The organism is Marixanthomonas ophiurae (assembly GCF_003413745.1).
GTDB lineage: Bacteria > Bacteroidota > Bacteroidia > Flavobacteriales > Flavobacteriaceae > Marixanthomonas > Marixanthomonas ophiurae.
Map to the genome: position 1 here is coordinate 403,701 of NZ_QVID01000002.1, position 115,343 is coordinate 519,043.

110 protein-coding genes, 1 other RNA gene and 1 pseudogene (2 of these 112 cut by a window edge) are annotated in these 115,343 nt (G+C 35.1%); 68 read left to right on the top strand and 44 right to left on the bottom strand.

Annotation, left to right across the window (positions count from 1 at the left end):
- Both DZ858_RS12005 and DZ858_RS12010 read left to right on the top strand, forming a co-directional pair.
- Positions 1-3,025, top strand: the 3' portion of a protein-coding gene (locus DZ858_RS12005) for a metallophosphoesterase (protein WP_117159909.1). The gene continues 692 nt to the left of window position 1, outside the view; the window shows 3,025 of its 3,717 coding nt (coding positions 693-3,717); its start codon lies beyond the left edge, outside the window; it ends in the stop codon at positions 3,023-3,025.
- 22 nt (positions 3,026-3,047) lie between these two features.
- Complete coding sequence (locus DZ858_RS12010; protein WP_117159910.1) at positions 3,048-6,722, top strand: phosphoesterase; 3,675 nt, start codon at positions 3,048-3,050, stop codon at positions 6,720-6,722.
- Between the two features lie 59 nt (positions 6,723-6,781).
- On the opposite strand, the gene DZ858_RS12015 is transcribed toward DZ858_RS12010, so the two are convergent.
- Positions 6,782-7,273: a Dps family protein gene (locus DZ858_RS12015; RefSeq protein WP_117159911.1), complete on the bottom strand. Its 492-nt coding sequence runs from the start codon at positions 7,271-7,273 to the stop codon at positions 6,782-6,784.
- A 226-nt stretch (positions 7,274-7,499) separates the two neighbouring features.
- On the opposite strand from DZ858_RS12015, the gene DZ858_RS12020 reads away from it, so the two are divergent.
- The 25 genes from DZ858_RS12020 to DZ858_RS12140 all read left to right on the top strand — a co-directional run bounded on the left by DZ858_RS12020 (position 7,500) and on the right by DZ858_RS12140 (position 35,115).
- Entirely contained in the window at positions 7,500-9,959 is a 2,460-nt protein-coding gene (locus DZ858_RS12020; protein ID WP_147309597.1) for an SLBB domain-containing protein, read from the top strand.
- Position 9,960: 1 nt separating this feature from the next.
- The gene (locus tag DZ858_RS12025; protein WP_117159913.1) at positions 9,961-11,067 is read left to right on the top strand and encodes a GNVR domain-containing protein; all 1,107 of its coding nucleotides are present in this window, start codon (positions 9,961-9,963) and stop codon (positions 11,065-11,067) included.
- A gap of 31 nt (positions 11,068-11,098) precedes the next feature.
- Positions 11,099-11,890: a 3'(2'),5'-bisphosphate nucleotidase CysQ gene (cysQ, locus tag DZ858_RS12030; RefSeq protein WP_317124721.1), complete on the top strand. Its 792-nt coding sequence runs from the start codon at positions 11,099-11,101 to the stop codon at positions 11,888-11,890.
- 5 nt (positions 11,891-11,895) lie between these two features.
- The gene (locus DZ858_RS12035) at positions 11,896-12,354 is read left to right on the top strand and encodes a DUF2061 domain-containing protein (protein ID WP_117159914.1); all 459 of its coding nucleotides are present in this window, start codon (positions 11,896-11,898) and stop codon (positions 12,352-12,354) included.
- Between the two features lie 3 nt (positions 12,355-12,357).
- Positions 12,358-12,951 (top strand): adenylyl-sulfate kinase, encoded by a 594-nt coding sequence (gene cysC, locus DZ858_RS12040; protein WP_117159915.1) that lies wholly within the window; start codon positions 12,358-12,360, stop codon positions 12,949-12,951.
- A gap of 6 nt (positions 12,952-12,957) precedes the next feature.
- Complete coding sequence (gene cysD, locus DZ858_RS12045; protein ID WP_117159916.1) at positions 12,958-13,863, top strand: sulfate adenylyltransferase subunit CysD; 906 nt, start codon at positions 12,958-12,960, stop codon at positions 13,861-13,863.
- A gap of 76 nt (positions 13,864-13,939) precedes the next feature.
- Positions 13,940-15,196: a sulfate adenylyltransferase subunit 1 gene (locus tag DZ858_RS12050; protein WP_117159917.1), complete on the top strand. Its 1,257-nt coding sequence runs from the start codon at positions 13,940-13,942 to the stop codon at positions 15,194-15,196.
- A 30-nt stretch (positions 15,197-15,226) separates the two neighbouring features.
- Positions 15,227-15,982, top strand: a complete 756-nt coding sequence (locus tag DZ858_RS12055) for a hypothetical protein (protein ID WP_117159918.1) — start codon at positions 15,227-15,229, stop codon at positions 15,980-15,982.
- Positions 15,972-16,616, top strand: a complete 645-nt coding sequence (locus tag DZ858_RS12060; protein ID WP_117159919.1) for a sulfotransferase family protein — start codon at positions 15,972-15,974, stop codon at positions 16,614-16,616. The genes DZ858_RS12055 and DZ858_RS12060 overlap by 11 nt, the downstream gene beginning before the upstream one ends.
- Complete coding sequence (locus DZ858_RS12065) at positions 16,616-17,320, top strand: sulfotransferase family 2 domain-containing protein (protein ID WP_117159920.1); 705 nt, start codon at positions 16,616-16,618, stop codon at positions 17,318-17,320. Before DZ858_RS12060 ends, DZ858_RS12065 begins: the two co-directional genes overlap by 1 nt.
- A 121-nt stretch (positions 17,321-17,441) precedes the next feature.
- The gene (locus DZ858_RS12070) at positions 17,442-19,121 is read left to right on the top strand and encodes a glycosyl hydrolase family 28-related protein (protein ID WP_158548371.1); all 1,680 of its coding nucleotides are present in this window, start codon (positions 17,442-17,444) and stop codon (positions 19,119-19,121) included.
- Between the two features lie 35 nt (positions 19,122-19,156).
- On the top strand, positions 19,157-20,653 hold the full coding sequence (locus tag DZ858_RS12075; RefSeq protein WP_117159922.1) for an MATE family efflux transporter: 1,497 nt from the start codon (positions 19,157-19,159) through the stop codon (positions 20,651-20,653).
- A 138-nt stretch (positions 20,654-20,791) separates the two neighbouring features.
- Entirely contained in the window at positions 20,792-21,673 is an 882-nt protein-coding gene (locus DZ858_RS12080) for a glycosyltransferase (RefSeq protein ID WP_147309598.1), read from the top strand.
- Between the two features lie 89 nt (positions 21,674-21,762).
- Positions 21,763-23,142: a hypothetical protein gene (locus DZ858_RS12085; RefSeq protein ID WP_147309599.1), complete on the top strand. Its 1,380-nt coding sequence runs from the start codon at positions 21,763-21,765 to the stop codon at positions 23,140-23,142.
- Positions 23,143-23,168: 26 nt separating this feature from the next.
- Positions 23,169-24,275: a glycosyltransferase gene (locus tag DZ858_RS12090; RefSeq protein ID WP_117159925.1), complete on the top strand. Its 1,107-nt coding sequence runs from the start codon at positions 23,169-23,171 to the stop codon at positions 24,273-24,275.
- On the top strand, positions 24,259-25,272 hold the full coding sequence (locus DZ858_RS12095) for a polysaccharide biosynthesis protein (protein WP_117159926.1): 1,014 nt from the start codon (positions 24,259-24,261) through the stop codon (positions 25,270-25,272). The genes DZ858_RS12090 and DZ858_RS12095 overlap by 17 nt, the downstream gene beginning before the upstream one ends.
- Positions 25,272-25,700: a WxcM-like domain-containing protein gene (locus tag DZ858_RS12100; protein ID WP_158548372.1), complete on the top strand. Its 429-nt coding sequence runs from the start codon at positions 25,272-25,274 to the stop codon at positions 25,698-25,700. The genes DZ858_RS12095 and DZ858_RS12100 overlap by 1 nt, the downstream gene beginning before the upstream one ends.
- Positions 25,697-26,818: a polysaccharide biosynthesis C-terminal domain-containing protein gene (locus tag DZ858_RS12105; protein WP_117159928.1), complete on the top strand. Its 1,122-nt coding sequence runs from the start codon at positions 25,697-25,699 to the stop codon at positions 26,816-26,818. The genes DZ858_RS12100 and DZ858_RS12105 overlap by 4 nt, the downstream gene beginning before the upstream one ends.
- Positions 26,819-26,875: 57 nt before the next feature.
- Complete coding sequence (wecB, locus tag DZ858_RS12110) at positions 26,876-28,012, top strand: non-hydrolyzing UDP-N-acetylglucosamine 2-epimerase (protein ID WP_117159929.1); 1,137 nt, start codon at positions 26,876-26,878, stop codon at positions 28,010-28,012.
- Positions 28,013-28,051: 39 nt separating this feature from the next.
- The gene (locus DZ858_RS12115) at positions 28,052-29,248 is read left to right on the top strand and encodes a glycosyltransferase family 4 protein (RefSeq protein WP_239990780.1); all 1,197 of its coding nucleotides are present in this window, start codon (positions 28,052-28,054) and stop codon (positions 29,246-29,248) included.
- Between the two features lie 101 nt (positions 29,249-29,349).
- Positions 29,350-29,961 (top strand): sugar transferase, encoded by a 612-nt coding sequence (locus DZ858_RS12120; protein WP_117159931.1) that lies wholly within the window; start codon positions 29,350-29,352, stop codon positions 29,959-29,961.
- Entirely contained in the window at positions 29,958-30,575 is a 618-nt protein-coding gene (locus DZ858_RS12125; protein WP_117159932.1) for an acetyltransferase, read from the top strand. The genes DZ858_RS12120 and DZ858_RS12125 overlap by 4 nt, the downstream gene beginning before the upstream one ends.
- Entirely contained in the window at positions 30,568-31,704 is a 1,137-nt protein-coding gene (locus DZ858_RS12130) for a DegT/DnrJ/EryC1/StrS family aminotransferase (protein WP_117159933.1), read from the top strand. Before DZ858_RS12125 ends, DZ858_RS12130 begins: the two co-directional genes overlap by 8 nt.
- 32 nt (positions 31,705-31,736) lie before the next feature.
- Entirely contained in the window at positions 31,737-33,743 is a 2,007-nt protein-coding gene (locus DZ858_RS12135; protein ID WP_117159934.1) for a polysaccharide biosynthesis protein, read from the top strand.
- A 31-nt stretch (positions 33,744-33,774) separates the two neighbouring features.
- Positions 33,775-35,115 carry a capsule assembly Wzi family protein gene (locus DZ858_RS12140; protein WP_147309600.1) on the top strand — a complete coding sequence of 447 codons (1,341 nt, stop codon included), beginning with the start codon at positions 33,775-33,777 and terminating at the stop codon, positions 35,113-35,115.
- Positions 35,116-35,302: 187 nt separating this feature from the next.
- On the opposite strand, the gene lysA is transcribed toward DZ858_RS12140, so the two are convergent.
- Positions 35,303-36,508, bottom strand: a complete 1,206-nt coding sequence (gene lysA, locus DZ858_RS12145; RefSeq protein ID WP_117159936.1) for a diaminopimelate decarboxylase — start codon at positions 36,506-36,508, stop codon at positions 35,303-35,305.
- Between the two features lie 191 nt (positions 36,509-36,699).
- Here lysA and DZ858_RS12150 point away from each other — a divergent pair, with 191 nt between their 5' ends.
- Complete coding sequence (locus tag DZ858_RS12150) at positions 36,700-37,893, top strand: DegT/DnrJ/EryC1/StrS family aminotransferase (protein ID WP_117159937.1); 1,194 nt, start codon at positions 36,700-36,702, stop codon at positions 37,891-37,893.
- On the opposite strand, the gene ribB is transcribed toward DZ858_RS12150, so the two are convergent.
- The 12 genes from ribB to DZ858_RS12210 all read right to left on the bottom strand — a co-directional run bounded on the left by ribB (position 37,890) and on the right by DZ858_RS12210 (position 50,134).
- Positions 37,890-39,038, bottom strand: coding sequence for a 3,4-dihydroxy-2-butanone-4-phosphate synthase (ribB, locus tag DZ858_RS12155; RefSeq protein WP_117159938.1), 1,149 nt, complete (start codon positions 39,036-39,038; stop codon positions 37,890-37,892). The two genes, DZ858_RS12150 and ribB, sit on opposite strands and share 4 nt — an antisense overlap.
- An 88-nt stretch (positions 39,039-39,126) precedes the next feature.
- The gene (locus tag DZ858_RS12160; protein WP_117159939.1) at positions 39,127-40,575 is read right to left on the bottom strand and encodes an LptF/LptG family permease; all 1,449 of its coding nucleotides are present in this window, start codon (positions 40,573-40,575) and stop codon (positions 39,127-39,129) included.
- 62 nt (positions 40,576-40,637) lie between these two features.
- A complete protein-coding gene (locus DZ858_RS12165; protein ID WP_239990781.1) occupies positions 40,638-41,300 on the bottom strand; it encodes a LolA family protein in 663 nt (220 codons plus the stop codon).
- Positions 41,281-43,674: an FtsK/SpoIIIE family DNA translocase gene (locus tag DZ858_RS12170; protein ID WP_117159940.1), complete on the bottom strand. Its 2,394-nt coding sequence runs from the start codon at positions 43,672-43,674 to the stop codon at positions 41,281-41,283. Before DZ858_RS12170 ends, DZ858_RS12165 begins: the two co-directional genes overlap by 20 nt.
- A gap of 106 nt (positions 43,675-43,780) precedes the next feature.
- Positions 43,781-44,755 carry a hypothetical protein gene (locus DZ858_RS12175; protein ID WP_117159941.1) on the bottom strand — a complete coding sequence of 325 codons (975 nt, stop codon included), beginning with the start codon at positions 44,753-44,755 and terminating at the stop codon, positions 43,781-43,783.
- A gap of 206 nt (positions 44,756-44,961) precedes the next feature.
- A complete protein-coding gene (locus DZ858_RS12180; RefSeq protein ID WP_117159942.1) occupies positions 44,962-45,321 on the bottom strand; it encodes a diacylglycerol kinase family protein in 360 nt (119 codons plus the stop codon).
- A 4-nt stretch (positions 45,322-45,325) separates the two neighbouring features.
- Positions 45,326-45,826 (bottom strand): thiol peroxidase, encoded by a 501-nt coding sequence (tpx, locus tag DZ858_RS12185; RefSeq protein WP_117159943.1) that lies wholly within the window; start codon positions 45,824-45,826, stop codon positions 45,326-45,328.
- Between the two features lie 149 nt (positions 45,827-45,975).
- Complete coding sequence (locus DZ858_RS12190; RefSeq protein ID WP_117159944.1) at positions 45,976-46,224, bottom strand: DUF6952 family protein; 249 nt, start codon at positions 46,222-46,224, stop codon at positions 45,976-45,978.
- Positions 46,205-46,519: a thioredoxin family protein gene (locus DZ858_RS12195; RefSeq protein WP_117159945.1), complete on the bottom strand. Its 315-nt coding sequence runs from the start codon at positions 46,517-46,519 to the stop codon at positions 46,205-46,207. The genes DZ858_RS12190 and DZ858_RS12195 overlap by 20 nt, the downstream gene beginning before the upstream one ends.
- Before the next feature lie 5 nt (positions 46,520-46,524).
- Entirely contained in the window at positions 46,525-47,160 is a 636-nt protein-coding gene (locus DZ858_RS12200; protein ID WP_117159946.1) for a peroxiredoxin, read from the bottom strand.
- A 167-nt stretch (positions 47,161-47,327) separates the two neighbouring features.
- Positions 47,328-48,809, bottom strand: coding sequence for a Na+/H+ antiporter NhaC (gene nhaC / locus DZ858_RS12205; RefSeq protein ID WP_117159947.1), 1,482 nt, complete (start codon positions 48,807-48,809; stop codon positions 47,328-47,330).
- Positions 48,810-48,922: 113 nt separating this feature from the next.
- A complete protein-coding gene (locus DZ858_RS12210) occupies positions 48,923-50,134 on the bottom strand; it encodes an aminotransferase class I/II-fold pyridoxal phosphate-dependent enzyme (RefSeq protein ID WP_117159948.1) in 1,212 nt (403 codons plus the stop codon).
- 176 nt (positions 50,135-50,310) lie between these two features.
- Here DZ858_RS12210 and DZ858_RS12215 point away from each other — a divergent pair, with 176 nt between their 5' ends.
- Positions 50,311-50,772, top strand: coding sequence for an Lrp/AsnC family transcriptional regulator (locus tag DZ858_RS12215; protein WP_117159949.1), 462 nt, complete (start codon positions 50,311-50,313; stop codon positions 50,770-50,772).
- Between the two features lie 84 nt (positions 50,773-50,856).
- On the top strand, positions 50,857-52,260 hold the full coding sequence (gene lpdA, locus DZ858_RS12220) for a dihydrolipoyl dehydrogenase (RefSeq protein WP_117159950.1): 1,404 nt from the start codon (positions 50,857-50,859) through the stop codon (positions 52,258-52,260).
- Between the two features lie 71 nt (positions 52,261-52,331).
- Here lpdA (DZ858_RS12220) and DZ858_RS12225 read toward each other — a convergent pair whose 3' ends face one another.
- Complete coding sequence (locus DZ858_RS12225) at positions 52,332-53,519, bottom strand: hypothetical protein (RefSeq protein WP_147309601.1); 1,188 nt, start codon at positions 53,517-53,519, stop codon at positions 52,332-52,334.
- A 246-nt stretch (positions 53,520-53,765) separates the two neighbouring features.
- Between DZ858_RS12225 and DZ858_RS12230 the strand changes: the two genes are divergently transcribed.
- From DZ858_RS12230 to pgi, 9 genes are all read left to right on the top strand, one after another.
- Positions 53,766-55,058 carry an anthranilate synthase component I family protein gene (locus DZ858_RS12230; RefSeq protein ID WP_117159952.1) on the top strand — a complete coding sequence of 431 codons (1,293 nt, stop codon included), beginning with the start codon at positions 53,766-53,768 and terminating at the stop codon, positions 55,056-55,058.
- Positions 55,059-55,193: 135 nt separating this feature from the next.
- Complete coding sequence (locus tag DZ858_RS12235) at positions 55,194-55,880, top strand: helix-turn-helix transcriptional regulator (protein WP_117159953.1); 687 nt, start codon at positions 55,194-55,196, stop codon at positions 55,878-55,880.
- Between the two features lie 5 nt (positions 55,881-55,885).
- Positions 55,886-56,590 carry a DUF3307 domain-containing protein gene (locus DZ858_RS12240; RefSeq protein WP_117159954.1) on the top strand — a complete coding sequence of 235 codons (705 nt, stop codon included), beginning with the start codon at positions 55,886-55,888 and terminating at the stop codon, positions 56,588-56,590.
- 1 nt (position 56,591) lies between these two features.
- Complete coding sequence (tilS, locus tag DZ858_RS12245; protein WP_117160433.1) at positions 56,592-57,902, top strand: tRNA lysidine(34) synthetase TilS; 1,311 nt, start codon at positions 56,592-56,594, stop codon at positions 57,900-57,902.
- Between the two features lie 7 nt (positions 57,903-57,909).
- On the top strand, positions 57,910-59,910 hold the full coding sequence (locus DZ858_RS12250; RefSeq protein WP_117159955.1) for a protein-disulfide reductase DsbD family protein: 2,001 nt from the start codon (positions 57,910-57,912) through the stop codon (positions 59,908-59,910).
- Between the two features lie 262 nt (positions 59,911-60,172).
- Positions 60,173-61,159, top strand: a complete 987-nt coding sequence (pfkA, locus tag DZ858_RS12255; protein ID WP_117159956.1) for a 6-phosphofructokinase — start codon at positions 60,173-60,175, stop codon at positions 61,157-61,159.
- Between the two features lie 49 nt (positions 61,160-61,208).
- Positions 61,209-62,204, top strand: a complete 996-nt coding sequence (gene gap / locus DZ858_RS12260) for a type I glyceraldehyde-3-phosphate dehydrogenase (RefSeq protein ID WP_117159957.1) — start codon at positions 61,209-61,211, stop codon at positions 62,202-62,204.
- A gap of 2 nt (positions 62,205-62,206) precedes the next feature.
- A complete protein-coding gene (locus tag DZ858_RS12265; RefSeq protein ID WP_117159958.1) occupies positions 62,207-63,058 on the top strand; it encodes an N-acetylglucosamine kinase in 852 nt (283 codons plus the stop codon).
- A gap of 2 nt (positions 63,059-63,060) precedes the next feature.
- Positions 63,061-64,626 carry a glucose-6-phosphate isomerase gene (pgi, locus tag DZ858_RS12270; protein ID WP_117159959.1) on the top strand — a complete coding sequence of 522 codons (1,566 nt, stop codon included), beginning with the start codon at positions 63,061-63,063 and terminating at the stop codon, positions 64,624-64,626.
- Positions 64,627-64,628: 2 nt separating this feature from the next.
- Here pgi and rlmH read toward each other — a convergent pair whose 3' ends face one another.
- Genes rlmH through DZ858_RS12285 form a run of 3 tightly spaced genes read right to left on the bottom strand, consistent with a single transcriptional unit; the run spans position 64,629 to position 66,814 of the window.
- Positions 64,629-65,102 carry a 23S rRNA (pseudouridine(1915)-N(3))-methyltransferase RlmH gene (gene rlmH / locus DZ858_RS12275; protein WP_117159960.1) on the bottom strand — a complete coding sequence of 158 codons (474 nt, stop codon included), beginning with the start codon at positions 65,100-65,102 and terminating at the stop codon, positions 64,629-64,631.
- 6 nt (positions 65,103-65,108) lie between these two features.
- Positions 65,109-66,218 carry an adenylate/guanylate cyclase domain-containing protein gene (locus DZ858_RS12280; RefSeq protein ID WP_117159961.1) on the bottom strand — a complete coding sequence of 370 codons (1,110 nt, stop codon included), beginning with the start codon at positions 66,216-66,218 and terminating at the stop codon, positions 65,109-65,111.
- Entirely contained in the window at positions 66,218-66,814 is a 597-nt protein-coding gene (locus tag DZ858_RS12285; RefSeq protein WP_117159962.1) for a YdeI/OmpD-associated family protein, read from the bottom strand. Before DZ858_RS12285 ends, DZ858_RS12280 begins: the two co-directional genes overlap by 1 nt.
- 180 nt (positions 66,815-66,994) lie before the next feature.
- On the opposite strand from DZ858_RS12285, the gene DZ858_RS12290 reads away from it, so the two are divergent.
- The 10 genes from DZ858_RS12290 to DZ858_RS12335 all read left to right on the top strand — a co-directional run bounded on the left by DZ858_RS12290 (position 66,995) and on the right by DZ858_RS12335 (position 74,913).
- Complete coding sequence (locus DZ858_RS12290) at positions 66,995-69,163, top strand: TonB-dependent receptor (RefSeq protein WP_117159963.1); 2,169 nt, start codon at positions 66,995-66,997, stop codon at positions 69,161-69,163.
- Positions 69,164-69,393: 230 nt separating this feature from the next.
- The gene (locus DZ858_RS12295; RefSeq protein ID WP_117159964.1) at positions 69,394-69,807 is read left to right on the top strand and encodes a DUF2141 domain-containing protein; all 414 of its coding nucleotides are present in this window, start codon (positions 69,394-69,396) and stop codon (positions 69,805-69,807) included.
- 136 nt (positions 69,808-69,943) lie between these two features.
- A complete protein-coding gene (locus DZ858_RS12300; RefSeq protein ID WP_117159965.1) occupies positions 69,944-70,573 on the top strand; it encodes a hypothetical protein in 630 nt (209 codons plus the stop codon).
- A complete protein-coding gene (locus tag DZ858_RS12305; RefSeq protein ID WP_117159966.1) occupies positions 70,573-71,904 on the top strand; it encodes a 2TM domain-containing protein in 1,332 nt (443 codons plus the stop codon). The genes DZ858_RS12300 and DZ858_RS12305 overlap by 1 nt, the downstream gene beginning before the upstream one ends.
- 100 nt (positions 71,905-72,004) lie before the next feature.
- A complete protein-coding gene (locus tag DZ858_RS12310) occupies positions 72,005-72,322 on the top strand; it encodes a 2TM domain-containing protein (RefSeq protein WP_117159967.1) in 318 nt (105 codons plus the stop codon).
- 8 nt (positions 72,323-72,330) lie between these two features.
- A complete protein-coding gene (locus DZ858_RS12315; RefSeq protein ID WP_117159968.1) occupies positions 72,331-72,684 on the top strand; it encodes a 2TM domain-containing protein in 354 nt (117 codons plus the stop codon).
- 2 nt (positions 72,685-72,686) lie between these two features.
- Positions 72,687-72,947, top strand: coding sequence for a 2TM domain-containing protein (locus DZ858_RS12320; protein ID WP_117159969.1), 261 nt, complete (start codon positions 72,687-72,689; stop codon positions 72,945-72,947).
- Between the two features lie 123 nt (positions 72,948-73,070).
- Positions 73,071-73,610 (top strand): DUF7010 family protein, encoded by a 540-nt coding sequence (locus tag DZ858_RS12325; protein ID WP_117159970.1) that lies wholly within the window; start codon positions 73,071-73,073, stop codon positions 73,608-73,610.
- A 179-nt stretch (positions 73,611-73,789) separates the two neighbouring features.
- On the top strand, positions 73,790-74,590 hold the full coding sequence (locus DZ858_RS12330; RefSeq protein WP_117159971.1) for a TIGR00266 family protein: 801 nt from the start codon (positions 73,790-73,792) through the stop codon (positions 74,588-74,590).
- Between the two features lie 125 nt (positions 74,591-74,715).
- Positions 74,716-74,913: a hypothetical protein gene (locus DZ858_RS12335; RefSeq protein ID WP_117159972.1), complete on the top strand. Its 198-nt coding sequence runs from the start codon at positions 74,716-74,718 to the stop codon at positions 74,911-74,913.
- Between the two features lie 40 nt (positions 74,914-74,953).
- On the opposite strand, the gene DZ858_RS12340 is transcribed toward DZ858_RS12335, so the two are convergent.
- The 8 genes from DZ858_RS12340 to DZ858_RS12375 all read right to left on the bottom strand — a co-directional run bounded on the left by DZ858_RS12340 (position 74,954) and on the right by DZ858_RS12375 (position 82,675).
- A complete protein-coding gene (locus DZ858_RS12340; RefSeq protein ID WP_117159973.1) occupies positions 74,954-75,892 on the bottom strand; it encodes a LysR family transcriptional regulator in 939 nt (312 codons plus the stop codon).
- 139 nt (positions 75,893-76,031) lie between these two features.
- Positions 76,032-76,460, bottom strand: coding sequence for a DUF2141 domain-containing protein (locus DZ858_RS12345; RefSeq protein ID WP_117159974.1), 429 nt, complete (start codon positions 76,458-76,460; stop codon positions 76,032-76,034).
- Positions 76,461-76,565: 105 nt separating this feature from the next.
- Entirely contained in the window at positions 76,566-77,894 is a 1,329-nt protein-coding gene (locus DZ858_RS12350) for a DUF58 domain-containing protein (protein WP_168926327.1), read from the bottom strand.
- Between the two features lie 4 nt (positions 77,895-77,898).
- Positions 77,899-78,897, bottom strand: coding sequence for an AAA family ATPase (locus DZ858_RS12355; RefSeq protein ID WP_117159976.1), 999 nt, complete (start codon positions 78,895-78,897; stop codon positions 77,899-77,901).
- Positions 78,884-80,101: a DUF4350 domain-containing protein gene (locus DZ858_RS12360; protein WP_117159977.1), complete on the bottom strand. Its 1,218-nt coding sequence runs from the start codon at positions 80,099-80,101 to the stop codon at positions 78,884-78,886. The genes DZ858_RS12355 and DZ858_RS12360 overlap by 14 nt, the downstream gene beginning before the upstream one ends.
- The gene (locus DZ858_RS12365) at positions 80,094-80,852 is read right to left on the bottom strand and encodes a DUF4129 domain-containing protein (protein WP_158548373.1); all 759 of its coding nucleotides are present in this window, start codon (positions 80,850-80,852) and stop codon (positions 80,094-80,096) included. The genes DZ858_RS12360 and DZ858_RS12365 overlap by 8 nt, the downstream gene beginning before the upstream one ends.
- Complete coding sequence (locus DZ858_RS12370; RefSeq protein WP_117159979.1) at positions 80,845-81,726, bottom strand: hypothetical protein; 882 nt, start codon at positions 81,724-81,726, stop codon at positions 80,845-80,847. The genes DZ858_RS12365 and DZ858_RS12370 overlap by 8 nt, the downstream gene beginning before the upstream one ends.
- Complete coding sequence (locus DZ858_RS12375) at positions 81,701-82,675, bottom strand: stage II sporulation protein M (RefSeq protein WP_117159980.1); 975 nt, start codon at positions 82,673-82,675, stop codon at positions 81,701-81,703. The genes DZ858_RS12370 and DZ858_RS12375 overlap by 26 nt, the downstream gene beginning before the upstream one ends.
- Before the next feature lie 35 nt (positions 82,676-82,710).
- On the opposite strand from DZ858_RS12375, the gene DZ858_RS12380 reads away from it, so the two are divergent.
- The gene (locus DZ858_RS12380; RefSeq protein ID WP_117159981.1) at positions 82,711-83,424 is read left to right on the top strand and encodes an RDD family protein; all 714 of its coding nucleotides are present in this window, start codon (positions 82,711-82,713) and stop codon (positions 83,422-83,424) included.
- On the top strand, positions 83,421-84,044 hold the full coding sequence (locus DZ858_RS12385) for a trimeric intracellular cation channel family protein (protein ID WP_117159982.1): 624 nt from the start codon (positions 83,421-83,423) through the stop codon (positions 84,042-84,044). The genes DZ858_RS12380 and DZ858_RS12385 overlap by 4 nt, the downstream gene beginning before the upstream one ends.
- On the opposite strand, the gene DZ858_RS12390 is transcribed toward DZ858_RS12385, so the two are convergent.
- Complete coding sequence (locus DZ858_RS12390) at positions 84,039-84,785, bottom strand: peptidylprolyl isomerase (protein ID WP_117159983.1); 747 nt, start codon at positions 84,783-84,785, stop codon at positions 84,039-84,041. The genes DZ858_RS12385 and DZ858_RS12390 overlap by 6 nt on opposite strands.
- 1 nt (position 84,786) lies before the next feature.
- On the opposite strand from DZ858_RS12390, the gene DZ858_RS12395 reads away from it, so the two are divergent.
- On the top strand, positions 84,787-85,428 hold the full coding sequence (locus DZ858_RS12395) for an NUDIX hydrolase (RefSeq protein ID WP_117159984.1): 642 nt from the start codon (positions 84,787-84,789) through the stop codon (positions 85,426-85,428).
- Between the two features lie 67 nt (positions 85,429-85,495).
- Entirely contained in the window at positions 85,496-86,299 is an 804-nt protein-coding gene (locus tag DZ858_RS12400; protein WP_117159985.1) for a lysophospholipid acyltransferase family protein, read from the top strand.
- Positions 86,300-86,380: 81 nt separating this feature from the next.
- Here DZ858_RS12400 and DZ858_RS12405 read toward each other — a convergent pair whose 3' ends face one another.
- Genes DZ858_RS12405 through rlmD form a run of 3 tightly spaced genes read right to left on the bottom strand, consistent with a single transcriptional unit; the run spans position 86,381 to position 89,000 of the window.
- Entirely contained in the window at positions 86,381-87,034 is a 654-nt protein-coding gene (locus tag DZ858_RS12405; RefSeq protein ID WP_239990782.1) for a DUF6048 family protein, read from the bottom strand.
- 25 nt (positions 87,035-87,059) lie between these two features.
- Positions 87,060-87,560, bottom strand: coding sequence for a DUF6452 family protein (locus DZ858_RS12410; protein WP_117159987.1), 501 nt, complete (start codon positions 87,558-87,560; stop codon positions 87,060-87,062).
- A gap of 30 nt (positions 87,561-87,590) precedes the next feature.
- A complete protein-coding gene (gene rlmD / locus DZ858_RS12415; protein WP_117159988.1) occupies positions 87,591-89,000 on the bottom strand; it encodes a 23S rRNA (uracil(1939)-C(5))-methyltransferase RlmD in 1,410 nt (469 codons plus the stop codon).
- A gap of 145 nt (positions 89,001-89,145) precedes the next feature.
- On the opposite strand from rlmD, the gene rocD reads away from it, so the two are divergent.
- Positions 89,146-90,390: an ornithine--oxo-acid transaminase gene (gene rocD, locus DZ858_RS12420; RefSeq protein WP_117159989.1), complete on the top strand. Its 1,245-nt coding sequence runs from the start codon at positions 89,146-89,148 to the stop codon at positions 90,388-90,390.
- Positions 90,391-90,566: 176 nt separating this feature from the next.
- Positions 90,567-91,622, top strand: a complete 1,056-nt coding sequence (locus DZ858_RS12425; protein WP_117159990.1) for a hypothetical protein — start codon at positions 90,567-90,569, stop codon at positions 91,620-91,622.
- 68 nt (positions 91,623-91,690) lie between these two features.
- Here DZ858_RS12425 and DZ858_RS12430 read toward each other — a convergent pair whose 3' ends face one another.
- The 3 genes from DZ858_RS12430 to DZ858_RS12440 form a co-directional block, all read right to left on the bottom strand.
- A complete protein-coding gene (locus tag DZ858_RS12430) occupies positions 91,691-92,014 on the bottom strand; it encodes a CCC motif membrane protein (protein ID WP_117159991.1) in 324 nt (107 codons plus the stop codon).
- A 76-nt stretch (positions 92,015-92,090) separates the two neighbouring features.
- Entirely contained in the window at positions 92,091-92,387 is a 297-nt protein-coding gene (locus DZ858_RS12435) for a DUF2752 domain-containing protein (protein ID WP_239990783.1), read from the bottom strand.
- A gap of 5 nt (positions 92,388-92,392) precedes the next feature.
- Positions 92,393-94,324 carry a T9SS type A sorting domain-containing protein gene (locus tag DZ858_RS12440; RefSeq protein ID WP_117159992.1) on the bottom strand — a complete coding sequence of 644 codons (1,932 nt, stop codon included), beginning with the start codon at positions 94,322-94,324 and terminating at the stop codon, positions 92,393-92,395.
- A 170-nt stretch (positions 94,325-94,494) separates the two neighbouring features.
- Between DZ858_RS12440 and DZ858_RS12445 the strand changes: the two genes are divergently transcribed.
- On the top strand, positions 94,495-95,043 hold the full coding sequence (locus DZ858_RS12445; protein WP_117159993.1) for a Smr/MutS family protein: 549 nt from the start codon (positions 94,495-94,497) through the stop codon (positions 95,041-95,043).
- A 52-nt stretch (positions 95,044-95,095) separates the two neighbouring features.
- Here DZ858_RS12445 and DZ858_RS12450 read toward each other — a convergent pair whose 3' ends face one another.
- Positions 95,096-95,968: a hypothetical protein gene (locus tag DZ858_RS12450; RefSeq protein ID WP_117159994.1), complete on the bottom strand. Its 873-nt coding sequence runs from the start codon at positions 95,966-95,968 to the stop codon at positions 95,096-95,098.
- Between the two features lie 182 nt (positions 95,969-96,150).
- Here DZ858_RS12450 and DZ858_RS12460 point away from each other — a divergent pair, with 182 nt between their 5' ends.
- Positions 96,151-97,299 (top strand): cysteine desulfurase family protein, encoded by a 1,149-nt coding sequence (locus DZ858_RS12460; RefSeq protein ID WP_117159996.1) that lies wholly within the window; start codon positions 96,151-96,153, stop codon positions 97,297-97,299.
- A gap of 12 nt (positions 97,300-97,311) precedes the next feature.
- Here DZ858_RS12460 and DZ858_RS12465 read toward each other — a convergent pair whose 3' ends face one another.
- Genes DZ858_RS12465 through DZ858_RS12475 form a run of 3 tightly spaced genes read right to left on the bottom strand, consistent with a single transcriptional unit; the run spans position 97,312 to position 101,674 of the window.
- The gene (locus DZ858_RS12465; RefSeq protein WP_117159997.1) at positions 97,312-97,497 is read right to left on the bottom strand and encodes a hypothetical protein; all 186 of its coding nucleotides are present in this window, start codon (positions 97,495-97,497) and stop codon (positions 97,312-97,314) included.
- Between the two features lie 13 nt (positions 97,498-97,510).
- Positions 97,511-99,973 carry a TonB-dependent receptor plug domain-containing protein gene (locus tag DZ858_RS12470; RefSeq protein ID WP_117159998.1) on the bottom strand — a complete coding sequence of 821 codons (2,463 nt, stop codon included), beginning with the start codon at positions 99,971-99,973 and terminating at the stop codon, positions 97,511-97,513.
- Between the two features lie 12 nt (positions 99,974-99,985).
- A complete protein-coding gene (locus DZ858_RS12475; protein WP_117159999.1) occupies positions 99,986-101,674 on the bottom strand; it encodes a M23 family metallopeptidase in 1,689 nt (562 codons plus the stop codon).
- Positions 101,675-101,823: 149 nt separating this feature from the next.
- On the opposite strand from DZ858_RS12475, the gene DZ858_RS12480 reads away from it, so the two are divergent.
- The 4 genes from DZ858_RS12480 to rny all read left to right on the top strand — a co-directional run bounded on the left by DZ858_RS12480 (position 101,824) and on the right by rny (position 104,193).
- Positions 101,824-102,114 (top strand): hypothetical protein, encoded by a 291-nt coding sequence (locus tag DZ858_RS12480; protein ID WP_117160000.1) that lies wholly within the window; start codon positions 101,824-101,826, stop codon positions 102,112-102,114.
- Positions 102,115-102,129: 15 nt separating this feature from the next.
- On the top strand, positions 102,130-102,420 hold the full coding sequence (locus tag DZ858_RS12485) for a cell division protein ZapA (protein WP_117160001.1): 291 nt from the start codon (positions 102,130-102,132) through the stop codon (positions 102,418-102,420).
- A gap of 51 nt (positions 102,421-102,471) precedes the next feature.
- Positions 102,472-102,579, top strand: a non-coding RNA gene (gene ssrS, locus DZ858_RS12490) — 6S RNA.
- A 48-nt stretch (positions 102,580-102,627) separates the two neighbouring features.
- Complete coding sequence (rny, locus tag DZ858_RS12495; protein WP_117160002.1) at positions 102,628-104,193, top strand: ribonuclease Y; 1,566 nt, start codon at positions 102,628-102,630, stop codon at positions 104,191-104,193.
- A 75-nt stretch (positions 104,194-104,268) separates the two neighbouring features.
- Here the strand turns inward: rny and DZ858_RS12500 are convergent, their stop codons facing one another.
- Positions 104,269-105,216 carry an aldo/keto reductase gene (locus DZ858_RS12500; RefSeq protein ID WP_117160003.1) on the bottom strand — a complete coding sequence of 316 codons (948 nt, stop codon included), beginning with the start codon at positions 105,214-105,216 and terminating at the stop codon, positions 104,269-104,271.
- 109 nt (positions 105,217-105,325) lie between these two features.
- Entirely contained in the window at positions 105,326-106,222 is an 897-nt protein-coding gene (gene xerD / locus DZ858_RS12505; protein WP_117160004.1) for a site-specific tyrosine recombinase XerD, read from the bottom strand.
- 99 nt (positions 106,223-106,321) lie between these two features.
- Here xerD and DZ858_RS12510 point away from each other — a divergent pair, with 99 nt between their 5' ends.
- From DZ858_RS12510 to DZ858_RS12530, 5 genes are all read left to right on the top strand, one after another.
- Positions 106,322-106,882 (top strand): porin family protein, encoded by a 561-nt coding sequence (locus DZ858_RS12510; protein ID WP_117160005.1) that lies wholly within the window; start codon positions 106,322-106,324, stop codon positions 106,880-106,882.
- 86 nt (positions 106,883-106,968) lie between these two features.
- On the top strand, positions 106,969-107,583 hold the full coding sequence (locus DZ858_RS12515) for a porin family protein (RefSeq protein ID WP_117160006.1): 615 nt from the start codon (positions 106,969-106,971) through the stop codon (positions 107,581-107,583).
- 158 nt (positions 107,584-107,741) lie between these two features.
- A complete protein-coding gene (locus tag DZ858_RS12520; protein WP_117160007.1) occupies positions 107,742-108,362 on the top strand; it encodes a porin family protein in 621 nt (206 codons plus the stop codon).
- A 72-nt stretch (positions 108,363-108,434) separates the two neighbouring features.
- Complete coding sequence (gene aroQ / locus DZ858_RS12525; RefSeq protein ID WP_117160008.1) at positions 108,435-108,857, top strand: type II 3-dehydroquinate dehydratase; 423 nt, start codon at positions 108,435-108,437, stop codon at positions 108,855-108,857.
- A complete protein-coding gene (locus DZ858_RS12530) occupies positions 108,857-109,582 on the top strand; it encodes a Dph6-related ATP pyrophosphatase (protein ID WP_117160009.1) in 726 nt (241 codons plus the stop codon). The genes aroQ and DZ858_RS12530 overlap by 1 nt, the downstream gene beginning before the upstream one ends.
- Before the next feature lie 56 nt (positions 109,583-109,638).
- On the opposite strand, the gene lpdA (DZ858_RS12535) is transcribed toward DZ858_RS12530, so the two are convergent.
- The 4 genes from lpdA (DZ858_RS12535) to DZ858_RS12550 form a co-directional block, all read right to left on the bottom strand.
- Positions 109,639-111,015, bottom strand: a complete 1,377-nt coding sequence (gene lpdA, locus DZ858_RS12535; RefSeq protein WP_117160010.1) for a dihydrolipoyl dehydrogenase — start codon at positions 111,013-111,015, stop codon at positions 109,639-109,641.
- Between the two features lie 133 nt (positions 111,016-111,148).
- On the bottom strand, positions 111,149-111,550 hold the full coding sequence (gene msrB, locus DZ858_RS12540) for a peptide-methionine (R)-S-oxide reductase MsrB (protein WP_117160011.1): 402 nt from the start codon (positions 111,548-111,550) through the stop codon (positions 111,149-111,151).
- Positions 111,540-112,025: a peptide-methionine (R)-S-oxide reductase MsrB gene (gene msrB, locus DZ858_RS12545; RefSeq protein ID WP_117160012.1), complete on the bottom strand. Its 486-nt coding sequence runs from the start codon at positions 112,023-112,025 to the stop codon at positions 111,540-111,542. Before msrB (DZ858_RS12545) ends, msrB (DZ858_RS12540) begins: the two co-directional genes overlap by 11 nt.
- Before the next feature lie 145 nt (positions 112,026-112,170).
- A complete protein-coding gene (locus tag DZ858_RS12550) occupies positions 112,171-112,659 on the bottom strand; it encodes a collagen-like protein (protein WP_117160013.1) in 489 nt (162 codons plus the stop codon).
- Between the two features lie 115 nt (positions 112,660-112,774).
- Between DZ858_RS12550 and DZ858_RS12555 the strand changes: the two genes are divergently transcribed.
- Together DZ858_RS12555 and DZ858_RS12560 are read left to right on the top strand one after the other, a co-directional pair.
- Positions 112,775-113,593, top strand: coding sequence for a M48 family metallopeptidase (locus tag DZ858_RS12555; protein ID WP_117160014.1), 819 nt, complete (start codon positions 112,775-112,777; stop codon positions 113,591-113,593).
- A gap of 84 nt (positions 113,594-113,677) precedes the next feature.
- Positions 113,678-115,006 (top strand): annotated as a pseudogene (locus DZ858_RS12560) (MFS transporter).
- A gap of 118 nt (positions 115,007-115,124) precedes the next feature.
- Here DZ858_RS12560 and DZ858_RS12565 read toward each other — a convergent pair.
- Positions 115,125-115,343, bottom strand: the final stretch of a protein-coding gene (locus tag DZ858_RS12565) for a head GIN domain-containing protein (RefSeq protein ID WP_117160015.1). Its footprint extends 516 nt past the window's final position; the window shows 219 of its 735 coding nt (coding positions 517-735); the start codon falls outside the window, past its right edge — the gene reads right to left on this strand; the stop codon is at positions 115,125-115,127.

The following is a 115,343-nucleotide window of genomic DNA, read 5'->3' on the forward strand; positions in this document are numbered from 1 at the left end:
TGGTACACATGGGGGTTATTTTGCTTTAGAAAAACATTTGTATCCTACACAAAGTAAGTTTCCCCTACCTATATTATCATCTTTAGTGGTGCAAATACGTTCCCAGGGTGGAGTTTCGGTTCAAGATAGGTATAATGAGCTTTATAATAAGCTAATGAATCGGTTGGCCTCTTTGGCTAAAAAGCATGGTCGAGTGGTTTTTACCTCAGGGCATGAACATACACTTCAACACGTAGAAAAAGAAGGATTGGTACAAATACTTTCAGGTTCTGGAGGTAAATCTTCATACGCAGCTTTAGGGCAGAATGGTGTTTTTAGTTATGGAGGCCAAGGTTTTGCCGTTTTTGATGTCTTTGAAGATGGCTCTTCCTTTGTAAAATATTATGGTGGAACGAAAGACAATCAACCAAAACTTTTATTTCAAAAAGAAATATTTCCTTCAAATAAAACATACCCGGTCTCTGTACTGCCTAATAATTATGAACCTACCAAAGAAGTTGCTATATATGAGCAAGATAGTGTTAGTGAGGCATTGTTTTTTAAAACCATTTGGGGAGGTAAATACAAAGATGCTTATACTAATAAAGTAACTGCAAAAATCACATCATTAGACACGCTTTATGGTGGGCTAGAAGTAATACGAGAAACAGAGAATGAAGAGTATAATGCTTTAATTTTAGAAGATACCAAAGGGAATAGGTATCGCATGCGGGCTATGAAAAAGAACGCTTTAGAATTTTCCCAAAAAGTAGTTTTTGAAGAAGATACAGAGACGCAAGAAATAGATAAAGAAGATTCAAAAGTTACACCTAAAAATACATTGGGAGTAGATTTTTATACAGCAACGCATCCATATGCACCACTTACTCTTCCTACTTTGGCAAAGGCTGCAAGGATTTTCCATAATCAAACAGAACTCTTTTATATACCCAAGCAAGAACAATTGGGCGTTTACAATGAAAATTTTGGGGATGCCCTTTATTTACTTACAACAGAACCTGCAGAAAGTGGTAAAGGTGAGCCTCTTTTTGAGTATCCGGACGATATCGAAACAGCAGATGATATCCTTATAAAACTTCGAAGAGGTCGTGAAGTATCAATAGATGAAGAAAACTTTATTCGTTCTCGACTATTTGATATGCTAGTGGGAGATTGGGATAGAGAACCCGGGCACTGGCGATGGGCAGAATATTTACGTCAAGATAGTGTAAATGTTTTTGTCCCCATTCCCAGAAATAGGGATGATGCTTTTTCTAGTTTTGAAGGGAACGTGCTTGATATTGCAAGATCTATTTTTGGTAGAACTTATGAAAAACAGGTGTACAGTGAAAACCTGCGAGACATACGATGGTTTAATAAAGAAGGGATTATTTTAGATCGTGCTCTTCTAAAAAAATCTGGACGGGAAGATTGGATTAATGCGGCAAAAAACTTACAAAACTCAATTTCTGACTCTATTATTGACATGGCTTTTTCAACTATCCCTGAAAGTGTTAACGATAAATCATTACAAGATATAATAACTGTTTTAAAAGGCCGAAGAGATAATCTTGAAAGCATTGCTGATAGATATTATTCATATTTAGCAAAGCTTCAAACCATTGAAGGTACCAATAAAAAAGATTTCTTTCAGGTTACGAGGTTAGCCGATGGCAAAACAAATGTAAGAACCTATAATTTTCCATCAGATGATAGGGGAATGTTAGTGGCGGATCGTACTTTTTTAGCTTCAGAAACAAATCAGATTTGGATTTACGGTTTGGATGAAGAAGATATTTTTGAAGTGACCGGAACGGGCGATAACCCAATATTTGTACGGTTAATTGGTGGTCACGGCAATGATGTCTATAGGTTAGTTGAAGGAAAAAGAGTAAAAGTGTATGATCACGAAAGTAAAGAAAACACCGTTGAGGTTAAAAATGGAGGTAATTTACGACTTACCGATGTATATACTTTAAATACGTACGATTATCGGAAAAATATTCAAAACACACATGCGTATGCCGCTGCATTTGGTTATAACCCAGACGATGGTTATAGAGCTGGATTACAGTATGTTTACCAAGTAAATGGCTTTCAGGAAAACCCTTTTTCACGTCGGCACAGTTTAAATATTGGTTATTATTTTGACAGCGATAGTTTTGATATAAGTTACGAAGGAGAAATAGCCAATATTAGAAATACATTAAATTTAAGTTTTGGTGGTCGTTTTACAAGTCCTACTTATGTGGTAAATTATTTTGGTTACGGAAATGAGACCATTAACCCAGAAGACGATTTAGGCTATAATTATAACAGAGTACAAGTACAAACGCTTATGGCAAAAGCAGGTTTGCTACGTAACTCAAACTTTGGTAGCTTTTTTAAAGTTCAAGGTAAGTTTGAAGCTATTCGTGTAAATAACGATATACCAGGTTTAGCCAATATTAGCAGAATAGATAAAACTGAAAACTTCGATCCATATGGTACTCTTGAAGGTATCTATAACTACCGAAGTTTTGATAATCCTAGAAACCCAACTATTGGGATGATGTTTGACCTTAATACAGGGGTAACAGGTAATTTTGATAACTTAAAAAGGGTATTCGGGTATTTAAAAACCCGACTCGGTTTCTACAATAGCTTAACTACCAATAAAAAATGGGTGTTAAAAACCAATGTCCGTGCAAAGTTTAACTTCGGAAGTCAGTTCGAGTTTTTCCAAGGTATTAATTTAGGTGCAAATAGTGGTCTTCGTGGATTTAGGGAAGAACGTTTTACAGGAAAATCTTCGTTAGTAGGAAGTGCCGATGTTCGATATAGCTTCAATGAATTCAAAATAGGTTTAATACCTCTGCAAATAGGTCTTTACGGCGGGGCCGACTTAGGTCGTGTATGGACACCTGAATTTGATTCAGAAAAATGGCATAACTCATATGGTGGCGGTTTATGGATAAACGGTAGCGGTGGTTTAACTGGTTCAGCTAGCCTATTTCACTCTGTAGAAGGATCTCGCTTAGTTTTCGGGCTTGGATTTGACTTTTAAGAAACACTCCTAAATTTATTACATGAAATTAAAGCTCCTCTACTTATCAATACTATTTTTTTTGATTTTAGCCTCCTGTGCTACATCAAAACTACAAACAACATTAGATAGAACAATTGACGCTACTTTTAATAAAGAAGAAGTTGTAAACACCATCTATATAACAGGAAATGCCGCTGAAAAAAGTGAAACAACTTTATCTGTTTTAACTGAAATAATTGCGAATAGTTCTTCTAAAGAAAAAAGTCTTCTTTTTATGGGGGACAACATAGATGTTGAAGAAGGTGAGGAAGAAAAACTTAAAAAGCAGCTCGATTCTCAAATTCGTGTAGCAAAAACTACAGGCACCATCCCTTATTTTTTACCAGGAAATTACGAATGGGATTTTAATAAAACAAAAGGACTTGAAACCATTGAAGATTATTTAAAAGAAAATTTTGAAGATGGCGATATACTAACCCCTAATAACGGTTGTCCTTTAGAGAGCATCGAGCTTTCAGAAAACATTCAATTAATAGCTGTGGATAGCCAATGGTATATTGAAGATTGGGACAAGAATCCCAGAATGAACGATAAATGCCAAATTAAAACACGTGAAAAACTCTTTCTTGAAATTGCAGGCGAAATAAAGAAAAGTGCTAATAAAATAATCATTTTTGCTATGCACCACCCTATGTTCACAAATGGTTTTCATGGAGGGCGGTTTTCGTTTCGGGACCATATTTTTCCATTGCAAGGTAACATTCCGTTGCCGGGTGTAGGAACCCTCATTACTGAAATTCGTTCTCAAGGAGGTGTATCAAAGCAAAACCGCTTTAATTATCGGTATAAACAATTAATGAACGAGCTTGAAATAGTATTGAATAAGCCCGACCACCGTATTCTAATGGTTTCTGGACACGAGGAAAACCTTCAATATATTGAGCAAGGAAATTTCAAACAATTAGTCAGTGGTGCCGCATCTAGTACTAAGCCAGTGTCATTAAGTGATAATGGTATTTTTTCATACGGAAAGCAAGGCTTCGCTTCAGTTGAAATAACAAATAAAGGGAGTGTTTGGGTTTCTTTTTATGCTTCGGAAGAAAAAAAAGATTCATCAAATCTATTATTCAGAAGAAAAATATTTCAAGCTGTTGAAGAACCAGAAACCGAACCGTTTCCGAAAGAATATCCACAAACCTACACCGCTTCAGTTTATGATATTGAAAAAGTAGAAAAATCTGATTACTTCAAGTCCTTTTGGGGAAAGCATTATCGTGAGGTGTATGGAACAAAAGTTACAGCTCCAACTGCTTTACTAGACACCTTGTATGGAGGATTGGAAGTGGTAAGGCCGGGAGGCGGACATCAAACACGCTCATTGCGGATAGTAACAAAAGATGGCAAAGAATATAATATGCGCGCCCTTAAAAAAAGTGCCGTTCAGCTGTTGGAAACAACAACCTTTAACGGAATTGATGCTGAGAAATACTTCAGCAATACTGTACCTGAAGACTTAATCCTAGATTTTTATACAGCGGCGCATCCATACGGCGCTTTTGCAATTCCGAAATTAGCCAAAGCGGCAGGTGTATATTACACCACGCCAGAACTCTATTATGTGCCCAAACAGCAGCGTTTAGGAAAATATAATAAAGACTATGGTGATCAGCTATATATGATCGTAGAACGCCCTGCAAAAGAATATGAAAACCGTAAAAGTTTTGGGTATCCCGATAATGTGGAAAGTACAGACGATTTATTGGAAAAACTTAGGGAAGACGAGGATCATACGTTAGACGAAGCAACTTATATTCGAGCACGTATTTTTGATATGTTGATAGGCGATTGGGACAGACATAGCGATCAATGGCGTTGGGCAGAGTTTGAAGATGAGGATGGGAAGTTACAGTTTATACCCATTCCACGAGATCGAGATCAGGTTTTTGCCAATTTTGACGGTAGCTTTTTAAACTTACTTAGAAAATTATCTGGTTCGGTTAATCAGTTTGGTATTTATGACGAAGATATAAAGGATGTTAGTTGGTTTAATGCAGCAGGCTCAAAGTTAGACCGTGCCCTTATTAAACGAAGTGATAAGTCAACTTGGATTGAAGAAGCTAAAAAAATGCAGCAAGCAATTGACGAAGAAATCTTAGATAAAGCTTTTAAAGATCTTCCAGTCGAAGTACAAGACACTACCAGTAATGAGATAAAAACATCATTTCTAAAAAGGAAAGAAAACCTTGTAAATATTGTAGAACGCTATTACAATGAGTTTATAAAGTTTCAAATGCTAACAGGGACCGATAAAGACGACCATTTTGTTATAAACCGTGAGCCCAATGGAAAAACACGAATAACCGCCTACAGAATTAAAGATGGAGAAAAAGGCGATGTATTATTTGATAAAGTTTTTAGCTCAGAAGAAACAGAAGAGGTTTGGTTATATGGATTAGATGACGACGATATTTTTGAAGTGAACGGAACTGCAGATGATGCTATTTTAATACGATTAGTAGGAGGACAAGAGGATGATGTTTATAACATTTCCGAAGGAAAAAAAATTGTAGTGTATGATAATAAGGATGATAAAGTTGAAATAAAAAACAAAGGTGGAGCCAGGTTTAAAATCACTAATATTTATGAAGCGAATAGCTATGATTATAAAAAGAAAAAGTCTTCGGCCAGTACCGTTAGTCTAGAAACGCTATACAATAACGATACGGGGGTTTCTTTAAAAGCTTCTTATACCAGTGATAAGCTCAATTTTATAAAAAACCCGTACAGTAAGAGAACGAATGTTTCCCTTGATTATAATTTTCAAACGACAGGGTTTGATGTTGACTTTTTAAAAGGGTTTGCAGCGGTACTTAATGATTTTAATTTTGTAATAGATGGTAGGTATACCTCTTTAGATTATACTGAAAACTTTTTTGGTTTCGGAAATGAAACGATTAACCCTGAAGATGAGTTGGGGTTAAGCTATAACCGTATCCAAATGGAACGAATTCACGGCGGATTAGCCCTTGAAAAAGAAACAGATTACGGAAGCTTTTTTCAATTAAAACTGAATGTGAATACATTGAAATTAATCGAAAACGAAAGTAACTTTTTGTTTGACGAAACACCGGAAGAATATACCTTACGGTCATATTTTGCTATACCAGAACTCACTTATACGTATAAAAATTATGATGCAAATTATTTCCCTACCAAGGGAATGTTTTTCTCAACCACAGTAGGAGGTATTGATAATTTGAAATCGAATAATATTACTGGCTTTTTAAAGTCTTCCGTTTTGTTTTATAATTCACTATTAAGTAATAACAGGCTTGTTTTGGAAACTGGTGCTTCTACACATTTGCAAGTGGGAGACAGGCCTGAATTTTATCAAACGGCTACTTTAGGTGCCCAAACAGGATTGAGGGGATACCGAGAAGGTAGATTTAAAGGCTTTAATAGCTTTTTAGGAAAAGGAGACTTGTTATATACATTTCAACCAATAAAAACAACTTTATTCCCTTTAACCGTTAGAATACGTGGCGGGTATAATATAGGTCGTGTTTGGATAAAAAGAGACACTTCAGAAAAATGGTACGATGCCTACGGAGGTGGGTTTGATGTTCTGTGGACGAATGCCATAGTAGGTAGTTTTACGGCATTTAAAGGAGAAGAAGGTACTCGCTTATCTTTTGGCTTAAAAATTAGCTATTAAACTTTAAAAAATAAAAAGCCCGCATTAGCGGGCTTAACAAAAATTGTTAATACAATTTATTATGCTTCAGGATGTGTATCACTAGATTTCATAGACCAAGCGTCTAACATCCAACTAATTTTTTCAATATCGGCAATATAACCACCAATTAAATCAATAGTTCCTTCGTCACCTGCTTTATCAGCTTTGTCAATCACATTACGCATTTGATTTAATATTTTACCGTGATCATCTAAAAGAATTTTCACCATTTTAGCATCTTCAGTACGAGAAGGCGATTCTTTAAGGTTTGACATTTCGAGGTAATCGGTATAATTGCTTATTGGCTGAAACCGAAGGGTAAGGATACGTTCAGCAATTTCATCTACTTTTAGCTTAGCATCATCGTACATTTCTTCAAACTTTTCATGAAGATCAAAAAAGTTTTTACCTACTATATTCCAGTGAAAATTGCGAAGTTTTTGATAATACAAATGATAATCTGCCAACAGTACGTTTAACTCTTTTGCAGTCGTGGTTGTTTTTTCTTTATCTAAGTTTAAGTAGCTCATGGTGTTTTCTTTTTTTTGTTTTATACAAATTTAAACAGTAAGGCCTTTGTGACCAATATTTACAATGGGTTTAGTTTTTTTTTAACGTTGATATTTATGGTATTAAGTAATCAACTTAGCAACTTTCAATTAAAATTATAAATGCAATAATCTCTTTAAAGAATTGTTATATTTGCGCGTTCATAAAACAAGGATTATATTGGATTATAAATATTTAGCGATAAAAATGAATTTTAGCATAAAAGGAATTATACTATTTTTCCTATTTACACTGTGTTTAACAACAGTTGATGTGGTTGCACAAAACACGCCATCTCCTTCTTCTTTACTATCCACAGATGTAGAGAATCTTAGCGATGAGCAAATACAATCGTATTGGGAGCAGGCAAAAGCACAGGGTTATACCATGGAGCAGATAAAGGCTATTGCTACTGCCAAAGGGGTTTCGCCTACCAAAATTGCCCAATTAGAACGACGGTTAAATGAAATGGGGTCATCCAGCAACGCATTAGAAGGAGAACAGATTGATACCTCCTTAGAATTAGAAAAAAGCCAAGAAAAGGTAGGTTTTTCAGGTAATGAAGTTAAAGAAGGCGTAACCAAAGATCCACTTTTTGGATACGATTTTTTCAACAACCAAAACATATCTTTTACACCTAATATGAATTTGGCAACCCCAGCGAATTATGAATTAGGACCGGGCGATGAGATTTCAATAAATTTATGGGGCGCAGCCGAAAATACTTACAATGTTGAGGTTGATAGAGAGGGTGCCGTGCGTATTTCAAACATTGGTCCTATCTATGTAAGTGGTCTCACTATGGAAGAGGCTTCTGGTAAAATTAAAGGAAAACTAAAACGAATCTACTCTGGTATCAATGCTTCAGATAACAGCTCATACAAAGTTTTTCTTAGTGTTTCGCTAATTAATGTAAGAACTGTTCAAGTAAATATTATAGGAGAAGTAAAAGTGCCAGGCACCTATTCATTAAGTGCTCTGTCAACAGTTTTAAATGCATTGTACGCTTCTGGAGGCCCAACTAAGCAAGGTACTTTTAGAGAAATTAAATTGGTTCGAAACGGGGATGAAATAATCTATTTTGATATTTATGATTATTTAATAAATGGATCGCAAGTTGGCAATAAAACATTGCAAGACCAAGATGTAATAATTATATCCCCATATATTTCAAGAGTAAAAATAAATGGTAGCGTTAAACGAACGGGAACATACGAATTAAAGCCAGGAGAAACATTAACTGATCTTTTAAAATTTACAGGAGGTTTTACTTCTAATGCCTATAAAGAACGAGTTGTTTTAGAGCGAATTGAAGGTGATCGAAGGGTTGTAAAAGAAATATTGGTTGATAAAGAAAGCGAAACACCTCTACAAGACGGGGATGTGCTTACTGTAAATGAAATTATAGATAAATTTGAAAACAGAATCACCATTCAAGGGGCTGTGTACCGTCCCGGAAGTTATGAGTTTACCGAAAACACGACTGTTAAAGATTTAATTAAGAAAGCAGCAGGTGTAAATGAAAAAGCTTTTATGGAGCGAGGATTACTTTTTAGAACAGAGGATGGCGTCAGGGAATCGGTAACTCCTTTTTCTGTTTCTGAAGTACTTTCAGGTTCAAAAAATATACAACTACAACCTGATGACAGGATACAAATTTTTAATAAATACGATCTTGCCGAAAGCTATAAATTAACTATTGATGGAGCTGTAAATGCACCAGTAAGTATTCCTTATGTGGATAACATGACTGTAGAGGACCTAGTTTTATTGGGCGGTGGTTTTACAGACGGAGCCAACGAAAATAAAATTGATATTTACAGACGTATAGATGATGATTCGTATGAAACCTTAAGTGAAAATTTTAAAGTTTCAGCAAATGGAAACCTAACACTAGAAGATGGGTCAAATTTTATTTTGCAACCTAATGATCGAGTTTCTGTTAGGTATTTAAGAGGCTTTTCTGAACAAATAAAAGTATCTGTTTCCGGAGAGGCTAATTACCCTGGAAGTTATACCATTGAAAATAAAGAAGAAAAAATATCAGACCTATTGCAACGCGCTGGAGGTGTAACACAATATGCATTTGTGGATGGAGCTACTTTGATTCGGTTAAACCCTTTTTTCAAAGAAGAAACTCAAAAAGAAACTTTTGAGGGATTAATAGAAAAAGAGGAAGTGACCGGGAAAGAAGATACTACTGGCACTGAAGATGAAACTCTTAAAAACCGAAAAGAATTCAGGGTAGGGATTGATCTTCAAAAAATAATAAATGATACCGATTCTAAACAAAATTTAGTACTTAAAAGTGGCGACAGGCTAATTATTCCCTCAACTAAACAAACTGTTAAAGTGGAGGGTGAAATATTGGTGCCTTCTTTGGTTCGTTTTGAGAAGGGCATGACCTTAAAAGATTATATAAGTAAATCTGGCGGGTTTTCATCAGACGCCAAAAAGGGTAAAACTTATGTGGTATATGCTAATGGTGATATAGCTTCAACAAAGCACTTTTTGTTTTTTAGAAGTTTTCCAAAATTAGAACCTGGAGCAGCAATTTTAGTGCCTGCTAAGTCAGAGACCAGAAATAAATTATCTGCCCAAGAAGTAATAGGTATTAGTACTGGTCTTACAACTTTTGGACTTTTAATAGATAGATTGTTACAATAAGATGGATAAGGAAAAAGCTGTTAAAGAAGATTACATAAGCCTTTTAGCTGTTATAAAAAAGCTTTGGAAACGCCGTAGGTTATTGATAAAGATAGTAATTATATTTTTTGTCATAGGTGTTTTTGTGGCTATGTTCTCTCCAAAGGAATATAACTCTGGAGTAAAGTTTTTGTCTCAAACATCTAACTCCACGGGTGCCGGAAGCAGGTTGAGTGGTATAGCTGCACTTGTAGGTATTAATATTAACTCAGGTCTTGAAAATGGTGAGATACCTACCAATATTTACCCTAAGATAGTGAACAGCTTACCTTTTCAAAGAAAATTAATGAATACAGAACTTTCATTTAAAGGGATTGACACCACTGTAACCTTTACAGAATATTATACAAAAATAGCTAAACCTGATGCAGTTTCTTTAGTGAAAAAATATACCATAGGTCTTCCTGGGACGATACTAAAAGGTATAAGTGGAAAAGAAGAAAATGACAAAGTCATTAACAACCGCCTTAATGACTCTTTGATTTTCATAAGTAAAAGTGAAGAAAATCTTCAAAAAAAACTTAAAGAAAAAGTATTGTTTTCTTTAGATGAAACAGATGGAGTTATATCCATTTCTGTAAGTATGCCAGAGCCTATACCTGCGGCGCAAATGGCAAAGAGTGCTCAAGAGTTATTGCAAAAAGCGATTATCACATATCGAAATAGTAAAGCGAAAGACCAATTGGGTTTTATAGAAGGACAGTACGAAGTCCAAAAAGAAAATTATCAAAAAGCACAAACTAGACTTGCAAATTATAAAGATCGGAATCTTTTCAATACAACCGAAACATCTCGTATTGAATTAAGTAGGTTGCAATCTGATTATGACCTTGCCTATTCTGTTTATTCAGAACTGGAACGACAACAAGTAGCACAAAACATACAAGTAAAGAAGGATACCCCGATTTTCACCATTTTAAATCCAGCAACGGTGCCTACAGACCCCATTGCACCTAATAGAATAAAGATTGTCTTGATAGCCTTGTTTTTAGGTGTCTTTTTGGCTATTGTAGTTGGTCTAGTAATAGACTTTGTAAGTGGTTTTAAAACCAAATGGAGTACAATCTAAAACAATAACAACCTATTTAAACCCAATTATCTTGAAACTTATCGACCTAGCCATTCAAGCTTCAATAGAAGCCGGTAAAAAAATTATGGATATTTATGCTTCAGATTTTGAAGTAGAAACCAAAGCGGATGAATCACCTCTTACTATTGCAGATAAACGTGCAAATGATGTGATTATTTCTTACTTAAAGCAAACTAATATTCCCATTATTAGTGAAGAAAATAAACAGACAGATTTTTCTGAGCGTAAACAATGGGATCAATGTTGGATTGTAGATCCGCTAGACGGCACTAAAGAGTTTGTAAAACGAAACGGGGAGTTTACAGTAAATATAGCCTTGGTTAAAAATGGAACACCTATTCTGGGAGTTATTTATGTGCCCGATTTTAAAACACTTTATTTTTCTGAAGTAGAAACCAAAAAAGCTTTTAAAGCAAAGCTGAAAAGCCACACTGTAACTTTAGATAAAATTTATGATACCGTTTCTGAAATTAAACCAGTTAAAGGTCAAGACAAAGCTCGTATTGTAGGAAGCAGGTCCCATTTGAACGAAGAAACACAAAAATTCATTGATACTATTTCAGAAAATGAAGAAGTAGAAATTGTTTCGAAAGGAAGTTCTCTTAAATTTTGTTTGGTTGCAGAAGGAAAAGCCGATTTATACCCTCGTTATGCTCCAACTATGGAGTGGGATACAGCTGCTGGACATGCTATTTGCCTAGCCGTAGGTGTAACAGTAACAGCCTTACCTGCCAATACACCATTGCAGTACAACAAGGATAACCTGTTAAATCCATGGTTTTTGGTGTCTAACCGAGACTAGACCTTATGGCAACCTATAAACAAGAGTCACATTACAGGAGTATTTTAAAAGGTATTTCTTGGCGCTGCATCGCAACAGCCGATACTATTTTAGTCGTATTGTTAATTACTTGCCTCAATGGTAATTGTAGTATAGACAGTGCTATAAAAATTGGTTTTTTCGAGTTCTTTATAAAATTGGCTGTTTATTACGTTCATGAAAGAATTTGGCAAAAAGTATTACTTGGGAAAGAAGTACACCCACGGCAAACGCTGTATAAAACCATTTCTTGGCGTATTATAGCAACGACGGGAACATTTATAATTTCAGGTATTGTTTTGGATGCTTTTGATGAAATAGCATTATATGTAGCGCTAACTGAACTAGTTTCTAAATTTATATTGTATTACATACATGAACGTATATGGTTACGGTTGCCATTAGGAAAGATTAGAAATTTCTTTTTAGGAAAAAAACAGAAATAAACTATGCAAGAAAATATTATTCCACACGATTTTAAAATAACCAAAGAGAAAAGATCTGAATTAAAAAAGCACAATTCATTCCTGCTTTGGTTTACAGGGTTGTCAGGTTCTGGTAAATCCACCATCGCTAATGCTGTAGAACAAGAGTTATATAGCAAAAATATACATACGTATACCTTAGATGGTGATAATGTAAGAAAAGGGCTTAACAAAGACTTAACTTTCACTCCAGCAGACCGTACCGAAAATATTCGTAGAATTGCCGAAACAGCAAATTTATTTGTCGATGCAGGAGTAGTTGTATTGGCAGCATTTGTTTCTCCTTACAAAAAGGATCGCGAATTGATTAAAAAAACAGTCAAAGATGTTAACTTTGTCGAGATTTTCATCGATACACCGATTGAGGAATGTGAGAAAAGAGACGTTAAAGGGTTATATGCAAAAGCAAGAAAAGGATTAATCAAAGATTTTACAGGGGTAAACGCTCCTTATGAGGCTCCAGACAATGCAGCTATTACAATCGATACAACGAAGGTTTCAGTTTCGGAATCTGTGGAGCTAATTATGAAAACAATAAAACCCAAATTAGAATTATAAAAAACTATGAGCAAGTATTATTTAAATTACCTAGACGAATTAGAGTCTGAAGCAATTTACATCCTACGTGAAGTATGGGCGCAATTTGAAAACCCGGTTATTCTTTTCTCGGGGGGTAAAGATTCTATTTTGGTAACCCATTTAGCTAAAAAAGCATTTTATCCTTCAAAAATACCCTTTCCATTAATGCACGTGGATACGGGGCATAACTTTCCTGAAACCATTCAGTTTAGAGATGATCTAATAGAAAAGTTTGATGCCCAGTTAATTGTCGGTTCTGTACAAGAATCAATCGATAAAGGTCGAGTTGCTGAAGAAAAAGGGAAGAATGCCACTCGAAATTCACTCCAAATTACAACGCTTTTAGATGCTATAGAAAGTAATAAAGTGGATTGTGCTATTGGTGGTGGTCGCCGGGACGAAGAAAAGGCTCGTGCTAAAGAGCGCTTCTTTTCACATAGAGATGATTTTGGACAATGGGACCCTAAAAACCAACGCCCAGAACTATGGAACATCCTTAATGGAAAGCACTTTGAAGGCGAACATTTTAGAGCATTCCCAATAAGTAATTGGACCGAAATGGACGTCTGGAACTATATTAAACGGGAAAGTATACAAATACCTTCGCTATATTTTGCACATGATAGGAAAGTTGTGTGGCGTAACGACTCCTGGATTCCGGTTTCCGAATACTTAAAACTAGAAGAAGGCGAAGAGATTGTTACCAAGAAAATTCGTTTTAGAACATTAGGAGATATAACCATTACAGGAGGTATGGAATCTGACGCCGATACGTTAGAAAAAATCGCTTTAGAAGTTTCTGCTATGAAAAAAACCGAACGCGGAAACCGTACCGATGATAAACGGAGCGAAACTTCCATGGAAGACAGAAAACGACAAGGATATTTCTAGAATATTTGAGTTAGGAAACAAGAAATAGGAGATAAGACTGAAATAGCATTGTATTAAAAAAAGAATAGTATTTAGAATGGAAATAAGCGAAAATCAATTATTACGATTTACAACGGCCGGAAGTGTAGATGACGGTAAAAGTACCTTGATAGGAAGATTACTTTTTGACAGTAAAGCCATTTTTGAAGATCAACTGGAAGCTGTAGAAACAACCAGTAAACGGAAAGGTCATGAAGGAGTGGATCTTGCATTATTTACCGATGGTCTAAAAGACGAAAGAGAACAAGGAATCACCATAGATGTTGCATACCGTTATTTTACCACCCCAAAACGAAAGTTTATTATAGCTGATACCCCGGGACATATTCAATACACTCGTAATATGGTTACAGGAGCTTCGACAGCTAATGCAGCATTAATATTAATTGATGCTCGTCATGGAGTAATTGAGCAAACCAAAAGACACGCTTTTATAGCTTCTTTACTTCAAATACCGCATATTGTAGTCTGTATCAACAAAATGGACTTGGTAGATTTTTCAGAAGAAATTTATAACGATATTATTTCTCAATTTGAAGAATTTTCTTCTAAGTTATATGTAAAGGATATTCGCTTTTTGCCTATTAGTGCTTTGTTGGGTGATAACGTGGTAAATCGTTCAGAAAACATGGATTGGTATCAAGGCGCGCCGTTATTGCATACTCTTGAGAATATTCATATAAGTAGCGATATCAATAAAATTGATGCGCGCTTTCCTGTACAAACTGTATTAAGGCCTCAAAGTGATGGTTTTATAGACTATCGTGGGTATGCTGGAAGAGTAGCAAGTGGTATTTTTAGACCAAATGACGAAGTAGCTGTTATGCCATCCGGATTTACATCAAAAATTAAATCTATTGACACGTTTGACGGAGAAATAGATGAAGCTTTTGCACCAATGTCCGTATCAATCACACTAGAAGATGATATTGATGTAAGTCGTGGCGATATGATTGTAAAAGTAAATAACAAGCCGGAAGCTGAACAGGAATTTAGTGCTATGATTTGTTGGCTAAATAACGAAGCATCAAAACCAAGGGCAAAATACACGATCATGCATACCTCTAATGAGCAAACCGCTATGATTAAGGATGTGTTATATAAGATAGATATAAACACCTATAACAGAAATGAAGAGGATAAAGGCTTAAACATGAATGATATTGCTCGTGTAACTATAAGAACTACACGTAGGTTAATGATCGATGAGTACCGTGATAACAGAAATACAGGTAGCTTTGTTTTGGTAGATGATGTTACTAATGAAACGGTTGCGGCCGGAATGATTCTGTAAGAGTTGAAGCCATAAATAGCTTATATCTTTATGAAAAAAGTATTAATTACCTCAATAGGAAGAACAGGTACAGTAAGTCTTACTCAGTTTTTAAATACTATTGATCAAGTTTCTTGTTTTCATGAAAAAGAACGGCAAGATGTACCTTTTCTTTTTTTATCGCAGCTTAATCAATTTTCAAATATTACAGAAAATTATTTTAAACAACGTGACATTGAGGCTTCAAAGATGGATTGTGATTTTTATATTGAAGTAAATCCATACTTTAGATTTGCAGACAAGAAAATACTAGATTCTTTAGGATGGGAAAAAGTCTTTATAGTTAGAAATCCTAGAACATATCTTGAGAGTGTTTATACTCGTAACCTGTATACAAAAAGTGATACTACTTGTGGACAATTTCCTGATAATAGTGATCCAATTTCAAAAGAATGGGAAACATTAACTCGATTTCAAAAGCTATGTTGGTACTACGGTAAAGTTCATGAATATATTGCACAATCTGAGAATTCTAATTATCAATTTGAAAAATTAACATCATCACCTGAAGCGTTAAAAAAACTAATTTTTGATATAGGGATTGACCAAACAAGAATAGAAAATTATCATTTACCAAAGCGAAACACTTCTTTTAAAAATAAAATAAAAAGAAAAATTTCTTCAACTTTAAAAAATGAATCTACAGTAATTAAGCCTCTAGACTGGACAAAGTTGAGTGAAGATGAAATGAAATTTTATAATTTGTATTGTAAGAAACCAGCAAAATCTTTAGGTTATGTTTTATGATGAATGGTGGATATATCAAAAGGTTTACTTAAAGCACGTACGAAAAAAACAAGTTAAAAAATATCTTGAACAAGTACGTAATAAAGAAAAACCTTTGTTTATTCATATAAATAAAACAGCGGGGTCTTCAATAGCAAAAAGTATGGGTATTACTGAGATACATTATACTCTTGCTGAATACGAACAGTTGTATTTTAATCAATTTAATGAGACTTTACCAAAAGATATAGCTGTATGGACGTCAATTAGAAACCCTTTTGATAAAGTAGCATCCGAGTATTTTTATAGAGTAAAACATAACCAGAATAAAATGGATACTAACCCTATTTCGTTTGAGCAATGGGTAATCAAAGCTTATGAGCAAAGAGACCCGTTTTACCGCGATCGCGAAATTATGTTTAATACACAGTGTAGTTGGATAGAAAGTGAAATAAATTATAATATTAGTTTTATACGGTTTGAAAATCTTCAGGAAGATTACAATAAATTAGCTTTAAAATACAATGGAGTACCCTTAGTCTGGAAAAAGAAATCAAAAAATAAAAATTATAAAGATTACTTTTCTGAACGTACGAAAAAAATCATTAGTAATGAATTCAAAGAAGATTTAAAACACTTTAATTATACTTATTAATGATTCTACCCGAACATAAAGCCTTATTTGTACACGTCCCAAAAGCTGCCGGCCAAAGCGTTGAAAATTTTTTATTACAAAGTTTAAATAAAGACCGAAAGGCAGATGGCCCGGATTACTTATTGAGACCAAATAATAATCCTGCAAAAGGTCCTAAACGACTTGCGCACCTCACGGCTTTAGACTATGTTAAGTATGAGTATCTTTCCCCAAAAGAATTTGATGATTATTTTAAATTTTCAATAGTTAGAAATCCTTGGTCCCGGATGGTATCTTTTTACAAGTTTCGTGGGTTTAGTAATCTAACTTCTTTCAATACTTTTGTAAGTAAGTATCTTCCTAAGTATTTTGAAGATGAACACTGGTTTTTTAGGCCACAAACCGATTTTATTTTTAATGAAGAGGATAAATTGGTTGTTGATTTTATGGGAAGATTGGAGCAGTTGGATACTGATTTTTCAAAAATAGCTCAACAATTATCTGTTCCTTTTACCAAACTTCCTAAAAGTAACCATTCGATTGAAAAAGGATTGATTTCTCGAAAAAGCTATAATCTAATAAGAAAGCATCCCGGAATTATTAAATATATATCATCTTCTCCCAAAAATAATAAGAAGTATAAAGAGATGTATAATGACACATCTCGGAAAATTGTTGAAAATTTGTATCAAAAAGATATTGAACTTTTAGGATACACTTTTTAATTTCTTATTATTTTAAATCTATAGCTATATGAAGTTTTCATTTAATTACTTATGTACACTTGTTTTTGCAATAGTATCGTTAACTGGGTGTGCACAAACCAAAAGCAGCAATGATAGTTCATTGAAAGATTTAGATGGTACTATTATTAATAGTAAACAGATTATTAAAGGAACAACTAAATTAGATGATACAGACGGCACCATTTTATCTGGCAACGGAAGTTTTAACTTACAAAAAAATGCCAAGCTTACAATAGACTCTAAACTGACTATATTACACAACAAGCAATTGTTTTTTGGTGAAGGTGAAGTTGATTTTTTAACAGGATCCGTAGAACAATTAAATGTAGTTTGGTTTGGGGCAACCCCTAATGATGCTTCTTCAGATGCTTCTGCTATACAAAGGACTATAGATGCTGCAATCCATAGTAAAGGAGTTTCGGTAGTTTATTTTCCTCCTGGAGAATATATTATTGACAAACCCTTATTAGCACTTCGTGACAAAAACAAAAACGGGGTGTATGACTTTCTAAATCTAACCCTAAAAGGTCATCAGCTTGCTTATAACAATCCGGGTGACGGAAAAAGTGGAGTTTCGGTTTTAAAAGCTAACAAGGAAATACCATTTATTTTTGGAGTTCAGGCAGCAAGAGGACTTCATATAAAGAATATGGTTTTTGACGGTTTTATAACAAAAAAGTTTTCTCCTGAAGATTTAATTTATAAATCTTCAAACCAATTATATAAACAAAATCGCTATGCTCCCTTAAGTGCAATAGTAATAGACCCATTTTCAAGTAAAAAACCTAAAAATGGTGGCTACGAGGGTTTTGATGGATATTACACCGAAATTCGTGCAAGCACACATATATTGATTGAAGGCTCAGCCATTGAAAATTTTCCTACTGGCATATCAATTACCCCGAATGGGGAAACTCAACAAGGAGATTCAGTAATTATAAATTTCACAAGATTTACAAATCTTGTAAACGGCATCGTAATATGTCAAACACAATCTCGGAATATTGTAGTAGACAAATGCTCTTTTGGCAGAATGAAGTACTGTTTTAATTCAGAAGATTTTGGGGAGCAGAATGGAATTTTGCCAGAAGTTAACAATATAAAGGTGGCCGACGGTGTAGCTTGGCTATATAAGGCTAATGGAAATGTAGCTTATGGCCACTTTCGTAATGTATATACAGAAGAACTTTATGGTATAGGGTATTCTGTTCTTAATAAGCAACCTCTTAATTTTGAAGGCTGTGTATTTAAGCTTCGACCAATGAAAGATAATACTAAGCAAAGTTTAAACCCGTGTATACTTAGGGCAGACAATGCTTCATTTATTGGTTGCACCTTTTTAGTTGGAGGAGGTAAATCAAATAACGAACCAATTGTAATGGACGTTAAAAAAGCAACTTTCATTAACTCTTATCTTGATACTTATCCTATAAATATAGGTAAATCTATAGTTAACACTAATATTACAGATTATTATAATTCCTCACTCCGAAAAATTAAATTGAATAAAGCGCCATGGAACGATAGAAAGTATGAGAAAATAAAAACCTTAAAAGTTTTATATGATAAAAAATTGAATGAGTACAGATTTAAAAATGAAAGTTCATATAAGAAAGGGGATTTTATCTTTGGTCAAATTGCTTTAAACCTAGAGCCATTTAGAAATGAAAAAATTGTAACTATAATTGGTCAAGTTAACAAGGTCAAAAATAAAACTATATTCTTTGAAAGTAATCTTTTAGAAAAACAAGACAAATTGGTAAAAATAATTGAGAAGTAACTATAACTTACTTTTAATGAGTATATAATTTAAAGATGTCAAAAAAACTTTTTAAATCTTTTGGGTATAAAGCTATACATATTATAGCACTTGTTTTAAACTCAATTCTATTAATTCCAATCTTATTAAAGTATTGGGATTTAAAATTATACGGAGCGTGGATTGCTTTATATTCTTTTTTTAATTTAATTCAGGTATTAGGGCTTGGTCATAGTGTTTTTGTAGGAAACGAATTTAACCGTTTAGTTCATAAAAATAAAGAAAAAGCAAAAATAGCATTAGGCTCAGCATTTAGAGTAAACTTTTTAGTAAGTTTTTTAGAATTAGCAATAGTTGCTTTTATTTACTTTACTGGGATTTTAAGTTTTTTTTTAGATGAAGAAATAGATTCCTCTATTGTTGCTACAGTGCTATCGATGTTTTTTATATATAGAATGATAATAGGTTCTTATCGAGGTCTTGCAGTTAAAATATTAAATCCTTTTGGTTATATATATAAGGCTTTTCAATTTGCTTTATATGAAAGTATTATAGAGTTTTTAGTGTTAGTTATTGCAGCTATAGTAGGCTTAGACTTAATTGGCTTAGCAATATTATGGGTGATTTTAAAATCATTATTATCACTTTTCGTACTGCTTCAAGTACGAAAAATATTACCAGAATATTTTCCCTGGTGGAAGTATGGCTCTCTCAAAAATGGAATAAAAAACTTTCGCATTTCCAGTTCTTTTGCAACAAGTAATTTTTTGGATCGCTTGAGTAATGATGGACTTGTTCTTATAGTATCAGCATTTGCAGGCACTACAATTTTACCCCTTTTCGCGGCAACTAAAACAATAGTTAATTTTGGACTAAAGCTTTCTGAACTATATTTATCTCCATTAGCTCCTGAAATGATAATATTCTATGCTCGTGACCAAAAGACCAAGATTTTAGATGTTTTTAAATCTTTTTGGTTTGTAACTGGAGTACTATTAATAGGAGGTTATACAATATCATTGTTTTTTATTGAAGACCTTTTTACGCTATGGACACATGGTAAACTAGAATTTAATTTAGTATTATACAGTGCATTGATAATTATACTTTTAATTCAAAATTATGGTAAAATAATTACAACATTTTTTACTGGTATTAATAAAACAAATATCGTTCTTTTAACGTCTATAATCCGAATTTTCTTACTCTTTACAGTGGCTTTTCTCTTTAAAGAATTAGGGTTATATGCAATTTTATTAGGACTTTTTATTTCTGAAGTATGTATTAGCTTATTTTGGTTACCTTATAATGCGTTTACTGTTTTTGAATACTCAACAGCAGGTAAGGCCAAGTTCCTTATTAATTTTTTCACAGTATTACTATTAGGCGTATTATACTATTTTAATTATATGGGAATAGGTGTTTTTCCACTTATTGTTTTTTTCTTACCAATAGTAGCAATGCTGTTCTATCAATACACCCTTATATCAAAAAATACTAGGGGTATGGTTACAAGAAGTTTTAAGAAGTTGATTACATTTGCCGCCAAATAACAACCTGTGGAAACCCAAAAACTGCTATTTGTGTTCCGAAAGCCCAATAAGGGTAATTTTAGTATAGAAAAAGTATATGACGTTATTTTTGACCAGCTTAAAAATGAAATAAAAAACAACTTTTCTATTTCAAAAACTGTGTTAAAGTATAATTATGATATAAAGACTTTTCTATTTTACTTCTTTACTTCTTTTTTTTCGAAAAAACATATCGTACATATTACTGGAGGCTGCAACTATATGGTGCTGGCTTTTCCTTTTAAAACTAAAGTTCTAACTATACACGATTTATATCATTTTAAAAGTTATAAAGGTTTAAAAGGAATAATGTACGATTTTTTTTATTACAATCTTCCCTTACGCTTTAGTGATGAGATAATAGTGGTTTCAGATAATACAAGGGATGAAATTTTAAAAAATTTTAAAATTAAAAAAGATAAGGTTAAAGTTTTGCACAATCCAATTGTAATACCCTTCAAAAAGATACAAAAAAGAGAGCGTAATATAAGTAAAGAGACACCTTTAAAAATTTTGCAAATAGGAAGCAAATCTTTAAAAAATTATGAAAGATTAATTTTTGCTACCAAAGACATGCAAGTTGAATACAATTTTATTCACGCAGATAAAAAGCAAATTGAAAGTTTAATAGAAAGAGAAAATATTGAAAATAAAAGTAATGTATTATCTAGTATAAGTGATAATGAACTTTACAAACAATATTTTGAAAACGATATTCTTTTTTTTGCTTCGGAAGCAGAAGGGTTTGGTTTACCTATTATTGAGGCACAGGTTTTTGATATGCCGGTAATTACATCAAATATTCCACCTATGAATACAATAGGTAAAGGGGCAATATTGGTAGATCCATTTGATGTGGATTCGATAAAAAAAGGGTTTTTGAAACTATATAACCCATCTATCGTATCAGAACTTAGTAAAATAGCAAATAAAAATGTGGTACAGTATCATCCAGAACAAGTTAGTTTGGAGTACTTAGATTTTTATAAAAGCATCTCATGAAAAACTTCATTCTTTTTACTGTTTTCTATGCTTGCGGGGTTTTTCTCTTAAACCTACTGTATGTTGATTTTTATGGAAATTTTTTCTTTTTGTTTTTAAACTTTTTAGGTCTACTGTATAATATTTTAATTTTCTTTAAAACAGACACCTTATCTAATGAATATAAGTTTTTAAGTGCGGGATTTATAGGGGTTCTTACTGCCTTTGTTGTATTTAATGGGGGGCTTATGGTTTTGTTGTATGTTAAAAACTTCAATTTTATTGAGGCAAACAACTTAAAAAGGTTTCTTGATAATATTATGCTAATGAAGTTCTCAACGGTAGCAGCTGTAGGGAATATCTCTCTATGGTTAGGGTATAAGGCTAAACTAGGTGATTACCTCTTTTCTATATATTATTTAAAATTAGGTTATAAGCGATTATTGAACCTAGATATAAGACCTTTCTTTCCAAAAGCTTTAATTATATTTGGCTTATCGATAAACTTGATTCTTTTCATTAATGGAGCTTATGGTAGAGGGTTAGCTGAAGCAGAAGATTTTTCAGGAGTTTTTCGCTATTTAGTTGAGTTTTCTAGCTATTTTGAAAAAATAGCTTTAATAGGTTATTTTATACTTGCACTTTTACATTTTAAAACAGGAGAACACAAGACGTGGTTTAGAGTTTCATTATTTTTACAAGTTCTCTTTGCTTTGGTTTCAGGAGCCAGAGGACCGATAATTTTTCTCTTTATTTTAACAATACTTCCTTATTATTACGTACATAAAAAAATAACTTTAAAAATCATTTTTGGGGGGTTAGTTGTTATATTGGTTGCTTTTACAGTTGCATCAGAAATAAAAAGATTTACCCAAAACTTTAATAAGACAGATATATCGCTAACTGAATATGTTGATGCTTATTTTGAATATAGGGAAAAAAGCAACGCAGAACTTGATAAAAAAATATATGAGTCTTTATACTACAACATCGTTTTGAGACTCAGTATGGTTACTGCTGGTAGTATAGCGATAGAGTATGAAGATCAGCAGGGGCTAGATGAATTTGATCCAGATTTTCATCATGAACTTCAAATGATCCCAGTTTCAGTGATAGTTCCCCGTTCTAAAGTTTTTGGGACCTCTTTTCCCAGTTGGGGAAATTGGTTTAGGCTTAAAGTTTTAGGGTTTAGTGATACATATTTTAGTAACACTTCCTTTGGTTCAGTCGCCTTTTTTTACTTTGCAGGTAGGTGGGTTTTTGTTGTAGTAGGCTTCTTCTTGTATGGGGTAAGTTTACGGTTTAGCAATAATATTTTAGAACTGGGAACTGGAGTTTCCTTTTTAATATATTTAGCAATATTATCTGCTATTGGTTTTATCACGGCATCAATTCCTAGTGCTTTTGTTTCATTTTTTCGATTTGTATTTTTCTTACCATTAATTTTTTATTTCATTGTTTATTTTTTCAATAAGTTGAGAATATATTAATAACCTAAGTTAAGTAATCTAATTTTATGATTGTTATCCTTGCCACACAATTTACTCCAGCAGTTAAAGCAGGAGGTCCAATTAAATCACTTAGTGGTATTTGCAATATATTGAGCAAGGACGGTTATAACTATAAAGTTGTAACACATAATACCGATATTGATGGTAGTTTGTTACCTCCGTCTGGCTATGTAAAAGGAGTAGATTACTTACCTGCAATAACTATCAAGGGATTAATACCTTATTTAAAACAGGCAAACTTAATATGGATTAACACCTTGTATAGCCCAACATTTTCAATATTCCCTTTAATTGGACTATTTTTTATAAAGAATACCACAGTTTTGGTTAGTCCTAGAGGTCAATTGTTAAAAGGAGCTCTTTCATTTAAAAAGCGTGTTTATTTAGTTTTATTTAAATTCTTTTTGAATATATCAAAACATAAAATTGTAATTCACTTTACAAATCAGCAGGAACTAGATAAGTCGATTACTACATTTAAAAACTTTAAAACTGTTATTTTCAACAATCCTATTTCTGGAAAAGTTGAAAAAGAAATACAAATAAATAAAACTCCTAGTAATTTTGTTTTAGGTTTCTTTGGAAGGGTTTCGCCAATAAAAAACATTGAGTTTATCTTAAAACTACTCCCCACGCTGGGGGCTTCTTTTTCATGTAAGATATATGGTTCAATAGAAGATAAACCATATAAAGACCGTTTGGATAAATTAATTGAAACCCTTGATATTTCAGAACAGGTATCTTTTTGTGGTAATTATGATAGTACTACCTTTGCAGCAAAAGTTCAAGAAGTTGACCTTGTGGTAATACCATCTTTTTCCGAAAATTTTTGTCATGTATTTTTTGAAGCCATAGAACAAAGAAAAATTGTAATAGCCAGTGATGGCTTGCCGTGGATAGAAGTAAACTCACGTGTTAAAAACACTATTTTGGCTCTAAATGAAAAGAAATGGGTTGATAGAATTATTGAAATAAAAAAAATGAAAACGGATCAATATATTGAAGAACAAAAGGAGTTAGTATCTTATTATTATTCAATTTATGAGTCTGTTCAGAATGATACGCTAAAAATTTTTAAGAATATACTTGAAGACAATGAAAATAAAAGATAAAATATTGCTCATTACGGGCGGGACCGGTTCATTTGGTAGTGCGGTTTTAGAAAGGTTTTTACATACAGACCATTTCAAGGAAATACGTATTTTCTCTAGAGATGAAAAAAAACAGGACGATTTAAGACGTTCCTTGTCAAGCCCCAAAGTAAAATTTTATATTGGTGATGTAAGAGATTATACCTCTGTTGAAAATGCAGTGAGAGGAGTAGACTATATTTTTCATGCAGCCGCATTAAAGCAAGTTCCTTCGTGTGAGTTTTTCCCAGTACAAGCTGTAAAAACGAATGTCCTAGGAACTGAGAACGTTTTAAACGCAGCTATTAAGCTTCAAGTTAAAAATGTAGTAGTCTTAAGTACCGATAAAGCAGTGTATCCTATTAATGCTATGGGTATTTCAAAAGCAATGATGGAAAAAGTGATGATTGCAAATTCCCGTAACGCTGGCGATACTGTTATTTCGGGCACTCGTTATGGTAACGTAATGGCCTCAAGAGGTTCCGTTATTCCATTATTTGTAGATCAGATAAAATTGAAAAAAGCTATTACTATCACTGATCCAGCAATGACTCGTTTTATGATGACTCTGGAAGATGCTGTAGATTTAGTTCTTTTTGCTTTTGAAAACGCCCACCCAGGTGATATGTTTGTGCAAAAAGCACCTGCAGCAACTATTGAAATATTGGCAAATGCATTAAAAGAAATGTATGAGAGTAGTTTAGATATTAAAATAATTGGTACTCGTCATGGGGAAAAACTATACGAATCACTTTTAACTAGGGAAGAGGTGATAAAGGCAGAAGATTTAGGCAATTATTACCGTATTCCAGCTGATAACAGAGATTTAAACTATGCCAATTACTATTCCGAAGGAGAAGTTGATATAAGTCAAGTGGAAGATTATCATTCTCATAATACAGAGCAATTAGATGTTGAGGGTATGAAAGACTTACTATTAAAACTTGACTTTATACGGGAAGATATAAAAAGCAAATAGTGTTGCAACCTAAAATTATTCAGGGTGGTAGTCATATAGATGAAAGGGGAACGTTACAATTCCTCAATGATTTTGATATGAAGCAAGTAAAACGATTGTACCAAACAACCAATGCAACCACAAGTATGGTACGTGCTTGGATGGCACATAAAATTGAATCTCGATGGTTTTTTTGTGCTGAAGGTAAATTTACAGTTAAACTCGTTCGAGTTTTAGATTTTGAAAAAGGACTCGCATCCAATGAAATAATAACCTATAAATTAGATTCGGATAATCCACAAATTTTATATATTCCACCTGGTTATGCATCTGGCTTTAAAACAGAGGTGTCCAACTCTAAATTACTGATATTCGCAGATTATGCGTTTGGCGAAATAGAAGATAACTTTAAATTTACAACAACCGATTTTTTACCTTGGCAATCATGATAAAAACAGGAATTACAGGCCAGTCCGGCTTTATGGGACAACATGTGTATAATTATTTAGGCACAAAACCAGAACAAATAGAGTGTGTTGATTTTAAAAGGGAGTTATTTAATAATATTGAATTGTTAGAAAAATTTGTATCGTCATGCGATGTTATAGTTCATATTGCTGCTATGAACCGTCACGAAAATCCACAAGTAATTTATGACACGAATGTAGGATTGGTGCAAAAGCTCATTCAAGCGTGTAAAAATACAGGGGCTACACCCAAGATAATTTTTTCATCATCTACTCAAGAAGAACGGGATAATTTATATGGGAAATCAAAACGAGATGGTAGGAAAGCCCTTGAAAAGTGGGCTAATGAATACGGTGGAAATGTAATCTCATTGGTAATCCCTAATGTGTTTGGACCGTTTGGAAAACCATTTTATAATTCAGTAGTGGCTACTTTTTGTCATCAGTTGAACCATAATGAAACCCCTGAAATTTATAAAGACGGTACGGTAAACCTAATTTACATAAACGAACTTTCTAAAGTTTTTTATAATCACATTATCAATCAGAGTACAGAAAAAGTTGAATTAGTTACGGTCTCACATACGGCAAGAAAAAAAGTCTCTGAAATACTTACTTTATTAAACTCATTTAAAAAGAATTATGTCGAAAACGGAGTAGTACCTAACTTGACAGATTCATTTGAAAAAGCATTGTTCAATAGCTTTGCCAGTTACATTCCTAAAGATTATTTTCCAAGAAAATACACCAAGCATAGCGATAACCGAGGAGCCTTTGTAGAAATTATGCGTGCCAATACTCCAGGGCAAACTTCTTTTTCAACTACAGTTCCGGGTATTACGCGTGGTAATCATTACCATACACGTAAAGTAGAACGTTTTGCCGTTATCAGCGGAAAAGCTTCTATTAAACTAAGAAAGATTAATACAGATAAAGTATATGAGTATCATTTAGATGGAAGCGAACCGGCCTATGTTGACATGCCTATTTGGTACACACATAACATCACCAATATTGGCGATACAGAATTGATTACGTTGTTCTGGATTAACGAACCTTATAATGCTGAAGATCCGGATACTTATTTTGAAACCGTATAGATTTAATAGTTAAAACACATTTAAAACATTATTTTTGCCGCACCAAACAACCTAACTATGAAAAAGCTAAAAGTTGTTACCGTAGTTGGCACACGCCCCGAAATTATCCGTCTAGCTTGTGTAATGCAAGCTTTAGATGCTAATGAAGCCATTGACCACATATTAGTTCATACCGGTCAAAACTACGACTACGAACTAAATGAAATATTTTTTGAAGATCTTGAAATTAGAAAGCCAGATCATTTTCTAGAAGCTGCCGGTAGAAATGCCACGGAAACGGTAGGTAATATTTTAATTAAAATTGATCCTATTTTAGAAAAAGAAAATCCTGATGCCTTCTTGGTCTTGGGAGATACCAATTCGTGTTTATGTGCCATTCCTGCTAAAAAAAGAAAAATACCTGTCTTTCATATGGAAGCAGGAAACCGTTGTTTTGATCAGCGAGTGCCAGAAGAAACCAATCGTAAAATAGTAGATCACGTAGCCGATATTAATTTAACCTATAGTAGCATCGCTCGTGAATACCTATTAAGAGAAGGACTTTCACCAGACCGTGTTATAAAAACAGGGAGTCCCATGTTTGAGGTGCTGAATAAGTTTAAGTCAAAAATTGAAAACTCAAATGTTTTAAACAAACTTAACCTTGAAAAACATAAATACTTTGTGGTTTCCTCTCATAGAGAAGAAAATATAAATAGTGAAACCAACTTTAACGGATTGATTACTTCTTTAAATGAAATAGCTGAAAAATATAACTATCCCATAATCGTTTCTACCCACCCACGCACCCGAAATATGTTGGAAGAGAAAAAGGTGCAAGTGCATGATAACATACAATTTTTAAAACCACTTGGTTTTAGCGATTATAATGCACTACAAATGCATTCGTATGCAACATTGTCTGATAGTGGTACTATTTCAGAAGAATCTTCTATTTTAAATTTCTGGGCCTTAAACATTCGTGATGCACATGAACGTCCTGAAGCAATGGAGGAAGCATCTGTAATGATGACAGGGCTTAATCCAGAACGTATTATGCAAGGTTTGGTAGCTTTAAAAATGCAAAAAAGAAACCCAGAGCGTAATTTCAGACAAGTGGCTGACTATAGTATGCCTAATGTTTCAGAAAAAATGGTCCGTATCATTCTTTCCTACACCGATTATATAAATCGGGTAGTGTGGAGTAAGTATTAATCAACTTCTGTTTTTACAATGCGAATTCTTTTTTTAACAATGGTGAAAATAAATTCTATTGAAGATAGAGGGATTTATACAGATTTATTAAGGAAATTTAGAAACGAAGGTCATGAAATATGTATTACTACCCCTACCCAACGACGAAACAAAGAAAATACCGCACTAAAAGAATTAGATAATGTTTCAATTTTAAAGGTGAAGACTCTAAACCTTGAAAAGTCTAGTGTTTTAGAAAAAGGCTTAGGTCAATTGCTTTTGGAAAAGCAATACCTAAAAGCTATAAAAAAATATTTTAAAGGCATTAAGTTTGATTTAGTTCTATATTCAACACCACCTATTACTTTTTCAAAGGTTGTGAAATATGTAAAACAACGAGATAATGCCTTTACTTACCTTTTGTTGAAGGATATTTTTCCCCAGAATGCGGTGGATATGGGAATGATCAAAAAAAATGGATTTCTACATCGTTTCTTCTTAAAAAAAGAAAAAAATCTTTACAGATTATCTGATGCCATTGGCTGCATGTCCCAAGCAAATGTAGATTATGTATTAAATAACAATCCAGAAATAGATGTTGCTAAGGTAGAAATCAATCCTAACTCTATCGAGCCGATTCAAGTAAGACAATCCAATTCTGAAAAAAATGACATCAGGGATAAATATAAATTACCAAGAAATAAAAAAATATTTGTGTATGGAGGTAATTTAGGGGTTCCACAGGGAGTTGACTTTCTTATAGAAACAATCGATAAGATTCACTACGATAACGTTTTTTTCCTTATTGTAGGCTCAGGAACACAATACAAAAAAATGGAATCTTGGTTCACCATAAATAAGCCATTAAATGCAATTTTATTGTCTGCTCTGCCAAAAAAAGATTATGATGCGCTGTTACAAAGTTGCGATTTTGGGATGATTTTTTTACATAAAAATTTCACTATTCCTAATTTCCCATCAAGATTGTTATCCTATTTAGAAATGAAAATGCCGATTCTGGTAGCGACCGATGTTCATACAGATATAGGTGCAATTGTGGAGAGGTATAATTGTGGGTTTTGGGTTGAAGCAGGAGATACTGAGTCACAAAAGAGTAAAATTAATGAAATGATTAATATGGATGAAAAGGGGCTAAGAACTATGCAAGAAAATTCTTGGGCTCTACTAAAAAACAACTATACAGTTCAGGTATCTTATAAGGCGATAATAGAAAAGGTATCAAAAAATAAAGCCTAGACTATATTAATACCTTCATTATTGCTTTAGTATCCAAAATATGTTTCTTGTCAAATAGTTTTGCTTAATTTTGTCTGCTATGAAAGCGATTATTGTTGTTTATGTACCGTAAATTAATTAAACCTTTTTTAGATATAGTCATTGCTCTAATACTTGTAATTATTTTTAGTCCATTACTGTTTTTAATAACAATAGGATTGTTAATAGTAAATAAAGGCAAACCTTTCTTTTTTCAACTACGACCTGGAAAAGATGAAAAACTTTTTAAAATAATCAAGTTTAAGACAATGACTGATGAGTGTGATAAAAATGGAAACTTACTACCAGATGCAGAACGCTTAAAATCATTAGGAAAGATTGTAAGAGCCACTTCATTGGATGAAATACCACAATTACTTAATGTTCTTCAAGGAAGTATGAGCTTAGTGGGGCCTCGTCCTTTATTACCAGAATACATAGACCTATATACAAAAAAGCAAAAAAAGAGACATGCTGTAAAACCTGGAATTACGGGGTGGGCGCAAGTAAATGGACGAAATGCAATAAGCTGGAAAAAAAAATTAGAATATGATGTATGGTATGTTCAAAATCAATCCTTTTATTTAGATTTTAAAATACTTTTAAAAACAACAGAAAAAGTATTATTAAAGGAAGGGATTAATACAAAAGGAGAAGCAACGACCCGGCGTTTTACTGGAAAAAAGAAGCTATGAAAGATTTAATTTTATATGGTGCTGGTGGTCACTGTTATGCAGCTATTGAATTGATAAAAAGCACTGGAGAGTACAATCCAGTTGTAATTTATGATGACGCTCCAAAAGTTCAATCAATTTTTGGGGTACCAGTTAAAAAATTTAATTCAGATCCAATCTTAAGCCCTCTTTGTATTACAATAGGGGAGAATTCTGTTCGCGAACTTATAGCTTCAAAATTTAAAAATTTTTACCCTTCATTTATTCATAATAGTGCAGTCTTAACATCCTCTTCCGTAATAGGTAAAGGTACATTGGTTCACCCTAATGCAGTTATAGATGCAGGAGTTGAAATAGGTGACTTCTGTATTATTAATAATAATTCAACAATTTCACATAATTCTATTATTGGTAATTTTGTTCACATAGCTATTCAAACAGCAATTGCTGGAGGGGTACAAATTGGATCAGGGTCTTTAATTGGAGCTGGAAGTGTTATTTTGCCAGAAGTTAAAATTGGTTTAAAAAGTATTATTGGAGCTGGTTCGGTAATTACAAAAGATGTTCCTGATAATGCAATTGTTTATGGAAACCCTGGGGTTATTAAGGGATATAATAAAAACAGTAATGAGTAAATCAAAAATATGGCTTTCCTCACCACACATGGGAGGAAACGAACAAAAATATATTGAAGAAGCATTTGCTAAAAATTGGATTGCTCCATTAGGTCCTAATGTAACCGGATTTGAGCAAGACCTTGAAAGCTACTTAGGGGAAGACTCTCACGTGGCGTGTGTGTCATCTGGTACAGGAGCAATACATTTAGCATTAGATATTGCAGGCGTTACAGCAGGTGACGAAGTATTATGTCAAACCTTCACGTTTTGTGGATCTTCACATCCTATTACTTATATGGGAGCAACCCCTGTTTTTATAGATAGTGAAGAAGAAACATGGAACATGTTTCCAAAGTATCTAGAAGAAGCCATTAAAGACGGTATCGCGAATGGAAAAAAACCAAAAGCTGTTATAGCTGTTCATTTGTATGGTATGCCAGCCAAAATAGATGAAATTGAAGCTATTTGTAAAAAATATAATATTTTTTTAATTGAAGATGCTGCGGAAGCATTAGGTTCATCATACAAAAACCGAAAGTGTGGAACATTCGGCGACATATCAATTCTATCTTTTAACGGCAATAAGATAATTACCACGTCGGGAGGAGGAGCTTTGGTTTGTAGAGATAAAGAAACTAAAGATAAAGCAATATTTTTAGCAACACAAGCTAGGGACGAGGCACCACACTACCAACATTCTAGAATAGGATATAATTATAGAATGAGTAATATTGTTGCCGGTATAGGTCGTGGACAGATGGAAGTGCTCGACAAACATGTAGCCTTACGAAGAGAAAACAATGTGTTTTATCAAAAACTTTTTAGTACTATTGAAGAAATACAACTGTTTTCTGAGCCAGATTCAAACTTCTATAGTAATCATTGGTTATCCGCTATAACGCTTAAAAAATCCGACAACCAGCAAATTATAGAAAATTTACGATTATTTTTGCATAAATTTAACATAGAAAGCAGACCTTTGTGGAAGCCTATGCACGTGCAACCTGTGTATTATGGTTCTAAATTTTATGGCAATGGTACTGCCATAGAAATTTTCAAAAAAGGGTTGTGTCTACCTTCAGGGTCGAACTTGACAGATTCTGAAAGGGATAGAATAAAAAATGCAGTAAGAATGTATTTTAGTTAATAACTCCCCACTTTATTAACTAACACTGGAGTATGGAAAATAAATTTATTAGAGCTTTGAAGATTATAACATCTTCAAAAGGAAATAGGCTGGATATTCGGAATGTAAAATATTTGCCAAGATGGTCTGTATTAGGCATTGATACATTTTTGCTTGTATGCTCCATTGTGTTAACGGTAATTATTCTTCGTGACTTACACATTAATCACTTAAAACTAATTTCAGCCACACAACAAGTTATTCTAGTCTTAGGGATTAACATATTCTTTATGTTACTCTATAAAACGTATGCAGGTCTTATTCGGCATTCATCTTTTATGGATGCCTTAAAATTAGTATTGGCAAGTTCTAGTACGTTTGGAGTGCTTGTTCTTATAAACCTTGGGATATTAATAGTTGTTAAAGAAAAAATATTCTTAACATCTGCCCTTGTTGTTTATTCTTTTTTTTCATTTACTTTTTTGTTCTTATTTAGATTATCTGTTAAGCAGTTTTATGAGTACTTTAAAATTTACCAAAACGATACCAAATCTGAAAAAGCTATAATAGTAGGTGTTGATGAAAACGCAATATCCATTGCTGCAGCCTTAGATATTGAGCATCCCCAGCGTTTTAGAATAGAAGGATTTGCTTCTCCAAAATCATCTAACAAACGATTATTAATTCTTGGAAAACCTGTTGTTACTATTAAGGATAAATTAAGTAATGAAGTAAAAAAACTCAATGCAACAGCAGTGATTCTTTCAGGTAGCTCACTTTCTTCAAGTGAAAAATATAAACTCGTTGAAGACTGCTTAGAAAATAATATTAAAGTATACAATTCACCTTTGGTGTTAGATTGGGGTGAGAATACATCGGTTGCAAAACAGGTTAAAAACCTTCAAATTGAAGATTTATTGGAGCGAGAACCCATTGAAATACACTCCAAAGAGAAATCTAAACAGCTTAAGAAAAAAACCATATTAGTAACTGGTGGTGCTGGTTCTATAGGTAGCGAAATTGTAAGACAATTAGCTAGTTATAGTCCAAAGTTGGTATTGATTTTAGATCAAGCCGAAACTCCTTTACACATTTTACAACTTGAATTGACTAATAAGTATCCAGACTTTAACTTTAAGTGTTTAGTGTGTGATGTGGCTAACCGAAACAGATTAGGTACCTTCTTTAAAAAATATGATATAGATGTGGTATATCATGCCGCAGCCTATAAACATGTTCCTTTGATGGAAGATAACTGCCCTGAAGCGGTTATAACTAATATTTACGGAACCAAAAACTTAGCAGACCTCTCTGTAATATATAACGTGTCTCGGTTTGTAATGGTTTCAACCGATAAAGCAGTGAATCCAAGTAACGTTATGGGAGCCTCAAAAAGAGCAGCTGAAATGTACGTACAGGCTCGAAATTATTATACTAATGGAAATGGCACCCCATGTAAAACAAAATTTATTACCACCCGTTTTGGGAATGTATTAGGGTCCAACGGAAGTGTTGTGCCTTTATTTAAAAAACAAATTGAAAAAGGTGGACCTGTAACTATAACCCATCCCGATATAATCAGGTATTTTATGACCATTCCTGAAGCTTGCCAGTTAGTTTTAGAAGCTGGAGCTATGGGGAAAGGAGGCGAAATATTTATTTTCGATATGGGTGAGCCTGTAAAAATCATGGACTTAGCCATAAAGATGATAAAATTGGCAGGTTATATACCTTACAAGGAAATTGATGTAGAAATTACAGGATTGCGTCCGGGCGAAAAACTATATGAAGAGTTAATTAGCCATACTAGTAAAGCGTTACCAACTCATCATGAAAAAATAATGATAGGAAAAGATGTGACAAAAGATTTTGACTTTGTAGATAAAAAAGTAACAAGCATAATTGAAGCTGCCTTACGTTATGATGATAATGACGTGGTTAGCAAACTTAAGCTCCTTGTACCAGAATTTATAAGTAAAAATTCTGAATTTGAACTATTAGATGCTGAAAAGAAAGAATCTTTGTTAAATGTAAAGGTTGAAACTGCTGAAAATTTATAATATTAAGCCATATAAACCTTGCATTTTAAAAATGAAAAAAAGCCTTATCCCCCTTCTTGTTTGTTTTGTATTTACTTATACGCTAAAGGCGCAAAAAATAGAAGTAGAATCTATGGTTTCAGCAACAGGATTATTGGCTGAAAATAATCAACTACCTTTTTGGTTAGTGGCAAATAATAACGGGGCATTAGCACCAAGTACAAATGGGTTATTTGAAGCAAGTTCAAAAATAGTATATGATTTCAACAAAAATACTTCAATAGAAGCAAAGGGTAGTTTTTTTCTAAGAGATGGTGTTACAGATAAATTTCAGCGTAATGAACTCTTTATACGTTTCAAAAATAAATGGGTTCAAGCTACTTTAGGAAGTGAAAATCCACAAGAAAAATATAATGGTTTATCTGTAGTTGATGACAACTTTTTACTTGCAGGTAATTCAAGATCAATTCCAGGGTTATTACTTGAAACACCAAAACCATTAGAAATAATAGACAATTTTGCAGTTGATTTGGGCATAGGTCATTATGAATTAAATGATGACCGTTATGTTGATGATGCTAAGCTACATTATAAAAGATTGAATGTATCTTGGACGTTTGCACAAGAAAATACTTTGGTTTTGGGTATTGAGCACTATGCACAATGGTCTGGAAATTCACCTGAAATAGGAAAACAACCCGATTCTTTTTCTGATTTTATCGATGTATTCTTTGCAAGAAGGGCAGCAGAAGGTAGTTTTCAAAGCGATCAAGCAAATGCTTTAGGAAACCATATAGGGATATACAATTTTGAATATAAGTTTCAACCTGATATAGGGGACTTTTCATTCTATCATCAGCATCCTTTTGAGGATGGCTCAGGTACTCGGCTAAAAAATTTCCCAGATGGGATTTGGGGAATTTCTTATATGCCAAATACTATAGACTATACTAGTTTTTTAACTGGGTTAGTATTAGAGTACGTCCAGACTACCAACCAAAGTGGTGGATCTGGGCGTAGTGGAATAGATAACTATTTTAATAGTGGAGTGTACCGATCTGGATGGACTTATGATGCGAATATTATAGGTCTTCCGTTTATTTATAGAGACGATACAGGCTTAAAAATAGCCAATAACCGCTTGCGAGCTATCAATCTAGGTTTTTCTGCCGCTAATAAACAATGGTCATATTTGTTTAAAACAACCTACGTAGAAAATTTAGGAATCTACCCCGAGCCAATTATCCCTAAAGACCGCTCAGTATATACTTTGTTTAAAACACAATATGATTTTGAAAAACTAGGTTCAATCTCTTTGATGCTCGGATATGATTTCAATGATTTACGAGATGATAATTATGGAGGAGGCTTAACGTATAGTTATTCATTTTAATTAAGAATTATCATTCTTATTTTTAAATAAAAACCCCAACGGCAACCACAAAAAAATAAATAAATACCATCCAGTAATAAGTCCGATAATGGTAATTATCACTCCAATACTAATTAAAGCCAGTTGCAATTTTGAAAATTTCATAATAAAAAGATACAGAAAAGCCCCAATCTAGGGACTTTTATAATTATAGTTCGATTATTTCTTGATTAGTAATGATATCCTCAAACGTTTCTCGTTTCCTAATTAAATGCGCTTTTCCTTTATACCAGAGCACTTCGGCTGGGCGATAACGCGAATTGTAATTACTTGCCATAGAAAAACAATAGGCTCCGGCATTGCTAAAGGACAAAATATCACCTTCATGAATTTCTGAAATTCTTCTGTTATTAGCAAAGGTATCGGTTTCACAGATATAGCCTACAACACTATAAAAACGTTGTTTCCCTTTCGGGTTTGATACATTTTCAATCTCGTGTTGCGATCCGTATAACATAGGTCGTATTAAATGGTTAAAACCGCTATCTACTTGTGCAAAAACGGTAGACGTGGTTTGTTTTACCACATTTACCTGTACTAAAAATTTTCCAGCCTCACTCACCAAAAATTTACCTGGTTCAAAGGCTAACGTCAATTCCTTTCCGTAGTCTTTACAAAATTCGTTAAAACGTTTACTTAGTTTTTTTCCTAATTCTGAAACATCTGTTTCAATATCATCTTTTTTATACGGTACCTTAAACCCACTTCCAAAGTCAATAAACTCAAGGTTTTTGAAGTGTTTAGCGGTTTCAAATAATATTTCGGCAGCATATAAAAATACTTCAATATCTAGAATATCACTACCCGTGTGCATATGAATACCATTAATGGTCATGCCTGTATTTTCGACAATGCGTTCCATCAAAGGTAATTGGTGAATCGAAATACCAAATTTACTATCTATATGACCCACAGAAATATTCGTGTTTCCACCTGCCATAACATGTGGATTAATACGAATACACACCGGAATAGTTGGGTGTTTCGTTCCAAACTGCTCTAAAATAGAAAGATTGTCAATATTAATCTGCACACCTAGTTTTGCGGCAACTTCGATTTCTTCTAAGGAGACACCATTTGGGGTGTAAATAATATCTTTAGGGTTCACACCGGCTTCAATACCTAAACGAACCTCTTGAATAGAAACCGTGTCTAATCCGCTACCCAATGAGCTAAGCAATTTTAAAATTGAAATATTAGACAAGGCCTTTACGGCATAATGAATCTTAACCTTCTTAACCTGTTTAAAAGAATTTGTTAGCGTTTTATACTGTTTTTTTATAGTATCAGCATCATATACATAAACTGGGCTCCCAAACTCTTGCGCTACGGCTAAAAGGTCTTGATTTGTCATAATCTTAGTTTTAAAAAATTAAAGGTTAAAAAAGTTGCTAAAATTAATAGGAATATGCGAGTTTATTACTAATAAAATGGTAAAGTTTTTTTTATGAAGTAAAAATGAAAAGTTACTAGATACAATCCCTTTTTATTATTGCAACTTCAAGAGTCAAATCCTACCTTTGCTTGTAACATAAAAAATAAACTATGCCTGGATTTGAAGTATTTGGAGCCGAAGAGCGCAAACAAGTAAATGATGTATTGGAGAGTGGTGTATTAATGCGCTACGGTTTTGATGGAATGCGGAATGGTCATTGGAAAGCGAAGCAGTTTGAAACCGCTTTTGCACATCGTATGCAAAGCGCCCATTGTCAATTAGTTTCTAGTGGAACCTCTGCTTTAACCGTAGCATTAGCTTCAGCCGGAGTAGGAGCGGGAGATGAAGTAATTATGCCAACATTTACGTTTGTTGCTAGTTTTGAATCAATAATGATGTTAGGGGCTGTTCCAGTATTAGTAGATATTGACGATACATTAACATTGGATCCAAAAGCTGTTGAAGCTGCCATTACACCAAAAACAAAATGCATTATGCCAGTGCATATGTGTGGCTCTATGGCAGATTTAAAGGCCTTGAAAGAAATATGTAATAAACACAACTTACTGCTGTTAGAAGACGCTTGTCAAGCTATTGGGGGAACTTTTGAAGGGAAGCCTTTAGGTAGTTACGGCGATTTAGGTTGTTTCTCATTCGATTTTGTAAAAACCATTACCTGTGGAGAAGGTGGTGCTGTTATTACAAATTCTGAGAAATATGCTGTGAATGCCGATCAATATCAAGATCATGGCCACAATCACGATGGGACAGATCGCGGAGCAGAAACGCATCCACACTTAGGGTATAACTTTCGTATTTCTGAATTAAATGCCGCCGTGGGTATTGCCCAACTTGATAAATTAGGTTCCATTCTTGAAACTCAAAAAAAGAATTACACTATTATTCGAGATGTTTTAGAATCAATTAAGGGAGTATCCTTTAGGCGCGTTCCGGAAGGAGGAGAAGAGAATTACTCGTTTTTAAACTTCTTTTTACCTTCAGAAGAAAAAGCGAAAAAAGTGCACAAAGCATTATCCGAAAGTGGAGTAGAGGCTTGCTTTTACTGGTACACCAATAATTGGCATTATATTAGCGGGTGGGAACACCTTCGTGATTTGAAATCATTAGCACCTCTTTCTTCTGAAATAAAAAATCAGATTCAAGATTTAAACGATACTGATTTCTCAAAAAGTGACGCATGGATGAGCCGTACCGTTTCTTCTTTAATAAAAATTGGATGGACAGAAGCTGAAGTTAAAAATAGGGCAGAAGCTATGAAAAAAGCGATACAATCGGTGCTTTAGTAATTCACATACTCAATAATCTCTAATCCATAACCAATCATTCCAACACGTTTCGTTTGCTCGCTGTTAGAGATTAAGCGTAATTTATGAATGCCTAAATCGTGTAAGATTTGGGCGCCAATACCAAAATCTTTGTTATCCATTTTAATACGAGATGCTTTTGAAATAGCATCATCACTTTGGTTATCTTTCAACTCCTTTAAACGGTTTAAAAGATTAAGCGATTGACTTTGCTGATTTATAAATACAATAGCACCTTTCTCTTCATTATTGATGACATTAAACATATCATCTAATTTTTTTTCTGCATTGTTGGTTAAAGCTGCTAATATATCACTGTTTACCAAAGTGGCATTTACACGCACAGGAACAGGTTCATTTTCTTTCCAATTTCCTTTGGTAAGCGCAATGTGAACTTGATCGTTGGTTGTTTGTTTATACGCTCGTAATCGATATTTTCCAAACTTGGTGTTAATATCAAAATCTTCCTTTTTTTCAATTAAAGAATCGTGCTCCATTCGGTAGGCAACCAAATCTTCAATAGAAATCAATTTAAGGTCAAATTTTTGTGCAACATCCACCAATTGTGGAAGTCTGGCCATGGTTCCATCTTCATTCAAGATTTCAACCAAAATACCTGCTGGGTCTAAACCAGCCAATCGTGCTAAATCAATGGCAGCTTCGGTATGTCCAGTTCTTCTTAAAACACCGCCTTCTTTTGCACGCAAAGGAAAAATATGTCCTGGTCTTCCTAAGTCATTAGGTTTTGTGTCTTTATTTACTAAGGATTGTATGGTTTTAGCTCTATCGTGTACTGAAATTCCAGTAGTGCAACCGTGACCAATTAAATCAACAGAAACGGTAAATTGGGTATGATGTAAAACAGTATTGTTTTCCACCATCATATTTAAGCTTAATTCGTTGCAGCGTTCTTCAGTTAAGGGGGCGCAGATGAGCCCTCGACCGTGAGTAGCCATAAAGTTGATCATTTCAGGAGTTACCATTTCAGCTGCAGCAATAAAATCGCCTTCATTTTCACGATTTTCATCGTCAACAACGATTACAACCTTACCATTTTTAATATCTTCAATGGCTTCTTGAATAGTATTCAGCTGAATAGTGGTTTCTTTTTCCGTAGGAATCATAGCATTTAATTATGGGTGCAAAGATACGTAATACGAGTTAATTGAAAGAAGTTTTATGGAAAGACAGTTTTGATATATAAGAAATAACTTAACCTTCTTTTTCTTCTTTCTTTTTAAATAGTTTGCCAATTCGCTGTAGAAACGAATCAATATCAACAATACCTTGATCGGTCGTGGCTCTATAGGTAAGCCAGATACTCAACGGAAACATAATGGCTGTACTTAGCCATGTAGCTATAAACGGGTGCATTGTGCCATCTTCAGCACTATTTTTTGCAAAAATACCTATAAAGTGATATGTTAAAAATAGAAGCACAGCAACTACCATAGGCAAACCCATTCCTCCTTTTCTAATAATGGCACCTAAGGGGGCGCCAACGAAAAAGAGAATAATACAAGCTACGCCTAACACATACTTTTCGTGAAAAGCTATCTCAAATTTATTGAGTCGTTTAGATTTTACGAAAAAGTCCCTTTTTTTTGCCTCTACAGATTGTATAGTTCCCCGAGAATTATTGATAGCAAGATCTAAAATACGTACTTTTTCGGATGTATTAAAAATGTCTAAAATAGTGTTGATGGTATCAGTATCTATTTCTTTTCGGTCTAACGATGTGTGATGGGTACCAAACTTTGAAATACCACTTCTAAAATACATGTTATTTGAAAAAGACTTCACATCGGCATTATAACTTCCAGATAACGAATCGAGCTCCACGACCAATTCGCCAGTGGTGTACATATTTTCATTATTGTAGTTGTTGTCTTTGTCAAAATCTGCATTGTTTAGTTCGGTAAGATCAATATTTATAGTATATTCTTTAAATTCACTTTTTGCAAAAGGCTCTCTTTTTTGGTCTTTTATGTCTTTAACCTGTACATCTTCATAATAATTACCATCATTTAAGATCAAGGAAAGGGTATTACTGCCTTCTTCACTGGCTAGCTCACCAGTATCGGCAATGATAACTGTATAATTTCCGTTAGGTTTATCATTATTTTTTTTGTGAATAACAACGTTATCTAAAAATTGATCTTGATCACCACTTTTCTTTGCAACTTTTATATTGAAGTTGTCAATTTGGTTAAATTGCCCTTCTGTTACTACCATAGAAGGTTTTGTTTGCGCTATGTTTCGACGTAAATTTTGCCATTTATATTCTGAATAAGGAATAACATTATTAGCAAAGAAAAAAGCAGTTATCGATAGCATGGCTATAAACACCATAAGCGCTCGCATGGATCTCTGTAGTGAGATTCCAGTAGATTTCATGGCAGCAAATTCATATTTTTCAGCAAAGCTTCCAAAAACCATTAACGACGTCACTAAAACGGTGAGTGGTAATACTAATGGGATTAATCGAGGAGAAACATACCAAAGAAATTTTAGCACAATCCAGACATCAAGATCTTTACCTGCTAGTTCTGAAATGTATAACCAAATGGTTTGCAGTACAAAAATGAACATTAAAATAATGAAAACGCTCAAGAACGTTTTCAAATAGGTGGTTAAAATGTATCTGTCTAATATCTTCATTTGGCTACAAAAATAACATAATAAAGATGATTGTGATTGTGCTTAATCAAAGAAGGTTGTAATTAATCAAGCCTATTAATATAGTACCCGTCAGATTCATATTTTGATTCATCAAAACTGAACAATGTTTTGGAAAGTGGCTGATCAGTTTTAAACGAATTAACCGTTAAGGTGTAGGTAGTACCATTAGCATCGGTCTGTATTAACTTATAAATGTGTTTAGTTTGTACATCTATACCAAGTAAAATATCTTTAATTTCAGCATTTGAATCAATAGGTATCAACTTTACAAACTGAATTTTACGACCTTTTACGTTTTGCGTAACATCCATTTTATAACGATATCCGTTTTCATAAAACGTAAGCATTTTTGAAGGAGTAATCTGCTTATCGTTTTTGGGATTATAATTTGAAATAGTTACCTCTTCATCTTCAGGAACAATGGTGTATATCTTTGTACCATCAAACATACTGGTAGTCCCCAACATATTCAGTACATATTTTTCTCCTGAAATAGTAACATCGCCACGGGTATCTTGACTTACATTTTCTTTTGTGTTGTTCAAGTTATACTTGAAGTCAATTTTAATATTATCATAGCTTTTTGCTTTTGTTGAAACTTCGTTCAACAAATTTTTAGCTTCTTGAGCCTGTAAAAAGCTTACTGATATACATGCTAAAACTATAAAAGTTACTGTTTTCAATTTATGCATCGTTGTTTTCATTATCTAAATGTTGTTTAAGTGCTTCTAATGTTGGTACTAATACTTGTCTGGCTTTACTACCTTCAAACGGTCCTACTATTCCTGCTGCTTCCAGTTGGTCAATAATTCTTCCAGCCCGATTATATCCTAATTTTAACTTTCGTTGTAATAACGAAGCGGAGCCTTGCTGGGCAATAACTAATACTTCGGCAGCTTGCGGAAATAACTTGTCTCGTTCGTCGATAATATCATCAAGAGTTGTGCCACCTTCCTCACTTTCGTATTCCGGTAAATTATAGGCATCGGGATATGCTTTTTGTGAACCAATATACTCTGTAATATCCGCTATTTCGGGCGTATCAACAAAAGCACATTGTAGCCTTGTCAGGTCATTACCCTGCGTGTATAACATATCACCTCGACCAATTAATTGATCGGCTCCAGAATTGTCCAAAATTGTACGGGAATCAATCTTACTGGTTACCCTAAAAGCCATACGTGCCGGGAAGTTGGCTTTAATAATTCCCGTAATTACGTTAACCGAAGGACGTTGGGTAGCCACAATTAAATGGATGCCAATGGCACGTGCCAATTGTGCCAAACGGGCAATGGGTGTTTCCACTTCTTTTCCGGCGGTCATGATTAAATCGGCAAATTCATCGATTACCAAGATAATATATGGAAGGAAACGGTGACCATCGTTCGGATTTAGTTTTCTCTTTTTAAATTTGACATTGTACTCTTTAATATTTCGGCAATAGGCTTCCTTTAATAAATCGTAACGGTCATCCATTTCAATACAAAGCGAATTAAGCGTGTTAATTACCTTATTGGTATCCGTAATAATAGCTTCTTCGCTATCAGGTAGTTTTGCTAAATAGTGACGTTCAATTTTATTGAATAGCGTTAATTCTACCTTTTTAGGATCGACGAGTACAAATTTTACTTCCGCAGGATGTTTTTTGTATAATAAAGAAGTAAGGATAGCATTCAATCCAACCGATTTACCTTGCCCGGTAGCGCCTGCCATCAATAAGTGGGGCATTTTTGCCAGATCGACCACAAAGGTTTCGTTGCTAATGGTTTTACCCATAGCAAGCGGTAATTCCATTTCAGCTTTTTGAAATTTAGGCGAAGCAATCACTGAACGCATCGATACAATACGGGCATCTTTGTTTGGCACTTCAATACCAATAGTTCCACGGCCTGGAATAGGGGCGATAATTCGAATACCTAAAGCTGAAAGCGATAATGCAATATCGTCTTCCAAATTTTTAATTTTTGAAATCCGGATTCCTGCCTCTGGTACAATTTCATATAATGTTACCGTAGGACCAACCGTTGCTTTAATATTTGAAATCCCAATTTTGTAGTTGTTGAGGGTTTCTACAATGCGGTTTTTGTTTTCTTCTAGCTCTTCTTGATTAATGGTAATTCCTTTTCCACCAGTATAATCTTTTAGTAATTCAATAGTAGGGAATTTGTAGTTGCTGAGTTCCAAGGTAGGATCAAACTCGCCAAAATCTTCAACCAATTTGTTGCTAAGATCATCTTCAACTTCCTCCTCCTCAACGGCCTCTTCCACTTCCATGGTAACATCATTCTCTGAATCGGCTTTTGGGGTAGTTTTTAGCTCGGGCTCTATTTCTTTATCTCCTGCCTCATCGGTAGGCAAGTCGGAAATATCTGTTGCAACAGTTGCCGTTTCTTCTGTAGTAACAGTATCGACTACCGATTTTTCATAATCCGTTTGTGAGGGCTTTTCTTCCGAAGTACCTTCAGAGAAATCACTCTTCAGTTCTTTTTTAGTCTTTCTGAAAGCTGCAGCAACCCGATCAGGCGTTATATTTAATCTGATTACAAGATAAACGATTGCTAAAAAAACCATTGCCAAAATAGTTCCAGTAAGGCCTAAATAATCTTGGGATAGGTCGTTAAGTTCATAACCAATGACTCCGCTAAGTAAACTATTGGTTTCCGTAAAAAAACCGAAAAATACAGCAATCCATATCATCACCAATACTCCCCAAAACCAGAATCGTTTTAATTGTGTTTTTGTATAATCGAAAAAATAATAAATTCCTGTTAGTGTAATTAAAAAGGCAAGTATAAAAGCTGCGATACCAAAACCTTCGTACACAAAAAAGTGTCCGACATTGGTGCCAAATTTACTGAGCCAGTTTTGTGTTTCTAGCTCACGTTCGGCAATGATGCCAACTTCACTTTGGTCTGCTTGCCATGTAAAGAAATATGAGAAGAAAGAAAGAATTAGGGCTAATCCTAAGAAAAATAAAAAACCACCCAAAACAATCTTTTGCTGTTTAGAAAGGGCAAAAGAGATCTTTTTACGCGGCGTCTTGGTTTTTTTGGTTGCTTTTTTCTTCTTTCTCGCCATGGAGGATTGGGTTGTCTTTTGGGCAAAAATACAATATAGAACGTCACAAACTACATAAAATTATTGAAAATGCAGTGGTATTTTAGAGAAAGTAAAGTGTGGAAAATTAACTAAATAGAGAATATGTAATTAAAAGCTTTCCGTCTTTTCGCCAACGGACCCAACCTTTTCCGTTTTCTGTTCTATTATCAGATAATAGGACGCCATATAACCAATCTCCTTCTACAAACAGTGGTGTTATTAAGTCAAAGTCAGCGTTTACTTCACCTGCATAGTCCAGAGGCTTGACATGAACTTTTTGGTTATTTTTCGTAATAAACTCAACGCTATTCATGGATAAAATGTATTCTGGCCATCCAACTAAAGTTCCTTTGTTTTTATCGAGGTATGCTATGCGGTTGTCTTGAGCATTGGTTTCTATCTTGACAAATTCATGACCAATGCCCAAAGCTTTAAAATGGATAATACCATAATCTAATTTGAGTTGAGCAGGCAGCAACCAAGGAGGAGCATACGTTGTCGTAAAGTTTTTATGTTTATCTAGAGTAAAAACAATACTGTCTTGTGGTATGTGTTCTGTAAGACCTTTTTCAAGGTTCACTGCTCCATAAAAGTAAAGTGTTCGATGTTCATGAAAATTAGGTATAAAAAAACCAATGCCCATTTCTTTTTCATCGGAATTAATAGGCTTCATGCTGTCACGAAGTTCTAGCAAAGCTGTGGGTTCTGTTTTCGCTTCCGTAGGCGGTATTTCTTTGAAATCAGGTTTCTCTTCTTGCTTGTTTTGGCGTTCTAAATAACGATAATGTGTAATACCATAAGTGATTACAAGCAATAAAAGAAGCAGCCAATTAAAGCGAACTATAAGCTTATGCTTTATATGGTACGCAATAAAAAAGGAAAAAATAAAAGCAATTCCTCCAAATAAGGCACCATAGCCTAAAACAATAGCACCACCTGCTAATCCCTGATTTTTACCTGCTTCTAATAAACCAGCAACGTATAAACCAATTGCAAAAAACACAAGTAGCATTAAAAAGTAAAAAGCAATATTTGCTAGCTTTAGAAGTTTTTTCATCATTTAAAAACTAAGTGTTTTATCAATGGTTTTACAAATTTTCAAATCAATATAAAACTCTTCACTTAACTGAAACGATAAAAGAAAAACACATATAGTGGTAGGTGCATGTTTCATTTTTAAATTATTTGGTCGTATTAAAGATACCCAAATTAATTAAATGAAAACAGTATTGCAATGTAGTAATTATCTGACTTATAGACTATTGGTTAAAATTTTGGAATGTAAATAATACATCCTATTATAATCGCCCCAATTGCAGCAAAGAAAACTGCTCCAGCGGCTACATCTTTTATAAGTCCTATTTTATTATGAAAATCAGGATGAACAAAATCGGCAATTTCTTCAGCTGCAGTATTTAATCCTTCAATGCTCATCACTAATGCAATGGCAAATACTTGGAGCATCCATTCGGTTGTAGAAATATTAAAATAAAAACCAGCAATAGTCATTATAACCCCTATAAAAGCCTGCATTTGTATGCTATGCTCATTCTTGAGTAACATCCAAGCACCTTTGGCTGCGTAGCCACAACCTTTAAGGCGTTTACCAAGAAAGGAATTCCACATATTATTATAATAATGGCTTTAATGCTGATAGATAATCGGGCTCTTCACCAATTTCAGGTACTTGTTGTGAGTGAATTACAGTACCTTCTTCATCTAAAACAATTACAGCTCTTGAATGAAGTCCTTCTAAAGCACCGCTAATCATCTCTAGTCCATATTCTTTCCCGAAGTTTCCAGTTTTAAAGTCTGAAAGGTTAGTTACGTTACTAATATCTTCATCACTTACAAAACGTTTTTGAGCAAAGGGAAGATCGCGTGAAATACACAATACTTCGGTGTTTTTTAAACCCGTTGCTTTTTCATTAAACTTTCTAACAGAGGTAGCACACACATTAGTGTCTATACTCGGAAAAATATTTAAAACAATGCGTTTGCCTTTATAATCTTCAAGGGTCTTGGTTGACATGTCTTGTGCCGTCAGTTTAAAATTAGGGACTTTGTCACCTTTTTGAGGTAGCTTCCCTGAAGTTTCAATTTTATTTCCGCCTAATGTAATATGTGCCATTTTTGTCTTTTTTATATGAAATATAAAGTTACATAATCCTTTTGTTGATATTTCTAAAAGTAATCATAAACATTTGACTCTTTTCTGGAAATAAAAATCCCCCAACAATTATTATGAAGGGGGATTTTAAAAATATTATTCCTTACGTGCTACCGGTCTATAGAGCCAATAACTTTCTTTGAAAAAGCATTAGCTGCATCACGTTCCGGCATTCCGTCTTCGATCATTTTACTAACTTCTAAAGCACCACAAAGATTGGTGATTAATTCACCCACGACATTTAGCTCTTCGTCACTAATACGATTGTATTCGCTAAAAGACTCTAAAACTTCAATGCAGTTTTCTATTTGTGCTGTAGAGTTATTGCGTTGTAAGTGTTTAATTACTGGCAACTTCATCTACTAATTCTTTTAATGGATCAAACTTGTTGGTTTGAACCTGATTAACAAATTTTCCGTCTTTGAAGGTTGCAAAAGTTGGCAAGTTATCCACGGTAGCCATTTGGCGGCTTTCTGGGAATTTTTCTGCATCAACAATTACGAATTTAAAATTTTCTACTTCATTAGAAAGCTTTTTAAATTTCGGTTTCATCAATCTACAGTTACCACACCAAGATGCAGCGTACTGTACAACCACATTTTGCTCTTCTTCAACCAGTTGTTTTAAACTATCTTCTTTAAGCTCTACTAACATACTGTTTAGTTTTGTAGGTACGTAGCAACACCATCACGGGTAGCAATCATACCTTCTTTACCTTCTTCCCAGTTAGCTGGGCATACTTCCCCTTTTTCTTGAACGTGTGTATATGCATCAACTAATCTTAGGTATTCGTTTACGTTACGACCTAATGGCATATCGTTTACACTTTCGTGAAATATTTTACCTTCTTCATCAATAAGGTATGTTGCACGATAGGTTACGTTAGAACCTTTAAGAGTAACTAAATCTTGTTCTTCGTCATACGATTCTCCTTCAATATCAAGAATGCCTAATGCGCTAGAAAGGTTGCGGTTTGTATCGGCCAATAGTGGGTAAGTAACACCTTCAATACCTCCGTTGTCTCTTGGTGTGTTTAACCACGCAAAGTGAACTTCAGGAGTATCGCAAGAAGCACCAATTACCATTGTGTTTTTATCTTCAAACTGCTTTAAAGCCTCTTGAAATTTGTGAATTTCAGTAGGGCACACATAAGTAAAGTCTTTAGGGTACCAGAATAAGATTACTTTTTTATTATTCTTTTTAGCTTCTTCTAGAACGTTAATTTGAAGGGTGTCGCCCATCTCGTTCATAGCATCTACTGTAATATTTGGAAATTGTTTTCCTACTAATGACATATAATTTTATTTTTAAGGTTATTGTTTTATTTCAAGAGCAAAAATAGGAGAAATAACCGCGTGATTTTCTAAATGAAAACGTAAAATTCTATCTAAGTATAGATAAAACAAATAGTTCATGATTGTAATTATAGAAAAAACATTATAATACTTGTGAAGTATAAGTTTTAAGCAGCTTTAGCTTCATTGAGCATTTTAATTTTGATACGGAAAGCGGCAAAAAACAGCGTCATAAACGGACTTAACCAGTTGAAAACCGCAAAGAAAAGATAATCTACTACGGGTACACCTAATACGCCGCTGTGATATGCTCCACATGTGTTCCAAGGGATTAAAACAGAAGTCACGGTACCACTATCTTCTAAAGTTCTAGATAAGTTCTCAGGAGCTAACCCTTTGTCTTTATAGGCTTGTGCATACATTTTTCCGGGTACTACAATAGCCAAGTATTGATCACTTGCTGTAAAGTTTAAACCTAAACAAGTAAAAACGGTACTCGCAAATAAACCAAATGTGGTGTGAAATAAGTTTAATAAAGCTCTACTTATAGCAGCTAAAGCACCAATCGCTTCCATTATACCGCCAAAAACCATAGCACATATAATTAACCAGATTGTACCAAGCATTCCGTACATTCCTCCAGCTGAGAACAAATCGTTTAATACCTCACTATTTGTAGGAATAGCGATATCTACTGTTATAGCATTCATAACTCCTTTATAGCCACTCATAAAAGTTAAGTTATCAGACCCACCTATAGCGGCAACTACATCAGGTTGAAAAATTAAAGCAAATAGACCTCCTAATAAAGTACCTATTAATAAAGCGATTAAAGGAGGTGTTTTTTTAATTATCATTCCAATAACTAAAACAGGTACAAGAAAAAGCCACGGACTTACAGTGAACGACGCTTCAATCGAAGATAATATAGATGCGGTATCTGCTACGCCTTCTGTATCTAATGTAAACCCTATTACTACAAAAACTAATATGGTAATTATAATGGTTGGTATCGTGGTTAATGTCATATACCTAATATGAGTAAACAAATCAGTACCCGCCATAGCTGGAGCTAGGTTTGTTGTATCACTTAAGGGTGAGAGTTTATCTCCAAAATAGGCACCAGAAAGTACAGCACCAGCAGTCATTCCTAAAGAAATACCAAGGGCTTCGGCGATTCCTATTAAAGCAATACCGACAGTCGCTGAGGTTGTCCAACTACTTCCTGTAGCTACCGAAATTATTGCACAGATAACAACACAAGCTGCTAGGAAAATAGTAGGATTTAATACTTGTAATCCGTAATAAATCATGGTGGGTATAATACCGCTTAAAAGCCAAGTACCAGCTAAAGAACCAACCATTAATAATATGAGAATAGCTCCGGAAGTGGATTTTATATTTTTAGCAACTTCCTCTATCATCATTTTGTAATCTACTTTATTGTACGATCCTACAATGGCAGCTACAGCAGCTCCCATTAATAAAATAAATTGATTACTTCCGCTTAACGCATCGTCCCCATATACATAGACATTATAGGCCAGCATTCCTATTAAAGCAAAAACGGGAATTAAAGCTTCCCAAATGTTTAGATTCTTGTTTTCTATAACGTTTTCGTTTTCAGGACTTTGGTTTTGGCCTTCCATATGAGGTGTTTAAATTAGATGTAATGTTACGATTTTGTAAAATGGTATGCAAATGAAAAAGCGGACGCGAATATTATTTCACGACCGCTTTTATAATAAAAATAGGCTCCAATTTATAAAACTCCAACCTTAACCATGCATGCTCGCATCATATCATAGGTGCGTTCTATATTGTTATCTAACCCAATAGAAAAACGTATCAACCCATCGGTAAGACCCATCTCGGCTTGTTCTTCCACAGAAATTTCTGAAGATGTTGACGTACCCGGAGCACTAAACAACGTTTTATAAAAGCCTAAGCTTACAGCCAAATACCCTAAGTTTCGTTCTTGCATGAGTTCCATCAATTCATTGGCTTTATCTAAGCTTCCAACATCAACGGTCAACATACCGCCATACCCATATTCAGCATTCATCATTTTTTTGAATTTTTCGTGACTTGGGTGTGAAGCTAAACCAGGATACACCGTTTTCAACCCATCCTCTTGGAATTTTTCTGCTAAATACATTGCATTTCTACTGTGTTGCTTCACTCGAATATGCAACGTACGCATATTTTTAAGGATAGAAGCTGCGCGCATACTGTCCATCGATGCTCCCATAAGCATACTGGCGCCGTCATTTACGCTTCTAAGTTCATTGATAAACTCTTGTGTTCCGCACATAACACCACCCATAGTGTCGCTACTTCCATTTATGAATTTTGTTAAACTATGTAGCACTACATCGGCTCCAAACTTTGCAGGAGAAACCGAAAGAGGAGAGAAGGTGTTATCTACCAATAGTTTTATACCGTGTTTTTTAGCGAGTTTAGAAAGTTCAGCAATATCGGCTACTTCTAACAACGGATTACTTACGGTTTCACAAAAAATTACTTTTGTGTTTTCGGTAATCGCTGCTTCAACTTTATCAATATCCGTAATATCCACAAAAGAAGTATTGATGTTTAAGCGGGGAGCAAAGTTTTTTAGGTAAGCGTAGGTCCCTCCATAAATGGTTCGGCTAGAGACTACATGATCGCCAGCACAGCACAATTGCATGATGGTTGGTACGATAGCGCCCATTCCGGTTGCGGCAACATTTGCCGTTTCGGTACCTTCCATAGCGGCAAGCGCTTCTCCTAGATATAAATTAGAAGGAGAAGAGTGACGCGAGTATAGGTAGCATCCTTCTGCATTACCTTCAAAGGTATCGAACATGGTTTTTGCTGAAAGGAATGTGTAGGTTGAAGAGTCTGAAATAGATGGGTTTACACCCCCAAACTCTCCAAAATATTGAAGATCTTGTATGCTGTCTGCTGGGTTAAAATCTTTAGAATCGGCCATTAGAATATATTTTAAGTTTATTGTTTTATTTCAATTCATTCAAAAATAGCTGTTATTAGACTATTTATCAATGGCAGTGTAAATATTTAGAATATAAATCTATTTAAGTGGTATTTTGTAGGTATTATTACTGAAATATCTGTAAAATTCAGTATGTTTCAGAAAAATTTTCAGAAATGAATTTAGACACAATAGACAAAGCCTTATTGCAGTTGCTTCAAGAAGATGCAAAACAAACTAATAAACAACTTTCTTTACAGTTAAATTTATCAGTTACAGCAGTTTATGAACGTATAAAAAAATTAGAACGTGAAGGTATAATCACTAAATATGTATCCATATTGGATAAAGAAAAAGTAAACAAAGGATTTACGGTTTTTTGTCATATAAAACTGGTACAGCATGCCCAAGATTACTTAACCAAATTTGAAGAAGAAGTCACGAGTCTGGATGAGGTTTTGGAATGTTTTCATGTAAGTGGGGACTATGATTACTTATTGAAAGTGGTAGTGAAGGACATTAAGCAATTTCGATCATTTATGGTAAACAAGCTTACCACTATTAAACACATAGGGAGTACACAGAGTTCGTTTAGTATTAGTGAAGTGAAGAATACAACACAGCTAAGTTTACAGTAATAAATTAACAATCCTTTACATTTCAAAATTGCCCATTGTTAAATTACATTGTAACTTTGCGGTTTTAAACCAAAAACACACCTTATGAGCACCTATGATGTTGCCGTTATCGGTTCTGGTCCCGGAGGATATGTTGCAGCAATTCGTTGCGCACAACTAGGGATGAAAACCGCAATCATTGAAAAATATAATACTCTTGGAGGTACATGTCTTAATGTAGGCTGTATCCCGAGTAAAGCATTGTTAGATTCTTCACACCATTATGAAGAAGCAATAAAACATTTTGAAGACCACGGAATTGAGATTCCTGGTGATGTAAAAATCAACTTCAAAAAAATGATCGATCGTAAAGCTTCTGTAGTGGAACAAACTACGAAGGGGATTGATTTCTTGATGAACAAAAACAAAATTGATGTACTTACCGGTGTAGGTTCTTTTAAAGATGAAACACATATCGTTGTTTCTTCTGAAGATGGAGACAAAACCATTGAAGCAAAAAACACCATTATCGCAACAGGAAGTAAACCAGCGACACTTCCTTTTATCGAATTGGATAAGGAACGCATTATAACTTCAACTGAAGCATTAACTTTAAAGGAAATTCCGAAGCATATGGTTGTTATTGGCGGTGGTGTTATTGGTTTAGAGTTAGGCCAAGTATATCGTCGTTTAGGTGCAGAGGTTTCCGTAGTAGAATATATGGATCGTATTATCCCAACGATGGATAAAGCGCAAAGTAAAGAACTTACCAAGGTGATGAAAAAACAAGGCGTGAAGTTTTATGTGTCACATAAAGTTTCCGCGGTTGAAAGAAAGAAAGATGAAGTTACCATTACGGCGACTGATAAAAAAGACAAAGAAGTAACGTTTACAGGTGATTACTGCTTAGTTTCAGTAGGAAGAAGACCGTTTACCGATGGATTAAAAACTGACAAAGCAGGTGTGAAAGTAAATGAAAAAGGACAAATTGAAGTAAACGAACACTTACAAACCAATGTAAAAAATATTTACGCTATTGGGGATGTAGTTCGTGGTGCTATGTTAGCGCATAAGGCAGAAGAGGAAGGTGTATTGGTTGCTGAAACCTTAGCCGGACAAAAACCACATATAGATTACAATCTTATTCCTGGTGTAGTTTACACCTGGCCAGAAGTTGCTTCTGTAGGAAAAACAGAAGAGCAATTAAAAGAAGATAAAGTTGATTATAAAAGTGGTCAGTTTCCAATGCGTGCTTTGGGAAGAAGCCGTGCTAGTGGTGATACCGACGGATTTGTAAAAATCTTAGCCGATAAAGAAACCGATGAGGTTTTAGGAGTCCATATAGTAGGAGCCCGTGCTGCCGATTTAATTGCAGAAGCTGTAACAGCGATGGAATTTAGAGCTAGTGCAGAAGATATTGCACGTATGAGCCATGCGCACCCAACCTATGCTGAGGCTGTTAAAGAAGCTGCATTAGCAGCGACTGAAAATAGACCAATACATAGTTAAAAACAAATTTTAATATAAATCAAAGCCCTTTGAAACTTCAAAGGGCTTTTTTATGCGGGGGAAACTTATAATTAATCTGTAACTGTAACTTTCCAATCATTAGCAACTGGATCTACCATTAAAGTTGTTGAAGAGTTTAAAACTCTAATTGTAACTGTATCTATAGCACTTACGTAGCAACTCCAAATTAAATTACCTTCAATACTTGTGTCAGGTGCACAAGAACAAGAATTTCCTACTTTAGCACCTGGAACAGTAACTGTTTCTTCGATAGTACTTAATGTATTTATGTTTGATAAATCAATATTAACTGTAGCTTTATAACCTTTCATGATTACTTGTCTCGAAGTATCTGGTGTAAAATATAAGTCAGTACCATCATATTCTATGGCTCCTTTTTCAGCGGTGGTTAAATTAGTTCCTTCGGTCAGTTTTAAAGGAGCAGAACCAGCGGCAGCTTTACCAGCCCGTATGTGCAAGGTAGCAGTTGGGTCTTCTTCGGTTAAACCTACATTTCCTGTATTTCTAACTACAATACGTTCTATTTGACCCACACTTCCTTCTGGCACTGTGCTTATCACAAACCGTGAAGGTACACTACCGGGAGTAGCGACTCCATCCATATAGTACCGAAAACCTCCATTTTCACGTATTTGGTTACCATCATGTGTTTTTACTACAAAAGAACCTATTTCTCCATTGGCTTTTAGAGGACCAGGGGTTTCAAGTGTTCCGCCAGTATTGTATAAAATGTAGTTTGGTGGGTTTTCATTAGCACTGGTAATTTGAAAATCATTATCACCAGGACCTCTAAACTCAAAACGTTCCACAGGGTCATCTGTGCCAAAACCAATACGGCCATCGTCGGTTATGACCATGTCTGTACCGGTTAGTTTTGCTCGCGTGGCAAATATTAAGTTGTCTCCACTTGGGTTAGTTCCAGCTTTCCATTCTTCGGCACCGATATTGATCCATTTTGTTTGATCATCATCCCAATAATAAAAACCTTTGTCGTCTGTGCCAATGGCATTATTTAAAAATGCTAACATACCATCTTGATCTGCTCCAGGGTTTGTAGCTGGAAAAGCATCAAATTGTGGTATTAAAATACCATCATAGTTGTTAGGTGTAGATTGGCTGGAAGCTTTGATGTCCAGCAAGCTTTTTGGTGTAGTTGTTCCTATACCAACCTGTGCATGCAGGTAGGGGGATATGCATAGAACCAAAATTACCAATTTGGTACATGTAATTTTGCTCATAAGTAATAGATTTGGGTTATCTGTTAACAATACTAATAAAAAAAATAAACACAACTCATTGATTTGTAGGTAAATTCGTATAAAAATCATTGAATCGTATCATATTTACGACTAAATACTGTGTTTGGTTTCTTTTTTAGAGTTTTTTTGATGTGGTTTCAAGTTTCAATTTAAATATCTTTGAAAAATTAAAAAGTATTTCTTCTTGAAAAGGAGCTATACTGCTACTTTTATAAACATTTTGTTATGCGAGAAATTAAAAAAGTATCGATAAACTCTTTAGACGAATTAAAACCTCGAATCCTTTTGTGGGCACAACAGTTTGAAGAAGTTGCATGGATGGATAGTAATAGTTTTAAAGACGGTCATAGCAAGTATAGTGCAATATTGGCTGTAGATGCTTTTACGGCGATTAAAACCGATTCTTTTAATGCTTTTGAAAAACTCGAAGAATACCAAACCACCACCAAAGATTGGCTTTTTGGTTATTTAACGTACGATTTAAAAAATGATGTTGAAAACCTTTCTTCTTCTAATGTTGATGGCTTAGCTTTTCCCGATTTACAATTCTTTCAACCTAAAAAAATCTTCTTCTTTTCTGAAACTGAAGTAGAGATTCATTATCTAAATATGGTAGATGATGAATTGGAAAACGATTGGCTAACTATATTGAGTACTGACCTTTCTGAAACTTCTAATACGAATAATTCAGTTAAAATTAGCTTACGGACCTCCAAAGATGCTTATTTCGAAAAAGTAGGCGCTATGCTGAAACATATAGAACGCGGCGATATATATGAAGCTAATTTTTGTCAAGAGTTTTATACGGAAGACACGGTAATTGACCCTTTATCCACCTTTCTTCATTTAAACGAAATATCTCTGTCACCCTTCGCTACCTTTTTAAAATTTACGGGTCTATATGCGTTGTCTGCCTCTCCAGAACGATATTTGAAAAAGACAGGTGATGTTGTCGTTTCACAACCTATTAAAGGAACGGCTAAACGATTGTCTAATGCTTCCGAAGATAAAAAAATGATAGAAGAATTGCAGAGCGACCCAAAAGAACGCAGCGAAAATATTATGATAACCGATTTGGTGCGAAACGATCTGTCCCGAATTGCGAAAAAGGGAACAGTAACAGTGGAAGAGCTATGTAAAATCTATACGTTTGAACAAGTGCATCAAATGATTTCTACCATTCGTTGTGAAGTAAAAGACTCGGTTTCTCCTGTTGAAATTATTAAAAACAGTTTTCCTATGGGCAGTATGACGGGGGCTCCTAAAGTTTCAGCGATGAAAATTATTGAGCAATTAGAAGACGCTAAACGCGGTTTATACAGTGGAGCAGTAGGTTACTTTACACCTTCTGGAGATTTTGATTTTAATGTGGTAATTCGAAGTATTTTATACAACGAAGAAAAAAAATACGTTAGTTTTTCAGTGGGTGGTGCTATCACAACAAAATCCATTATTGAAAATGAATACCAAGAATGCCTGTTAAAAGCTAAGGCCATGCGAACAGTTTTAGAATCCTAACAATTGATAATACTCATAAAGTATATTTATGTGTTTTAAATACCATATTTACTATTTATGACTTTAAAAGCTCATAAATATATTTTATGCTTTTAAATACGCATATTTTTGTATATTTGACCAAAAGAAGTAATAATGATGTATTCAGTTTTATCTGGAGATATAATCTCATCGACTAGTTTGCATAATAAAGATCGTAATTTGGTAGAGAAAGAGCTCGCTAAATTATTGAAAAAACTAGAAGCCGAATTTGAGGTATATGGTCGTATTGTAAAAGGAGATTATATAGAATGTGTAGCTCCGAAAGCTGAGGATGGCTTGCGGGTCGCGCTAGCAATTAAAAGTTTTGTGAAGTCAATCCCGATTGAATTGAGTAGTTATAAAAAAGACAAAAATCGTGTCCGCCTCTTTAAAACCCACGGATTACGATTGGCAATAGGGTATGGACCATTAAGCCGGTATAATCCTAAAAAAGGGGTTATTGATGGAGAGGCTATATATTTGTCCGGTCGTGAAATTAGTGGGATGTCAACACATAATAAAGAACGGGTAGTTATTAAAAACACCTTGTTTTTTGTTTCAGAAAACGAAACTCTCAACAATCGGTTCAAACCTGTTTTTGAATTATTGGACACCTTGCTAAGCAAAGCAACCGCAAGGCAAAGTGAAGTGTTGTATTTAAAATTGCTAAATCAGCAAGAAGACGAAATAGCGAAAACATTGGGTATTGGCCAATCAGCTGTTAATAGGCATTCAACAAGTGTTGGCTGGAATGCTATTGAAACGGCCGTACTGGATTTTTCAAAAACACTTTCTAAATAACCACTATGGAATTTTCAACCTTTTTATTACTTCAATTTTTGGCACATTTACTGGCCGACTACTTTTTCCAGTGGTCTACAATGGCCGAACAAAAAAATCGCTTGGGTTTTAAAAGTGGTCTCTTAATTTGGCACGTGCTCATTGTTTTTGTATTCTCTTGGCTCTTGGCATTTCAATTGAGTTTTATTTATGGAGCTGTAATAATAGCTGTGCTGCATTATGTTATAGATGGTTGCAAGCCCTATATAAGCCGAAACAATTCAATAGGCCGTTACGCCTTTTTTATAGACCAGACACTTCATATTATCGTATTGAGTCTTGTTTGCTGGGGATTTGCCGTTTATCAAGGAATCGACTCTTTATGGCAGCCGCCAATTAGTATCAAAGGCTTATTTTTAATTGTGGGGTATTTAATTTGCTTAAAACCGGCAAATATTTTTATTCGTGAAGTATTTAGCGCCACCCAAATTGAAGTAACCAGCGACAATGAGCTTCCCAATGCCGGGAAAGTAATCGGGGTGCTAGAGCGGTTGTTAACCTTAACCTTTATAGTAATTGACCAATACGAAGCAGTTGGCTTCCTTATTGCAGCAAAATCCATTTTACGCTATCGGGATGAAGAAACGCTAAAAACCGAGTATGTTTTAATTGGTACCATGCTAAGCTTTGGTATTGCAGTTGTCTTAGGGATTATAACAAATGCAATCTAATATGCTTCAAAAATTTAAGGAACATCTTGGCACTCATTTTTCATTCTTAAAAGAAAAAAAAATACTTATAGCCTGCAGTGGAGGAGTAGATAGTGTTGTACTCTCTTTTTTGTTGAAAAAATCAGGATTTAATATTGGCTTGGCGCATTGTAATTTTTCCCTGCGTGGAAAAGAAAGTGATGGGGATGAAACTTTTGTGATAGACTGGGCCGATAAATTGTCCATTCCCATTTTTACGGAAACATTTGATACCAAGGAATTTGCAAAAGACCATAAGTTTTCCACACAAATGGCAGCCCGAGAATTGCGTTATCATTGGTTTAATGAGATTTTAAAAGACTTTAAGTACGATTATGTTGCAACCGGCCATCACGCCGATGACGATTTGGAAACATTTTTTATCAATCTAAGCCGCGGCAGTGGATTGCAGGGCTTGACTGGAATTCCAGACATAAATGAAACAGTAATTAGACCATTACTACCCTTTTCTCGACCTGAAATAGTTGCTTTTGCTGAAGAGAATACATTAAAGTGGCGAGAAGACAGTAGTAACACTTCAACCGATTATTTACGTAATAAACTACGCCACGATGTAATTCCCGAGTATAAAAATGCAGTGGAGGGTGTATTACAGAATATTCAGAAAACACAAAAGTATTTAAAAGACAGTCAAGATTTAATTGAAGATTATATGGCGTTGGTTTATAATCTTGCCGTTACTGAAAATTTTGATGGGTACACGCTTCATATTGAAAAACTGCAAGAACTTCCACACACCGAAGCGGTTTTGTATCAATTATTACATCCGTTTGGATTTACAGATTGGCCAGTTGTTTCAGAATTGTTAAAAGCACAAAGTGGAAAACAGGTTTTCTCAAGTACACATAGATTATTAAAAGATAGAAATGTGTTGTTATTGACAAAAATCACTTCAAAAGAGAGAAAACAAGAAATTTTAATAAAAAAAAGCACAAAAAAAATAGAATCCCCACTACAAATGGAGCTTAATCCTATCGATAAAATAGGGTATATTGACAACAGTGTGATTTACGTTGATGAAGATAAACTACAATACCCTTTAAAACTTAGAAAGTGGCGTAAAGGCGATATATTTCAGCCCTTCGGAATGAAAGGAAAAAAGAAATTAAGTAAGTTTTTTAAAGATGAAAAGCTATCTTTGGTAGCCAAAGAAAAACTTTGGGTACTGTGTAGTGATTCAGAAATTATTTGGATTATAGGTCACAGGGCTGATGAACGTTTTAAAGTAACTTCAAAAACAACAGATATATTGAAAATTACGGTTAAAAATTAATACTACAATGAAAAAATTCCTCTTACTTTTTATTTCAGTTTTTTGTTTGTTTAATACGCTCAATGCACAAGTTTTAGATCCAGTTTCTTGGGAAGTAACAATCCAACAAGAAAAAGGCGATTTATATAATGTGATAATGACAGCTACCATAGAAGAAGGCTGGCATTTGTACAGTCAAAAACAATTTGGTGAAGAGTTTGAAGGTCCTATTCCTACTGAGTTTGCTTATAATAACACACCAGAAACTTTTACATTGGTAGGCGAAACCCAAGAACCTGATGTAGCCCCAATACACGATCCAGTTTTTGACCTCGATGTCATATTTTTCGGAAATAAAGCCACCTTTATCCAACCAATAAAGGTGATTAATTCGGAAGGGTTAAAAGTGAATGTCGAGATTTACTATTCAGTTTGTGATGATGAAAAATGTTTACCTCCAGACACAAAAACATTTGAAGTTGATTTAGCTTCAGGAAAAAGTAAAAAGGATTTGGCCGAAGTAACAGCAGATGACTTAGAAAAAACTGCTGCACTGACGATTGATATTGGTAACAAAGACCAATATAGAACAGAACAAGAAGAAGGTTCTGAAAAAGGTTTTCTAACCATCTTTTTATTAGGATTTGTAGGAGGGTTAATTGCTTTATTAACACCTTGTGTCTTTCCTATGATTCCGTTAACCGTTTCATTTTTTACAAAAGGGGCTAAAAACAAGAAAAAAGGAATGGTCAACGCTATTTTATATGGCCTTTTTATTTTTGCAATTTACTTATTGCTTAGTTTACCTTTTCATTTACTAGACTCATTAGACCCTGAAATACTTAATAATATATCAACTAACACTACATTGAATATTATCTTTTTTGTGATATTCATGGTGTTTGCTTTTTCTTTCTTTGGTTTTTATGAAATTACCCTACCAAACTCTTGGAGCTCAAAAATGGATAGTAAAGCTTCAAGTATTGGAGGTATTATTGGCATATTTTTTATGGCATTAACACTTGCCATTGTTTCATTTTCTTGTACAGGACCTATTTTGGGTTCTTTGTTAGGAGGTTCATTGACGAGTGACGGAGGCGCAATGCAACTTACCTTTGGTATGGGAGGTTTTGGACTGGCATTAGCCTTACCATTTGCACTTTTTGCGTTATTTCCAAATTGGTTAAACTCATTACCAAAAAGTGGAGGATGGCTTAATACGGTTAAAGTAGTATTAGGCTTTATTGAATTAGGATTAGCATTTAAATTCCTTTCAAATGCTGATTTGGTAGAACATTGGGGACTTTTAAAACGTGAAATATTTATTGCTATCTGGATACTGTGTGCCTTGGGAATGGCATTATATCTTTTTGGTTTTATTCGCTTTCCGCATGATGGGCCTAAAAAGAAGAGACCAGCTATTGGTAATATTTTAGTTGGCGTAGTAACTTTTGCTTTTATGCTTTACTTAATTCCGGGTTTAACAAACTCTAGTTATGCCAATCTTAAACTATTAAGTGGATTCCCGCCACCACTATTTTATAGTGTTTATGATAAAGATACAGAAGCACCTTTGGGTCTTGAAGCTTATAAAGATTTAGACGAAGGTCTAGCTGTTGCAAAAGCTTCTGGAAAACCAATTATGATAGATTTTACGGGTTGGGCATGTGTAAATTGCCGAAAAATGGAGGAACAAGTGTGGAGCCGTCAAGATATTTTTGAAACTATAAATGAAGATTATGTTTTGATTTCATTATATGTTGATGACAGAAAGGAACTACCCGATGACCAAAAATTTAATTTTTTAAAACCAAGTGGAGGCGTAAAAAAGATTAAAACAATAGGGGATAAGTGGGCAACGTTCCAAACAGTTAATTTTAGAAATAACTCACAGCCATATTATATTTTAATGGATTCTAACTTTAATCTATTAAATAAACCTGTTGGTTATACACCTAATGCAGATGAATATCTATATTGGCTTGAAGAAGGGCTTAAAAACTTCTCTGGAGAAACTGAATCAAAATAGAGATAAAAGAAAAGCGTCCCGACCTTTCGGCGGGACGCTAATAACAAACCTAACTTAGTAAATTTTAATATAGTAACGATTCTAATTTTTTATCCCCACAAAAAATTATAATGCAGTTACATATTCACTAATACACTTCCAAAGATATGACTTGTTTGTACGTAAAACCATACGTGCATACACGTATTTTTTTCAATTTTTTTTTTATTTAAAAGAAATATAGGTATTGCCTAAGTGGCATTATTCATTTAGTTTTACAGAAATGACCCAAACAATAAACAAAATTGCGGTTTTAACAAGCGGAGGTGATGCACCTGGCATGAATGCAGCTATACGAGCTGTAGTACGAGCTTGCGCTTTTCATAAATTAGATTGTGTAGGTATTTTTAGAGGGTATGAAGGTCTAATTGAAGGAGATTTTAAACCGTTAGGGCCTCGTTCTGTAAAAAACATTATTAATAAAGGAGGAACCTTTTTAAAGTCTGCTCGATCTCAGGAGTTTAGAACCAAAGAAGGCAGAAAAAAAGCTTTTGAGCAGTTAAAAAAAGAAAATATTGACGCCTTAGTAGCTATTGGAGGAGACGGCACCTTTACCGGAGCATCCATTTTTACAGAAGAATTTAACTTTCCAATCGTAGGGCTTCCAGGTACTATAGACAACGACATATATGGCACCGATGTAACTATTGGTTATGACACCGCATTAAATACCGTAGTTGAAGCCATTGATAAGATTAGAGATACCGCAAATTCTCATAACCGCCTTTTTTTAGTGGAAGTGATGGGTAGAAATGCAGGAAGCATTGCTTTAAATGCAGGTATTGGAGCCGGCGCTGAAGAAATATTGATACCTGAAGAAAATTTAGGTCAAGATAGATTAATAGAATCACTTAAACGAAGTAAGAAGTCAGGTAAAACTTCAAGTATTATTGTAGTCTCTGAAGGGGATCAAATAGGAAAAAATATTTTTAAACTCGCTGGTTATATTGAAGAGAACCTCAATGAATATGAAGTACGGGTAACGGTGTTAGGCCACATTCAGCGTGGAGGAGCACCTAGTTGTTACGATCGCGTCTTGGCAAGTAGGTTAGGAGTTAGCGCTGTAGATACTTTATTAGATGGTAAAAGCAATATTATGATTGGTATTTCGCACAACCAAATTACTACCGTCCCTTTTTCTGAAGCTATTAAAAGTAGTAACGATCTCGATTTAGAATTGGTTCGAGTGGCGGATATTACTTCGATTTAATTTTAGTACCTTATTAATTGAGTGAATCTTTTAAAAGATAATAAAGAATATGACAAAAATTGCAATAAATGGTTTTGGACGCATAGGAAGAATCGCTTTCCGCATCGCTTCCCAACGTGATGATATAGAGATAGTAGCAGTAAATGACTTGGTGGATATTGAGCATTTGGCTTATTTGCTAGAATTTGATTCCATTCACGGCAGATTTCCAGGTTCTATTTCTGTAGAAAACAATAGCCTCATTGTAAATGGAAGGAAAATTCGTGTTACTGCTGAAAAAAAACCGGAAAACCTAAAATGGGACGAAGTTGGAGCTGAAATTGTAATTGATTGTACAGGTGTTTTTAAAGAAAAAGATAAAGCGGAAGCACATCTCAAAGCTGGAGCTAGAAAAGTGGTTATATCAGCACCTTCAAAATCAGTTCCGATGTTTGTGATGGGTGTAAATCACATCGATATAAAACCCGAAGATACTATTGTTTCCAATGCATCGTGTACAACTAATTGTTTGGCGCCAATGGCAAAACTTATTAATGATAAATTGGGTATTGTAGAAGGGTTGATGACAACCGTTCATTCCACGACCGCTACACAATCTACAGTCGATCAACCTTCAAAAAAGAACTATCGCGTAGGTAGAAGTGCCTTACGAAACATTATACCAACCACTACTGGAGCTGCAGTGGCTGTAACAAAAGTAATCCCAGATTTAGAAGGAAAATTGACGGGAATGGCTTTTCGAGTGCCTACAGCAGATGTTTCGGTAGTAGATTTAACGGTACGAACCAAAAAAAGCGCTACGTATAATGAAGTAAAAGCACTCTTTAAAGAAGCTTCAGAAAGCGACTATAAAGGCGTAATTGGTTATACGGAAAAACAAGTTGTTTCGCAGGACTTTGTAAGCGATCCAAGAACGTCTATTTTTGATGCAGAGGCAGGAATTGCCCTTAATGACAATTTCTTTAAGCTAATAGCTTGGTATGATAATGAATATGCTTATTCAGCGAAGTTAATTGAACTTACCGCTCACGTTGCAACACTTTAGGTATGGTTTTAATAGCTGATGGTGGTTCAACAAAATGCGATTGGATTCTTTTGAATAAGGATGATGATGTTATTCAAAAAACACGTACGTTAGGATTAAACCCTACAGTGGTTTCTCAAGAAGAAATAACCAAACGGATTCAAGGCAATGAAACCTTATTGGATATTTTTGATACTGTAAAAACAGTTGATTTTTATGGAGCTGGTTGTGGTACAGAAACCCCAAGAAAGCTTTTACAAGAAGTGTTGGAACGACTATTTCCTACTGCAAAGATTACCTTATATGAAGATATAGCGGCTGCTGTTTATGCAACCACTACAGAACCTGGAGTTGTAAGCATTTTAGGTACTGGAAGTAATTGTTGCTATTTTGATGGCGCGACAATTCATTCAGGAGTGCCATCATTGGGTTATTCGGTAATGGATGATGCGAGTGGTAACTATTTCGGAAAACAATTATTACGAGATTATTTTTATAAAAAAATGCCGCCTAAAGTTGCTTCAGAATTTGAAGAAAAATATGACTTAAATCCAGATACCATAAAAGTAAACTTATATAAAAAATCAAATCCCAACGCTTATTTAGCTTCTTTTGCCGAATTTTTCTTTCTTTGTAAGCGAGATGATCATTATTTCAACCAGTTAATAAAAACAGGAATAGCACTGTTTATTGAAAATCAGGTGCTTATTTATAAAGAGGCAAAGCAAGTTCCAATTCATTTTGTAGGGTCTATTGCTCATTTTTCAAAAGAAGTGATAAGTGAATGCCTAGAAGAGTATAATTTGCAACCTGGAAATTTTATTAAAAGACCCATTGATGGGTTGATTACTTATTATAAAACTAAGGAGTTATAAGAATGAGTTTACCTAAAATAAACCCTACACAAACAAAAGCTTGGAGTGCCTTAAAAACACATTTTTCAGAAATGAAAGATGTGAATATGCAAGACTTGTTTGCAGGAGATACAACTCGTTCTAAAGAATTTTCAATCGAATGGAATGACTTTTATATTGATTATTCCAAAAACCGAATTACAGATACCACAAAATCATTATTGATCGACTTAGCAAAAGAAGTTAGGTTAGAAGAAGCAATTGAAGCTCAGTTTAAAGGCACCAAAATAAACGAAACTGAAGATAGAGCCGTTTTACATACTGCCTTGCGTGATTTTACTGAGATGAAACCAGAAGTTAAAGAAACACTTCAGAGAATGAAGCTTTTTTCAGAAGCTGTAATTTCTGGAGCTTGGAAAGGCTGTACCGGCAAACCAATTACCGATGTGGTAAACATTGGCGTGGGCGGAAGCGATTTAGGTCCTAAAATGGTAACCGAAGCGTTACACTTTTATAAAAACCATGTAAACGTTCATTTTGTTTCCAATGTTGATGGAGATCATGTTATGGAAACTATAAATGACTTAAACCCTGAAACTACATTGTTTATTGTGGTTTCAAAAAGCTTTACGACTCTTGAAACCTTAACCAATGCCAATACGATTCGTAATTGGTTTTTAGAAAAACATTCAGAAGTAGCTATTGAAGATCATTTTGTAGCAGTTTCTACAAATACAGAAGCGGTTCTTGACTTTGGTATTGCTTCAAAAAATATATTTCCAATGTGGGATTGGGTTGGAGGTCGTTTCTCACTCTGGAGTGCCGTGGGTCTTTCAATCTGCTGCGCCGTTGGTTATGACAATTTTGAAGAATTATTGAAAGGTGCTCACAAAATGGATACTCATTTTCAATCTTCAGTCTTAGATGAAAATATTCCTGTAATTCTTGCTATGCTTTCTATTTGGAACGCTAACTTTTTTGAAGCTGAAAGTGAAGCAGTAATTCCATATTCAGAATATTTAAGCAAACTGGTTACGTATTTACAACAGGCTGTTATGGAAAGTAACGGAAAAGGCACAGATCGAAACGGTAACAAAGTAGATTATACCACGGGAACAATTGTTTGGGGTGATACTGGTACGAATGCACAGCACGCTTTTTTCCAGTTAATTCATCAAGGAAAACGACTAATCCCGGTAGATTTTATTGCTTTTAAAGAATCGTTACACGGAAATAAAGAACACCATAGAAAACTAATTTCAAACTGTTTTGCACAATCTGAATCCTTGCTACAAGGCACGTTTGATAAAAATATTGAAAATCCATTCAGACAATTTGAAGGAAATAAACCTTCAAATACTATCCTTATTGAAAAATTGACACCGCATAGCTTAGGAAGCTTATTAGCTATGTACGAGCACAAATTATTTGTACAGGGTGTGGTTTGGAATATTTTCAGTTACGATCAATGGGGCGTAGAACTAGGGAAAACCGTTGCAAAAAATGTAATGGAAGCAATTAAAACCAAGGATTACTCGTTAATAAACAACCAGTCAACCAAGGATTTGCTTTCTAAAGTTTCTAAATAGTTTTATCTATGATGATAAGGCTCATTTTTAAGTATAGTGTAACCTCTGTATAGTTGTTCTATAAAAAATACGCGAACCATTTGGTGTGAAAAAGTCATTTTAGATAGTGATATTTTGCCATTGGCTCGTTCGTAAATTTCATCGCTAAAGCCATACGGGCCTCCAATAACAAATACTAAGTTTTTTAATCCGCTGTTCATTTTTTTCTGAAGAAACTGCGAAAAACCTACCGAGCTAAATTGTTTCCCGTTTTCATCTAAAAGAATAAGCGTATCTGCGTTTTGGAGCCGTTTTAAAATTGCTTCGCCTTCGGCTTGTTTCTGTAAGGTTTCAGAAAGGTTTTTAACGTTTTTAATATCAGGAATGAGTTCAAAAGAAAACGGGACGTAGTGTTTTAACCGCTTTGAATATGCTGCGATTAAAGTTTGTAGGTTTTTATCATCGGTCTTCCCTATGACCAACAAGGTAATTTTCATGAGTATTTATCCTTTTTTGTAAGTAACAAGACCAATTTCTTCAGCTTTACCACGTAATTGTTCTTTCCCCATATCCTGCTTGGTCACTCCTTTGGGTAATTTATAAGCAATATTTGCAAATTCTTTTGATGCCAATATCTTTACATCTAGTTCATTACAGATAGATTGTATACGGGCGGTTGTGTTAAGTACATCACCCGAAAAGGCAATATCTCGTTTAATTGCCCCAATTTCACCTACCATTACAGGACCAAAGTGGTATCCTACTTTAAATTCGGGTACAATACCATATTTTTTCAAGTATTTATAAGACTTTCTTTTAATAATGCGTTGCATAGAAAAGTAACATTGTATAGCATTTCCTCGCTTTAGACCTTGTTTCATTTTCCATGAAACCACAACTTCGTCCCCAACATATTGATAAACATCACCCCGAGTTTGCACAATAGCAGGAGCAATATGCCTAAAAAAGTCTTTCAGAAAATTAAAGTATTTTTCTTCTCCTAAAGTTTCGGCAATACCAGTGGCGTTTTTAATATCAGCAAACATAAAAATGCGCCGTTCGTGTTTGGGATGAAAATAGCGCCCCATTAAATAATCTGGAAATACACCAGGACCATATTTATCGTTTACTATTAAAACAATCAAAGTGACAATAACAATAAATAACCAAACGATGAAGTTTTTAAGGAACAACCACGTACTAAAAAATATTTGTGTCGCTACTAACACATCGGGGTGATAAAAAGGTACACCTAAATTTTGACTGTTAAAATATAACGCACCGATAGTACTAATTAAAAGCGCTCCGACAATATAGGTGCCAACTATGTATAGTAAAGCTTTCCAAAACACGTGCCTTCTAAGCCATTGTTCCATTAGATTAATAGTAAATAAACCACCAATTAGCCCAGCACTGACGCCAACAATTAAATTAGCTGTAAAAGAAGATTCAAAATCAAAGGCCGAACTTAAAATCCCTTCACTTTTTAATGTGAAATATTCATAAAAAAATAGAGTATTCGAGATGAAAACCCATGAAATAAGTATCCAAAAGGCGCGTTTTGTGTAAAACCACAATTGCCGGGAGTTGTATCGACTTAATTTAAAATCCATTAACAATTTTTGTATTTGTCGTGCAATCCTTTTCCTTCGATTATCATATGGGTTATTTTTTCTAAACGACTTTCTTTGGTAGCCTCTCTTTTAGCTTCTGAAATATGATTGGCATATTCACGCTGTTTTCCTGGTGTTAGTTTTTTAAATGCTGAAGCTAGCTTTTTATTAGCATTAAAAGCTTTTTCAAGCGTTGGAGGTATAGTTACACTTTTTTTACGTTGCGGTTTCAGCTCTTTACCTGCAATACAGTTTTCAATGGCTTCTTGGGTGTATTTTAAAATTAGATTAGACTCAATAGGATCACCCTCTTCAAAACGCCATTGCCGCAGTGCTTTGGTAATGCCTTCTTGTGCATTTACCAATTTGTCCTCTTTGTTCTTTAAAAAAACACCCTGGTGAAACCAGATGGCATAATGATTTTTAAATCCGGCTAATCCTATTACCAACTTACCATTAAGCGTATAAGTAGGCGCTCCCCACTTTACTTCTTCGGTAAGTTCTGTTTTCTGAAAAATGCTTCTGAGTTTTGATAATTCATCACTCCATTTTTCATGCTTTTCAATGTATGCGGTTACTTTTTCTGAAGTGTCCATAATTAAATTAGTTGTTACTCTTAAATCGAAGATACTATTTTTCCGAAGCTATTTTTCTAAAGAAACATTAAAATTAAACATGCTACAGTTGAGAATACAGATTATACAGTTCGGTTTCTTTTTTTCTGAAATAGTTTAAATCTTATTCATTTTTGTGGGGTAATATAAAACGAACTACCCATGAAACTTCAAAATACTATAAATTTAAAATTTGCCATCATATTTTTCTTTCTTTCTTTTTCTGCAAGTAGTCAAATTATAGTTTCAGGCATTATTACTCAAAAAAATGGAACACCCATTCCTGGGGCAAATGTATATCTTGAAGGAACGTATGATGGAACTACAACTGATGATAACGGCAATTTTTTGTTTACAACTTCAGAAACCAAAGAACAAACCTTAGTAGTTTCGTTTGTTTCTTTTGAAACATTTAGAGTCACAAAATTAGTAACTGAAATGCAAAACATAACCATCAAGCTTCGTGAAGATGTAAGCTCGTTGGACACCGTTGTTATTTCTGCCGGAACTTTTGAAGCAGGCGATAATAGTAAGGTATCAGTTTTAAAACCATTGGATGTAGTTACCACCGCCAGTGCATTGGGTGATTTTGTGGGAGCATTACAAACTTTGCCAGGAACCACAACTGTTGCTGAAGATGGCCGACTGTTTGTACGTGGGGGAGATGCAGGTGAAACTCAAATTTTTATAGATGGCATTCGTGTATTTACGCCTTATACGCCTAGTACTAATAACATTCCAACTCGAGGGCGGTATAGTCCTTTTCTATTTGATGGGATAACTTTTTCTACTGGTGGGTATTCTGCGGAGTATGGGCAAGCGCTGTCTTCTGTATTATTGTTAAATACGGTTGATTTTCCAGATCAAGAAAAAACCGAAATATCTATTATGAGTGTAGGTGGTGGATTGGGTAACACTCAAATTTGGGGCAATAATTCGTTAAGTGTAAATGCGAGTTACATTAATTTAGCACCGTATAATGAATTATTCCCAGGAAGAAACGATTGGCAAAAACCTTTTGAAACATTTGCAGGGGAGTCTGTTTATCGACACGAATTTGAAAGCGGACTATTGAAAATTTATGGAGCGTATGATGCTACCGAATTTCAATTAACACAAGAAGATATTAACCAGCCTGAAGGAGTGAATTTTAAGCTAAATAACCAAAATATATATACCAATGCCAGTTATTCCGGTAGGTTAAAAAACAAATGGAAACTGAAAACAGGAGCTAGCTTTACACTTTCAAAGACAGATGTTAATGTTATTGAAGATAATATTGATGATACTGAGAAATCTGTTCATCTAAAATTGAAACTACAGAAAAACTTTAGTAATCGATTTAAAATGAGTTATGGAGTAGAACAGTTTTTGACCGATTTTGATGAAGATTTTAAAAATGAATCTTTTAATGCCAATTACGGTTTCAACAATAACATTTCCTCAGCCTTTACCGAAGCTGACGTTATTTTCTCGAAAAAGTTTGCTGTAAAATTAGGGTTACGAGGTGAGTATAGTCAGCTTTTTGATGCGATAACTCTTTCCCCACGAGCTTCGTTAGCGTATAAAGTGAGTAAAAACAGCCAACTTTCATTAGCATATGGCGATTTTTATCAACAGCCACTTAATGAATATTTAAAATTTCAGCAGGACTTGGAAGCCCAAAAAGCTCAGCATTACATATTAAATTACCAATACACCGCCAATAACCGAATTTTTAGGGCTGAACTGTACCGAAAAAAGTATGATAATTTGATAACCTACAATTCAGAATTTCCCACATTTGACACCAATTTTAATACTAATGGAGACGGCTTTGCTCAAGGAATTGATCTATTTTGGAGAGATAATGAAAGCCTTAAAAGTATGGATTATTGGGTGAGTTATTCGTATTTAGATACTGAAAGGAAGTATAAAAACTACCCTGTTGCCGCCACGCCCAATTTTGCAAATACGCATAATCTTTCGGTAGTGGGTAAATATTGGATTGAAGACTGGAAAAGCCAAGTGGGCTTTAGTTATCAATACGGAAGTGGTCGAACCTATACCAATCCAAATAGAACCGGATTTCTTCAGAATAAAACTAAGGATTATAACAGTATTAGTTTAAATTGGGCGTATTTATTGTCGCAACAAAAGATATTGTATTTTTCGGTAAACAATGTGTTGGGTTTTACCAATGTTAACGGTTATCAATATGCCGATACGCCAACTGTAAATGGTGATTTTGCAAGAAGGACATTGCGACCAGCGACAGATCAATTTTTCTTTGTAGGCTTTTTCTGGACCATTAGCGATGATGGGGAGGATAATCAGTTGGATAATTTGTAGCTGCTGCATCTCGATACAATCCCGATATACATCAGGATCACTCGACGACCAGGTTACAGATAAAAAAAGTGTTCTTAAGGGCGTTTGAGTGAAACTTTAAATGCGTGAGCATCTGGGTTTTTGTATCGAAAATACAGTTCAACCTTAAAAAGAAACAATTCAGTAAAACAAATTTTATAAAACCCTTTTTCTAAAGGATATTTGAATAACAATTTAAAAATAAATAAACCATGCAAACAATACTCTCAACTTTAGTACTCGTTTTTAGTTCTATTATTCTACAAGCACAGAACACTGTTACCGTAACTATGACCGATTTTGACAATGATAAAGGCACTGCTTTGGTAGGGCTATATGATTCCGATACTGATTTTTTAGAGAATGAATTCATGTCACGCACTGCTAAAATTGAAAACCAAACAGCAACAGTGATTTTTACCGATGTTCCTGATGGCGTATATGCCGTTTCTTGCTTTCACGATGAAGACGATAACAAAAAACTTAATATGTTTATGGGGATGATGCCTACCGAAGATTATGGAACTTCTAACAATGCGCCGGCCAACTTTGGACCGCCTAAATGGAAAGACGCCAAGTTTGAGATTAAAAATAGTGAAACAAAGTCTTTTGAAATTAACCTATAACTTAAAACCTAAAAAGTATGTTAGGTATCTTACTATCAAAACACAGAAAGCCAAAGACCATAAAAGTAATACTATTAGTTAGCTCAATTTTATTAATAGGAGGTATTTTATTATTAATAAATTAAAAAAGATAAAAATGAATAAACTACTTATACTTGCATTAGTACTTACTTCGGCAATAGGTTTTAGTCAAACAAAATATGAAAACGGTATGCAAAAAGCCTTCGAGCTTTGGCAAGCCGAAAAACCTTGGGAGGCTGCTAATCTCTTTGAGCGAATTACCCAAGCAGAGGCTGAAAAATGGTTGCCACCTTATTATGTGGCACAGATTAATCTAATCAACAGTTTTGGCGAAACGGATAAAACTAAATTAACGGCACAATTGGAAAAAGCACAGGACTTTATAAACCAAGCCAAAACAAATTCAAAAGAAAACCCCGAAATTCTCATATTGGAAGCGCAATGGTATACTGCTTGGATTGCCTTTGATGGTCAACAATACGGTATGAAGTATTCTGGAAAAGTACAACAACTGTATCAAAAAGCTTTACAATTAGCTCCTAATAACCCTCGAGTTATTCTAAGTAAAGCCGAATGGGATATAGGCAGCGCAACCTATTTTAAACAGTCTGTAGAGCCCTACTGTAAGGATATTCAACGCGCCATTGAACTTTTCGTTACCTTTAAACCTGAAGGCGATTTTTACCCAATCTATGGAGAAGAACACGCAAAAAAGATTTTTGAAACTAACTGTAAACAAGAATAATGATTCAATTTTTTAAAGAACTGGGTAAGGCATTTTTTGTTGGTTCTCTCATATTTTTGGTGTTAGGACTCATACAATTTGCAACAGGGAACACCATTGGAACCGGAACAGAACTCCTACGTCGGTTTTTATACAACCAGTTTTATTCGGTTACCTTGTATATGGCAAACGCCTATGTGATCATGTATTTTCTTGAAAAGTTTAAAGGTGCTTTGTATTCTCGAAAAATACTGTGGAAAGCTGTTTTATCAAATATTGTTGTTACTATGGCTACCTTGTTTTTAATTCATTTTATAATAAGTGTGATTATAAAGGGAAATACAATACCTGATTTTATAGCAGCACAAAACTTTGATTTTTATAAGGTTTCATTAATTATTTCTATTGTAGTATTGATCATATTTTATGGTTTCTTTTATTACAAGAATACGCAAGAAAAAAGGGTAAAAGAACAGAAAATAATTGCCGGTGCTGCGTCGGCACAGTTCGATGCGTTAAAAAACCAGTTAGACCCACATTTTTTGTTCAATAGCTTGAATGTATTGACTAGTTTAATTGAGGAAAACCCAGAAGCTGCTACCCGATTTACAACATCGCTTTCAAAAGTGTATCGATATGTTTTAGAACAGAAAAATAAACAATTGGTAACGATTGAAGAAGAGCTAAAATTTGCCCAATTGTACATATCATTATTAAAAATGCGATTTGAAGAAAGCATCGTATTTACAGTTCCCTCTAAATTAAGCAATCCGGAAGCGAAGGTAGTGCCACTATCACTGCAATTACTGCTTGAAAATGCAGTAAAACACAACCAAGTAACCCCTTCAAAAAAACTACATATTGCTATAACTGAAGATAATGGAAACTTACTTATAACAAATAATTATCAACCTAAACAAGTAGTAAAGGAAAGTAGTGGAGTAGGGCTTAAAAACATAAGGCAACGCTATGGATTGTTGACTAATAGACCAGTTAAAATTCAACAAGATTCTAAGAAATTCAGAATTTCCATACCTCTTTTAACACAACAGACGATGACTATATCCTCCCAAGAAACCTATATCTCCGAAAAAAAATACGCTAGAGCAAAAGAACGGGTACAGAAACTAAAAGGTTTTTATGGAAACTTGGGGATGTATCTAGTTTTTATACCGGTATTCATTTGGCTCAATTATAAATCGGGAACAGGCTTCCCTTGGGCTATTTTCCCAATAGCCGGTTGGGGAATGGGTGTTTTGGCCCACGCTGCAGAAACGTTTAATTATAATCCTTTCTTCGGAAAAGATTGGGAAAAAAGAAAAATTAAGGAGTTGATGGAAGAAGATGATTAATAGATGACAACTCAGTCAATATATGTTACAATCTAGTAACCTTTCTTTTAAAAATGAAACTGATTGAAATACCTTTATTAAAAATAAAATACAACACATCATGAATACCGATAGAGATACAGAAAGGGATAACAAGTACTTACGTGCTAAAGAACGCATGGAGCATATAAAAAAATTCTATACCAGTTTATTCTTTTACATTGTATTCATTCTTTTTCTTGCTGGGCTTAATTATTATACCAACGAATTACGCTACCCTTGGTTTTTATGGGCAGCATTGGGATGGGGTATAGGCATTGTGTTTCAGGCTGCAAAAGCTTTTAAGTTTAATTCATTCTTAGGAAAAGACTGGGAAGAGCGCAAAATGAAACAGTTTATGGAAGAAGATGAAAAAAACAGCAAAGACCTTTGGAAATAAATTTAATTATGAAAAATTATACAGAAACCGCATATCATCGTGCTCAGAAAAAAGTCGATAGCATCAAAGTATTTTACAATCACATTATTGTTTATCTACTCATTAATATCGCCTCTATTTTAATATGGTTTTTTGTAATTAGAGGCTTTTACGCAACTATTGAAAATCAAGGATTTAAAAATTGGATAGACGCAAATTTTTTATTCTTCTCAATAGTATGGACCATTATTTTGATTTTCCACGGTTTAAAAGTATTCAAAGGTGACAAATTTAAAGCCTTTAAAATTTCAGTTTTTAAAAAATGGGAAGAACGCAAGATTAAAGAGTTCATGGAAGCGGAAGAAAAACTAAAAAGATTTTAAAGATGGAGTTTGAAAAAAAATCTAAATACGAACGCGCCAAAAAAAGAGTAGAAGATATAAAGGGCTTTTATACACATTTAAGTATTTATTTTGTAATTAATGGGTTAATGCTTTTAGCGGCACTTGGTATTTTTGAAGGTACTTTTTTACCCATTCAGTTTCCAGATTGGTCCTATTTTACCACACCAATTTTTTGGGGAATTGCAATTTTTATTCATTGGGTTTATGTTTTTAAATCAAAACTCATGCCCTTTAGAGGCTAGGAAGAGCGAAAAATCAAACAGTTTATGGAAGAGGAAGAAAAAGAATTTCAAGAGCACAATTCATAAAATTAAAACATTTAACAATTACTTTGTTTATTGTTGTGTTTGACTTAAAAAAAACAAATGAAAAGAACACTTGAAGAACAGCGAATTGAATTTTCCAATCAAAAATTTCTTGCGACACCTTTAGCTGGATTAATTGTTTGGTCTATTATTGGGGTTACAGGTTTTTTTTTCTCGGATTTTATAACAGTTTGGACCATTTTTATTGGAACAGGAAGCATTGTATACCTAGGTTTATTTCTTTCAAAATTCACGGGTGAAAATTTCTTAGATAAAAATAAACCGAAAAACGAGTTTGATACACTTTTCCTTTTTACCGCTGGACAAGCCATTATGGTTTACTCGATAGCTATACCATTTTTCCTTATTGACTATTCTTCTCTTCCAATGACTGTTGGTATTTTAACTGGATTAATGTGGTTGCCATTTTCTTGGATAATAAAACATTGGGTTGGTATTTTTCATACAATAATTAGAACTGTATTAATTGTAGCCCTTTGGTATCTAGTACCAGAATATAGATTTATAGCAATACCATTCTCAATTGTTTTTATATACATAATAACATTGTTGATTCTCAAAACAAGAAAAAGAAATTAAATGACACATCAATATCTAATATAACAAATTCGGATTGAAATGTTAATTTGAAAAGAAATACAAAAAATAAACATATAACTATTGAAAAGTTAAATGTTGGGAAGCCCCGTATAATCTATAATTAACACCGTTATGTAACATAATTAAATTTTCAGCAACTAATAGGAAATAATAAAACAATGAAAGCACACGAAATAGACTATACCATTTACGGCGAAGAAATGCAGTATGTGGAAATTGAACTAGATCCCAACGAAGGCGTTGTTGCCGAAGCAGGAAGCTTTATGATGATGGACAACGGAATTAAAATGGAAACTATTTTTGGCGACGGGTCTAAAAATGATAAAGGATTATTAGGGAAAGTTTTTGGAGCCGGTAAACGATTGTTAACAGGTGAGAGTTTATTTATGACGGCTTTTTACAATACCGTTTCCGGAAAAAAACGAGTGAGTTTTGCTTCTCCGTATCCTGGGAAAATAATTGCTATTGATCTTGAAAAATTCAACGGAAAATTTATTTGCCAAAAAGATGCTTTTCTCTGTGCGGCAAAAGGGGTTTCTATCGGAATTGAATTTTCCAAGAAATTGGGTCGTGGTTTTTTTGGTGGTGAAGGCTTTATTATGCAAAAACTCGAAGGTTTTGGAAAAGCCTTTGTTCACGCTGGCGGGACAACAGCTGTAAAAGAACTTGCTCCCGGTGAAAAGCTAAAAGTAGATACGGGTTGCATTATTGGTTTTGATCAAACGGTAGATTACGATATTGAATTTGTAGGCGGGATAAAAAATACCATCTTTGGCGGGGAGGGACTATTTTTTGCAACCTTAACAGGCCCTGGAACCGTCTATATACAATCCTTACCTTTTAGCCGTTTGGCAGGCCGAGTTTGGTCAGCTGCTCCAAAAGGGGGTGGAAAAGATAAAGGCGAAGGCAGTGTACTTGGGGGATTAGGAAACTTACTAGATGGTGATAACCGATTTTAACATCTTTTAGTTATCAACAAAAGGAATAAAATTGAAATATTTTTGTTATATTTAAACAACTAACCAAATAAAACTTTTGCTTATAGATACACTTCTACTTAACCTATTTTAAATTTAGTTTAACGATGGCTAGAGCAATGTTTGATTACACCAAAGCGGTGCTTGCAAAAGTGAGTTTTGATGCGAATTTGTTCTGTAAAGAGTTGAAAAAGGCGATGGATAGGCTTCTTCCTTACGAAATTGAGGAATTGAAAGCCTGGGTAGATGCTCTTATTAAACAGAACCCCCAATTAAATCAATGTCTAATTTTATTAAACCCATAAAAATAAACGTCCAGTAATTTTCACTGGACGTTTGTTTTTTTTACTTTTTCAAAGGGTCTATTATTTTAACGTCTTGAAAGGCTATTGCACCCCGTACAACTCCTGAAATAACATCATGTAAGACTTCTATTATTTGAAGTTTCAATTCGCTCTTACTGTAAATTAAGCTAACTTCTCTAGCGGGTGAAGGTTCATTAAAATAGCGAAGGTTCTCTTGTTGTTTTTCTGAAATATCTAAGGTATGTAAATAAGGAAGGAGGGTCATACCTAATCCTTCATTGGAAAGCTTAATTAGCGTTTCAAAGCTGCCACTTTCTAATTGAAACTTGTCATTACCACTAAGTTTTGAGGATTTACAGAGGTTTATTACTCCATCCCGAAAGCAATGACCATCTTCCAATAAGAGAATATCGTCCAGTTCTAAATCGGTGCTATCTATTTTTTCTTTTTTTGATAGCCTATGATTAGAAGGGATATATCCTACAAAAGGCTCATAATATAATGCTCGTTCTTTTATTCGTTCTATATGTAAAGGGGTTGCAGCAATTGCGGCATCTATGTGACCATCTTGAAGTTTTGCAATAATTTCAGGAGTCGTAAGTTCTTCAATTTTAAGTTGAACTTTAGGGTACTTACTAGTAAATGCTTTTAAAAACATAGGCAGTAGCGTAGGTGTGATGGTAGGGATGATACCTAACTTAAACTCACCTCCAATAAATCCTTTTTCTTGATCTACTACGTCTTGCATACGTTCAGACTCATTAACAATATTACGAGCTTGAGTAACAATTTTTTGACCCACAGCTGTCAATTCAATAGGTTTTTTGCTACGATCAAAAATTAGAATGTCAAGCTCTTCTTCCAGCTTTTGTATTTGCATGCTCAAAGTAGGCTGGGTAACAAACGTTTTCTGTGCTGCTTTCGTAAAATTTTGGTGTTCAGCAACCGCAAGAACATATTTTAGTTGGGTAATGGTCATAGCTTGTATCTTTATTGCAAAGATACGATGTTATTGATAAAATCTATTAAAATTTTATTTTTTATGTTTTTTCTTATACAAAAAGCGCAATGAAGTTATTTATCATTGCGCTTTAGTGGATTTTTTAATAATACGAATGTTACATTCTAACCTCAAGCTTAACAGGTTCGTTCGTCACTTCAAACTTGGTATCGCTCCATAGTGGAGGTCCCATGCTCATTACGTTATTGCTAGCTCCATATGGTTCAGTTGGCATACCATTGGATTCAAAATCCATTTGTTTGTTTCCATTTTTGTCGTGAAACAATAAGATGGCGTAAGTTCCAGGTTGTATATCTTCAAAGGTTACGGTTGCTTTTCCATCCTTGATTTCGCCTTCTAACCCCACGAGCGGTTTTTTCATAAAAGAAGTTTCGTCATAGAGTCCAAATACAACATTCCCTTCCTCGCTTTGAACAGGGACGGTTACGGTAATGGATTTAGTTTCTGAAGTTGTTTCTACTTCCGTTTGAGCATTTAAAAATAAAGAAGTGAAAGCTAAGCTTAATGTTACAATGATCGTTTTCATAATACAGTATTTAGGTGGTTATTGTTTTCTTACTACAAAGATGGTAGGTTTTCTTGTTTCAGAATAAAGTAATCTACCCAACTGTATAATGTAGTGACTGAATTGTTACAAAAGCCCTTTTGCCTTAATTTCCAAATACTTATTGATGGTGTTAACCGTTAAATCTTCGGGTGCAGTTAGCACGGTTTGTATGCCGCGTTGTTGTAATTCACGTACCATCAACTTCTTGTCATATTGAAATTGTTGTGCTATAGTTTGGTCTATAATCTCGGGGATGGTTTCAGCATCTGTATCACTCAACGATTTCAGTTCGGTATTTTCAAAAAAGATGACTACCAGCACATGCTTTTTTGCAATGGCCTGCAAATAGGGAAGCTGCCGTTTTAAAGATGAAATATACTCAAAATTGGTGTATAACAACAACAAACTACGCTGCGTAATTTTTCTCCGTACCAAGGCTTGTAAAATCCCAAAATCGGAATCTTTAAAATTGGTATCTACATTATAGAGCGTTTCCAGAAGGGTGTTTAAATATGTTTTCTTGGCATTTGCAGGTAAAAAGGCACCTAATTTATTCGAAAAATCGGCCATACCCACTTTATCACCTTTTTTTAATGCGATATTACTGAAAGCCAATGAGCTGTTTATGGCATAATCAAGTAGTTTCAATTCGTTAAACGGCATTTTCATTACCCGGCTGGTATCAATAATGGAATAGATCGGTTGCATTTTTTCGTCTTGATACTGATTCACCATTAAATGCCCATGTTTTGCAGTCGCTTTCCAGTTTACAGTACGCACATCATCACCTATCACGTATTCTTTTATTTGTTCAAACTCCATGGTGTGACCAATACGGCGTATTTTCTTTAATCCAATTTGCCGTAAGCGGTTATCAATGGCTAGAAAGTCATATTTCTTCATCTGAATAAATGATGGATATACTTTCACCATTTGTTCATTATTAAAGGTATAACGGCGTCTTATGAGCCCGATGACCGAAGTTGCATAGCAATTTAAATTTCCAAAGCGGTATTCGCCACGTTCTACTGGACGCACTTGGTATTGTAAGGTATTTCTGTTTTTTCCGGACAGTGTAGTTTTTCTGAAAAAATCTCGTTTTTGAAACTGAATAGGCAATTCATCTACCAGAGCAACTTCAACAGTGAATGTATAGTCGTTTTTAAGCTGAACTTGCACATCATTCACATCGCTATTTGAAAACTTATCGGGCAAAATTCGTTCCCCTTTCAATCCTTTTTTGCTGTAAAGCATGCTGATTTCAAACAAGATGAAGACTAAAAAGACCAAAACTAAAATCCAAATGACACCATACAGTTCCGTAAACCAATACGATACCAAAAACAGCATCGAAAGGCTTGCCAGCACGTAAAAAAAACGTGGTGTGAGGTACAAGGATTTTATAAACTTGATCACTTTATCTAGGTATTTCTATAGATTGGGCAATCATATCGATCACGGTTTCAGGTGTCATGCCTTCCATTTCACGTTCTGGCGAAACGATAACTCTATGGCGAAGCACTGGTGCCAAAGCTCGTTTTGCATCTTCTGGGGTAACAAAATCACGCCCATTGATGGCTGCAAATGCTTTGGAAGCATTCATAATGGCCAACGAAGCCCGAGGCGAACCGCCCAGATACAAATGTGGATGGTTTCGAGTTTTATCGACAATTTGTGCGATGTAGGTGAAAATTTTATCTTCAATTAAAATATCTTGCACCTGACTTCTAAAGGTTTTTAAAGCTTCTGGTGTTAACACGCCTTCTATTTGATCTTGGGGTACAGCTAGCTTTCGGTCGTGATGCGTTTTTAAAATAGTTACTTCATCTTCAAGGTTTGGGTAGCCCACCTTTATCTTAAACAAAAAACGATCCAGCTGGGCTTCGGGTAGGGCATAGGTTCCTTCTTGTTCTATAGGGTTTTGGGTGGCGAGCACCATAAATGGATAATCCATAATGTATCGCGTGCCGTCCATTGTTATTTGACGTTCTTCCATTACTTCAAATAGTGCCGCTTGGGTTTTAGCTGGCGCACGGTTTATCTCGTCAATTAACACGATGTTTGAAAAAACGGGGCCTTTTTTAAATTCAAATTCTGAAGATTTCATATTTAAAACCGAAGTACCCAAGACATCACTTGGCATTAGATCTGGTGTAAACTGAATACGGTTAAAATCAGTTTTCAAAGTTTTGGCGAACAATTTTGCGGTGATGGTTTTGGCAATTCCGGGAACACCTTCTATAAGTACGTGGCCGTTTGCCAATAGGCTTACAATAAGCAATTCCACAAAATCCTGCTGACCAATTATAATTTTACCAAGTTGTTTCTTTATACTTTCAACGGCTTGTTGCAATTCCTGCAACGGAATTCTATTATTAAAATGAAGTTCGTCGTTATTATTTTCAGGGTTTTCCATTTGCTTTGGTTTTAAATACTTGTATGTCGTTGTATAGTTTTTGTAGCTCTTCTTTACTGGTGTCGTGCTGGTTGTTCACTTTATCGATAAAAGTAAATAGTTTTTTGGTGTCCTCAACGGTATTGCCCGTTTTACCGGCAACAGCAGTAAAAAAGCGACTGTTTTGTTGTTCGGTTGGTGTTCTTAGCTGAATACGGATGTATTCAAAAAAGAGAGCAACTTGTTTTTTTGCCACACTGTGATAGTCCTTTTTGTCCAAGTACATTCCCGAAATGGTCCGAGTATATTCGTAAGTTCTATTTTTGGGCGGTTGAACAATTGCAATGCTACGCTGTTTGCGTTTGCCTTCAAAAAGAACAAACAGCAAAACTCCAATAAGCAGCATATAATAGGCCCATTTTAGGTATTTATTACCTAATAAGATATGCAGAGGTGAAACGTTAACATGCTTTCCAGTTTTATACTGTTTGTCCCAAAATAGTTGTTGGTCGTTAGGAAGATAAGACAGCGCGCTTTTTGTGTAGTCTGCGTGATTTTTAGTTAAGAGAAAATAGTTAGAGAATGTTTCCGGTTGCAAATGCAGGTAAAAAGAACCTTTGCCAACTGGGGCTTTTATAAAATTAGGCAGCGAATCCTGTATATTTTTTTGATCATTAAATACTTCAGAAAAACCTAGAACGGTTTGATTTAGCGTATCAATTTTACTGAAGGTTTTTATAGCAAAATTCCGTTTAATGTGATACGGTTTTTGAGCTGCTAAATTTTTGTGGGTTAAATTTAAAAGCGGCTCAGACTTGATATTGCTTTTCAAATAATTTATCTGAGTTTTTACTTGTAAAGTATCCAAAAGGGTACTACCCATCGAATTGGCACTGATAAAAACAGTGTTTCCTTTTTCGGCCCATTGGTAAAGTTTATCCAGCTCGGCCTCGTCAAAACCAATGGAATTGTTTATAAATAGGTAGGTGCCTTCTAAGGTAGTGTCCTGTAAAACTTCGTATGGTGGACGGTCTATTTCGGTTAAGTTTTCGTTGAAGTTTTTCTCTAATATATCATACAACACAACCGTTCCTAGTGGAATTTCGTCTTGGTTATTATAACTAGGAAACCAACTTACCGGCGGCGGTTTGGTAGCCTCCATATATACCATTCCGGCCAGCAACAGCAGGAAAACACCCAAAAATATTTTTTGCAGCTTAGTCATGGAGGTTTGGTATTTGTTGTTCCAGTTCCTGGAAGGTTCGCTGGGCCTTTCGGTAATCAGTCTCAGTCACTGTAAAGTTTCCATACCAAATATAATCGTAGAGGTTGGTTGTTTTTTTAAACGGTAGGATAACTGTATCTGAAGTTATTTCAGCAATATAATCGGTATTGGTTTTATCGAATTCATAGTCTATTAATTCAGCATCGGTCAATTTTTTCAAAATCAATAAATAATAATAACGCACTGCCAAGCGGTAATTCTTGTTCTGCAATGCTTTTTCAATAAGCTCCCGAATGTTTTTAGAACGAATGATTTCTTCTTCTTCGGAAAAAAATACGTCGGGCTTTTCTTTACTTTTTAAGAAACTGGCACCTGGATTCAATTTAAAAAATAGCCAAACAATAAACGCTACGATCCCTCCAATAATGAGATACGGAAGCACTTTCAGTAAAAAAGCAAAGAATCCATTGTATTGCAGGTCACCTAAAAGCCAATTCCAAAAGCTGCTCCAAAGGTTGCCCAACCAGTTTTTAAATTGCTGCCACCAATTTTCTTCGGCGTTGTTTTCAGAATAATCAAAAGCGGGATCGCTTTTATATTTTTCGATGGTTTCTTCATCAACTTGTAGTGGGGAAATACGACTATCGGTATCATAGCGTACAGTTTCATGTTCTTCCACAGTTGTACTGTCCTGCGGAATTCCTTCAGCAAAACAAAAAAGAAAGAAGAATATAAAAACAAGTTTATGCATTAAAATCGTCGCGTTTACCAAGTGTTTCAATGGTTTCCATAGTTCCAGTAAAGTTTTTGCGTTCATTCAAATTAAAATAAACCAAAGCGGTACTGATGATAATTAAAGCATATAACAGATATTGACCAATCATTCCTAAAACGTTGAGGGCAACATACACCCAATCGAACATATCGGCTGGATTGGCAGTCGCTTCCTGGCTTACGGTAAAGATGTTGATAAACGAATAAATAATACCTGGCAGGCTAAAAATAATGGTGATAATATAATAAAGGATGAAAATCACGAGGTAGGTTGCAAACGTAATCCACCATTCGCCTTTAATAAGCTGAAAACTATAGCTAATGGAATCGGTTGTGTCTCGGTTTTCAAATACGTGAATGGCGTAGGTTGTGGACAATACTGTCCCAAAATAGATACCAGGAATCACACAAAACACAAAGCCAATTCCGCTAATCAATCCAACCAAAAAGCTTATCCCTAATAAACTCCAAAAGTTTTGGCGAACACCAGCGGTTACTTCTTCTTTAATGGCGTTTCCATCATTTTTTATATAAGATTTTATGTATTGTAAAACCGTACCGTACATTAAGGCGTAAAAGGCTACTCCAGAAATAAGCATTAAAAAAAATGCAAGGATTACATTGGTTCCAAATACCTCAGTAGATCCCCCGACCGCCAGAATATCAAAACTGCCCATAGTTACTTGCATATAATAGATATAGGCGAGTAAAACGATAAGTAGGGCAGGGCCGGCTATTTTTAAAAGTAACCCCATTAGGGTTTTCCCTTCCAAACGGACAAATTTAAAAGTGTCGGTCAAAATACTACCCAGCTCGCGCTGTTTTTTAAAGTTCACGTAATCGTTGTTCATTTTTTCGTTTTAATTTAATGGGGTAAATAACGTAATAGAAAATAATGAGGCTTAACGACCCGCCAATGATTAAAATGGCAAGCCAGTCGGGCATTTCGGTATGTCGGGTTACAAAGCCTTCCAAAAAGCCAGCAATGATAAAAAACGGAATGGTGCTTATCAAAATTTTCAACCCATCCTTGGCTCCTCTTACGAAGGATTGTAATCGGGTATAGGTTCCGGGGAACAGGATGCTATTGCCCATCACTAGCCCGGCACAAGCAGCAATGATAATTACCGATATTTCAATGGTTCCGTGAATCCAGATGGTACGGGCCGATTCCCAAAGTAGTCCTTGATCGTAAAAAAAGTATTGAAAAGAGCCCAGCATAACGGCGTTGCGCATCACAATAAATAAGGTGCCAAGGCTTAAAAAAACACCAAGAGAAAAGGCAAAAAGTGCCACCCGAATATTATTGATAGTAATACCCAGAAACATATCTGTGGATTCCATTTCTTTGTAAACGGCCATAGGGTCACCGTTTTCAATGTTTTCCAAGGTCATATTTACATATCCGTTGCCGAGGATAAGCCGTACAAAGTCTGAATCGGTTGCTGCAGAATACGCCCCGACAACCGCAAAAAGTGCAAAAGTTATAAAAGCGATTAATAACTGTTTGTGGTATTGTGCAAAAAAGAGCGGAAACTCTTTGGTGTAGAATGTAATAAAGCGTTTTCGCGACTCCCGTTTGGTTTTATATATTTTTTGATGCGCCAATACCGATAGGTTATTAAGATATTGTGCTGTATTGCTATTGGGGTAAAATGTTTGGGCGTAGCTAAGGTGATCGGTAACTTCTACATACAAAGCACTTAGCTCATCGGGATTAATTTGAATATTATTCCGAAGAACACTTTCAAATTTTAACCATTTGTCTTTATTTTGCTTTGCAAATGCGGCCTCGCGCATGGGGTTGTGTATTTTCTTTCAAAGAAACAGTTTTCATGGATAAATTTCAAATAGAAACAGCGCAAAATGTAAATATTGTGCAGAATGTAGCCGGGGTGGGTGATCGCATATTAGCATTTTTGATTGACTCAGCCATTATGTTTATATATATCTTGCTGGTTTCTTTTTTGTTCGGTTTCCTTGATTTTTTTTCAGATTCCTTTTTGTTATGGATGACAATTATGCTGCCTTTGTTGTTGTACCATTTGTTATGGGAGCAGTTCTGGAACGGACAAAGCCCCGGAAAAGCTGTGATGAAAATACGTGTGGTAAAGATCGACGGTTCGAAACCCGCCTTTTCAAACTATTTAATAAGATGGTTATTGCGAATAATAGATATCACTATTTTAAGTGGTGCTGTAGCTTTAGTTGTTATTCTGTTTAATGGTAGAGGACAACGCTTGGGGGATTTGGCTGCTGCTACAACGGTTATTTCAGAAAAGAAAACTATTTCGTTTGCACAAACCGTATTAACCGATTTGCCTGAGAATTATAACCCAGAGTATCCACAAGTAACTATCTTTACCGATGCTGAAATGCAAACCATTAAAAACATGTTTCAGCAAGCTAAATACAACGGAAACCACAATGTTATTTTAAAATTATCTAATCGGGTTTCAAAAGTGATGGAGGTTCAATATGAAACTACGCCACTTACCTTTATCGACACCGTAATAAAAGATTATAACTACTATACACAGCAACTATGACCCTTTCATTTATAATTGATATTTTAGGTACGGTAGCTTTTACCATTTCGGGAGTGTTAACAGCCATGCGAAAAAAGTTAGATCCTTTTGGTATTCTTATCATTGGGTTTGTTACAGCTGTGGGTGGTGGTACGCTTCGAGACGTATTAATCGACGCTAATATAGCCTGGATGCGTAATTTAACTTATATGTATGTTATAATAGGTTCAGCAATTGTAGCTATTATTCTTCGGAAAAAATTGAGCTACGTACGCCGTTCGCTCTTTTTGTTCGATACCATTGGGATTGCTTTATATACAGTTGTAGGCGTTGAAAAAGGAATTTCAGTAGGACTACCACCATTAATTTGTGTTGCTTTGGGTACTATGTCTGCTTGTTTTGGTGGAGTTCTTCGTGATATTTTGTGTAATGAAATCCCAATAATCTTTAGAAAAGAAATATACGCAACAGCTTGTATATTAGGCGGTATTGCATATTTTTTATTATTGAAAACACCTTTGCTGGTAGATTGGGTGGTTGTAATATCTGGTGCTATCGTTATTACAATTCGCTTATTAGCAGTTACTTTTAATTTGTCATTTCCTACTATTTATAAAGAAGAAGAGAACATTAGATTATAATACCTCAGCTTCAATATACACATTTTGTAACGGCCAATCTCCTTCATCGGAAGGCAATGCTGCTATTTTATTAACCACATCCATTCCTTCTGTTACGCGCCCAAATACGGTGTAATTACCGTTTAAATGACCGGTGGAAGTTTGAGGGCCTAAGAAAATGAAAAACTCAAAAGGAGCTGATTTTTTATCTGGATTTTCACGATATTCTTTAGCACCGCTTACTGAGCCCTTAAAGTGGTTACGGCCATTTATTTCAGCCGGTATTAAGTAATCATCGCCCAGTTTAAAGCGCTTTTCGTTTGTTGAAGGTAAATCGCTGTTACCTCCTTGAATGATAAAGTTTGGAACAATACGATGGAAAAAAGTTTTATTAAAATACCCTTGTTTCACTAAATAGATAAAATTAGCGCGGTGTAGCGGAGTGTCCTCATAAAGATCGATAACAATATCGCCTAGTCGTGTAGCTATTTTTACTTTAGTCTCTGGATTGTCCTTTCCGTATTTCGTTAAAAATTCAACAAGGTTTTCTTGCGTTATTTTGGGGTATCCAGCACCAATTTTTTTTTCTTTAGTTTCAGAAGTATCAACAGTTGCAGTATCTTTTGTGATAGTTGACTTATGTTCTAAAGTCGTTTTACTCTCTGTGGTAGTTTCTTTTTTTACTTCGGAAGCGTTTTTCTTATCTTCACAGCTTGTTAAAAGCAGAATGGCAGTCAATAACAGGTAACTTAAGTATTTCATAATGGATTTTTCATCATTTGAAGAAAGGATTGTAAAGGTAAAAAAAATGGAGCTTCCTGGCGAAGCAATCCAGTTTAAAATGGCGCCAGTAGAACGCTTAAAAGAATTAAAGGAACAGGCCCTGCTAAAACAAAATGCCCGAAAAGCTGGAGTAATGGCGTTATTCTACCCTTCAGAAAAAAATGAAACACGGATAATTCTTATTTTACGCAGAACATACAAAGGAGTGCATTCTGCTCAAATTGGATTTCCAGGAGGCAAATTAGAGTCCGAAGACGCTTCCCTTAAAGAAGCCGCATTACGGGAAACAGAAGAGGAGGTTGGCGTTTCTAGAAAAGTTATTTCAGTAGTGAAGCAATTAACCGAAATTTACATTCCACCTAGTAACTTTTTTGTGCAACCATTTTTAGGTATTACTAAAACTACGCCGCAATTTATCAAGCAAGATGAGGAAGTGGAAGCGCTGGTAGAAGTTCCGTTGTCATTGTTTATGGACGATAAAACCCTTGTTACTAAAAAAATAACTACTTCGTATGCAACTAATATTGATGTGCCTGCTTTTTTGCTTAACGGACATGTAGTTTGGGGTGCTACTGCTATGATGTTGAGCGAGGTACGTGAACTGCTAAAACAGGTGTTATAAGCCGTTAAATTTAGTATCTTTGCATTTCGACCCAAATTTTAAGGGTTAAAAAAACGGAGATCTTTTTATGGGGCTTTTTAAAAAAAATCCTTTCGGACATATATTATTCTTAAAAAAATGGCTCATTCGTATTCTGGGTGCTGCAACACATAGACGTTTTAAAGGGTTTAATACCTTACAGATAGAAGGTAGTGAGATTATTAAAAATTTACCCGATACAAATGTACTTTTTGTATCTAACCACCAAACTTATTTTGCCGATGTGGTTGCTATGTTCCATGTATTTAACGCCAGTTTGAGTGGTCGTGTTGATACCATTGAGAATATTGGGTACCTCTGGAACCCAAAAATGAATATTTATTTTGTAGCTGCCAAGGAAACTATGAAATCTGGATTGTTGCCAAAGATACTGGCATATGCAGGTTCTGTAAGTATTGAACGTACTTGGCGAGCTAAAGGTGAAGAAGTGAACCGCCAAGTAAAAATGAGCGATGTAAGTAGCATTACCACGGCATTAAATGACGGTTGGGTAATTACATTCCCACAGGGTACTACTAAACCGTGGAAACCTATACGACGGGGAACAGCCCATATTATCAAAAAAAACAAGCCTGTTGTTGTCCCTATTGTAATTGATGGGTTTAGACGTTCCTTTGATAAAAAAGGGATTCGTATAAAAAAGCGAGGTATCCTTCAGTCTATGGAAATTAAAAAACCACTGGATATAGATTACGAAAACGATACGGTACAAGAAATTGTTGAAAAACTGGAATATGCTATAGAACAACATCCTTCCTTTTTAAAGGTTATTCCGGAAAAAGAAATTGAAAAAGAAGAAGAGCTCAACGAAGAAAGACGGTGGCGTTATTAGAATTTAAGAGCCTAGACGGTTTGAACCACGAATCAAGAAGACAACTCTTATTCAAAATTATGCCTACTATTTATAAGTTTCTTACTTCTTAAAAATAGGAATTAAATACGAAATGGTATATCCATAGCCTACGCCAAATTCACTAAAATCATACGTTCGGTTAAAGCCAGGAATGTAAAGGTTTCCAAAATTATCAGGCTCATCTTCTCCTAATTTACGTTTTAATTGCAAATTTACCGAAAGGTATAAATTGTTTAAAATTTCAGTTTTAATCCCTACAATTAATTCTAGCCAATGACCTGTTAACCCTTTATAATCAACAGGATTATCTTTAAAAGTCTGCGGAAAATCTTGATTGGTAGTATATACTTGATACGATAGTAATTCTTGTTTAAAAGTAGAAAAACCGTAGCGTAATCCAGCGAAAATAGCATTTTCCATTCCTATCCAGTTGTTATAGGCGTTATAATCGAAACCTAATTTAGCGTAGCTTCCGGTAGTTATAGAGTTTAAATTGTCTTCAAAACGTTCTTTTTTTTCGTTGCCTATTTCTGCGGCTGCATAGAATTTGTCGGTTACCCGGAAATCACCCATCACTTCAAAACCGGAATAGCCTTTTTCAAAAGCAGTTCGGGCAAACTTAGACAAATCAGTCCCTACCCGAATACCATATTTGTTATTCGTAACTGTAGAGTCGAGGACAGCCTCTTCTTTTTCAGTGTCTTCTTGTGCCACAGTTGAAAATGACACACAAAAAACACTAATGTAAAATAGTAATATGTGTGTCGTTTTCATTTTCTACTATATTATTTAATGCGGTTACGTTGATTTGAAAAATCCAATTGTCTTCTTCTTCATCCTCAAAACTAGCTTCTAAGTTGTTATAAATAGTTTTAAATGAACAAGCCCGATTTACATAAATATCTTCCCGACTATAATTGAATGTTACCATATCTGTATTGGGGGTTTCTAATTCGCTTTGACTGTTCATTGTAAATTTATAAGTTGTTATATCTGCTCCGGCATATAATGGAATGGCTATCGAATCTGTTGTTGCATTATCAATAACTATTTCGCTGTTTTCTAATATAGTTTCAATTGTTAGTCCCGGGACTTCTTTTCCTTCCGTAGGAATAGCAGCATTTTTAAAAACAACAATGAGCAGGGGAGTGGTTTGGGTAGTGTCTGGACAAATGTCATCACGCGTACAGCCATGAAAGACTAGCAGGATGAGGAAAGCGAAGCAGATTTTTTTTATCATATTAATTTTTCGAAATTATTTCGAAGGAATTTATCGTTTTTCCAAAAGTACAACATTTTCCACGTGATGTGTTTGGGGAAACATGTCTACTGGTTGCACTTTTGTTACTTTGTAGCGTTCGTCTAATAATGCCAAATCTCTAGCTTGTGTAGCGCTATTACAACTTACATACACAATCTTACTGGGCGACAATTTTAAAAGTTGCATTACCACGTCTGTATGCATGCCATCCCTCGGCGGATCGGTTATCACTACATCAGGTTTTCCGTGAGTGTTTATAAAGGTTTCGTTGAACACCTTTTTCATATCGCCTACGTAGAATTCAACGTTTTCAATCTTGTTTAATTGTGCATTTTCTTTCGCTGCTTCAATAGCTTCGGGCACGGATTCTACACCAATAACCTTTCCAGCATTTTTGGCAACAAACTGGGCGATGGTTCCCGTTCCGGTATAAAGGTCGTATACCAATTCGTCTCCTTTTAAATCGGCAAAATTTCGGGTTATTTTGTACAGCTCGTGTGCTTGCTCCGAGTTGGTTTGATAAAAAGACTTCGCGTTTATTTTAAACTGTAGTCCTTCCATTTCTTCGGTTATATGGTCTTTTCCGTGGCAGCAAATTACGTCTTGATCGTAAATTGTATCATTTCCTTTAGAATTAACCACATATTGAAGTGACGTAATTTCAGGAAATTCAGTAGTTATAGCATCCAAAAGTTTCTCACGGTTTTCTTTATCTTCAAAGTAAAATTGAACCAATACCATTATATCACCAGTAGTAGTGGTACGAAGCATTAAGGTTCGTAAAAAACCCTCTTGTTTTCTTGGGTTGAAAAAGGACAAATTTAGCTCCTGAGCTTTCTCTTTCACAAAATTTCTAATAGCATTACTAGGGTCGCGTTGTAAGTGGCATTTTTTTATATCGATTATTTTATCCCACATTCCAGGTTTGTGAAAACCTAGGGCATTTCGGTTTTCAATTACTTCCCCGCTGTCAATCTGCTCCTGCGTAAGCCATTTGCTATCGCTAAACGAAAACTCCATTTTATTTCGGTAAAAATAAATGTCTTTTGAACCTAGAATAGGAGTGACTTCTGGTAGTTCAACCTTTCCTAACCGTTGCAGATTATTGACTACTTCTTTCTGTTTAAAATACAATTGATGCTCATAGCCCATATTTTGCCATTTACACCCACCACACGTATCAAAATGTTGACAAACAGGCTCTACTCGTTTATCAGAATAGGTTGAAAAAGCTATCGCATTACCTTCGTAATACGATTTGCGTTTTTTATAGGTTTCAATCGTAGCTACATCGCCAGGAATGGCGTTGTTTATAAAAATAACCCTTCCGTCAGGTGCTTTTGCGACTGCTTTACCTTTTGCTCCGGCATCAATCACTTCCAGATCTTCAAATACTTTGCGTTTATTACGTCTTGCCATAGACCGCAAAAGTACTATTTATAACTTTTTTATAACAACTTGAAGCTTCAAAAAACATAGAATATTTAGTAACTTGCGACTTTATGGATGATTTCTCTCCGCAAAGCAGGAATCAATGCAGTTACACGATAAATAATTAAAGAAAATGGCAGTTTTAGAAAAAAAAGCTACGCAAGATGCGATTGATTTAGAAAACAAGTATGGAGCCCATAATTACCATCCATTACCTGTAGTATTAAACAGGGGAGAAGGAGTCTATGTTTGGGATGTTGAAGGTAAAAAATACTATGACTTCCTTTCTGCTTATAGTGCTGTAAATCAAGGGCATTGTCATCCTAAAATTGTAGGGGCGATGGATGCACAAGCAAAAACGTTAACGCTTACATCCCGTGCTTTTCATAATGATATGTTAGGGAAGTACGAAAAATATGCTTCGGAATATTTCAACTTCGATAAGTTGTTACCTATGAATACTGGTGCTGAAGCAGTTGAAACGGCTTTAAAAATCTGTAGAAAATGGGCGTATGAGAAAAAAGGAATTTCAGAAAATGAAGCTGAAATCATCGTTTGTACCAATAACTTCCACGGAAGAACGACGACCATTATTTCATTTTCAAACGATGAAGTAGCGCGAAATAATTTTGGTCCGTATACACAAGGGTTTACAAAAATTGAATATGATAACCTAGACGCTTTAAAAGAAGCCATTGAAAGCAACAAAAATATAGCAGGATTCTTAGTAGAGCCTATCCAAGGTGAAGCAGGAGTTTATGTGCCTTCTGAAGGTTACTTAAAAGAAGCAAAAGCAATATGTGAAGCAAATAATGTGTTATTTATTGCCGATGAAGTACAGACAGGGATTGCACGTACGGGAAAATTATTAGCAGTGGATCATGAAAATGTAAAACCCGATATTTTAATCTTAGGTAAAGCGTTAAGTGGTGGAGCATATCCAGTTTCTGGCGTATTAGCAGATGATGAAGTGATGAACGTTATTCGTCCTGGAAACCACGGTTCTACCTTTGGTGGTAATCCGGTTGCTGCAGCTGTTGCTATGGCAGCGTTAGATGTGGTTAAAGATGAAAACTTAGCGGAGAATGCTGAGAAACTTGGACAGCTTTTTAGAAGTGAATTAAATAAGTACATCGAGACTAGTTCTATTGTTAAATTAGTACGTGGTAAAGGATTGTTAAACGCTATTGTGATAAACGATTCTGAAGATAGCGATACCGCTTGGAATATGTGCTTAAAATTACGTGATAACGGATTGTTGGCAAAACCAACACATGGGAACATCATCCGTTTTGCTCCTCCATTGGTAATGAATGAAGAGCAATTGTTAGATTGTGTTTCAATTATCACCAATACTTTGAAAGAATTTGAGGAGTAAATAGGATACATATTTTTTAAAAATTTAAGAGGACTATTGAAAAATAGTCCTCTTTTTTGTTATTTATCGAGCAAAAAATAACTTATAACGAGTATTTGTAGAAATATTTACAAGCTATTTTCAAATCCTATATATTTCGTGTTTAAACCAAATAATTAATTAAAAACTAAACCGAAATGAAACGAATTTTACTTTTAGTAGTAGTAGCTACGCTTCTCTTTTCGTGTTCGAAAACTGAAGAACCATTTATTGAAACGCAGGAAGACCTGTCCATGACTTTAAATAGCGATTTAAGTATTCAAAAAGCTTTACAACGCAATGACAATAGAAAAGAAGGCTTATATACTGGCGTTATTATAGCGAATGAAACCAATTTTCACGGAACTTTACGTATAAATGTTGCTAATGATGGTAATTATTTGGCAGTAGTAGAAACCGTTGAAAACCAACAACTATTATTCGGCTTAAAAGATTCTGCAGGGAGTATTGATTTACTTACCTTTTTTAATAATAGGGGGTCTTTTGATTTAGATCTTTCAGACTTTAATAATCCCGTAATATCTAATGTAAATATTGATGGTACAGCGGGAAATGCCAAAGTTGTAAAAGAAACTAGTGCAGCAAAAATAAAAGCTGTGTTGGGGATATTTAATGAAGACTTTCTACCAGGTTTTACTGGAACTTGGGATTTTTTAGTAAATACATCAACTGATTACATTACTGATATCATCATTACAACAACAGCCGGACAAATGAACACCGATGTAGCGGCTAATTTTGAAGCATCAGACGTGGGGTGTTATTCAACTGGAGATGGTAGTGGACTATACCCTTTCTTTTTCCAAGATTTGGATCCTGCTGTAAATAATTATGAAATGTACAGTATAGGACAAGTTTGGGAATTACCCAATGGGATGACCATTATTTACGACTTTGGTTTTTCAAAGAACATTATGGATGCAAATGGGCTTACCTATGATAGAGGTGTTTTTAATCCTGCAATAACTGGGCAATATCTTTTTGATCCACCAATTACAGAGCCAGGTTGTTATAACCTTGACGGTAACGGGTATTATTTAGTTGCAGATACTGGTGGAACCTTTATTGCTGGCGGGAGGATAATATTAGATACATCAGGACTTGTTCCTGTTACTCCTTTGAGATCTATTACTAGTAATTCTGAAGAATTAACAAAGCTTTCAACCCCAAGACTTATAAGTACAAGTCTATAAAATTTAAGAAACACAAATAAAAAAGCGGCTAATTAGCCGCTTTTTTAATGAAAGTATCTTTAATAAGATTACATTCCGTACTCACGCATCATTTCTTCTTGCATTTCTTGTATGCCATCCATACCAATGGTTGCATAGAAATAAATGTTTATTAATAAATAAATAGCGCTTAATACAATACCAATTATAGCTAGTATTTTTCCCGTCTTTACATTTTGAAAACCAGAATATATCTCTGGGTTCTCTAAATATACAGCAGTTGCTTTTTTAGCCATTACAATAGCAATGACACCAAAGATAAGACCTAGTACTCCATAGCAACAGCACGTTACTATTGATAAAATACCAAAGACCAAAATAAGGGTTGAATTAGGTAATTTTTGTTTTTCCATGAGTGTTTACATTAGTTGGTTACTATGCTTTAAAAATAAGGGAAATAATTGAAAGCGGCGAATAGTCATTAATACTTTAAAAAAAAGGACTCATTTTTACAAAGTAACTAATCACAATAATTACTACGTTTAATAGTAACAAACCCACTTTAATTTTAAAATCGTGTTTAAATTTTACGAAGAGATTGAATACTACGAAAAGGAGTAAAAGGATAAGCGTATAAATAGCAGGGTACATATGGAATGCAGCAGCAAACTCACCTCTAAAAAATAAGACTGTGGCACGTTGTGTGCCACAGCCTAAACATTCTATTCCAAAAAGTTGCTTGCTAGTGCATTGCAACATATAGTCTTCAATGCCTTCCAATGCCATATTGGTTATTTCCTATTATAAACCGATGTTTTGTGACTGATGTCTATATTATCGGTTGTTTTTAATTTAACGATATAAACACCATCGCTTAGGTTTGAGGTAGGGAACGAGAAGTTTTTCTCGGCACCAATGTTCATTTGTTCGTAAACCAATTTACCTGTCATATCAAAAACAAGGGCTTGTTTAATGTTATAGCCTTCTGGGTTGGTAACCTCCAGAACACCTAAGTTGTTGTTCTGGAAAAAGTCTACTTGTTCTTGAGCTCTTCCTTGAGTTTCACCTACATAAGCAGTAAGCTCGCTATCTCCTTTAAAGACTACAAAAAAGCGGTTATCATATGTACCAGCATCTAAGTTGTACGTTGCAGACTTACCATTAGTAATTTCTTGATAGGTGTTTTCCATACTATCATAAATATAGGCTCTTTTTCCACTCACTTTTACTTCTTCTACAGTTTCCAACCAAAATTTAAAACCTTTATCTAATTTAAAAGAAATTGGTATTTGCTTTTGTACATCAAAAGGTATTGTGTTGATTACATACGGTTTTTTGTTGTTGTCTTGACCTACAGGGAAATAAGCATCAGAGGTTGCATCCATTGGGCTTTTGGCATCATACCCATTGTCATAGCCGTCAGTTGCATCGTCTGAAAACGCTAATACCATATCACGTACGTGCGATTTGTCAAAAAATACATTTATACGGAAGTGGGGAACACGTGGATCTTTTTCCGCTAAAACAAACTCCTCGTTGCCAGGGTTGTCTTTTAACGTTGTAGTATCATCACCTTCACGCTCTGGTCTTCTAAAAATAGAATTATTATCTCCATATTTTATAAAACGTCTGTGTTCGTTTTTAATATGGATATTGTCTCCGCTGTTAGAAGGCACAAAAAAGAAGCCTTGGCCTATTGGCGCAAAACGTTTTTGTAAGCCTGTTGGTCCACCTTGACTACCACCTGTAACAATGTCTCCGTTCCCGTTCCAAACATTAAAGAGAGGTCTGGAATACATGCCTGGCTGTGTTCCGTCAGGATCATCGCCCATAGGTACCCATGAACCATATCCGCCGGCATTTTCATGATAAAAATGCGAATTACTGGTTTTGTCTTCATCCCAATACTTAATAGATTCTAATTTCCCAGCATTGTCAGGGTCATACCAAAGATGGTTTAGATCCAAAGCAGAAGGATACGGGTTGCCAGAAAGGGTATATTCGCCTGTGCTTAAGGTTGTGTTGTAAACAACGGGGATTACTATTTCGCCTGTGTTAGGCCGTCCCCTAAAATCGTATTGAAAACCTTCGCCATAGTTATCGGTAGGGCTGCCTCCTACAGGAAATTCGTTAACTCCTTTCATGGTAAAGCCCACACCCGGACCAATAATATTGGCGCCATTAACCTTATCATAGTCAGTAGAGGCTTCAAAACCATCTGGGTGAATATAGATCCATCGTTTAGAAATGGTTAATGAGGGGGTTGAAGATCCGTTAATGTTAGTGGTTAAAAGTGTAGGTTCCGAATAGGTTATTTCGTCTGGATCACCTATTTGTATATCATAAAAACTACCAACACCAAAGTCGCTATTTATATTTGTGGTTGCATTTGCAACCCCAACAGGAGAACACCAATAGTTATAGGTCCATTGGTCAGAGTCTTCTGCTCGCTGGTAAACTGATAAAAAACCATTACCAGTGTTTCTAGCAGTTTCACTACCTTGAATTAATTGAGCCCTGTTACGTAGGTAAATACTGCCTTCGGTCTCAATATTATTGTTTCTTTGTAGGTTTACATCATTTTCTACGTATAGCACAACATCGTCCACATATACATAGGAGTCGGTGCTAGTGCCAACTGCTGTGGGCCTAACAAACAAATCTGCTTGTGCCGTAACGCCAACACTGCTTAATACTATCAATGAGAGTAGTAGGTGTTTCATAATTAATTAGTTTTAATAGCTATATAGTTTGGGTATAATATAGCCAAAATTTTACGATAAAAATAAAATAATTTTTTTAATATTGAAGCAATTCCTTTCAAAAACGTATTTTTTTCATTTTTAAAGGATTACCTGTTTAATTTACGAATAATAAATAACTTTGGTTTTATATGAAAAAAGGAGATACGGTTTCGGTGGTAGATGATGCTATTTCGGGAGTAGTGACTGCTGTTGATGGTAATATGGTTACGGTATTGACAGAAGATGATTTTGAGATGCAATTTTCTGATAATGAACTAGTTGTTATTACGGGTGCGCTTTTAGAAACCGATATTATGCAACAGGATATTTCAAAAATTCTTTCAGAAAAAAAAAGCAAAAAACCAAAATCCTCCAAAAAAGTGAAGCCTAAGGAGCGAAATCGCCCGCCCATGGTGGTCGATTTGCACATTCATCAATTAACGCAACAATACAAACGGATGAACAATCACGATATGTTGGTGCTACAAACCTATACAGCGCAACGCCAACTGGATTTTGCTATCGATAAAAAAATACAGCGCATTGTTTTTATACACGGAGTGGGCGAGGGTGTATTAAAAGCTGAGTTAGAATATCTTTTTAGACGGTATGATAATGTAAAATACTACGAAGCAGATTATAGGGAATACGGCCGCGGGGCAACTGAGGTGTATATTTTTCAAAACAAAACCCCTTGATTTTTAATATAAGTTTTCTCTATCGACAGTAGCTTATTTTTTAGTAGTTCGATTATTCTGGGGCAATAAAATCTGGGGTACCTGTAAATTCGCCACTACTCACAGTTTCTATACTACCTAAAGAGAGGGCATCTTGAGTTATCTGTTCTGCACCATTGACTAGAACTAGATTAGTTAAACGAATTACTACATCACTATCAAAAGTGTAAGTGTGCTCACGAAACAATTGTATGTCATATTGATTTGCAACTGCAGGATTTAAATAATCGGCGCCAACTTCTGAATCGGTAATGTCGTCTAGCGGGTTTTGATTTTGGTTTATATCTTCGTAAACAGTAAATATACCATCACCATCATCATCAGTGTCTAAATAATCGGGTGTGCCATCTCCATCTGTATCTTGAGCCGGTTCATCTGGGAAGTTCGGGCCCAGTTCAACAGATGTAGGAACGTTGTCACCATCATCATCAAAATCGTAACTATCAGGAATGCCGTCACCATCGGTATCACCACTTTCATCTTCCAAGCCATCATTATCATCTAAAACCGTAGTTGTGTTTAAACTTGCCGTGCCAGAAGCACCTAAATAATCTACGTCAACGGTTGGAGATGTTGGCGGAATGGTGCTGCAAAAATAATCACCTGTTACATTGTCATTAAACCTACGATAGTTAACAACATTTGCACTACCGTCCAGTTCAAAGATTTTAGTTTCGCTTTGTAGAAAAAGTTGATCGTCTGTCGTTATTTTAAGCGAAATGCTTTCTGATACGTCATTGTTTATTTTGTAGAAAACATATTGATTGCCATTGTTGCAAAGGTTAAGGCTTGCATCTTCAAAGTCAAAGGTAGTAACGATTACTTCACCATCATCACAAGATTGTAGCGTTGCGAATACGAGGATAAAAAACAAGAGATTTTTCATAAACAATACGAGAATGTTGTGTTTTTACAAAGTAACATATTTCTTTGCACTTGAAACGTATTCAAGAATAATATTAATATGTATTTTTGAAGAAATAATTCTGAAAAAATCAGTTCTGAACTATTTCAGCAAAGCTAATAAATCAGGTTTTTCTACCGAAAAAGATAATTTTTACAAAGAAGATGAAAAAAGTATATTTTGACAGTGCAGCGACAACTGAATTGCGAAGCGAAGTAATACGATGTATCACCGAAGTGTTAAAGGTTGAATACGGAAACCCTTCTTCTACGCACTCTTATGGTAGGTCAGCTAAATCATTACTTGAAAATGCAAGAAAGCAAATTGCTGGGTATTTAAATGTTTCGGCTGCTGAAATTATTTTCACTTCAGGCGGTACCGAAGCCGATAATTTAATATTAAATAGTTGTGTACGTGATCTAGGGGTTACTCGAATAATTTCAAGTAAAATTGAACACCATGCCGTTTTACATACGCTTACCGAACTGGAAAATAACCATGGTATTCAAGTAGATTATGTAAAGTTGGATGAATGTGGACACGTAAATTTTGATCATTTAGAATCTTTATTGAAAGAAGGCGATAAAAAAACATTAGTTAGTTTAATGCACGTTAACAATGAAATAGGTAATATTCTGGATATTGAACGTACCGCTAAGCTTTGTAAAGAATACAATACGTTGCTTCATAGTGATACCGTACAATCGGTGGGGCATTATGAGTTGGATTTTTCTGAAATTCCCATTGATTTTGCGGCTGTGGCAGCCCATAAATTTCACGGTCCCAAAGGAGCTGGTTTTGCCTTTATTCGGAAAAACAGCGGATTAAAGCCTTTAATTTTTGGTGGGGAACAAGAACGTGGTATGCGTGCAGGAACAGAATCTGTTTTTGCTATTGCCGGAATGGCCGAAGCACTTAAAATTTCCTACGAAAACCTAGAGAAAGAACGGAATTATATCGTTGCCCTTAAAAACTACTTTAAAGAAAAACTGACTTCTGAAATTCCAGGAATTAAGTTTAATGGTGCTTGCGACGATGATGCAAACAGTACGTACACGCTTTTAAACGTCTGTCTGCCTATTTCGCCAGAAAAAGCAATGATGTTATTGTTTCAATTAGATTTGAACGGAATTGCTTGTTCTAAAGGAAGTGCATGTCAAAGTGGGAGTGGTAAAGGCTCTCATGTTTTGAATGAAATATTGAGTGAAGAAGATATGAAAAAACCTTCTATTCGCTTCTCCTTTTCAAGCTTCAATAAAAAAGACGAAGTAGATTATGTGGTTGGGGTGTTGAAAGAATTTATTGAGAAATAGTAAGCGTTCTTTTTAAGAAGTAAGCTTAATTCTTCTTTGATATAGCACAACTACCAATAATCCTATTCCTATACCAAAAAATACTCCTTTAATGCTATCCTGCAAATCACTGTAATGCATGATAACTTGTGACGCTACTATGGTTAATAAACCTACGATTAACAATTGCTTTCCTTTATTGCTTCCAAGTGCTTTCATCTATCTGTAAAATTTAAAACTTAGCTGTTAACCTAACATTAAAAACTCGCGGCGTTAAGTAATTAGGGATGGAGTATTGCACTTTAGTGTACACATCGCGTACAAAGGTGTTGGTGATGGAGTTTTGAACATCAAAAATGTTGAAAATCTCTGCGCCGATAGTCAGTTCTTTAAATGGTTTTAGAAAACCGTTGTCTCGTAATTTTTTGTCATTAACAATCACATAGGAAACTCCAAGATCAGCTCGTTTATAATCTGGTAAACGTACTTGATAGTCGTACGGATCTGCATAACTTGGTGAGCCACCTGGTAAACCAGTGTTATATACTAGATTTAAATACATTTTTAGATCTGGTATAATTTTCACGTAATCCTGAAACAATACTGCAAACTTTAACCTTTGGTCAGTTGGCCGAAAAATATAGCCACGATCATCAATATTTTCTTCGGTTTTAAGATAACCGAAACTTACCCAACTTTCTGTACCTGGAACAAATTCTCCTGCAAGGCGTGCATCTAATCCATACGCATAAGCAACCGCATTGTTGTTGGCACGGTATCGAATACGCACGTTTTCTAGTGTGTATGGATTTACATCGCTTAGGCTTTTATAATATAATTCAGAATTTAAGCGGAATGGCCGTCCCCAAAGGTCAAAACTGTAATCGTTTCCTAATACAATATGAATGGATTGTTGTGCTTTCACATCGGGTCTAACCGTTCCTGTGGAATCACGTAATTCACGATAAAATGGCGGTTGGTGATACAACCCTCCAGATAAACGGAATAACATATCCATATCCCAATCAGGTTTTAGCGATACTTGTCCACGGGGACTAAAAACTGTTTGTGATGTACTTTCAATGCCATCACCACTTACATTCCAGTTATGTGCTCGTACGCCGGCATTTAACCAAACATCGTTGGAACCTAAAGAGGTTCTTCGGCTCCATTGTGCGTATCCTGAAACTCGGTCTATTTGCACATCATTTTGCGCTCTAATCGTAGTGTAAGGCACAATAGGGGAAGTAAAAGGCTCATAAGGTTGGTTGTTTGCAAAATCAGCAATAGGTGGTCTAATGGAAAACCCAGCCGAATCGATAATTTCATACTCCTGTACTCGATCACGGATGTCTTCGTGGGTATATTTTACACCATATTCAATGGTGTTTTCTTCTAAGGTAACTGTTCCTTTATGTTCGGCATTAAAAATTAAAGCATCTAAGTCGTTACGGGCGTGGGTAAGTTGGCCTCCAATTCCTTCAGTAAATTCTACTTCACCTAAATCTTCATCCCCAATATTAGTGTTCACTTCTCCTAACCGGTATTCTGCCAAAATATCATAATACTCCTGTTCAGTGGTTTGGTAAGCTGAAGCGATAAACTTTGCAGTATAATTTTCAGAAGCTACATACGTGCCTTTAAAAGCTCCAAAATAGGTGTTATAACGATCTTGTTCTTGTCCTTCATAAAACACCAATAGCGCAACGGGATCTGCAATAGTACCAAAGTTGGTTTGGCGTGTTAAGGGTTCGTAATCATAACTGTTTATAGAGACATTTCCGAGGAAACCTAATTCAAATTTATTGCTGACTTTATAGGTTAAATAGGTTTGTGCATCGGCAAATCGAGGTCTAAAGTTGGTTTCAGTCTGTTTGGCATCTACTAGCAAGCTGTTGTCGCGGTAGCGTAGCCCAACAATACCAGTTAATCTTCCATCATTTGATATACCGCCTGCTGAAACACTGGCTCCCAGCAAACTTAAATCTGCCGTGGCACTAAAATCTGCGGGTCTACGGTAGGTAATATCTAAAACCGACGATAGTTTATCACCGTATTTAGCTTGAAATCCACCTGCTGAAAAATCAACATTCGAAGTTAAATCACTATTTACAAAACTGAGTCCTTCCTGTTGGCCACTTCTAATTAAAAACGGACGATACACTTCAATTTCGTTTACATACACGAGGTTTTCATCGTAATTTCCACCACGGACAGCATATTGCGTACTCAATTCATTATTACTGTTTACACCAGGAAGTGATTTCAGTAAATTTTCAACTCCTGCATTGGCACCCGGTATTTTCCGAATAGCTTCAGGACTTATAGTGGTAATACCTTCTATACGTTTTCGTTCTCTTCCTGAAATTACGACAGTAGCAATTTGTTCTATATTGGTGCTCATTACGGGGTTAAGTTCATAATCTTCGTTAGCACCTAGATTTAAAGTCACTTCTATTTTTTTATTGCCTACGTGCGAAAAAGTAAGGGTCACATCTTCATTAGCGGGAATTTCCATTAAATAATACCCGTTAAAATCTGATAAGGTCCCTTCATCCCCATGAGAGACAGAAGCTCCAACAACCGGTTGGTTTTCTTCATTAAGAATAACTCCTTTAACAACTGCTTGCTGTGAAAATACAATTGTGGAAATAAAGAATAGGATGAGCAGTAGGGGTAGCGATTTTGTTCTCAAAAGCAGTAGTTATTATTGTTTTCTGAAAAAAGTTGCCTCAAATGTAGCACTATTTCCCACATTATCGGTAACAATTACTTTCAAATTGTTTTCGGATTCTGATATGATACCGTCATCAAAATTATAGGTTATAACGTCTTTTTTGTAATCATATTCCATTAAAATGAATTTTCCGTTAATAGTTCCCCGATACGAACTTATGCCACTAAGGTCATCATTAATGGAAAGTTGTATTGTTTTATTGCTACTTATCCACTTACCATCATCAAAATTAATAGGTTTAATTGTTGGAGCTTTAGTATCTGTTGCAATAACATAGGTTCCAAACGTTCGAGTTTTGGCAGAAAGTTTGTCGCCCTTTCGGTACGTTGTATTGTAATAAGGGCGTCCGTAATAATTTAAACGACCTATATATAGTTTATCTTTATCAACATCATCATAGTTTGAAACATCTGCAGTAATGGTAATATTTTTATGAATGGGAATTAAATCAGTATGAAAATCGAGTGTGTCGCTGGATGTTTTAATGTTAAGAAAGGTGTTTTCATATAAACTGTTAGCTGGAATATATACGCTGTATTTGCCTTTAGTTATAGATGTGGCTTGGTCTGCATAGATATAATCATCTGTTTTATCAATTTCTCTTGGGGTAGTGATTTCTTCTTTTTCCCCTTCAATAGGAACGGTGATAACGGTTTCATTTCCTTCAAAGTCAGTTACTTTAATGGTGTAATTGGCGTTAAATCCTTCTTTTACCTCAATATATCCATCGGTGTCCTCGCTTACAATGATGCTCAACGGATTGTTTGATTGCCTAAATAATTTTTGAACACGGCTCCTATTGGTCATCCAATAATCATAATCGATAAACCTATTAAGATATCGTGTTTCGGCAAAAGAAAATTTTTCAAAAAGAATATCTATTTTTTCTTGTCCGTTATAGGTTGTTTTAATTTGGTAGACCCCGTTTTTGTTTGAAGCACCATCCAATTGGTCATTGGTGGATACGCCAAACCCTATTTTTCCAAACGCTTTTATTTTTTCTGTTTTGTAACTGCCGTCTTTTTGAAGTATCAAACGGAGTTTGGTGCGATTTTGACTATGATTTATCTGTGCATCTTTACTAATAGGATACGCTAACAGACTACTAATTAGTGGCTTTTTAGAATCTGGAACGGTAATGCCAAAAAGCATGGGGTTCATAGGTCTAGAAGCTCCATCACGAATTTCAAAATGAAGGTGTGGCCCACCACTTCCTCCGGTATTGCCTGAATAGGCAATTAAATCGCCTTTATTTACTTTAAGCACCGATGCATTAGGAAAGAGCTCAACTTCTTGCGTCTCTTTCTTATACTGAATATCGCGTACATATTTAAAAATATCACCAGCATAGTTTTGTAAATGGGCATAAACGGTAGTATAGCCATTGGGGTGTTTAATGTATAACGCTTTGCCATAGCCATAATGAGACACTTTTATTCGGCTTACGTACCCATCGGCAGGAGCATATACTGGCAGCCCCGTTCGTTGTTGCGTTTTTATATCCAACCCGCTATGAAAATGGTTGCTGCGAAGCTCTCCAAAACTTCCTGAAAGGATTAAGGGAATCTCCAATGGATTACTAAAATAATCTTGAGGTATCGATTTTTGTCCGTAAGCGGTAAAGCCCACCAATAAAAAGCAGAATATAAATTTCTTCATATTGTAAAAATAAGAATATGCTTATTTAAAAAGGGGAGTAGTGTAAATTTATTATGCAATTATTCAATATTACAAAAAATTACAGAAAACTGTTGTCTTATTGAAACTCGAATGTTAACTTTGTGTTAGAAGTATTGAAATAATTTTTAATGAGCAAGCTTTCAGAAATTGTTGATTCTCTTGAAAATAGGATTAGTAAGTTATTGCACAGGCACGAAAAACTGAAGCAACAAAACACTAGATTAGAAGAAGAACTCAGCGTTTTACGTTCACAAAAGGAAGAATCTGAAAAAGAAATTGAAACCCTGCGTGAAAAATGTAGTTCATTAAAAATGGCAAATTCAATGCTTGGCAGCGACCAATATAAAAGAGATACAAAGCTCAAGATAAATGCTTTAGTTCGGGAAATTGACCAATGTATTACCCAACTTTCTGAATAAAAAGATAAAACAAAAATGTCGAACCAATTAAAAATAAAACTTTCTATTGCCGATAGGGTATATCCATTAACAATAAATCCCTCACAAGAAGAGGGGCTGCGATTAGCCACTAAGAAAATAGAAGAAATGATTAAACGGTTTGAAAAAAGCTATGCCGTAAGAGACAAGCAAGATGTTTTGGCCATGTGTGCCTTACAATTTGCAGCCCAGGTAGAGCAAAAACAGATAGATAAAACAAATGACAAGCAGGAAATGGAGGAAAAGCTAGAGGCTTTAAATCAATTACTGCAAGAGCACCTGTCATAAACGTTCTTTACATAACAAAGGTTACTGCCTGCATTAATATCTTTTTGGTAAACTCAACACTAATTCTTATAAGAAGGGTGAGTTAAAGCTGTTAAAACGAGCCGTCTTTGAGCGGATGTTTGACCAGTTTGTTAGCCCTAAACTTTCTTTTAGGAGTTTATTCAAAACACATTAGTGCAGGCTTTTTTTATATATAAAGTTTAAATTATGGACAATATGGTTACCCTAATAATAGTGGGAATTGTAGCTTTAGCAATAGGCTTTTTAATAGCTAAGCTAATAGAGCGTAATAACTCTTCCCATTTAATAAAATCAGCAAAGAAAAATGCAGCTTCTATTTTAAAAGAAGCCAAAACCGAAGCTGAGTCAATTAAAAAAGATAAAATACTTCAGGCGAAGGAAAAATTTATCGAGCTTAAATCTGAACACGAAAAAGTGATCAATAAGCGCGAATCTAAAATGGGTGATGCTGAAAAGCGTACTAAAGATAAAGAATCTCAGGTTTCTAGTGAATTAGCAAAATCTAAAAAGCTAAACTCACAAATTGAAAGCAAAAAGAAAGAATACGATGAACGTCTAGACTTTCTTGAAAAGAAGCAAAATGAAGTTGAAAAACTACATAAAAGTCAAATTGAGCAATTAGAGGTTATTTCAAGCCTATCGGCAGAAGAAGCAAAATCACAATTGGTTGAAAGCTTAAAAGATGAAGCTAAAACTGACGCTATGAAATTTGTGCAATCTTCTATCGAAGAAGCCAAAATGACAGCACAGCAAGAAGCCAAGAAAATTGTAATTAACACAATACAGCGAATAGGTACAGAGGAAGCAATTGATAATTGTGTTTCTGTATTCAATTTGGAAAGCGATGATGTGAAAGGGCGTATTATTGGTAGAGAAGGGCGAAATATCCGTGCGATTGAAGCTGCTACTGGTGTTGAAATTATTGTCGATGATACCCCAGAGGCTATTATTCTTTCATGTTTCGACTCTGTACGTAGAGAAGTAGCACGATTATCTTTACATAAATTAGTTACCGATGGTCGTATTCACCCCGCTCGTATTGAAGAAGTTGTTAAAAAGACCTCCAAACAGATTGAAGAAGAAATATTAGAAGTTGGAAAGCGAACTGTAATTGATTTGGGTATCCACGGATTAAGCCCAGAGTTAATTAAAGCGGTTGGTAGAATGCGTTACCGTTCCTCATATGGTCAAAATTTATTACACCACTCTCGTGAAGTTGCTAGATTATGCGGTGTAATGGCTTCGGAATTAGGCTTAAATCCAAAACTAGCTAAAAGAGCTGGTTTATTACACGACATTGGTAAAGTACCAGAAACTGAGACAGAAGTACCTCACGCAATCTTAGGAATGCAATGGGCTGAAAAATACGGTGAAAAGGCTGAAGTGTGTAACGCCATTGGTGCGCACCACGATGAAATCGAAATGACCAGCCTATTATCACCAATTGTCCAGGTTTGTGATGCGATAAGCGGTGCTCGTCCAGGTGCTCGCCGCCAAGTGTTAGATTCATATATACAACGTCTTAAAGACTTAGAAGATATCGCCTTTGGTTTTAATGGTGTGAATAAAGCGTATGCTATTCAAGCGGGCCGTGAACTTAGAGTTATGGTAGAAAGTGAAAAAGTGAGCGATGACAGAGCAGCACAACTTTCCTTTGAAATATCTCAGAAAATTCAAACTGATATGACATATCCAGGACAAGTAAAAGTAACTGTGATACGAGAAACAAGAGCCGTAAACGTAGCTAAATAAGATTTTTACAAATTAATTTTATAAAAAAGGCGTAGTTATATAACCACGCCTTTTTATTTTCTATAACGAGTTTAATTAATCGTTGTAAATATTTTCATAGCCTTTTTCTGGGCACTCAAAGAACTTCCCAGTTATAAAACGGTAGTTCTTGTTCAAGCTTTTGATGGTTTTTAAATCATCTTTGTCCAGCTGCACGCTAGCAGCTTGAAAATTGTCTTTAATGTGTTCTTTACTAGCCGACTTGGGTATAGTAGCAATTCCACGTTGGTTGTGCCAGTTAATCAATACTTGAGCAGTTGAAGCCCCTTTTTTCCGGGCAATTTCTTTTATTTCATCAATCTCCATCAAATTTGGCTCATCTTCACCTTTCATAGCGGCACTTCGGTCACCAGAGCCTAACGGAGAATAAGCAGTCATTAATATACTCTCACTTTTACAGAAATCTACTAAATCATCTTGTTGTAAGTACGGATGCATTTCAACTTGGTTCATTTCAGGTTTTATTTCAGCTTTTGAAATAAGATCTTTTAATTTTTCCTTACTGAAATTTGAAACTCCAATATGTTTAGCATGACCATTTTTCTTGGCAGCTTCCATTTGCTTCCAAGTTTCAATAACGGGAACTTCCTCAGGAGATAAGTAGTCTGATGGTTTCTCTGGAAAACCAACACCAGGTCTAAAAGCAACAGGCCAGTGAACTAGATAAAGATCTAAATAATCTAATTTTAACTTTTTAAGAGAATCTTCCACAGCAGGAATTACTTGTCCTTCTTGATGGGCATCATTCCAAAGTTTAGATGTAATAAATACATCTTCCCTTAAAATATTTCCTTCAGCAAAAACTTCAGCTAATGCTTCGCCAATAACTTCTTCGTTTCCATAAACGGCTGCCGTATCAATATGTCTGTAACCAGCGTATAAAGCTTCTTTTACAGCGTTTTTAACGTCGCTTCCAGTTGCTTTCCATGTTCCTAATCCTATGGCGTGCATTTTGTCGCCATTATTAAATGTGAGTGTTTTCATAAATAATTTCTTTTTCTTTAAGATACGAAACACTGGTTTTTCAAAAAAGGAGATAGAAGCTTTTAGCGTTTTTTTAACCTGTAATAGGAGTTAATTAATACGTTTTTTACTATTTCCGAGGATGAAACTTATTAATTACTTCAGTAAGGTGGGTTGTATCTACGTGTGTATAGATTTCGGTTGTGGTAATGCTTTCATGTCCTAGCATTTGTTGAATAGAGCGTAAATCGGCTCCATTTTCTAATAAATGCGTAGCAAACGAATGCCGAAATGTGTGTGGACTTACTTTTTTTTCAATTCCCGCTTTTTCAGCCAACTGTTTTACGATGGTAAAAATCATGGCTCGTGTGAGTGGATTTCCTCTTCGGTTTAAGAACAACGTGTCTTTTGCTTTTGGTTGAATGGGTATGTGAATACGTACTTCGTTTTTGTAAATGCTGATATACTTAACGGTGTTTCCGCCAATGGGAACAAAGCGTTCTTTATCGCCTTTCCCTGAAACCTTTATAAACCCTTCGTCAAAAAATAAATCCGAAATTTTTAAACTAGTTAATTCAGAAACTCGCAAGCCGCACGCATACAAGGTTTCTAGTATGGCACGGTTTCGTTCGCCTTGAGGGTGATGCAAATCAATAGCTTCAATTAAGGAGTCTATTTCTTCGGTAGAAAGGGTGTCGGGTAGTTTTCGGGCGATTTTTGGACTTTCAATGAGCTCTAAGGGATTTGTTTGTCGATATTCTTCAAAAACAAGATAATTGAAAAACCCGCGTAAGCCAGAAATCACCCGACTTTGCGATTGCGGTTGCATTTGTTTCGCAATCGTATAAATGAATTGCTGAATGGTTTCTTCTGAAATAGAAATAGGTGATTCATTGATTTCTGCTTCAACAAGCCATTTTATCAACTTTTTAAGGTCTAATGAGTAGTTTTTAATAGAATTAGCTGAAAGTCCGCGTTCTATACGTAAATAGTCTTGGTAATCTTGTAAAGCCTGCTGCCATTTCATAGTACGATATTACTAAATATAGCGGTATTAAAAAATAATAAATGGGTAGATGCGTTATTTCTTGTATATTTAGGATACAAACTTAAAAAAACAAAAACTATGAAAAAATTGATTTTTGCCGCTCTGGCACTCATTACTATTACAACAACACAAGCTCAAGGACTTGATTTAGGAATAAAAGCAGGGGTTAACTTTGCTACTTTAACGGATGCCAGTGGGTTAGATAATCGTACCGGATTTGTTGCCGGTGCTTTTGTAGGTGCAAAATTGGGCGATAAATTTGGCATACAAGCAGATTTACTGTATTCACAACAAGGTGCGGAATTTGATGCAGGTGAATTTAACTTAGACTATGTAAATGTACCTATTGTTGCAAAGATTTACCTTACCGATAAGTTTAACATTCAAGCAGGACCACAATTTGGTGTGCTTGTAAATGATGAAGCACAAACTGTTATAGGAGAGGTTATTAATGATATAGGTACAAACGAATTTGACATATCTGGAGTAGTAGGTGTTGGTTTTGATGTTCCATTAGGGTTACGACTAGAGGGACGTTATAACTTTGGTTTAACTGATGTACCCGAAGAAAGTGGAGCGGATTTTAATAAAAGTAAAAACAGTGTGTTCACATTATCACTGGGTTACAGTTTCCTTTAAGAGCCTTTAATAAAAGCTTATAATATTATTAATACTTTTTTTGTAGTCCTCACTTTAGATTTGTTCAAAATTTAAAAACAAGAACTATGAAAAAAGTATTTTTTATTGCTGTACTAACTGTATTTGGGGTAACAGCAACACAAGCACAAGAAGTAAGATTAGGAGCTAAAGGTGGTCTAAATTTTTCCTCTTTTTCTGGGGATGGCTTTGATGCCTTTGATGATCCTGAAGGTAGAACCAGTTTTCATATCGGTGCCTTTGCAGAGATTCCATTAAGTGAACGCTTCTCTATTCAACCTGAGGTTTTATACTCAGGACAAGGATTCGATTTAATAAGCAGGGAAGGTGCCGACGACACGGAAGTACAATTAGACTACATAAATGTGCCAGTAATGGCCAAAGTGTATATAGTTGAAGGATTGTATGCCGAAGCAGGCCCACAAATTGGTTTTAACGTTAAAAGTGAAATTGATAGCGATCCAGATGATGAGGGTTCAGGTGATATCGCAATAGATGAAGATATTATTAATGACGTTGATTTTTCAGTAGGAGTAGGAGCTGGGTATCAATTTAATAATGGGTTATTTTTAAATGCGCGTTATAACTTTGGATTAAGTGATGTATTTAACAATGAAGATTTGTTAATCGATAGCGATGCTAAAAACTCAGTATTTGCAGTTTCGGCTGGATATTCATTCTAAAAAGTGAAACACTTAATTATAGAAAAAGCAAGGCTACAAGCCTTGCTTTTTTTTGTTAATGTTGATGGTTAAATAACTTTAATAATGTTATAGATTTATGAATATCATAAAATTTTAGTACATTTATTTCATAAACTAATCAAAAATACATTTTTATTATGAAAAAACTATTACTTATGGCAGCTTTGGCTGTATTCGGATTAACAACTACTAATGCTCAAGAAGTCCGTTTAGGGGCTAAAGCAGGTGTTAACTTTGCTTCTGTCGGAGGAGATGAAACTGATGGAGTTGATGGAAGGACAAGCTTCCACGTAGGAGGTCTTGTTGAAATTCCTATTTCAGAAGTATTCTCAGTACAACCTGAACTATTGTACTCATCACAAGGAGCTAAGACTGAAGATAGTTTCAATGGAGAAAATTTTGAAAGTAAAACTAAATTAGATTATATAAATATTCCTATTCTCGCTAAATTCTATGTTGCTGATGGTTTTAGTATTGAGGCAGGCCCGCAAATAGGATTTTTGGTATCTGCAAATCAAGAATTTGAAGGAGGAGGCGAAAGTGAAGAAGATGATGTATCAGAATTTTATTCAGGAATTGATTTAGGTATCGGCGCTGGAGCTTCCTATCGTTTAACAAACGGTGTGTTTTTTAGTGCTCGTTATGTTCTTGGTTTGTCCAATATAATTGATGATGATGAAGATATTGAATTGGAAGATTCTGATGACTTTAAAAGGCAAAACAACGTCATTCAACTTTCGGTTGGGTATTCTTTCTAAGAAGAAATTGTTTTAAATAATACTAAAGCAGAAGTCTAAGGCTTCTGCTTTTTTATTTTCTATATTTGAAATATGAAAATAATAATCATTAATGGGCCCAACCTAAACCTGCTTGGTAAACGCGAAACCGATGTCTATGGTGATCAATCGTTTCAAGATTTTTTTACGGAGCTTCAGTTTAAATACAAAGAGGTGGAACTAGAACAGTTTCAATCCAACATAGAAGGTGAATTGATTGATAAATTACAAGAAGTAGGGTACGAGTACGATGGTATTATTTTAAACGCAGCCGCCTATACGCATACTTCTGTAGGGATTGGCGATGCAGTAAAAGCCATTGAAACTCCTGTTGTTGAAGTGCATATTTCCAATACTTTTTCGAGGGAAGATTTTCGGCACAAGTCTTACATTTCCCCAAATGCACAAGGCATTGTTTTAGGATTTGGTTTACAAAGTTACGAATTAGCGGTACAAAGCTTTTTGACGGATAAATAATGAAACAAACCTATCTAAATTGGAGTTCTGGTAAAGATTCGGTATTGGCGTATTATCTTTTAAAAAATAATCCTGATTATAACGTTTCAAAATTAGTTACTACTATAAATACAGCTGTAAGCCGTGTTTCTATGCACGGTTTGCAAGAGGCATTGTTAGATGCTCAAGCAAAAAGCATGGGATTACCACTTCAGAAAATATACTTGCCTGAAAAAACTTCTATGCAGCTTTATAACTCTAAAATGCAAGAAGCTACTCAAAAATTAAAATCAGAAGGATTCACCCACGCTGCATTTGGTGATATTTTTCTTGAAGATTTAAAAAAGTATAGAGAAGAACAATTAGAAAAAGTGGGCTTACAAACTATTTTTCCGCTGTGGAAAAAAGACACTACCACGATAATGAAAGAGTTTTTAAGTCTCGGTTTTAAAGCTATTACTGTTTGTGTAAATGCAAAACTATTAGATGAATCATTGGTGGGAAGAGAAGTGAACGAACAGTTTTTAACCGATTTACCCGATACGGTAGACCCGTGCGGTGAAAATGGTGAATTCCATACGTTTGTATACGATGGTCCAATTTTTAACCATCCAGTTTCTTTTGAAATAGGAGAGAAGGTATCAAAAAGCTATAGTCCTTCAAAAGATAACGATGACGACTGTTTTACCGATGATAATAAAAGTTGGGATACAAAGTTTTGGTACTGCGATTTAGTTCCAAAATAAAAAAAGCGCTTCATAAGTTGAAGCGCTTTTTCTTTAGGTAAATATATTATTTAATCTTATAAATGAATTACTTCACCATAAGCAGCAGCAGTTGCTTCCATCACCGCTTCACTCATGGTTGGGTGTGGGTGTACTGCTTTTAATACTTCGTGTCCTGTAGTTTCTAGCTTTCTACCTAAAACGGCTTCAGCGATCATATCGGTTACACCGGCACCAATCATATGGCAACCTAACCACTCACCGTATTTAGCATCGTAAATTACTTTTACGAAACCATCTTTTGTTCCTGCAGCACTGGCTTTACCACTAGCCGAAAACGGGAACTTACCAATTTTAAGCTCGTAACCAGCTTCTTTAGCTTGTTTCTCTGTCATACCAACACTTGCAATTTCAGGAGTTGCATAGGTACAACCTGGGATGTTTCCGTAGTCAATAGGTTCTACGTTCATTCCAGAAATTTTTTCGACACATGTAATTCCTTCAGCAGAAGCAACGTGTGCTAAAGCTTGCCCGGGAACAGCATCACCAATAGCGTAGTACCCAGGAATGTTGGTTTGGTAATAATCGTTTACCATAATCTTACCTTTATCGGTAACTATGCCAACGTCTTCCAAGCCAATATTTTCAATATTTGCGGCAATACCAACTGCGGAAAGTACAACGTCTGCTTCAAGGGTTTCTTCGCCTTTTTTGGTTTTTACAGTTGCTTTTATCGTTTTACCAGAGGTGTCAACTTTTTCTACAGAAGAATTAGTCATCACCTTAATTCCAGCTTTTTTAAACGATTTTTCAAACTGCTTTGAAACGTCTTCGTCTTCCAAGGGAACCAAATTTGGTAAAAATTCTACGATGGTAACTTCGGTACCCATTGCGTTATAAAAATGAGCAAATTCAACACCAATGGCACCACTACCTACAACAATCATCTTTTTAGGCTGCTTGTCTAATGACATAGCTTCACGATACCCGATTACTTTTTTGCCATCTTGTTTAAGATTAGGTAGCTCACGAGAACGCGCTCCGGTTGCAATGATAATATGATCGGCTGTATATTCTTTTCCATCAACATCAACCTTTTTACCGGGTTTTAGTTTTCCGAAACCATCAATAACGTCAATTTTATTTTTCTTCATCAAGAACTGAACACCTTTACTCATGCCGTTTGCAACGCCACGGCTACGTTCAATTACTTTTCCGAAGTCTTTATCTGCACCTTTTACCGTAAGACCATAGTCTTCAGCGTGGTTTAGATAATCAAAAACCTGCGCACTTTTTAATAGTGCTTTAGTTGGGATACAACCCCAGTTAAGGCAAACGCCTCCAAGGCTTTCTTTTTCAATAACAGCTGTTTTTAAGCCTAATTGTGAAGCCCTGATTGCAGCAACATAGCCTCCGGGACCACTTCCTAAAACGATTACGTCGTATTTACTCATTTCGTTGTTTTATGTCGTTATTTTGAAGCTACGAATTTACAAAATGTTAGGGGTACGTGCTAAAAAAAGAGGCATCAAATTCCAAATTTTGATAATTTGGAACCTAATGCCATCTCCATTCATGGAAAGAATGTTATTTTTCGTCAAAATCCACTGAAAGGGAATTCACACAAAATCGCTGTCCAGTTTCGGAAGGACCGTCATTGAAAACATGACCTAAGTGGCTTCCGCATGTAGCGCATAGAATTTCGGTGCGAATCATTCCTAAAGAAGTATCACGCACATATTCTACAGCGCCATCAATGGCTTCGTCAAAAGAAGGCCATCCACAGTTGCTTTCAAACTTGCTATCACTATTAAATAGCGGTGTGTTGCAAGCACCACATTTATAAGTACCATCTTCAAAGTGAACATTATACTTTCCCGTATGCGGACGTTCGGTACCGGCTTCACGAAGAATGCGGTAACGCTCGTCACCTAGCTCTTCTCGCCATTCAGTTTCGCTTTTTTGTATAGAATACTTATTATTGCTCATCTTTTGCTGGTATAAAGTCTAAAGCGGCCCCATTAATACAGTGTCTTTTTCCCGTGGTTTCCTGAGGGCCATCGTTAAAAACGTGCCCTAAGTGACCACCACAAGTAGCACAATGCTCTTCATTACGGCTGTATCCTAATTTATTGTCGGTTGAAAATTCTACGTTCCCTTCGATAAACCGATCAAAACTGGGCCATCCGGTTCCGCTTTTAAATTTGTTTTCGCTTTTATATAAAGGTGTTCCACAAGCAGCACAAACGTATGTTCCTTTTTCTTTATTGCTATTTAATTCGCTTGAAAAGGGACGCTCGGTTGCTGCTTTACGGAGTACTTGATATTCCATATCGGTAAGCTCTGCTTTCCATTCAGCATCTGTTTTGGTAACCTCGTATTCTTTTTGTTCTTTTTTATCTTGTGCTTTAGAGTTGCAACTTATCAATACTAAGCTACACACTAAAAAAATGATCTTTTTCATAGTTTAATTTTCAAGATTAATGATTTCAATTTCTGAGTTGCTCATGATGTCACTCATTGTCAAATCCGCAGTTGCAAATTCAGCTGGGACGATGGCAATTCTAAATATTTGGTCGTTTTGATAGTCTGAACCTAACTGTGAAAATTTATAATTGAATGTTAAAAGTTTCAATAGCTTCGTCCATGCTCATTTTTGCATCTGCAAATTCTGCTGGTACGACAACAAAACGGAATGTTTCATTATCTGTAAAATCTGTAGAAAGTGTTTGCGGATCATAATCACCATCTATTATAACCTGAACGTCTATAAAAGTTTGCAAGTGAAGGTATTGAATAACTTCTCCATTACCTAAATAGAAATTATTTGGAAGCTGTGTCCATACGTCAAAACCATCTTCATCTACATCTTCTAAACGATATGCTAATACAGCATCACTTTCAAAGACTTCAAAAGGATAAGCTATTCGATCTGTCTGATATAAATTATTTTGAGTATTTAACTGAAGTGTAGTTGTTACTTCAAAAGTTTGTGCCAAAAAATCATCTCCCGGAGGTCCAGCAGGTCCTGGGTCGCCTTCACATGATGAAAATAAAAAAGTAGTGGAAAGCGCTAAAAATAAGAGTATCTGTTTCATAATTTGTTTGTTTTAATTGTAATATATCAAAAGCTATTCCAGTTTTTATATAAATTTTAATAAAAAGCAGTAGTTTTATTTTTAACTTTAAATTTGAAATGTAAAAAAACATACAATGAATTATAAAAAAACACTATCCTTACTAACAGTACTTATTTTTGCTGTAGCCTGTAGTACCAATCCGTTTACAGGAAAAAAGACCTTAGCATTGGTACCTAACTCACAGATATTACCGATGGCCTTTCAGCAATATGACCAGTTTTTAACTGAGAATAAAGTTGTTAAAGGGACTGCGGATGCTCGAATGATTCAAAATGTAGGTCAAAAAATTGCTGCAGCTTCCGAGCGTTACTTAACTGCAAATGGATACGCTGGTTACTTAAAAAATTACCGTTGGGAATATACTTTGGTGCAAGACGATGCTGTAAATGCATGGTGTATGCCAGGTGGGAAAATAGTGTTTTATACTGGTATTTTACCCGTTACCCAAAATGAAGCAGGTGTAGCAGCCGTTATGGGGCACGAGGTGGCACATGCATTGGCCAATCACGGACAACAACGCATGAGCGCTGGGCAGTTACAACAATTAGGAGCTGTAGCAGGAAACTTGGCATTGGCCAAAAATCCTGAAAATCAACAATTATTTAATCAATATTATGGCGTTGGAACCCAAGTGGGAGTTATGTTACCATTTAGCCGAAGCAATGAGACCGAAGCCGATAAAATAGGCCTAACTTTAATGGCCATTGCTGGTTATGAGCCTGCAGTAGCAGCAGATTTATGGCAGCGCATGCAACAACAAGGAGGCGGAGCACCACCAGAAATATTAAGTACCCACCCATCTAACGATACTCGTATTAGAAATATACAAAGTTGGGCAGCTGGTGCAAAAGCAGAAGCTCGCAAATTTGGTGTTACTACTTTTCAGAAATAAGTTTTTAAAAAGAATAAATTCAAGTAATTTAGTCCCGTTCAGATAGTAATTTGAACGGGATTTTTTATTCGTAAAAATTAAAATATGACCAACTTACCAAAGGGTAGCAAGAAACTCCTGAATGCTTGGGCTGTTTACGACTGGGCCAACTCAGTTTATAACTTAGTGATTTCCTCGGCTATTTTCCCCATTTTTTATGGTGCCTTGACACTTGTAAAAGATGAAAATGGTAAGATATTGGACGATACCGTTACTTTTTTAGGGTTTGATTTTAATAACGATACACTTATTAGCTATGTTACTGCAGCTGCTTTTTTAGTGGTTTCTATTTTAAGTCCGTTGTTAAGTGGGGTTGCTGATTATGTAGGCAATAAGAAAATTTTCATGAAGTTTTTCTGTTATCTGGGAGCTGTTTCGTGTATTGGTCTCTTTTGGTTTTCTTTAGACCATTTATGGTTTGGATTGTTGTGTTACTTTTTAGCTCTGATTGGGTTTTGGGCTAGTTTGGTTTTTTATAATTCATATTTACCAGATATAGCTTTTCCCGAACAGCAAGATAAAATTAGTGCTAAAGGGTACTCTTTAGGATATATTGGAAGTGTAATCCTTTTGTGTGTTTGTTTAGCCATGATTTTAATGTATGATACTTTTGGATTTGAAGATGAAGGATTACCTACACGGTTATCATTTGTATTGACAGGAGTATGGTGGATTGGGTTCAGTCAGTACACGTATTATTATCTTCCTAAGGGAAACAAAAAACAAAAATTTACAAAACACCTTCTTTTCAATGGGTTTAAAGAATTAAAGAAAATTTGGAATAATCTAGGCGAAAACAAAAGTCTAAAACGTTATCTCACCGCTTTCTTTGTATATAGTATGGCAGTACAAACTATTATGTTGGTCGCTACCTATTTTGGAATTGAAGAATTAGATTGAGGCGAAACCGACGTAACCGTTGGGTTAATAGTAAGTATACTATTAATACAATTAGTAGCTGTTTTAGGAGCCTTTTTAACGTCTCGTGCTTCTGCAAAATTTGGAAATATCAATACGTTAATTGTTTTGAATATTATTTGGATTTGCATCTGTATATACGCTTATTCCATAACGACACCTGAACAGTTTTATGTTACAGCAGGGTTTGTAGGTTTGGTGATGGGCGGAATTCAGTCACTCTCGCGTTCAACCTATTCCAAATTAATCCCTGAAGGAGCAGTCGATACGGCTTCCTATTTTAGCTTTTATGATGTGGCTGAAAAAATCGGGATTGTAATCGGGATGTTTAGTTACGGCTTTGTGGCACAAGTAACAGGTAGCATTCGGTATGCAATATTGTTTTTTATATTATTTTTTGTGGTAGGACTTGTATTGTTGTTTCGCGTGCCACGAAACGTGAAAGTTTCAGAATAAAGAAAATCCTAAAAAGAATGGTTAAAATATCTTTTTAGGATTTGTATTTAATTTTCATAGTGTTGGTGTCTGAGTGTCCTGACAATAGGAGGTAAGTATTGAAGACACATAATGTAAACTACATCGATTTAATCGATCCGCTTCCCAAAACTTTGGTGTCACTTTTTGATGGATTTCCTTTATAAGAAATATCGCCTGATCCGTTTACCCGAGCTTTTATACTTTGTTTTGCTGAAACGGTTGCATCACCAGAACCAGAAATATATACTTCGGTGGCATTAGCTTCAAAATTTCTACCGTCAAAATCACCACTACCACTAAGTTTCAATTCAAAATC

Bases quoted from the DNA above. Each gene is read 5' to 3' on its own strand.
- DZ858_RS12010 (WP_117159910.1), top strand. From the start codon at position 3,048: ATGAAATTAAAGCTCCTCTACTTATCAATACTATTTTTTTTGATTTTA.
- DZ858_RS12015 (WP_117159911.1), bottom strand. From the start codon at position 7,273: ATGAGCTACTTAAACTTAGATAAAGAAAAAACAACCACGACTGCAAAA.
- DZ858_RS12020 (WP_147309597.1), top strand. From the start codon at position 7,500: ATGAATTTTAGCATAAAAGGAATTATACTATTTTTCCTATTTACACTG.
- DZ858_RS12025 (WP_117159913.1), top strand. From the start codon at position 9,961: ATGGATAAGGAAAAAGCTGTTAAAGAAGATTACATAAGCCTTTTAGCT.
- DZ858_RS12035 (WP_117159914.1), top strand. From the start codon at position 11,896: ATGGCAACCTATAAACAAGAGTCACATTACAGGAGTATTTTAAAAGGT.
- cysC (WP_117159915.1), top strand. From the start codon at position 12,358: ATGCAAGAAAATATTATTCCACACGATTTTAAAATAACCAAAGAGAAA.
- cysD (WP_117159916.1), top strand. From the start codon at position 12,958: ATGAGCAAGTATTATTTAAATTACCTAGACGAATTAGAGTCTGAAGCA.
- DZ858_RS12050 (WP_117159917.1), top strand. From the start codon at position 13,940: ATGGAAATAAGCGAAAATCAATTATTACGATTTACAACGGCCGGAAGT.
- DZ858_RS12055 (WP_117159918.1), top strand. From the start codon at position 15,227: ATGAAAAAAGTATTAATTACCTCAATAGGAAGAACAGGTACAGTAAGT.
- DZ858_RS12060 (WP_117159919.1), top strand. From the start codon at position 15,972: ATGTTTTATGATGAATGGTGGATATATCAAAAGGTTTACTTAAAGCAC.
- DZ858_RS12065 (WP_117159920.1), top strand. From the start codon at position 16,616: ATGATTCTACCCGAACATAAAGCCTTATTTGTACACGTCCCAAAAGCT.
- DZ858_RS12075 (WP_117159922.1), top strand. From the start codon at position 19,157: ATGTCAAAAAAACTTTTTAAATCTTTTGGGTATAAAGCTATACATATT.
- DZ858_RS12090 (WP_117159925.1), top strand. From the start codon at position 23,169: ATGATTGTTATCCTTGCCACACAATTTACTCCAGCAGTTAAAGCAGGA.
- DZ858_RS12095 (WP_117159926.1), top strand. From the start codon at position 24,259: ATGAAAATAAAAGATAAAATATTGCTCATTACGGGCGGGACCGGTTCA.
- DZ858_RS12105 (WP_117159928.1), top strand. From the start codon at position 25,697: ATGATAAAAACAGGAATTACAGGCCAGTCCGGCTTTATGGGACAACAT.
- wecB (WP_117159929.1), top strand. From the start codon at position 26,876: ATGAAAAAGCTAAAAGTTGTTACCGTAGTTGGCACACGCCCCGAAATT.
- DZ858_RS12115 (WP_239990780.1), top strand. From the start codon at position 28,052: ATGGTGAAAATAAATTCTATTGAAGATAGAGGGATTTATACAGATTTA.
- DZ858_RS12120 (WP_117159931.1), top strand. From the start codon at position 29,350: ATGTACCGTAAATTAATTAAACCTTTTTTAGATATAGTCATTGCTCTA.
- DZ858_RS12125 (WP_117159932.1), top strand. From the start codon at position 29,958: ATGAAAGATTTAATTTTATATGGTGCTGGTGGTCACTGTTATGCAGCT.
- DZ858_RS12130 (WP_117159933.1), top strand. From the start codon at position 30,568: ATGAGTAAATCAAAAATATGGCTTTCCTCACCACACATGGGAGGAAAC.
- DZ858_RS12135 (WP_117159934.1), top strand. From the start codon at position 31,737: ATGGAAAATAAATTTATTAGAGCTTTGAAGATTATAACATCTTCAAAA.
- DZ858_RS12140 (WP_147309600.1), top strand. From the start codon at position 33,775: ATGAAAAAAAGCCTTATCCCCCTTCTTGTTTGTTTTGTATTTACTTAT.
- lysA (WP_117159936.1), bottom strand. From the start codon at position 36,508: ATGACAAATCAAGACCTTTTAGCCGTAGCGCAAGAGTTTGGGAGCCCA.
- DZ858_RS12150 (WP_117159937.1), top strand. From the start codon at position 36,700: ATGCCTGGATTTGAAGTATTTGGAGCCGAAGAGCGCAAACAAGTAAAT.
- ribB (WP_117159938.1), bottom strand. From the start codon at position 39,038: ATGATTCCTACGGAAAAAGAAACCACTATTCAGCTGAATACTATTCAA.
- DZ858_RS12160 (WP_117159939.1), bottom strand. From the start codon at position 40,575: ATGAAGATATTAGACAGATACATTTTAACCACCTATTTGAAAACGTTC.
- DZ858_RS12165 (WP_239990781.1), bottom strand. From the start codon at position 41,300: ATGAAAACAACGATGCATAAATTGAAAACAGTAACTTTTATAGTTTTA.
- DZ858_RS12170 (WP_117159940.1), bottom strand. From the start codon at position 43,674: ATGGCGAGAAAGAAGAAAAAAGCAACCAAAAAAACCAAGACGCCGCGT.
- DZ858_RS12175 (WP_117159941.1), bottom strand. From the start codon at position 44,755: ATGATGAAAAAACTTCTAAAGCTAGCAAATATTGCTTTTTACTTTTTA.
- DZ858_RS12180 (WP_117159942.1), bottom strand. From the start codon at position 45,321: ATGTGGAATTCCTTTCTTGGTAAACGCCTTAAAGGTTGTGGCTACGCA.
- tpx (WP_117159943.1), bottom strand. From the start codon at position 45,826: ATGGCACATATTACATTAGGCGGAAATAAAATTGAAACTTCAGGGAAG.
- DZ858_RS12190 (WP_117159944.1), bottom strand. From the start codon at position 46,224: ATGAAGTTGCCAGTAATTAAACACTTACAACGCAATAACTCTACAGCA.
- DZ858_RS12195 (WP_117159945.1), bottom strand. From the start codon at position 46,519: ATGTTAGTAGAGCTTAAAGAAGATAGTTTAAAACAACTGGTTGAAGAA.
- DZ858_RS12200 (WP_117159946.1), bottom strand. From the start codon at position 47,160: ATGTCATTAGTAGGAAAACAATTTCCAAATATTACAGTAGATGCTATG.
- nhaC (WP_117159947.1), bottom strand. From the start codon at position 48,809: ATGGAAGGCCAAAACCAAAGTCCTGAAAACGAAAACGTTATAGAAAAC.
- DZ858_RS12210 (WP_117159948.1), bottom strand. From the start codon at position 50,134: ATGGCCGATTCTAAAGATTTTAACCCAGCAGACAGCATACAAGATCTT.
- DZ858_RS12215 (WP_117159949.1), top strand. From the start codon at position 50,311: ATGAATTTAGACACAATAGACAAAGCCTTATTGCAGTTGCTTCAAGAA.
- lpdA (WP_117159950.1), top strand. From the start codon at position 50,857: ATGAGCACCTATGATGTTGCCGTTATCGGTTCTGGTCCCGGAGGATAT.
- DZ858_RS12225 (WP_147309601.1), bottom strand. From the start codon at position 53,519: ATGAGCAAAATTACATGTACCAAATTGGTAATTTTGGTTCTATGCATA.
- DZ858_RS12230 (WP_117159952.1), top strand. From the start codon at position 53,766: ATGCGAGAAATTAAAAAAGTATCGATAAACTCTTTAGACGAATTAAAA.
- DZ858_RS12235 (WP_117159953.1), top strand. From the start codon at position 55,194: ATGATGTATTCAGTTTTATCTGGAGATATAATCTCATCGACTAGTTTG.
- DZ858_RS12240 (WP_117159954.1), top strand. From the start codon at position 55,886: ATGGAATTTTCAACCTTTTTATTACTTCAATTTTTGGCACATTTACTG.
- tilS (WP_117160433.1), top strand. From the start codon at position 56,592: ATGCTTCAAAAATTTAAGGAACATCTTGGCACTCATTTTTCATTCTTA.
- DZ858_RS12250 (WP_117159955.1), top strand. From the start codon at position 57,910: ATGAAAAAATTCCTCTTACTTTTTATTTCAGTTTTTTGTTTGTTTAAT.
- pfkA (WP_117159956.1), top strand. From the start codon at position 60,173: ATGACCCAAACAATAAACAAAATTGCGGTTTTAACAAGCGGAGGTGAT.
- gap (WP_117159957.1), top strand. From the start codon at position 61,209: ATGACAAAAATTGCAATAAATGGTTTTGGACGCATAGGAAGAATCGCT.
- DZ858_RS12265 (WP_117159958.1), top strand. From the start codon at position 62,207: ATGGTTTTAATAGCTGATGGTGGTTCAACAAAATGCGATTGGATTCTT.
- pgi (WP_117159959.1), top strand. From the start codon at position 63,061: ATGAGTTTACCTAAAATAAACCCTACACAAACAAAAGCTTGGAGTGCC.
- rlmH (WP_117159960.1), bottom strand. From the start codon at position 65,102: ATGAAAATTACCTTGTTGGTCATAGGGAAGACCGATGATAAAAACCTA.
- DZ858_RS12280 (WP_117159961.1), bottom strand. From the start codon at position 66,218: ATGGATTTTAAATTAAGTCGATACAACTCCCGGCAATTGTGGTTTTAC.
- DZ858_RS12285 (WP_117159962.1), bottom strand. From the start codon at position 66,814: ATGGACACTTCAGAAAAAGTAACCGCATACATTGAAAAGCATGAAAAA.
- DZ858_RS12290 (WP_117159963.1), top strand. From the start codon at position 66,995: ATGAAACTTCAAAATACTATAAATTTAAAATTTGCCATCATATTTTTC.
- DZ858_RS12295 (WP_117159964.1), top strand. From the start codon at position 69,394: ATGCAAACAATACTCTCAACTTTAGTACTCGTTTTTAGTTCTATTATT.
- DZ858_RS12300 (WP_117159965.1), top strand. From the start codon at position 69,944: ATGAATAAACTACTTATACTTGCATTAGTACTTACTTCGGCAATAGGT.
- DZ858_RS12305 (WP_117159966.1), top strand. From the start codon at position 70,573: ATGATTCAATTTTTTAAAGAACTGGGTAAGGCATTTTTTGTTGGTTCT.
- DZ858_RS12310 (WP_117159967.1), top strand. From the start codon at position 72,005: ATGAATACCGATAGAGATACAGAAAGGGATAACAAGTACTTACGTGCT.
- DZ858_RS12315 (WP_117159968.1), top strand. From the start codon at position 72,331: ATGAAAAATTATACAGAAACCGCATATCATCGTGCTCAGAAAAAAGTC.
- DZ858_RS12320 (WP_117159969.1), top strand. From the start codon at position 72,687: ATGGAGTTTGAAAAAAAATCTAAATACGAACGCGCCAAAAAAAGAGTA.
- DZ858_RS12325 (WP_117159970.1), top strand. From the start codon at position 73,071: ATGAAAAGAACACTTGAAGAACAGCGAATTGAATTTTCCAATCAAAAA.
- DZ858_RS12330 (WP_117159971.1), top strand. From the start codon at position 73,790: ATGAAAGCACACGAAATAGACTATACCATTTACGGCGAAGAAATGCAG.
- DZ858_RS12335 (WP_117159972.1), top strand. From the start codon at position 74,716: ATGGCTAGAGCAATGTTTGATTACACCAAAGCGGTGCTTGCAAAAGTG.
- DZ858_RS12340 (WP_117159973.1), bottom strand. From the start codon at position 75,892: ATGACCATTACCCAACTAAAATATGTTCTTGCGGTTGCTGAACACCAA.
- DZ858_RS12345 (WP_117159974.1), bottom strand. From the start codon at position 76,460: ATGAAAACGATCATTGTAACATTAAGCTTAGCTTTCACTTCTTTATTT.
- DZ858_RS12355 (WP_117159976.1), bottom strand. From the start codon at position 78,897: ATGGAAAACCCTGAAAATAATAACGACGAACTTCATTTTAATAATAGA.
- DZ858_RS12360 (WP_117159977.1), bottom strand. From the start codon at position 80,101: ATGACTAAGCTGCAAAAAATATTTTTGGGTGTTTTCCTGCTGTTGCTG.
- DZ858_RS12365 (WP_158548373.1), bottom strand. From the start codon at position 80,852: ATGCATAAACTTGTTTTTATATTCTTCTTTCTTTTTTGTTTTGCTGAA.
- DZ858_RS12370 (WP_117159979.1), bottom strand. From the start codon at position 81,726: ATGAACAACGATTACGTGAACTTTAAAAAACAGCGCGAGCTGGGTAGT.
- DZ858_RS12375 (WP_117159980.1), bottom strand. From the start codon at position 82,675: ATGCGCGAGGCCGCATTTGCAAAGCAAAATAAAGACAAATGGTTAAAA.
- DZ858_RS12380 (WP_117159981.1), top strand. From the start codon at position 82,711: ATGGATAAATTTCAAATAGAAACAGCGCAAAATGTAAATATTGTGCAG.
- DZ858_RS12385 (WP_117159982.1), top strand. From the start codon at position 83,421: ATGACCCTTTCATTTATAATTGATATTTTAGGTACGGTAGCTTTTACC.
- DZ858_RS12390 (WP_117159983.1), bottom strand. From the start codon at position 84,785: ATGAAATACTTAAGTTACCTGTTATTGACTGCCATTCTGCTTTTAACA.
- DZ858_RS12395 (WP_117159984.1), top strand. From the start codon at position 84,787: ATGGATTTTTCATCATTTGAAGAAAGGATTGTAAAGGTAAAAAAAATG.
- DZ858_RS12400 (WP_117159985.1), top strand. From the start codon at position 85,496: ATGGGGCTTTTTAAAAAAAATCCTTTCGGACATATATTATTCTTAAAA.
- DZ858_RS12410 (WP_117159987.1), bottom strand. From the start codon at position 87,560: ATGATAAAAAAAATCTGCTTCGCTTTCCTCATCCTGCTAGTCTTTCAT.
- rlmD (WP_117159988.1), bottom strand. From the start codon at position 89,000: ATGGCAAGACGTAATAAACGCAAAGTATTTGAAGATCTGGAAGTGATT.
- rocD (WP_117159989.1), top strand. From the start codon at position 89,146: ATGGCAGTTTTAGAAAAAAAAGCTACGCAAGATGCGATTGATTTAGAA.
- DZ858_RS12425 (WP_117159990.1), top strand. From the start codon at position 90,567: ATGAAACGAATTTTACTTTTAGTAGTAGTAGCTACGCTTCTCTTTTCG.
- DZ858_RS12430 (WP_117159991.1), bottom strand. From the start codon at position 92,014: ATGGAAAAACAAAAATTACCTAATTCAACCCTTATTTTGGTCTTTGGT.
- DZ858_RS12435 (WP_239990783.1), bottom strand. From the start codon at position 92,387: ATGGCATTGGAAGGCATTGAAGACTATATGTTGCAATGCACTAGCAAG.
- DZ858_RS12440 (WP_117159992.1), bottom strand. From the start codon at position 94,324: ATGAAACACCTACTACTCTCATTGATAGTATTAAGCAGTGTTGGCGTT.
- DZ858_RS12445 (WP_117159993.1), top strand. From the start codon at position 94,495: ATGAAAAAAGGAGATACGGTTTCGGTGGTAGATGATGCTATTTCGGGA.
- DZ858_RS12450 (WP_117159994.1), bottom strand. From the start codon at position 95,968: ATGAAAAATCTCTTGTTTTTTATCCTCGTATTCGCAACGCTACAATCT.
- DZ858_RS12460 (WP_117159996.1), top strand. From the start codon at position 96,151: ATGAAAAAAGTATATTTTGACAGTGCAGCGACAACTGAATTGCGAAGC.
- DZ858_RS12465 (WP_117159997.1), bottom strand. From the start codon at position 97,497: ATGAAAGCACTTGGAAGCAATAAAGGAAAGCAATTGTTAATCGTAGGT.
- DZ858_RS12475 (WP_117159999.1), bottom strand. From the start codon at position 101,674: ATGAAGAAATTTATATTCTGCTTTTTATTGGTGGGCTTTACCGCTTAC.
- DZ858_RS12480 (WP_117160000.1), top strand. From the start codon at position 101,824: ATGAGCAAGCTTTCAGAAATTGTTGATTCTCTTGAAAATAGGATTAGT.
- DZ858_RS12485 (WP_117160001.1), top strand. From the start codon at position 102,130: ATGTCGAACCAATTAAAAATAAAACTTTCTATTGCCGATAGGGTATAT.
- rny (WP_117160002.1), top strand. From the start codon at position 102,628: ATGGACAATATGGTTACCCTAATAATAGTGGGAATTGTAGCTTTAGCA.
- DZ858_RS12500 (WP_117160003.1), bottom strand. From the start codon at position 105,216: ATGAAAACACTCACATTTAATAATGGCGACAAAATGCACGCCATAGGA.
- xerD (WP_117160004.1), bottom strand. From the start codon at position 106,222: ATGAAATGGCAGCAGGCTTTACAAGATTACCAAGACTATTTACGTATA.
- DZ858_RS12510 (WP_117160005.1), top strand. From the start codon at position 106,322: ATGAAAAAATTGATTTTTGCCGCTCTGGCACTCATTACTATTACAACA.
- DZ858_RS12515 (WP_117160006.1), top strand. From the start codon at position 106,969: ATGAAAAAAGTATTTTTTATTGCTGTACTAACTGTATTTGGGGTAACA.
- DZ858_RS12520 (WP_117160007.1), top strand. From the start codon at position 107,742: ATGAAAAAACTATTACTTATGGCAGCTTTGGCTGTATTCGGATTAACA.
- aroQ (WP_117160008.1), top strand. From the start codon at position 108,435: ATGAAAATAATAATCATTAATGGGCCCAACCTAAACCTGCTTGGTAAA.
- DZ858_RS12530 (WP_117160009.1), top strand. From the start codon at position 108,857: ATGAAACAAACCTATCTAAATTGGAGTTCTGGTAAAGATTCGGTATTG.
- lpdA (WP_117160010.1), bottom strand. From the start codon at position 111,015: ATGAGTAAATACGACGTAATCGTTTTAGGAAGTGGTCCCGGAGGCTAT.
- msrB (WP_117160011.1), bottom strand. From the start codon at position 111,550: ATGAGCAATAATAAGTATTCTATACAAAAAAGCGAAACTGAATGGCGA.
- msrB (WP_117160012.1), bottom strand. From the start codon at position 112,025: ATGAAAAAGATCATTTTTTTAGTGTGTAGCTTAGTATTGATAAGTTGC.
- DZ858_RS12550 (WP_117160013.1), bottom strand. From the start codon at position 112,659: ATGAAACAGATACTCTTATTTTTAGCGCTTTCCACTACTTTTTTATTT.
- DZ858_RS12555 (WP_117160014.1), top strand. From the start codon at position 112,775: ATGAATTATAAAAAAACACTATCCTTACTAACAGTACTTATTTTTGCT.